This window comes from Thermotoga sp. Cell2, from assembly GCF_000789375.1.
Classification (GTDB): domain Bacteria; phylum Thermotogota; class Thermotogae; order Thermotogales; family Thermotogaceae; genus Thermotoga; species Thermotoga petrophila.
The window spans coordinates 56,385-171,727 of record NZ_CP003409.1 but is presented as its reverse complement, the minus strand read 5'-3'; the positions used below and the strand labels follow the sequence as shown (position 1 = coordinate 171,727).

General features: G+C 46.2%; 112 protein-coding genes, 3 tRNA genes, 6 pseudogenes and 1 riboswitch (2 of these 122 cut by a window edge). Of the genes and pseudogenes, 84 read left to right on the top strand and 37 right to left on the bottom strand.

The features are described 5' to 3' along the window. The 8 genes from aglA to CELL2_RS00860 form a co-directional block, all read right to left on the bottom strand. On the bottom strand, positions 1-750 hold the 5' portion of the coding sequence (gene aglA / locus CELL2_RS00890) for an alpha-glucosidase AglA (protein WP_038033858.1). It extends 660 nt beyond the left edge of the window; only the first 750 of its 1,410 coding nucleotides appear in the window; its start codon is at positions 748-750; the stop codon falls past the left edge of the window. A gap of 92 nt (positions 751-842) precedes the next feature. Then, positions 843-1,502 carry a bifunctional demethylmenaquinone methyltransferase/2-methoxy-6-polyprenyl-1,4-benzoquinol methylase UbiE gene (gene ubiE / locus CELL2_RS00885; protein ID WP_038033860.1) on the bottom strand — a complete coding sequence of 220 codons (660 nt, stop codon included), beginning with the start codon at positions 1,500-1,502 and terminating at the stop codon, positions 843-845. Next, positions 1,499-2,575, bottom strand: coding sequence for an NAD(P)/FAD-dependent oxidoreductase (locus CELL2_RS00880; RefSeq protein ID WP_038033861.1), 1,077 nt, complete (start codon positions 2,573-2,575; stop codon positions 1,499-1,501). Before CELL2_RS00880 ends, ubiE begins: the two co-directional genes overlap by 4 nt. A gap of 6 nt (positions 2,576-2,581) precedes the next feature. Then, positions 2,582-3,778, bottom strand: coding sequence for an FprA family A-type flavoprotein (locus CELL2_RS00875; RefSeq protein WP_038033863.1), 1,197 nt, complete (start codon positions 3,776-3,778; stop codon positions 2,582-2,584). A gap of 401 nt (positions 3,779-4,179) precedes the next feature. After that, positions 4,180-5,538, bottom strand: a complete 1,359-nt coding sequence (locus tag CELL2_RS00870) for a glycosyltransferase (RefSeq protein WP_038033865.1) — start codon at positions 5,536-5,538, stop codon at positions 4,180-4,182. Between the two features lie 2 nt (positions 5,539-5,540). Next, on the bottom strand, positions 5,541-7,166 hold the full coding sequence (locus tag CELL2_RS09420) for a tetratricopeptide repeat protein (protein WP_241208669.1): 1,626 nt from the start codon (positions 7,164-7,166) through the stop codon (positions 5,541-5,543). Positions 7,167-7,207: 41 nt separating this feature from the next. Next, positions 7,208-8,122 (bottom strand): glycosyltransferase family 2 protein, encoded by a 915-nt coding sequence (locus tag CELL2_RS09415; RefSeq protein WP_241208668.1) that lies wholly within the window; start codon positions 8,120-8,122, stop codon positions 7,208-7,210. A gap of 105 nt (positions 8,123-8,227) precedes the next feature. Continuing rightward, the gene (locus tag CELL2_RS00860; protein WP_038033868.1) at positions 8,228-9,754 is read right to left on the bottom strand and encodes a flagellin; all 1,527 of its coding nucleotides are present in this window, start codon (positions 9,752-9,754) and stop codon (positions 8,228-8,230) included. 160 nt (positions 9,755-9,914) lie between these two features. On the opposite strand from CELL2_RS00860, the gene CELL2_RS00855 reads away from it, so the two are divergent. The 4 genes from CELL2_RS00855 (at position 9,915) to rpsB (ending at position 14,101) form a co-directional block, all read left to right on the top strand. Beyond that, positions 9,915-10,679, top strand: a complete 765-nt coding sequence (locus CELL2_RS00855; protein ID WP_012310359.1) for an N-acetyltransferase — start codon at positions 9,915-9,917, stop codon at positions 10,677-10,679. Next, positions 10,676-11,872, top strand: a complete 1,197-nt coding sequence (locus CELL2_RS00850; protein ID WP_038033870.1) for a glycosyltransferase family 4 protein — start codon at positions 10,676-10,678, stop codon at positions 11,870-11,872. Before CELL2_RS00855 ends, CELL2_RS00850 begins: the two co-directional genes overlap by 4 nt. A gap of 59 nt (positions 11,873-11,931) precedes the next feature. After that, positions 11,932-13,179 carry an MFS transporter gene (locus CELL2_RS00845; RefSeq protein ID WP_012896037.1) on the top strand — a complete coding sequence of 416 codons (1,248 nt, stop codon included), beginning with the start codon at positions 11,932-11,934 and terminating at the stop codon, positions 13,177-13,179. 139 nt (positions 13,180-13,318) lie between these two features. Continuing rightward, entirely contained in the window at positions 13,319-14,101 is a 783-nt protein-coding gene (gene rpsB / locus CELL2_RS00840) for a 30S ribosomal protein S2 (RefSeq protein WP_038033872.1), read from the top strand. A gap of 21 nt (positions 14,102-14,122) precedes the next feature. Here the strand turns inward: rpsB and CELL2_RS00835 are convergent, their stop codons facing one another. Genes CELL2_RS00835 through CELL2_RS00820 form a run of 4 tightly spaced genes read right to left on the bottom strand, consistent with a single transcriptional unit; the run spans position 14,123 to position 16,353 of the window. Then, positions 14,123-14,443, bottom strand: a complete 321-nt coding sequence (locus CELL2_RS00835; RefSeq protein ID WP_038033873.1) for a YbjQ family protein — start codon at positions 14,441-14,443, stop codon at positions 14,123-14,125. Positions 14,444-14,457: 14 nt separating this feature from the next. Next, complete coding sequence (locus tag CELL2_RS00830; RefSeq protein WP_038033875.1) at positions 14,458-15,204, bottom strand: ABC transporter permease; 747 nt, start codon at positions 15,202-15,204, stop codon at positions 14,458-14,460. Next, a complete protein-coding gene (locus CELL2_RS00825; protein WP_038033879.1) occupies positions 15,194-15,991 on the bottom strand; it encodes an ABC transporter ATP-binding protein in 798 nt (265 codons plus the stop codon). Before CELL2_RS00825 ends, CELL2_RS00830 begins: the two co-directional genes overlap by 11 nt. Then, the gene (locus tag CELL2_RS00820) at positions 15,988-16,353 is read right to left on the bottom strand and encodes a GntR family transcriptional regulator (protein WP_038033882.1); all 366 of its coding nucleotides are present in this window, start codon (positions 16,351-16,353) and stop codon (positions 15,988-15,990) included. The genes CELL2_RS00825 and CELL2_RS00820 overlap by 4 nt, the downstream gene beginning before the upstream one ends. A 122-nt stretch (positions 16,354-16,475) precedes the next feature. On the opposite strand from CELL2_RS00820, the gene CELL2_RS00815 reads away from it, so the two are divergent. Next, positions 16,476-18,389, top strand: a complete 1,914-nt coding sequence (locus CELL2_RS00815) for a DUF1923 family maltosyltransferase (RefSeq protein WP_038033883.1) — start codon at positions 16,476-16,478, stop codon at positions 18,387-18,389. Here the strand turns inward: CELL2_RS00815 and ylqF are convergent. The 3 genes and pseudogenes from ylqF to CELL2_RS00800 form a co-directional block, all read right to left on the bottom strand. After that, on the bottom strand, positions 18,352-19,140 hold the full coding sequence (ylqF, locus tag CELL2_RS00810) for a ribosome biogenesis GTPase YlqF (protein WP_038033885.1): 789 nt from the start codon (positions 19,138-19,140) through the stop codon (positions 18,352-18,354). The two genes, CELL2_RS00815 and ylqF, sit on opposite strands and share 38 nt — an antisense overlap. Beyond that, entirely contained in the window at positions 19,137-20,552 is a 1,416-nt protein-coding gene (locus tag CELL2_RS00805) for a phospho-sugar mutase (protein WP_038033886.1), read from the bottom strand. Before CELL2_RS00805 ends, ylqF begins: the two co-directional genes overlap by 4 nt. Next, positions 20,549-22,347, bottom strand: a pseudogene (locus tag CELL2_RS00800) (TIGR03960 family B12-binding radical SAM protein). The gene CELL2_RS00805 and the pseudogene CELL2_RS00800 overlap by 4 nt, the downstream one beginning before the upstream one ends. Before the next feature lie 60 nt (positions 22,348-22,407). On the opposite strand from CELL2_RS00800, the gene CELL2_RS00795 reads away from it, so the two are divergent. Genes CELL2_RS00795 through infB form a run of 5 tightly spaced genes read left to right on the top strand, consistent with a single transcriptional unit; the run spans position 22,408 to position 26,788 of the window. Continuing rightward, positions 22,408-23,346 (top strand): DNA polymerase III subunit delta', encoded by a 939-nt coding sequence (locus CELL2_RS00795; protein WP_011942847.1) that lies wholly within the window; start codon positions 22,408-22,410, stop codon positions 23,344-23,346. Then, positions 23,337-24,152 (top strand): stage 0 sporulation family protein, encoded by an 816-nt coding sequence (locus CELL2_RS00790; protein WP_011942846.1) that lies wholly within the window; start codon positions 23,337-23,339, stop codon positions 24,150-24,152. Before CELL2_RS00795 ends, CELL2_RS00790 begins: the two co-directional genes overlap by 10 nt. Next, positions 24,153-24,377, top strand: a complete 225-nt coding sequence (locus CELL2_RS00785; protein ID WP_200877810.1) for a DUF2905 domain-containing protein — start codon at positions 24,153-24,155, stop codon at positions 24,375-24,377. Between the two features lie 4 nt (positions 24,378-24,381). Continuing rightward, a complete protein-coding gene (locus CELL2_RS00780; RefSeq protein WP_004080915.1) occupies positions 24,382-24,696 on the top strand; it encodes a 50S ribosomal protein L7ae family protein in 315 nt (104 codons plus the stop codon). 19 nt (positions 24,697-24,715) lie between these two features. Continuing rightward, positions 24,716-26,788, top strand: a complete 2,073-nt coding sequence (gene infB, locus CELL2_RS00775; protein WP_012896043.1) for a translation initiation factor IF-2 — start codon at positions 24,716-24,718, stop codon at positions 26,786-26,788. Between the two features lie 93 nt (positions 26,789-26,881). Here infB and CELL2_RS00770 read toward each other — a convergent pair whose 3' ends face one another. From CELL2_RS00770 to CELL2_RS00755, 4 genes are read right to left on the bottom strand one after another with little or no spacing between them, the layout of a single operon-like run. Next, positions 26,882-28,090: an RNA-guided endonuclease TnpB family protein gene (locus tag CELL2_RS00770; RefSeq protein ID WP_039446190.1), complete on the bottom strand. Its 1,209-nt coding sequence runs from the start codon at positions 28,088-28,090 to the stop codon at positions 26,882-26,884. Next, on the bottom strand, positions 28,075-28,464 hold the full coding sequence (gene tnpA, locus CELL2_RS00765) for an IS200/IS605 family transposase (RefSeq protein ID WP_039446189.1): 390 nt from the start codon (positions 28,462-28,464) through the stop codon (positions 28,075-28,077). The genes CELL2_RS00770 and tnpA overlap by 16 nt, the downstream gene beginning before the upstream one ends. 23 nt (positions 28,465-28,487) lie before the next feature. Then, entirely contained in the window at positions 28,488-29,081 is a 594-nt protein-coding gene (locus tag CELL2_RS00760; protein WP_011942842.1) for a hypothetical protein, read from the bottom strand. A 5-nt stretch (positions 29,082-29,086) separates the two neighbouring features. Further along, positions 29,087-29,830 (bottom strand): Mut7-C RNAse domain-containing protein, encoded by a 744-nt coding sequence (locus CELL2_RS00755; protein ID WP_004080909.1) that lies wholly within the window; start codon positions 29,828-29,830, stop codon positions 29,087-29,089. Between the two features lie 63 nt (positions 29,831-29,893). Here CELL2_RS00755 and CELL2_RS00750 point away from each other — a divergent pair, with 63 nt between their 5' ends. From CELL2_RS00750 to CELL2_RS00735, 5 genes and pseudogenes are all read left to right on the top strand, one after another. Then, a complete protein-coding gene (locus tag CELL2_RS00750) occupies positions 29,894-30,367 on the top strand; it encodes a peroxiredoxin (RefSeq protein ID WP_004080908.1) in 474 nt (157 codons plus the stop codon). 42 nt (positions 30,368-30,409) lie between these two features. Next, positions 30,410-30,625 (top strand): hypothetical protein, encoded by a 216-nt coding sequence (locus tag CELL2_RS00745; protein ID WP_004080906.1) that lies wholly within the window; start codon positions 30,410-30,412, stop codon positions 30,623-30,625. Between the two features lie 40 nt (positions 30,626-30,665). Continuing rightward, a pseudogene (locus CELL2_RS09410) lies at positions 30,666-30,887 on the top strand (glycosidase); the annotation flags it as partial. A 68-nt stretch (positions 30,888-30,955) separates the two neighbouring features. Then, positions 30,956-31,669, top strand: coding sequence for a glycosidase (locus CELL2_RS00740; protein ID WP_241208693.1), 714 nt, complete (start codon positions 30,956-30,958; stop codon positions 31,667-31,669). A gap of 212 nt (positions 31,670-31,881) precedes the next feature. Then, positions 31,882-32,397, top strand: coding sequence for a hypothetical protein (locus CELL2_RS00735; RefSeq protein WP_011942840.1), 516 nt, complete (start codon positions 31,882-31,884; stop codon positions 32,395-32,397). Between the two features lie 31 nt (positions 32,398-32,428). Here CELL2_RS00735 and CELL2_RS00730 read toward each other — a convergent pair whose 3' ends face one another. Further along, positions 32,429-33,226, bottom strand: a complete 798-nt coding sequence (locus tag CELL2_RS00730) for a family 1 encapsulin nanocompartment shell protein (RefSeq protein ID WP_038033921.1) — start codon at positions 33,224-33,226, stop codon at positions 32,429-32,431. A gap of 14 nt (positions 33,227-33,240) precedes the next feature. Beyond that, positions 33,241-33,585 (bottom strand): encapsulin-associated ferritin-like protein, encoded by a 345-nt coding sequence (locus CELL2_RS00725; protein WP_004080895.1) that lies wholly within the window; start codon positions 33,583-33,585, stop codon positions 33,241-33,243. A gap of 102 nt (positions 33,586-33,687) precedes the next feature. Beyond that, positions 33,688-33,798, top strand: a riboswitch (TPP riboswitch). 50 nt (positions 33,799-33,848) lie between these two features. Between CELL2_RS00725 and CELL2_RS00720 the strand changes: the two genes are divergently transcribed. The 7 genes and pseudogenes from CELL2_RS00720 (at position 33,849) to CELL2_RS00690 (ending at position 39,610) form a co-directional block, all read left to right on the top strand. Beyond that, positions 33,849-34,595 (top strand): sulfide-dependent adenosine diphosphate thiazole synthase, encoded by a 747-nt coding sequence (locus CELL2_RS00720; RefSeq protein WP_004080893.1) that lies wholly within the window; start codon positions 33,849-33,851, stop codon positions 34,593-34,595. A gap of 4 nt (positions 34,596-34,599) precedes the next feature. Continuing rightward, entirely contained in the window at positions 34,600-35,874 is a 1,275-nt protein-coding gene (thiC, locus tag CELL2_RS00715; protein ID WP_004080892.1) for a phosphomethylpyrimidine synthase ThiC, read from the top strand. Continuing rightward, the gene (locus CELL2_RS00710; RefSeq protein ID WP_004080890.1) at positions 35,871-36,617 is read left to right on the top strand and encodes a sugar phosphate isomerase/epimerase; all 747 of its coding nucleotides are present in this window, start codon (positions 35,871-35,873) and stop codon (positions 36,615-36,617) included. Before thiC ends, CELL2_RS00710 begins: the two co-directional genes overlap by 4 nt. Continuing rightward, positions 36,617-37,812: pseudogene (locus CELL2_RS00705) on the top strand (thiamine-phosphate synthase family protein). Before CELL2_RS00710 ends, CELL2_RS00705 begins: the two are co-directional and overlap by 1 nt. 4 nt (positions 37,813-37,816) lie before the next feature. Next, positions 37,817-38,230, top strand: coding sequence for a preQ(1) synthase (queF, locus tag CELL2_RS00700; protein WP_004080885.1), 414 nt, complete (start codon positions 37,817-37,819; stop codon positions 38,228-38,230). After that, complete coding sequence (locus CELL2_RS00695) at positions 38,214-38,852, top strand: queuosine precursor transporter (RefSeq protein WP_011942836.1); 639 nt, start codon at positions 38,214-38,216, stop codon at positions 38,850-38,852. Before queF ends, CELL2_RS00695 begins: the two co-directional genes overlap by 17 nt. Positions 38,853-38,857: 5 nt before the next feature. Beyond that, positions 38,858-39,610: an ABC transporter ATP-binding protein gene (locus CELL2_RS00690; RefSeq protein WP_011942835.1), complete on the top strand. Its 753-nt coding sequence runs from the start codon at positions 38,858-38,860 to the stop codon at positions 39,608-39,610. A 40-nt stretch (positions 39,611-39,650) separates the two neighbouring features. Here the strand turns inward: CELL2_RS00690 and CELL2_RS00685 are convergent, their stop codons facing one another. Beyond that, on the bottom strand, positions 39,651-40,880 hold the full coding sequence (locus tag CELL2_RS00685) for an RNA-guided endonuclease TnpB family protein (protein WP_011942834.1): 1,230 nt from the start codon (positions 40,878-40,880) through the stop codon (positions 39,651-39,653). A 162-nt stretch (positions 40,881-41,042) separates the two neighbouring features. On the opposite strand from CELL2_RS00685, the gene CELL2_RS00680 reads away from it, so the two are divergent. Further along, on the top strand, positions 41,043-42,401 hold the full coding sequence (locus CELL2_RS00680; protein WP_235231246.1) for a hypothetical protein: 1,359 nt from the start codon (positions 41,043-41,045) through the stop codon (positions 42,399-42,401). Here CELL2_RS00680 and CELL2_RS00675 read toward each other — a convergent pair. After that, the gene (locus tag CELL2_RS00675) at positions 42,318-43,130 is read right to left on the bottom strand and encodes a PfkB family carbohydrate kinase (protein ID WP_038033932.1); all 813 of its coding nucleotides are present in this window, start codon (positions 43,128-43,130) and stop codon (positions 42,318-42,320) included. The genes CELL2_RS00680 and CELL2_RS00675 overlap by 84 nt on opposite strands. A gap of 49 nt (positions 43,131-43,179) precedes the next feature. Between CELL2_RS00675 and CELL2_RS00670 the strand changes: the two genes are divergently transcribed. Then, positions 43,180-44,196 carry a DUF1611 domain-containing protein gene (locus CELL2_RS00670; RefSeq protein ID WP_038033935.1) on the top strand — a complete coding sequence of 339 codons (1,017 nt, stop codon included), beginning with the start codon at positions 43,180-43,182 and terminating at the stop codon, positions 44,194-44,196. Continuing rightward, complete coding sequence (locus tag CELL2_RS00665) at positions 44,190-44,873, top strand: 2-phosphosulfolactate phosphatase family protein (protein WP_038033936.1); 684 nt, start codon at positions 44,190-44,192, stop codon at positions 44,871-44,873. The genes CELL2_RS00670 and CELL2_RS00665 overlap by 7 nt, the downstream gene beginning before the upstream one ends. On the opposite strand, the gene fabD is transcribed toward CELL2_RS00665, so the two are convergent. The 5 genes and pseudogenes from fabD to fabF all read right to left on the bottom strand — a co-directional run bounded on the left by fabD (position 44,851) and on the right by fabF (position 48,825). After that, positions 44,851-45,732, bottom strand: a complete 882-nt coding sequence (gene fabD, locus CELL2_RS00660) for an ACP S-malonyltransferase (protein WP_011942829.1) — start codon at positions 45,730-45,732, stop codon at positions 44,851-44,853. The two genes, CELL2_RS00665 and fabD, sit on opposite strands and share 23 nt — an antisense overlap. Next, complete coding sequence (locus CELL2_RS00655; protein WP_011942828.1) at positions 45,729-46,238, bottom strand: biotin transporter BioY; 510 nt, start codon at positions 46,236-46,238, stop codon at positions 45,729-45,731. The genes fabD and CELL2_RS00655 overlap by 4 nt, the downstream gene beginning before the upstream one ends. Further along, a complete protein-coding gene (fabK, locus tag CELL2_RS00650; RefSeq protein ID WP_038033949.1) occupies positions 46,235-47,179 on the bottom strand; it encodes an enoyl-[acyl-carrier-protein] reductase FabK in 945 nt (314 codons plus the stop codon). Before fabK ends, CELL2_RS00655 begins: the two co-directional genes overlap by 4 nt. Further along, positions 47,176-47,589, bottom strand: a complete 414-nt coding sequence (fabZ, locus tag CELL2_RS00645; RefSeq protein WP_004080862.1) for a 3-hydroxyacyl-ACP dehydratase FabZ — start codon at positions 47,587-47,589, stop codon at positions 47,176-47,178. Before fabZ ends, fabK begins: the two co-directional genes overlap by 4 nt. Further along, positions 47,586-48,825: pseudogene (fabF, locus tag CELL2_RS00640) on the bottom strand (beta-ketoacyl-ACP synthase II). The gene fabZ and the pseudogene fabF overlap by 4 nt, the downstream one beginning before the upstream one ends. 141 nt (positions 48,826-48,966) lie before the next feature. Between fabF and CELL2_RS00635 the strand changes: the two are divergent. From CELL2_RS00635 to nagA (CELL2_RS00580), 12 genes are all read left to right on the top strand, one after another. Beyond that, positions 48,967-50,541 carry a CTP synthase gene (locus CELL2_RS00635; RefSeq protein ID WP_012310340.1) on the top strand — a complete coding sequence of 525 codons (1,575 nt, stop codon included), beginning with the start codon at positions 48,967-48,969 and terminating at the stop codon, positions 50,539-50,541. After that, a complete protein-coding gene (locus CELL2_RS00630; RefSeq protein WP_012895836.1) occupies positions 50,538-51,239 on the top strand; it encodes a PHP domain-containing protein in 702 nt (233 codons plus the stop codon). Before CELL2_RS00635 ends, CELL2_RS00630 begins: the two co-directional genes overlap by 4 nt. A 4-nt stretch (positions 51,240-51,243) precedes the next feature. Next, positions 51,244-52,167: a glycosyltransferase family 4 protein gene (locus CELL2_RS00625; RefSeq protein WP_038033953.1), complete on the top strand. Its 924-nt coding sequence runs from the start codon at positions 51,244-51,246 to the stop codon at positions 52,165-52,167. A 16-nt stretch (positions 52,168-52,183) separates the two neighbouring features. Then, a complete protein-coding gene (locus CELL2_RS00620) occupies positions 52,184-55,381 on the top strand; it encodes an O-antigen ligase (RefSeq protein WP_038033956.1) in 3,198 nt (1,065 codons plus the stop codon). A gap of 160 nt (positions 55,382-55,541) precedes the next feature. Then, positions 55,542-56,189 carry a peroxiredoxin gene (locus tag CELL2_RS00615; RefSeq protein WP_012310336.1) on the top strand — a complete coding sequence of 216 codons (648 nt, stop codon included), beginning with the start codon at positions 55,542-55,544 and terminating at the stop codon, positions 56,187-56,189. Positions 56,190-56,370: 181 nt separating this feature from the next. Further along, positions 56,371-57,423 carry an ROK family transcriptional regulator gene (locus CELL2_RS00610; RefSeq protein WP_012310335.1) on the top strand — a complete coding sequence of 351 codons (1,053 nt, stop codon included), beginning with the start codon at positions 56,371-56,373 and terminating at the stop codon, positions 57,421-57,423. A 7-nt stretch (positions 57,424-57,430) separates the two neighbouring features. Continuing rightward, positions 57,431-58,834, top strand: coding sequence for a beta-N-acetylglucosaminidase (gene nagA / locus CELL2_RS00605; RefSeq protein ID WP_128080874.1), 1,404 nt, complete (start codon positions 57,431-57,433; stop codon positions 58,832-58,834). Further along, positions 58,831-60,093, top strand: a complete 1,263-nt coding sequence (locus tag CELL2_RS00600) for a sugar ABC transporter substrate-binding protein (RefSeq protein ID WP_004080852.1) — start codon at positions 58,831-58,833, stop codon at positions 60,091-60,093. The genes nagA (CELL2_RS00605) and CELL2_RS00600 overlap by 4 nt, the downstream gene beginning before the upstream one ends. A 49-nt stretch (positions 60,094-60,142) precedes the next feature. Continuing rightward, complete coding sequence (locus CELL2_RS00595; protein WP_004080851.1) at positions 60,143-61,045, top strand: carbohydrate ABC transporter permease; 903 nt, start codon at positions 60,143-60,145, stop codon at positions 61,043-61,045. Beyond that, positions 61,038-61,853: a carbohydrate ABC transporter permease gene (locus CELL2_RS00590; protein WP_012895832.1), complete on the top strand. Its 816-nt coding sequence runs from the start codon at positions 61,038-61,040 to the stop codon at positions 61,851-61,853. The genes CELL2_RS00595 and CELL2_RS00590 overlap by 8 nt, the downstream gene beginning before the upstream one ends. Positions 61,854-61,866: 13 nt before the next feature. Then, the gene (locus CELL2_RS00585; RefSeq protein WP_038033962.1) at positions 61,867-62,859 is read left to right on the top strand and encodes an SIS domain-containing protein; all 993 of its coding nucleotides are present in this window, start codon (positions 61,867-61,869) and stop codon (positions 62,857-62,859) included. Positions 62,860-62,869: 10 nt separating this feature from the next. After that, positions 62,870-63,964 carry an N-acetylglucosamine-6-phosphate deacetylase gene (gene nagA / locus CELL2_RS00580; protein ID WP_038033964.1) on the top strand — a complete coding sequence of 365 codons (1,095 nt, stop codon included), beginning with the start codon at positions 62,870-62,872 and terminating at the stop codon, positions 63,962-63,964. Between the two features lie 5 nt (positions 63,965-63,969). On the opposite strand, the gene CELL2_RS00575 is transcribed toward nagA (CELL2_RS00580), so the two are convergent. Both CELL2_RS00575 and CELL2_RS00570 read right to left on the bottom strand, forming a co-directional pair. Further along, positions 63,970-65,364 (bottom strand): MATE family efflux transporter, encoded by a 1,395-nt coding sequence (locus CELL2_RS00575; protein ID WP_038033966.1) that lies wholly within the window; start codon positions 65,362-65,364, stop codon positions 63,970-63,972. A 208-nt stretch (positions 65,365-65,572) separates the two neighbouring features. Continuing rightward, entirely contained in the window at positions 65,573-66,154 is a 582-nt protein-coding gene (locus tag CELL2_RS00570) for a DUF1080 domain-containing protein (protein WP_235231245.1), read from the bottom strand. Between the two features lie 344 nt (positions 66,155-66,498). Between CELL2_RS00570 and CELL2_RS00565 the strand changes: the two genes are divergently transcribed. The 9 genes from CELL2_RS00565 to pheT all read left to right on the top strand — a co-directional run bounded on the left by CELL2_RS00565 (position 66,499) and on the right by pheT (position 75,848). Next, entirely contained in the window at positions 66,499-66,927 is a 429-nt protein-coding gene (locus CELL2_RS00565; RefSeq protein ID WP_004080846.1) for a MarR family winged helix-turn-helix transcriptional regulator, read from the top strand. A gap of 1 nt (position 66,928) precedes the next feature. Beyond that, a complete protein-coding gene (locus CELL2_RS00560; RefSeq protein WP_038033968.1) occupies positions 66,929-68,953 on the top strand; it encodes an RND family transporter in 2,025 nt (674 codons plus the stop codon). A gap of 43 nt (positions 68,954-68,996) precedes the next feature. After that, positions 68,997-69,083 (top strand) — tRNA-Leu (locus CELL2_RS00555). A 47-nt stretch (positions 69,084-69,130) separates the two neighbouring features. Next, positions 69,131-69,862 carry a WecB/TagA/CpsF family glycosyltransferase gene (locus CELL2_RS00550; protein WP_011942811.1) on the top strand — a complete coding sequence of 244 codons (732 nt, stop codon included), beginning with the start codon at positions 69,131-69,133 and terminating at the stop codon, positions 69,860-69,862. 51 nt (positions 69,863-69,913) lie between these two features. Then, positions 69,914-71,113 carry a uracil-xanthine permease family protein gene (locus tag CELL2_RS00545; protein WP_004080841.1) on the top strand — a complete coding sequence of 400 codons (1,200 nt, stop codon included), beginning with the start codon at positions 69,914-69,916 and terminating at the stop codon, positions 71,111-71,113. A 38-nt stretch (positions 71,114-71,151) separates the two neighbouring features. Next, entirely contained in the window at positions 71,152-72,339 is a 1,188-nt protein-coding gene (locus tag CELL2_RS00540) for an iron-containing alcohol dehydrogenase (protein ID WP_012895827.1), read from the top strand. Positions 72,340-72,366: 27 nt separating this feature from the next. Further along, a tRNA-Ser gene (locus CELL2_RS00535) sits at positions 72,367-72,455 on the top strand. Between the two features lie 33 nt (positions 72,456-72,488). After that, the gene (gene pheS, locus CELL2_RS00530; protein WP_012895826.1) at positions 72,489-73,466 is read left to right on the top strand and encodes a phenylalanine--tRNA ligase subunit alpha; all 978 of its coding nucleotides are present in this window, start codon (positions 72,489-72,491) and stop codon (positions 73,464-73,466) included. A gap of 15 nt (positions 73,467-73,481) precedes the next feature. Continuing rightward, on the top strand, positions 73,482-75,848 hold the full coding sequence (gene pheT / locus CELL2_RS00525) for a phenylalanine--tRNA ligase subunit beta (RefSeq protein ID WP_038033971.1): 2,367 nt from the start codon (positions 73,482-73,484) through the stop codon (positions 75,846-75,848). 17 nt (positions 75,849-75,865) lie between these two features. Here pheT and CELL2_RS00520 read toward each other — a convergent pair whose 3' ends face one another. From CELL2_RS00520 to CELL2_RS00510, 3 genes are all read right to left on the bottom strand, one after another. Then, on the bottom strand, positions 75,866-76,438 hold the full coding sequence (locus tag CELL2_RS00520; protein ID WP_012310325.1) for a TetR/AcrR family transcriptional regulator: 573 nt from the start codon (positions 76,436-76,438) through the stop codon (positions 75,866-75,868). A 15-nt stretch (positions 76,439-76,453) separates the two neighbouring features. Continuing rightward, positions 76,454-77,902 (bottom strand): radical SAM protein, encoded by a 1,449-nt coding sequence (locus tag CELL2_RS00515; RefSeq protein ID WP_012310324.1) that lies wholly within the window; start codon positions 77,900-77,902, stop codon positions 76,454-76,456. 80 nt (positions 77,903-77,982) lie between these two features. Continuing rightward, complete coding sequence (locus CELL2_RS00510; RefSeq protein WP_038033974.1) at positions 77,983-78,954, bottom strand: radical SAM/SPASM domain-containing protein; 972 nt, start codon at positions 78,952-78,954, stop codon at positions 77,983-77,985. Positions 78,955-79,081: 127 nt separating this feature from the next. Here CELL2_RS00510 and CELL2_RS09200 point away from each other — a divergent pair, with 127 nt between their 5' ends. Genes CELL2_RS09200 through yqeH form a run of 23 tightly spaced genes read left to right on the top strand, consistent with a single transcriptional unit; the run spans position 79,082 to position 100,470 of the window. Next, entirely contained in the window at positions 79,082-79,252 is a 171-nt protein-coding gene (locus CELL2_RS09200) for a hypothetical protein (RefSeq protein WP_011942804.1), read from the top strand. Continuing rightward, positions 79,194-79,925 (top strand): ATP-binding cassette domain-containing protein, encoded by a 732-nt coding sequence (locus tag CELL2_RS00505; RefSeq protein ID WP_235231244.1) that lies wholly within the window; start codon positions 79,194-79,196, stop codon positions 79,923-79,925. The genes CELL2_RS09200 and CELL2_RS00505 overlap by 59 nt, the downstream gene beginning before the upstream one ends. A gap of 29 nt (positions 79,926-79,954) precedes the next feature. Beyond that, a complete protein-coding gene (locus CELL2_RS00500) occupies positions 79,955-80,914 on the top strand; it encodes a 1-phosphofructokinase family hexose kinase (RefSeq protein WP_011942802.1) in 960 nt (319 codons plus the stop codon). Then, complete coding sequence (locus CELL2_RS00495; RefSeq protein ID WP_011942801.1) at positions 80,915-81,367, top strand: HPP family protein; 453 nt, start codon at positions 80,915-80,917, stop codon at positions 81,365-81,367. Continuing rightward, positions 81,364-82,668, top strand: coding sequence for a tRNA (N(6)-L-threonylcarbamoyladenosine(37)-C(2))-methylthiotransferase MtaB (gene mtaB, locus CELL2_RS00490; RefSeq protein ID WP_038033976.1), 1,305 nt, complete (start codon positions 81,364-81,366; stop codon positions 82,666-82,668). The genes CELL2_RS00495 and mtaB overlap by 4 nt, the downstream gene beginning before the upstream one ends. Next, positions 82,628-83,449, top strand: coding sequence for an aminotransferase class IV (locus CELL2_RS00485; RefSeq protein ID WP_012895820.1), 822 nt, complete (start codon positions 82,628-82,630; stop codon positions 83,447-83,449). Before mtaB ends, CELL2_RS00485 begins: the two co-directional genes overlap by 41 nt. Beyond that, positions 83,446-83,751, top strand: a complete 306-nt coding sequence (locus tag CELL2_RS00480; RefSeq protein WP_012310320.1) for a DUF721 domain-containing protein — start codon at positions 83,446-83,448, stop codon at positions 83,749-83,751. Before CELL2_RS00485 ends, CELL2_RS00480 begins: the two co-directional genes overlap by 4 nt. Continuing rightward, a complete protein-coding gene (gene gyrB, locus CELL2_RS00475) occupies positions 83,732-85,642 on the top strand; it encodes a DNA topoisomerase (ATP-hydrolyzing) subunit B (protein ID WP_038033979.1) in 1,911 nt (636 codons plus the stop codon). The genes CELL2_RS00480 and gyrB overlap by 20 nt, the downstream gene beginning before the upstream one ends. 2 nt (positions 85,643-85,644) lie before the next feature. Further along, on the top strand, positions 85,645-86,199 hold the full coding sequence (locus tag CELL2_RS09760; protein WP_004080804.1) for a DUF4894 domain-containing protein: 555 nt from the start codon (positions 85,645-85,647) through the stop codon (positions 86,197-86,199). Position 86,200: 1 nt separating this feature from the next. After that, a complete protein-coding gene (locus CELL2_RS00465) occupies positions 86,201-87,451 on the top strand; it encodes a cell division protein FtsA (protein WP_038033981.1) in 1,251 nt (416 codons plus the stop codon). Between the two features lie 16 nt (positions 87,452-87,467). After that, positions 87,468-88,523: a cell division protein FtsZ gene (gene ftsZ, locus CELL2_RS00460; protein ID WP_004080800.1), complete on the top strand. Its 1,056-nt coding sequence runs from the start codon at positions 87,468-87,470 to the stop codon at positions 88,521-88,523. Further along, positions 88,523-90,223, top strand: a complete 1,701-nt coding sequence (locus CELL2_RS00455) for a GspE/PulE family protein (protein WP_038033983.1) — start codon at positions 88,523-88,525, stop codon at positions 90,221-90,223. Before ftsZ ends, CELL2_RS00455 begins: the two co-directional genes overlap by 1 nt. Further along, entirely contained in the window at positions 90,220-91,425 is a 1,206-nt protein-coding gene (locus tag CELL2_RS00450; RefSeq protein WP_012895816.1) for a COG1361 S-layer family protein, read from the top strand. Before CELL2_RS00455 ends, CELL2_RS00450 begins: the two co-directional genes overlap by 4 nt. A 42-nt stretch (positions 91,426-91,467) precedes the next feature. Continuing rightward, positions 91,468-92,502: an FtsW/RodA/SpoVE family cell cycle protein gene (locus CELL2_RS00445; RefSeq protein WP_255327266.1), complete on the top strand. Its 1,035-nt coding sequence runs from the start codon at positions 91,468-91,470 to the stop codon at positions 92,500-92,502. Between the two features lie 48 nt (positions 92,503-92,550). Further along, entirely contained in the window at positions 92,551-93,204 is a 654-nt protein-coding gene (locus CELL2_RS00440) for a hypothetical protein (protein WP_038033986.1), read from the top strand. A 16-nt stretch (positions 93,205-93,220) separates the two neighbouring features. Then, positions 93,221-94,591 (top strand): PEGA domain-containing protein, encoded by a 1,371-nt coding sequence (locus tag CELL2_RS00435; RefSeq protein ID WP_038033989.1) that lies wholly within the window; start codon positions 93,221-93,223, stop codon positions 94,589-94,591. Between the two features lie 38 nt (positions 94,592-94,629). Then, on the top strand, positions 94,630-95,391 hold the full coding sequence (locus CELL2_RS00430) for a response regulator (RefSeq protein WP_012895812.1): 762 nt from the start codon (positions 94,630-94,632) through the stop codon (positions 95,389-95,391). Next, the gene (gene ftcD, locus CELL2_RS00425; protein WP_012310313.1) at positions 95,388-96,302 is read left to right on the top strand and encodes a glutamate formimidoyltransferase; all 915 of its coding nucleotides are present in this window, start codon (positions 95,388-95,390) and stop codon (positions 96,300-96,302) included. Before CELL2_RS00430 ends, ftcD begins: the two co-directional genes overlap by 4 nt. Further along, a complete protein-coding gene (locus CELL2_RS00420; RefSeq protein WP_038033993.1) occupies positions 96,299-96,754 on the top strand; it encodes a 23S rRNA (pseudouridine(1915)-N(3))-methyltransferase RlmH in 456 nt (151 codons plus the stop codon). The genes ftcD and CELL2_RS00420 overlap by 4 nt, the downstream gene beginning before the upstream one ends. Positions 96,755-96,770: 16 nt before the next feature. Then, positions 96,771-98,138, top strand: a complete 1,368-nt coding sequence (locus CELL2_RS00415; RefSeq protein ID WP_038033995.1) for a hemolysin family protein — start codon at positions 96,771-96,773, stop codon at positions 98,136-98,138. Further along, a complete protein-coding gene (cdd, locus tag CELL2_RS00410; protein WP_012310311.1) occupies positions 98,077-98,475 on the top strand; it encodes a cytidine deaminase in 399 nt (132 codons plus the stop codon). Before CELL2_RS00415 ends, cdd begins: the two co-directional genes overlap by 62 nt. After that, positions 98,471-99,367, top strand: coding sequence for a GTPase Era (gene era / locus CELL2_RS00405; RefSeq protein WP_193325879.1), 897 nt, complete (start codon positions 98,471-98,473; stop codon positions 99,365-99,367). The genes cdd and era overlap by 5 nt, the downstream gene beginning before the upstream one ends. Before the next feature lie 11 nt (positions 99,368-99,378). After that, positions 99,379-100,470: a ribosome biogenesis GTPase YqeH gene (gene yqeH, locus CELL2_RS00400; RefSeq protein WP_038033998.1), complete on the top strand. Its 1,092-nt coding sequence runs from the start codon at positions 99,379-99,381 to the stop codon at positions 100,468-100,470. Here yqeH and dnaJ read toward each other — a convergent pair. From dnaJ to hrcA, 3 genes are read right to left on the bottom strand one after another with little or no spacing between them, the layout of a single operon-like run. Next, positions 100,467-101,576, bottom strand: coding sequence for a molecular chaperone DnaJ (gene dnaJ, locus CELL2_RS00395; RefSeq protein WP_012895805.1), 1,110 nt, complete (start codon positions 101,574-101,576; stop codon positions 100,467-100,469). The two genes, yqeH and dnaJ, sit on opposite strands and share 4 nt — an antisense overlap. A 6-nt stretch (positions 101,577-101,582) precedes the next feature. Beyond that, the gene (locus CELL2_RS00390) at positions 101,583-102,101 is read right to left on the bottom strand and encodes a nucleotide exchange factor GrpE (RefSeq protein WP_012895804.1); all 519 of its coding nucleotides are present in this window, start codon (positions 102,099-102,101) and stop codon (positions 101,583-101,585) included. A gap of 4 nt (positions 102,102-102,105) precedes the next feature. Continuing rightward, on the bottom strand, positions 102,106-103,122 hold the full coding sequence (hrcA, locus tag CELL2_RS00385; RefSeq protein ID WP_038034000.1) for a heat-inducible transcriptional repressor HrcA: 1,017 nt from the start codon (positions 103,120-103,122) through the stop codon (positions 102,106-102,108). A gap of 128 nt (positions 103,123-103,250) precedes the next feature. Between hrcA and CELL2_RS00380 the strand changes: the two genes are divergently transcribed. From CELL2_RS00380 to secF, 11 genes and pseudogenes are all read left to right on the top strand, one after another. Continuing rightward, positions 103,251-103,337, top strand: a tRNA-Leu gene (locus tag CELL2_RS00380). A gap of 53 nt (positions 103,338-103,390) precedes the next feature. After that, positions 103,391-104,399, top strand: a pseudogene (locus tag CELL2_RS00375) (L-threonylcarbamoyladenylate synthase). 7 nt (positions 104,400-104,406) lie between these two features. Continuing rightward, entirely contained in the window at positions 104,407-105,885 is a 1,479-nt protein-coding gene (locus CELL2_RS00370; RefSeq protein ID WP_038034003.1) for a cell wall metabolism sensor histidine kinase WalK, read from the top strand. Beyond that, the gene (locus CELL2_RS00365) at positions 105,854-106,711 is read left to right on the top strand and encodes an HDOD domain-containing protein (protein ID WP_038034005.1); all 858 of its coding nucleotides are present in this window, start codon (positions 105,854-105,856) and stop codon (positions 106,709-106,711) included. Before CELL2_RS00370 ends, CELL2_RS00365 begins: the two co-directional genes overlap by 32 nt. Before the next feature lie 12 nt (positions 106,712-106,723). Continuing rightward, on the top strand, positions 106,724-107,119 hold the full coding sequence (gene rbfA, locus CELL2_RS00360) for a 30S ribosome-binding factor RbfA (RefSeq protein ID WP_011942775.1): 396 nt from the start codon (positions 106,724-106,726) through the stop codon (positions 107,117-107,119). Beyond that, positions 107,116-108,045 carry a tRNA pseudouridine(55) synthase TruB gene (gene truB / locus CELL2_RS00355; protein ID WP_038034007.1) on the top strand — a complete coding sequence of 310 codons (930 nt, stop codon included), beginning with the start codon at positions 107,116-107,118 and terminating at the stop codon, positions 108,043-108,045. Before rbfA ends, truB begins: the two co-directional genes overlap by 4 nt. A gap of 5 nt (positions 108,046-108,050) precedes the next feature. Beyond that, on the top strand, positions 108,051-108,932 hold the full coding sequence (ribF, locus tag CELL2_RS00350) for a riboflavin biosynthesis protein RibF (RefSeq protein WP_038034015.1): 882 nt from the start codon (positions 108,051-108,053) through the stop codon (positions 108,930-108,932). Positions 108,933-108,939: 7 nt separating this feature from the next. After that, complete coding sequence (locus CELL2_RS00345; RefSeq protein ID WP_011942772.1) at positions 108,940-109,440, top strand: ECF transporter S component; 501 nt, start codon at positions 108,940-108,942, stop codon at positions 109,438-109,440. Continuing rightward, the gene (yajC, locus tag CELL2_RS00340; protein WP_038034020.1) at positions 109,433-109,783 is read left to right on the top strand and encodes a preprotein translocase subunit YajC; all 351 of its coding nucleotides are present in this window, start codon (positions 109,433-109,435) and stop codon (positions 109,781-109,783) included. The genes CELL2_RS00345 and yajC overlap by 8 nt, the downstream gene beginning before the upstream one ends. Before the next feature lie 3 nt (positions 109,784-109,786). Further along, complete coding sequence (gene secD, locus CELL2_RS00335; protein WP_038034022.1) at positions 109,787-111,184, top strand: protein translocase subunit SecD; 1,398 nt, start codon at positions 109,787-109,789, stop codon at positions 111,182-111,184. After that, positions 111,181-112,062, top strand: coding sequence for a protein translocase subunit SecF (secF, locus tag CELL2_RS00330; RefSeq protein ID WP_038034024.1), 882 nt, complete (start codon positions 111,181-111,183; stop codon positions 112,060-112,062). Before secD ends, secF begins: the two co-directional genes overlap by 4 nt. A 23-nt stretch (positions 112,063-112,085) precedes the next feature. Here the strand turns inward: secF and CELL2_RS00325 are convergent, their stop codons facing one another. Then, complete coding sequence (locus tag CELL2_RS00325; RefSeq protein WP_038034025.1) at positions 112,086-113,153, bottom strand: glucose-1-phosphate thymidylyltransferase; 1,068 nt, start codon at positions 113,151-113,153, stop codon at positions 112,086-112,088. An 82-nt stretch (positions 113,154-113,235) separates the two neighbouring features. Here CELL2_RS00325 and rplI point away from each other — a divergent pair. The 4 genes and pseudogenes from rplI to CELL2_RS00305 all read left to right on the top strand — a co-directional run. Further along, positions 113,236-113,684 (top strand): annotated as a pseudogene (rplI, locus tag CELL2_RS00320) (50S ribosomal protein L9). Continuing rightward, a complete protein-coding gene (gene rnz, locus CELL2_RS00315; protein ID WP_038034027.1) occupies positions 113,681-114,523 on the top strand; it encodes a ribonuclease Z in 843 nt (280 codons plus the stop codon). Before rplI ends, rnz begins: the two are co-directional and overlap by 4 nt. Before the next feature lie 12 nt (positions 114,524-114,535). Next, entirely contained in the window at positions 114,536-114,958 is a 423-nt protein-coding gene (locus CELL2_RS00310) for an NfeD family protein (RefSeq protein ID WP_004080739.1), read from the top strand. A 13-nt stretch (positions 114,959-114,971) separates the two neighbouring features. Further along, positions 114,972-115,343, top strand: the 5' portion of a protein-coding gene (locus CELL2_RS00305; RefSeq protein ID WP_038034030.1) for an SPFH domain-containing protein. 546 nt of this gene lie beyond the right edge of the window; 372 of the gene's 918 nt are visible here — the first part of the coding sequence; the start codon lies at positions 114,972-114,974; its stop codon lies beyond the right edge, outside the window.

Here is a 115,343-nt window from a genome sequence, read left to right as displayed (position 1 = left end):
AGACATCTGTGTGTCCCACGGATTCTTCGGCTCCCACTTTGGTAGCTCTTTCTCTATCCACTCATCAAGGAGAGGATAGGCATCTTCTCCTCTGTATCTGAACCTGTTCAACCAGATACCGTGGTTCACACCTGCCACCTGCCAGTCCACTTCCTTCGGATCGAGACCGAGTCTTTCGAAGACTTCGTAGACCCCGGCAACTCCGTGGCAGAACCCCACTATGTTCGCACCGGTCCACCTTCTCACCGCCTGTGTGATCTCGAAGACGGGATTTGCCGTCTGCATCAAGTACGCTCTGGGTGCCATCTTCTTCATCTTCTCTGCGATTTCGAGGGCGAGCTTCATGTCGGGATAAGAAGAAAGAACGTAGGTGTAGGTGGAAACCATGTTCAGTTCCTGACTGTCGATGCCTCTGTAGTAGCCGTGTCTTTCACCGACATCTGTGACCTCGTCCCATCTCTGAGAGCCGCTGTCGTGGTACCTCGGATCGTAAGGATAGGCGGTGTTTATGATGAAGTCCGCCCCATCTATGGCTTCATCCAGACTGGATGTTTTCACGATCTGCACAGGAGAGTTCAGCTCTTCCACGTACTTTTTCGCGAGAGTGTAAGATGCATTCAGTCTTTTTTCGTGAACGTCCATGAGGTAGACATGGGTGTCTCCTTTTGAGAGCTCTTCGGTCTGAGCGATATCTCCCACAAGCTGAAGTGCGAACCTCACACTCCCTGCTCCGATGATGGAGATCTTCATAGTCTTGCCTCCTCGTGTTAAATTCGTTTCTGAGATGAATTAATTGCCTGAGGAAATTCTATCAATTTTTGGTGGTGATTCCAAATGTCTCATCAGATCAAATCGCCAATGAAAATTCCCGCTACAGAGAAGAAAAGAGGTTCAAAACTCGCCTTGAAGCCTTCCTCTTTCATCATCTCCACTATTTGATCGGGTCTCAGAAAATTGAGAACGGAGGTGGAGAGATACCTGTAGGCGTGAAAATCCCCGCTGAGAAGACCCCCAACGAATGGAACCCAGGTTTTCAGATAAAAAGAGTAGATCTTTCCCGTGAATCTTTTGGTGTTAGGTGGAAGGAGTTCAAGGATCACCAGTCTTCCTTCTTTTTTTAGGACTCTTCTGCACTCTCTCAAGACTTTTCTTCTGTCTGAAAAATTTCTGAAACCAAACGCCACGGTGATGGCGTCGAAACTTTCATCGTCGAAAGGAAGATCGTGAGCGTCTCCTGTGATGAACTTTCCATCTTTCACTCTCTTTTTTGCTATTTCCAGCATCTTCGATGAAGAATCCAGGCCTGTGATTTCGAGATGCGGTGCTTTTCTTTTCAGGAGCCTGGCTACATCTCCGGTTCCCGCGGCAAGATCGAGAACCTTTTCTGGATTCACCTCAAGGGTGAGTTCCGCTACTCGTTTTCTCCACTTCGTATCCATTCCGAAAGAGATGATCCTGTTCAAAAGATCGTACCTTTCCGCTATTTTGTCGAAGAGCTTCATCGCGCGTTTCTGAGTCTTTCCTCCCACTCCCTGGCTTTTCTCACATCAGAGAGTACGACCACACCGACGATCTTTTCATCTCTGTAGAAAGCCTTTGTCTCGCTGTCGATCCACTCTCCTCTGTCTGTGAGTTCTCCAACTATGGCTATGGGAAAGTCTCCGAACTTGAAATAAGAGGATCTGAAACGAAAGTCGTACTCGTCGGGTATGCCCTTCAACGTGTTTGCCAGGACTCTTGCGTGTGCCATGGCGGCTTTCGCCGTTCCGCAGATGATGCCTTCGTATTCCGCACAGTCTCCGATGGCGTATATATCAGGTTTTGATGTCCTGAACTTTTTGTCCACCAAGATGCCTCTGTTCACATCAAGCCCGCTCTCTTTTGCGAGTGACACCTCCGAGACTATTCCTATGGAGCAGAGAATCACCTTCGCCGGTATCTCTTCTTTGTCTGTGACGAGAACATCGTTTTCTATTCTCTCCACGTCCCTGCCAAGGTAAAACTCCACTTTGTGTTTTTCGAGCTCTTTTTTTATTCTCTCTGTCAGTTCTTCGTCCAGTCCCATGAGACGGGTCATCTTCTCAACCACTTTCACCTTGATTCCCTGTTTCGACAGATTCCCTGCGATTTCAAGGCCGATGAACCCTCCGCCGATGATGAGAAGATCCTTTTCTCTTTCCACCGCCTCTTTCAATCTCTTCGCATCCTCTATCGTCCTCAGAGTGTACATTCTCTCCCAGCCGGGTATTTTGAGTGTTCTCGGCTTTGCACCCGTTGCGAGAACGAGAACGTCGTATTCAAGGGTTCCTCTGTCTGTTTCGAGAATTTTCTTTTCCGAGTCTATCCTTTTTGCATTTGTACCAAGAAGGAGTCTTATACCCTTTTTTTCGTACCAGTCGGGCGGATAGGGAAAGAGACTTTTTTCCTCCGCCAGTCCTGCAACATAATGGCTGAGCATGGGTTTTGTGTAGTAGGGCACCGTTTCTCTTTCCACGATGGTGACCTCGTGTTCTTCTGAGAGCTGTTTTGCGAGTTCAACCCCGCCGGGACCGTTTCCAACGATCACTATTTTCACAATTCATCACTCCAATTCTTTTTTGAGAAGAGATATCACCTCTTCGATCTTTTTCTCATCCATACTGGCGCCTTTTATCTCCGTGAAGGAGAGAATTCTGAACTTCGTTCCTTTCAAAAGTTCTCCTGCTGTTCTTTCAACGGATGGAGCCCAGCCGTGCACTCCAAAGACGAGGACGGGTTTTTCGTAGTTCGCTTTGTCTATTATCTCAAAAAGGGTGAATCTCATGAGTGGATGCATCTCCGCCTCGTAGGTGGAAACACCGAAGATCAGTGCTTCGCTGTCTGGAATGTCTTTCAGGATCTCGCTGATCGCGGGTCTTTCCTCGTCGGAGAATCTGTACACAACCGGTATGAATCCTTTCTCTTTGAGAGAATCGATCACCTTTTTCATCACGTTCTCGACGAAGCCGTACATGGAATCGTAGATCACCGTGACTTTTCCTTTTTTCGGATCTCCCTTTGCAACACTCACGTAGTGGTTCAGTAGCCTTTGAGGATCTTTCTTCCAGATCAGTCCGTGTCCTGGAAGGAGTGCCTTTATCTCCAGACTGGAAAGCTTTTCTGCACCTTCGAGGATGTAATTCTTGTAGTGCCCTATCACCGTGACGATGTACTTTGTGACGTAGGAAAGGTACTCTTCCACAACGCTCTCGTCTGAGTCGTCCAGAGTCTCTGGGAGTTGGTATCCACCGCCCACATCACAGCCGAAGAGAACTCCGTCGAGATACGTCACCATTGTGTCTGGCCAGTGAAGCCAGGGAGTCATGATGAATTTGAATTTTTTCCCTCCGATTTCCTTTTCTTCTCCATCTTTCACAACTGTCACGTCTTTTATACCGTAGAATCCTTCAAGGAGTCTTTTTCCAAAATTCGAAGCAATTATTTCCACGTCGTGTCCGATCGCTTCGAGTGTTGCAGGGAGTGTTCCGCTGTGATCAGGCTCGGTGTGGTTCACAACGATGTGTGTGATCTCCTTGGGATCGACGATCTTGGACAGAGTATCGATGAACTCTTTCGCGTAGTTCTTCTTCCAGCCGTCTATCAGAACGTTGGCATCATTCAGCTTCACAAGGTACGCGTTGTAGCTGATCCCTTCAGGTATTTCCCAAACAGCCTCGAAGTACTTTATCTGATCGTCGTCTACTCTCAAAATGAAGATTTCCGGATCGTCGAAGATCTTTTCAGCCAAGATTTTAGGCATACAAAACACCTCCATTAAATTAGGGACTCCAAAGTGATTATAGCAGAAAATGTAAGGAAAGCGGTTTCAAAAACTGGAACAAATATGTGAATTTTTTCTTATGCAGAGATTCACAACATTATTCCGATTCCGAAAAATTCTGGTTTGTGAAAACCACAATCGTTCTGAAACTACCTTGAGATGTGTGCCATCTACCAAGAATTTCATATGGAATATTAAAGTGATCCAGAAGCTGTTTTTCTGTTTGAAAGTATTTTTTCATCGCATTGATCCAAGCTTGCCTATAAATACCTTTTTCTTCTGGATGGCCGGAGTCAAATACTAAATAGTGCGTTTTATTAAAAAGTTTCCAGCAGTAATTATGAAAACCTTGTCTGCTGTATCTATAATGCTTTCTTGATCTAAATTTTTATTATCTGATCAATCATTTTTATTTGCTTCTCAAGAGAACAATTCTTTTCGACAAATGATCTATATTTCTCTGAGTTGTAATTACTGCTGGTTACAATTCGTATCGCTTCGTCGATAAAGTTAAATACAAGATTGTCTGGCCACTGCGTTTTCGCTCCAGCGTAGTTATGTATAATAGGTTTTATTCCCCTCGCCATAGCTTCTGCAATGTTGTAGCCAAAACTTTCATGAACACTGGTTGAAAGCAAATAATTCTTGTCCTCAAGAAAAGTGTTCACGTCATCAACCCAGCCGTAGAGTTTTATGTTCTTTTCAATGCCAGCGTCTTTTATAAAGTGTTTGAAGTAATTAGCGTACCTTATTTCCTGAAAGTCTCCAGCTATGTGTAGAGTGTATCTTTCATCAATTTTTCTCAACATACCTATAATTTGAAGCCACATGGCAGGATCCTTCTTGTGGTTGATATGTGCCACAACTGCTATATTGAATCCGGGTTGTCTAACCTTGAACTTGAATCTGTTCAGATCGATCCCGTTTGGAATAATTACTATCTTATCTTTTATTTGCTTATAAGCTTCAGAATGATAATCTCGAAGGATATGTTCGATATGTTCTGCAACAAGGATCAATCTGTCAACGTTTTTCCAGTTTATTTTTTCAGGATAATTGGCCAACGATTCATAGCTGTGAAGTCGACAAAGAATTTTTTTCTCATCCTTCGGCAGTTTATTCGTTATCTCCACTGCCATTTCGTTCGCCCATTCGAGCCAGACGATATCTGCCCAATCGTACGCTTCCTTAATCTGCCTGCCATCTGTTGTAACTACGAGTTTCACATCGTAGATGTTCGACAAAATCTGAGCTATGTCTTTTATGAAGTTGTCCAGACCAGGAAGGCAAAATATGGCAAGCTTTATGTCTTTTTTGAACTGGTCTCTCAATATCTGATATTTCTCTTTCATTTCCGGTATATTGGAAAGTTCCATTGCCTTCTTATAGTAATGAAGAGCCATCGCTGGATTGTTTTGCTTCAACTGTGTGTCTCCGAGTATGTCGTAGACTTCCCACGTTTTGCTGTTGATCCTTGTCAGATACCTCCAGGATTCGAAGTACTCTTCCTTTTCAAAGAGCACCTTTGAATAGTTGAAAAGAACATCGTCGTGAATTGGATTGATATCGAGGGCTTTTTTGAAAAACATGAGCGCTTCGTCGATTTTACCTTCGTAGTAGTGTATGATTCCGAGCAAATTGTATCTTTCTACTTTATCTTCTATCTTTTCAATCGGTTCTTTTGCTTTCGAGAATTCTTTTTGTTCTATCCTTTTTCTTATCTCTTCAAAGATGTCCATAATCAGACCCTCCTGAAGGCTTCAATGAACCTGAGGTTTTTATCAACTGCTCTCACTTTAACAACGGAGAATCTCAGATTTTCCAGAGTTTTCCTCATTTGATGAGTGGTTCTCAATACTCTGAAGCCAGGATAATACCACACGGGGTTGTTTCTATCATTCATATCAGGCACAAAGAAGAAAAGAAGCACTCTTTCAGCATTTTCAACAAGTTTATTCAGGTCGAGTGTCTCTTCCACACCAGAAACAACAAGAAGGTTCTTCGAGTTTTCTTTCAACTCTATTTCCAGATCTTTCAGGACGAATTCAATCCCAGGAGCTTCTCCTTTGATTCTCAGGTCCCTTGTATCGCTCTCCAGAAGAACTTCTATTATGTGTTCTTCTTTCACTTTGAATGGAGGTTCTTTCATGATTTCCTTTTCTCTTTCTTTGTAAAGCTTCAAGGCTTCATCTGATGGATATGGAAGCGCGTAGTAGAAGTTTTCTTTTCTCTTCCACGCTCTGACAGGGTGAATCGCACCAAAACCAGAGAATCTCTCTGTTATGTTTCCCACCCAGATGATTTCATCCTCTTTTTTCATGAACGGAAATGTCTGATTCGGATAAAGCCCGTTGTATTTGTATCTTCCAAGTGCTATGTCTCCCAGATTTTCGTTTTCTTCCACTGCTTTTATGTTAAGTTCGAAGGCTTTCAATGGATTCTCTTCTTCCCAGGTTTTTGCGAGACGGTAATAGTAGAATGGAAGTTTTGAGATGTCTTTTATTCTTTCAAGAAGCGTTCTTGCTTTTTCTTTGCTTTTTTGGAACACAGCCACTGCTGAGGTGTAGATGGCGAGTGGGTGATCGGAGATGAGATACAGTTTTTCTGCGTCTTCTTTTGCGAATTCGAGGATGTTGAACGGAAACTCTCTGTAGCCGGAGAAGTATCTGTACAATTCCTCGTAGACTCCTTCTATATCCGGGTCGAGTCTTGTTTTCAGATCTTCTATCACAGGTTTTATGAAGCTTGCTATCTCCGGAGCCAGTTCCAGTGTTTTTCTGTACCTTGAGATGGCTTCCGAGAAATTCCCAAGTTTCAGATACAGATCGCCGATGAGAGCCTGGATAATGCCGTTAAGTTTTTCATCACCTTCGATCTTTGAGAGAACTCTGATGAGTCTTCCTTCTGTTTCTTTCTCTCTCAAAAGATCGAAGATGAAAAGAAGTCCGGGGATACCTGTTTTTCCCACGAAGAAGTTAATGTCACCGTCTGTCAGGTATTCGAACAGGAAATCCTTCTTTTCTACTAATCTCTTCAAAATGAATTTGGAGATTCTCCTTGAAACAGGGAGTTTGTTCAAAAGCTTTTCGGATGCTTCAATCTCGAATTCCACTATTTTCTCAACTATTTCATCGAAAAACAAGCTTTCAGAGTGTTCTGCTATTTTCTCAATTAACGTGAGTGCTTTCTGGAAATCTTCTCTGTTGTCTATTTCTGATATAATCCGAAGCGTGAGAGCAATTTTGGATTTATCTACGCCGTTTTCAATCGCTTTCAAAAGATTCGCGTAGGCTTCATCCCATTTTTTAAGTTTTATACAAGCATGACACATGAGAAGATGAGCCATTCCTGTTTCTTTGATAGTCATGATTGTAAAATCATATTTTTCTGCTTGAGATAGGGCCCTCTCTAAAACTTCGAAAAACTTTTTCCCCCACTGATAAAGATTCTCCCAGTCTTTTTTCGTTCGTAAATTACAAGCTTTGCGAAATATGGATCTGGATTTTCTGGGAAAGCCTTAATAGCGGAGTCTATGAATTCTTCTCCTTTTTCAAGGAACCCGTTCAAAATCAGTTCCATTCCGAATATATAAAAAAACTCCAGACCTATTGGAGGTATTTTTCCAACCTTCATTATTTCCTGCAGAGTTTCCCAAGCGATTTTGTTCTCCTCGTGTTTCTGACCACCTATTTTCTCTGTTTTGTAAAGCTGGACGAGGTAGTATATTTTTTCTACAGGATCTTTCACGTTCTTTAGATGTTCTCTTATTAATGTCCCTGTTCGTTCATACTTTTTCTTTTTGAGCTTTCTTGTCCAAATGTAGCCGTAATGATAAATCTTGAACGGGGCGTGCACCACCTTCGGTTTATAAATCGCTTGATTGTGAACGATGTTCTTGTAATAAACAGTCCCGTTTCTGAAGATCCTCGGGGTTGATGCTATTTCAGTTTTTTTGAAGTCCCAATCCAGATAATTTATTGTGGGAAGATACACGGTGTTCACATCTTCCGATAGGCTTTCCAGAAAACTTCTGATGTTTTGTCTGAACTCTTCTGAAGCTTCTTCGTCAGCGTCCAGAATGAGAATCCACTCGCAGGTGGGAAATTTCAAAGAAAAGTTCCTCGCTTCAGAGAAATCGTTTTTCCATTCGTGGAAGTAAAGCTTGTCTGTGTATTCTCTCACGATCTCTGGTGTTCTGTCTGTGGATCCCGTGTCGACCACCACGATTTCATCTACGACGTCTTTTATGCTTTCAAGCGCTCTTCTTATGTTGTGTTCTTCGTCTTTCACTATCATGGCTACAGAAAGCAGACATTTTCTCATCTTCTCACCTCGGTTGTATATTTCTATGTCCTGCTCTTTCTTTCCTCATATATTTTTGCACAAAAACAAAGGGGGCTTGCGCCCCCGAATTGACGGTGTTTATTTTTATCTCATCAGCTGGAGGACGTTCTGTGGAAGTGTATTGGACTGAGCGAGCATAGCCATACTGGACTGAAGCAGGATCTGTTGTTTGGTGAATTCCATCATCTCTTTTGCCATGTCTGCGTCTCTGATTCTGGATTCGGCCGCTGTGAGGTTTTCCGCTGCAACTCCGAGGTTGGAGATGGTGTGTTCGAGCCTGTTCTGGACGGCACCGAGCTGTGCTCGTGCACTACTGACTTTGTGTATCGCAGCGTCTATGACCATGATCGCTCTTTCTGCACTGTTTTGATCCGTTACCTTGAGAGAATCGGGTGTGAGACCAAGAGCAGACGATCTCATGTCGTCGAGTCCTGCTATCATGTTGTGTCCTTCGTTAGCTCCGATCTGGAAGATGAGTGAAGTGTCCTGATACCAACGTTCCTCTGCTCTCACCACACCGCTGTCGATCACTTCTTCCATTGGCAAGGCTCCACCGAAGGAGTTGATATCGTACACTCCTGTGGTCCAGGTAAAGACAATTCCTTTGAGACCGGTAAGATCAAATGCAAATTTGGAACCGTCATAGCTTATAGATCCACTGACCGTTCCGTAGAAGGCGTTACCCTGCGAGAAGTCGACAACCAGTGCTGATGCGAGTCCTGTTTCGTTGAAGTAGTTTACTCTGACATCAAGAGAACTTGTTCCAGCACCCACAAATTGGCCGACTTCTACAACGTAGGATCCTTCGTGGACATCATCGAAGGTTACCGACACCGATGTGGCAATTGAGATTTTCACAGAATCAACGACGCCTAAGGAAGCATCAGATACGACGAATTCAAATTTCAATCCACCAGCAGTAATTACACGCGTTGAACCGATAGCTTCATTAGTTACTTGAAAACTTGTTATTGTCGCTCCTCCATCAATGATTTTCACTGTACTGCCCGAAGCTGATATTGTTATATCCCCTAGTGTTACTCCATTTATAACAAGATTTACTGCCTTAGCACCGCTTATACCTTGAGCGTTACCTATTGAGAGGCCATTCAAATCTGTAGATTGCGACGCTTGGAGGTTGAAGTTACCACCTGTGACCACTTTCACATCTGCCTGAGGTCTGAAGCTCTCGATCTTTCCATCCAGCAGTTTCATTGTGTTGAACTCTGTTGTTCTTGCAATTCTGTCGATTTCTTCTCTGAGCTGATCCAGTTCTGCCTGGATCTGGTATCTGTCAACGTCCGTGTTCGTATCGGACGCAGCCTGAACTGCGAGTTCCCTCATTCTCTGAAGGATCGAGTGTACCTCTGTGAGAGCTCCTTCTGCTGTCTGGATCAGAGAGATGGCATCCTGTGCGTTCTTGATCGCCATGTTGAGACCTTTGATCTGGCCTCTCATCTTTTCGCTGATGGCAAGTCCCGCTGCGTCATCTCCTGCCCTGTTGATCCTCAGACCAGAGGAAAGTCTCTCAAGTGTCTTGCTCATGCTGTACTGGGTCTGGTTGATATTTCTCCAAGCGTTCAACGCACTGATGTTGTGATTGATCCTCATAACCTACTCACCTCCGTGTGAGTATTCTTACTTCCCTGTACCCGGCGCCGGACTTTCCATTATCTTTAATCGGAAGAGACTTTAGGGATTTTAATGTTAAATGTTTGTAACAACACGGGTGGTAAAATTTTTTCGGATAATCCGAGAGGGAGGTTAAGTTATGAGTTTTATTTCAAGCAGGGCCAAAATTGGAGAAAACGCAAAAATAGGTCGCAACGTGGTGATAGAAGATGATGTGGTTATAGGAAGGAATGTGATGATAGGACACAACGTAGTGATCAGAGAAGGAACGATCGTGGGTGACGACTGCGTTATTTTCGACGGCACAGTTCTCGGAAAACTTCCCTTCAAGTCTGCTATATCTGCCGTAACTGAGGAAAAAGAGTTTCCTCCTCTCAAAATAGGGAACGGTGTGATTATAGGTGCCAACTGTGTGATATACCGGGGAAGCATTCTGGAAGATTTCGTGTTTGTGGGAGATCTTGTAGTGATAAGGGAAGATGTAAAAATAGGGTCTTACACGGTGATAGGAAAGGGTGTCACTGTCGAGAATAGGACTACCATAGGAAGATATGTGAAAATAGAAACAAATGCTTACATAACAGCACTTTCAACTATAGAAGATTATTGCTTTGTTGCACCCGAAGTTACGTTTACAAACGATAATTTTCTTGGAAGAACAGAAAAGAGAAAGAAATTTTTCAAAGGGCCAACTCTAAAAAAGGGTGCACGAATAGGAGCGAACGCAACCATTCTGCCTGGTATTGTTGTAGGTGAAGATGCTTTAGTAGCAGCTGGCTCTGTTGTTACAAAGGATGTTCCTGATAGGAAGATCGTTATGGGTATTCCTGCAAAAGTGGTGAGAGATGTCCCTGAAGAGCAGCTTTTGGAAAATCAAAGTTACTACAAGGAGGAATCCTCTTGAACATAGCCGTACTCAATCACTACGCGAGCGTACCGGAAATGGGAAGCGCTGAAACGAGACATTTCGAACTCGCGAAAAGATTCGTAAAGGAAGGTCACAAGGTGGATATCTACATCGGTGATTTTTCGCATCTCATCGGGAAAAGATGGAGCGAAACATTCGGATGGAGTTTTTCTAAGGACGGCGTGGATTTCATCGTCGTTGAAACAAGAGAATATATCGGAAATTCCCTTTCAAGGCTTCTCTCCTCTATCGATTATTACAGAAATGGAAGAAAGAAGATCGTTCAGAGAAACTACGACGTCATCATCGCGTCTTCTCCGCACCCATTTTCTTGGAGCCTCGGTTGGTACTACGTGAAAAGAAAAGGTGGAAAGTTCTTCATCGAGATCAGAGACGTCTGGCCAGACGATCTTGTGAGGCTTGGTTCTCTGAGTTACCGTCACCCGGTTTCGAAGCTCTTCGACCACATGTGCAAAAAGTATTACCCGAAGGCGGATGGAATCATTTCCCTTGCTCCAGATCTTTCCGAGCACTTCAACAGATTGAAGGTTCGACCAAAGAATTTCATCTACATTCCCAACGGTGTTGATCTGAAAGTTTTCGAAGATCCAGAACCGTGCCCGATAGTGGATGAACTCTTTTCAAAAGTACCCGCTGATAAGATAAAGGTCGTCTACGCGGGATCCATCGTCGAACATAAGGGGATAAAAGAGTTCATAGGAACACTTTCAAAAGTGAGCAAAAGCCTGAGAGATCTTTTTGTGTTCCTCTTTGTCGGGCCGTCTCAGGTGGATTATCTCAATTCTGTGAAAGAAACGGCGAAAGATCTACAGAACGTGTTCTTCTTTGATCCCGTTCCGAAAAAGTGTGTTCCCTATCTTCTTCAGAGAGCGGACGTTCTTCTTTTCACTCTTTCTCCAACCGTGATGGATCACCCTGCCGTGAGTTCCTACAAAGTGGTAGATTACATGGCCTCTGGAAAACCAGTCCTCTGTGTCGATATCGAAAATCTTCCCTTCAAGAAAACGAAAGGAGCTGTCTTTTTCAGAGAGGGTAATCTCGAGGAAGCACTGAGAAAAATCCTCGATGAAAATCCTTCAGAACTCGGCAGAAGAAACAGAGAGTATGTGGTGAAGGAAAGAGACTGGGGTCGACTTTACGAAAAGTTAAGGAGTTTCGTACTCTCCTGAAACGAAAAGTTAGGATAGAATATCTTATGCTGCATACTTCAGAGCCGGGAGAGAAGAAGATGGAACGTTTGACGGAGAAGGACTACCGGTGGAATTTCATTGTGAATTCACTGGATTACGCGTTCTTCAGTCTTGGAATGACCCTTGGATCCATTTTCACGCTGTTTCCCGTTTTTGCCAGAAATCTCGGCGCTTCCAATCTGGAGCTGGGGCTCATCCCGGCCATTGCGAACCTGGGATGGGGTATTCCTGCCATATGGGGCGCAAAGTACGCGGAGAGATCGCCAAAGAAATTGAATCTCGTCCTCAAGGTAACTCTGGGAGAGAGGCTCCCTTACCTGTTCATGGCGCTGATCAGTTTCTACCTCGCTGTTCCTTCTCCGAGGCTGTCTCTTTACCTTTCCATTCTGATGGTTGGGATCGCTACATTCTCAATGGGCTTTCTGGGTCCTCCGTGGATGAGTATGATAGAGAAGGTGATAGATCCACGAAGAAGAGGCACTTTTTTTGCCATGGGAAACGGTCTTGGAGCGATGCTGGGAGTCGGTGGCTCTGCCATCGCCGGAGAGCTTCTCTCGAGCCACCCGTTTCCCGTGAACTTTGGTTACGTCTTTCTCACAGCGTTTGTCTTCTTCATGGTATCTTTTGTGTTTTTGGCCCTCACAAGGGAAGTGCCGGATCACACACTTCCTGACGATGAGTCCATATGGAACTACATAAAGAACATGAAGAATGTCTTTCTGGACAGACATTTCCGGAACTTTTTGATAGATAGGATCATCACGAGTTTTATGTTTGCGTCCAGCGGTTTCATCACGGTGTATTTGCTGGAGAAGTTCTCACTTCCAGATGAATCGGCAGCGGTTTTCACGGCGATCGTTCTCGTTTCTCAAGGACTGTCTTCTTTCCTGTTCGGCCCCCTCGGTGACAGAAAGGGGCACAAACTGAATCTTATTCTCAGCAAGATCTTTTATTCTGCAGCTGTCATACTGGCGTTTCTTTCCACATCACCGGTGCACGCCTATCCCGTCTTTGCTCTGATGGGCCTTGTGAACACCACGAACAACGTTGGAAACATGGCGATCACACTGGATTTCGTGTCTGGGAAGAGAAAAGAACTCTACATGGGGTCTCTGTACTTCTCAATCGCTCCTTTTTCCTTCGTTGCTCCCCTCATCGGAGGTAAAATAGCAGATCTTTCTGGATACGGTGTTCTCATGGTTCTCACGGGGTTGATCGGTGTATTCGGGATTTTCTACGTTGTGAAGTTTATCGTGGACCCGAGAGTTTCAAACAAGAACAATTGAAATTTCCCTTCTTCGATGGTAGAATTCTCAAGGTATATATCACGCACGCTCCTGGATCCCACCCTCGGTGCCTGTGAGAAGGCCGGCGTGGGTACGAAGGGAGCGGAGGATCAAAACCAAAAGAGTGGAGGTGTTGTCTGTGCCTGTTGTTACGATGAAACAGCTTCTGGAAGCGGGAGTTCACTTTGGACACAGAACGAGAAGATGGAACCCAAAGATGGCTCCCTACATCTACACGGAAAGGAAAGGCATCTACATCATCGACCTTCAGAAGACCCAGCAGTTGCTCGAAGAGGCTTACTACTTCGTGAGGGAAAAAGCCAGCGAAGGTGCAACGATTCTCTTTGTTGGGACGAAAAAGCAGGCCCAGGGAGTCATAAAGGCCGAGGCAGAAAGGTGTGGAGCCTTCTACGTGAACAACAGATGGCTTGGAGGACTTTTGACGAACTTCAAAACGATCAGATCGAGGATAGAAAAACTCATCGAACTCGAAGAAATGGAGCAGAGCGGCAAGCTCGACGAACTTCCAAAGAAAGAACAGAGCAGGATCAGAAGAATTCTCGAAAAACTCAGAAAAAACCTCGGCGGTCTCAAAGAGATGAGAAAGATTCCAGACATCATCTACATCGTTGATCCAAGGAAAGAAAGAATCGCTGTGGCAGAGGCGAACAAGCTGGGAATCCCCATTGTGGCTATTGTTGACACGAACTGCGACCCAGATCCCATTGACTACGTTATCCCTGGAAACGACGATGCGATCAGATCCATAAAGCTCATCACTTCCGTCATTGCAAATGCGTATCTCGAGGGAAGAGAGGGAGCTCCTCTCACCACGGAAGAAGTGGAAAGTTCGGAAGAAATGATCGAAGAAATGACAGAGGACTTTAATCTGGAAGAACTCGAAGAGGAAGAAGAAGTGTAATCAAGGGGCGTTCCCGCCCCTTTAAATTTTCTCCAGTTTCACCGCGGTTCCGTACGCGAGGATCTCCGCAGCACCGCTCATGATCGTGGATGAAGAATATCTGAATCCTATCACCGCGTCCGCCCCAAGTTTCTCCGCTTCTTTCATCATCCTTTCCAGTGCAATGTTTCTTGCCTCCGTGAGCATCTCCGTGTAGCCTTTGATCTCACCACCCGCGAGGGTTTTGAGGGCAGCGGCTATGTCTCTTCCCAAATGCTTTGACATCACCACGTTTCCTGAAACCAACCCCAAAATCTCTTTCACCCTGTATCCAGGCACCTGTTCCGTGGTGGTGATAATCATTCTCCACACCTCCTTCAGAAGTCTCTCGTTTTGAAACTCTTCCAAGAAAGATAAGTGAAAACAACACCGGTTAAAGTGTAGATCAGCGACGGCCAGAGAGTGAATTCACCTTTCAGAACGTAGGAGTAGGTGTTCAGAGCAGAGAGTACTCTCACGAACCCACCCAAAACGGTTGTCCCAGCAAGAAGAGCGATCGAAGCGATGAGAGGCTGCACTTGATCTGAAGAGATCACAGAGAAGAACACCGTGATGGAAAACCACAGGTAAGTCGTTATCATCTCCACAAGGAAGTATTTGAACACCAGTCCTGTATCGAGTCTTTCTCCGATGGCCCAGCTCACAGGTATTGGAACGAGCGCGAGCACAACAAGCGCTACAAAAGTGAAAACAAGAGGTGCGAAGAACTTCACGATGAAGAGCTTTTTTCTGGACAGCCTCACGAGTAAAAGTTCGATCGTTTCGTTCTCTATTTCTCTTGCAAATATGGGAAAAGCAATTATGATCGCAAGTATCGGTACAAACTGTCCGAGGTTCTTTCCGTACCACTGCGTGATGATGTAGAAATTCCACTCTGAAAGCTTCTTTATGAACTCCTCTGTGACACCGAATTTTTCAAGAAATCCTTCGGGAACGTTCTTCAACATTTCGGTGAGGGCCGGTGTGTAATCTTTCATCACCACCAGGAGCACGAACGTTCCAAGAAGGAGGAAGAACATCACAAGAAATCTCACCTTCATGTCTTTTAACTCCTTAACGATCATTTCTCTCACTCCTCACAATCGCTTCGAATATGTCTTCAAAGGTTGCTTCTTCGATCTCCACACCTTCAGGGGCTTCTTCCTTTTTCATAAGATAAACTTTTTCTCCACTTTTGAGAGTTTTCAGAAGATAGCCGTTCAGATCCTCTTTGGAAACCACAAGGCCGTAAGAGGACTTTATATCATCGAGGTTTCCTATCAGTATGATCTTTCCTTCCTTCATGATGGCAACTCTGTCTGCGATCTTTTCCACTTCTGCGAGCACATGGCTGGTGTACAGAACGGATTTGCCTTCGAAGGTGAGAGTCCTTACGTTTTCGAGCATCTCGTTTCGCACGAGGGGATCGAGTCCCCAGGTGGGTTCGTCCAGTATGTAGAGATCCACGTTCTCAGAGAAAACGAGTGAAAGGTAGAGGATCGTTCTCATACCGTGCGAGAGATTGGTTACCTTCTCGTTCAGGTCTATTCTGTACCTTTCGAGAAGTTCGAGGCAGTTTTTCTTGTTGAAGTCCTTCCCTATCTTCTCGAAGAGATCGATGATCTCTTTCACTCTGAGATACGAATAGATCTTCTTCTCCTCCGGTAGATAAGTGAACGTGCCGTTCAGTTCGATCTCTCCGGAGTCTTTCTTTCTCAAACCTGTGATGCACTTCAGAGTCGTTGTTTTACCGGCACCGTTTGGACCGAGTATGGCAAAGATCTCTCCTTTTTCCACTTCGAAACTGATGCCGTCCACGGCCGCTTTTTCCCCGTAGAACTTTCTGAGATCTTTCACCTTGAGGATCATCATTCATCACCTCTGTAGATTTCTTCTGTTATTTTCAGAATCCTCTCCAGTGGAATACCCGCTTTCTTGCAGTCTTCGATCTTCTTCTTGAGTTCTGTTTCAAGCTGTGTTCGGATCTTTTCCAAGTTTACTTTTGAGACGACGTAGCCCTCTCCTCTTCTCACTTCTAAAACTCCTTCCCGGACGAGCTCTCTGTAAGCGCGGGCGACGGTGTTCAGGTTCACACCGAGGTCTTCCGCAAGAGATCTTATGGAAGGCACGAACTCACCTTCTTTCAGTTTTCCCGACAGGATCAGAAGTTTTATCTTTTCCTTTATTTGTTCATAGATGGGTTTTGAGGAGTGAAAGTCGATCTTGAACCACAAGACCACCACCTCACTGTAATATTATACTATTACACTACTCTCAGAACCAAGTTCTGTCTTGCGTGTTTTGTTGCGTTTTGTTAAAATAGATGATGAAATCAATTAAATCAGGAGGGATGATCGTGCTTTTGAGAGAGATAAACCGATACTGCAAAGAAAAAGCCACCGGAAAGAGAATCTACGCAGTTCCAAAGCTGTGGATACCGAGTTTCTTCAAAAAGTTCGATGAAAAATCCGGCAGGTGCTTCGTCGATCCTTACGAACTCGGAGCCGAGATCACCGACTGGATTTTGAATCAGTCCAGAGAGTGGGATTATTCCCAGCCTATTTCATTTCTTAAGGGCGAGAAAACACCGGACTGGATTAAGCGTTCCGTCGTTTATGGATCCCTTCCTAGGACCACCGCGGCGTACAATCACAAGGGTTCTGGATACTACGAAGAGAACGACGTTCTTGGTTTCAGAGAAGCGGGAACGTTCTTCAAGATGATGCTGCTTCTTCCGTTCATCAAAAGTCTCGGTGCGGACGCTATCTATTTGCTTCCCGTGAGTAGAATGAGCGATCTCTTCAAGAAGGGAGACGCTCCTTCACCGTACTCCGTGAAGAACCCGATGGAACTCGATGAGAGGTACCATGATCCTCTCCTCGAACCTTTCAAGGTGGATGAAGAGTTCAAGGCTTTTGTGGAAGCGTGTCACATCCTTGGAATCAGGGTGATTCTCGATTTCATTCCGAGAACGGCCGCCAGAGACTCTGACCTCATAAGAGAACATCCGGACTGGTTCTACTGGATAAAGGTGGAGGAACTTGCAGATTACACTCCTCCAAGGGCCGAGGAACTTCCGTTCAAGGTGCCGGACGAGGACGAACTCCAGATCGTATACAGCAAAGAAAATGTGAAAAGACACCTCAAAAAGTTCACACTTCCTCCGAATCTGATCGACCCTCAAAAGTGGGAGAAAATAAAAAGAGAAGAGGGGAACATTCTGGAGTTGATTGTGAAAGAATTTGGAATCATCACTCCTCCAGGATTTTCCGATTTGATCAACGATCCACAACCTACATGGGATGATGTCACGTTTTTGAGGTTGTACTTGGATCACCCGGAGGCTTCGAAAAGATTTCTCGAGCCGAACCAGCCTCCCTACGTTCTCTACGACGTAATAAAGGCGAGCAAATTTCCTGGAAAAGAGCCGAACAGAGAGCTCTGGGAGTACCTCGCGGGCGTGATACCACATTACCAGAAAAAATACGGAATAGACGGTGCAAGACTCGATATGGGGCACGCACTTCCCAAAGAACTTCTTGACCTCATAATAAAGAACGTGAAGGAGTACGATCCCGCATTTGCGATGATCGCAGAGGAGCTGGACATGGGGAAGGACAAAGTATCGAAGGAAGCGGGATATGACGTGATCCTGGGAAGTAGCTGGTACTTTGCGGGAAGAGTGGAGGAAATAGGAAAACTCCCTGAAATCGCCGAAAAGCTCGTTCTTCCTTTCCTCGCCTCCGTTGAGACTCCCGACACACCGCGCATTGCCACAAGAAAGTACGCTTCCAAGATGAAAAAACTGGCACCGTTTGTAACCTACTTTCTACCGAACTCTATTCCCTATGTGAACACGGGACAGGAGATTGGAGAGAAACAGCCCATGAACCTGGGGCTGGACACGGATCCAAACCTGAGAAAAGTCCTCTCCCCAACCGACGAGTTTTTCGGGAAACTCGCATTTTTCGACCACTACGTTCTCCACTGGGACAGCCCGGACAGAGGAATCTTGAGCTTCATCAAAAAACTGATAAAGGTGCGCCAGCAGTTCCTCGATTTTGTCCTCAACGGAAAGTTTGAAAACCTCACAACGGAAGATCTCGTCATGTACTCTTACGAGAGAAACGGACAAAAGATCATCGTCGCCGCAAATGTTGGAAAAGAGCCAAAAGAGATCACCGGCGGAAGGGTTTGGAACGGAAAGTGGAGTGATGAAGAGAAGGTAGTCCTCAAACCCCTTGATTTTGTTCTTGTTGTACAGGAGTGATATCTTCAGGGCGTTCGAAGGAAACGCACCCTGCTTTTCCCTGAGCCACTTCTGTGAAAAAAAGCATCAAAGCTCTTTCTATATCGGGGACTCCTCCTTTTTTGAGGAGTCCTCTTTTTCTCGCAAAGTCCTCGAAGAACTCGCTGAACGATGATGCTATTCTGACATTTTGAGCGAATATCTCAAAGGCCCTTTCGAAGATCCTCTGATCTTCTATTCTCTCCACTGGTAGGCTTCCCACAAGAAGGAGCTTCGCTGCGAGGTCTTCACTGAAGATGTTCTTGTAGAGAATACCGGGTGTGTCCAGAATCTTCACGCCGTTCTCCAGGGAGAACCACTGGATACCCTTTGTAACGCCAGGCTGTGCTCCAACAGAGCTCGCCCTTTTTCCTTTCAGCTTGTTTATGATCGTTGATTTTCCCGTGTTTGGAACACCAACGATCAGAACGCGGGCAAGTCTGTCGAAGGAGAGCTTCTTCAGGAGGACCTTCCTTGGTTCATCTTTGTGAGTGGTGATCACTCTTTTTCCCTGTTTTTTGAAGAACTCCACCCACTTCTTCGTTGTTTCCTCGTCTGCTATGTCCACTTTGTCCAGAAGGATGATCGTTTCTTTCCTGGAGAAGTCCACACCGTACGCCGATGTGGCAAAGGGGGCCCGCGCGTCGCGGACCTCCACCACCGTGTTCACAAGTTTCAGAAGATCCCTTATCTGCCGTTTTGCTTTCTCTATATGACCGGGATACCAGCTCACAGTTTCAGAATCTCCTCTATTTTCTTCTCGTTCTCCCTGATCAATTCTTCTGCTTCTTCTCTCGTATCTCCCCTTACGTGGATGTAAACCTTGAGCTTCGGTTCTGTTCCCGAAGGTCTCACGAAGATTCTTGATTTTTCAAAGACAAAGGCTATGGTCTCGTTTGGAATAACGTTTCCGCAACCCTTTGAGTAGTCGATGATATCGTTGCGAGTTTTGAGGGATTCGTATATTTTGATCGCTTTTTCGACATCTTCAACTTTGAAATTGATGAGCTTTTCCATGTAGTACCCGTGCTTCTGGTAGAGTTCTTCGAGCTTCTCGTAAGGATCGTGGTTGCTGAAGGCAATTGCGGAGAGCACACTGCCCACCACACCGTCTTTGTCCCTCGCGTGGGTTCCTGCAAGGTACCCACAGCTTTCTTCGAAACCGAAGACGAAGTTCCTGTCACCCTTTCTGCTGTGTTCCTCTATCAAGTGGCCTATGAACTTGAATCCAGTCGGCGTTTCTTCCAGGAAGGCACCTTTCTCTTCGCAGATCGGTCTCACCATGTCCGTTGTAACGATCGTCTTTATCACAAGGGGATTTTCCACCTTCACATAATCCAGGAGAAAGTCCGTGAGAAGGACACCTACTTGATTTCCTGTGAGTCTCCGTCCTCTGAAGACTACTCCCACTCTATCGCAGTCCGGGTCTGTGGCGAGTCCCAGAGTGGCTCCTTTTTTGTTCAAAAGAACAAGCGCTTCATCTTCCTCGGGATTAGGTGTGGGTGCGGTTGAGAAGTTCGGATCAGGTTTCATCTGCTCTTCTACGAGTCTGACTTTGAATCCAAGCCTCTTCAGGACCTCAGGCACGTAGTTTGCTCCTGTTCCGTGAAGCGGAGAGTAGGCGATATCCAGATCGGTCTTCATCGGAAGATTTGAAACAAGCTCAAGCACAGTATTTATGTAGCTCTCTTTCACTTCAGGTGGCACGAACTTGATTTCTCCCTCTTTCACACGGGAGGTATCGACTTTTTTGTATATCTCTGTGATTTCGTCTGTGTATTCGGGTATCGCCTGTACACCGTTCCAGGTGTAGACCTTGTAGCCGTTGTATTCCGGAGGATTGTGGCTTGCGGTGACGACCACACCTCCACCCGCTTTCATGTATCTCACGGCGAAGGAAAGAACCGGTGTCGGGGTAGGTTCAGGGAAAACGTAGGCTTCCAAACCTTCACCGGCGAAAACTCTGCCGGCCAGCTCTGCGAATTCTCTGGAATTCTTTCTCGTGTCGTAAGCAATCACCACGCTTTTCTGGCCTTTCTCTTTCAGCCAGAGGGCGGTGCTCAGAGAGGCTCTTTTCACCGTTTCTTCGTCGAATTCCCCTTTCCTCATCACGCCTCGAATTCCACCCGTTCCGAACAGAATCATCCTCTCTCACCTCCGAAAAGAACGTTTTTAACTCCAAATCTAAAACATACACCGCACAGATAACACCTGTTCCATCTACAGTCGTCTGTGGTTTCTCCCTTGATTGCTTTTCTGTACTCCTCTTTCAGAAACTCCTTTGTTACTCCCATGTCTATGTGGTCCCATGGGAGGTCTTCAGAAGGATCGATCTCTCTGAGATAGTCCTTGGGATCTATTCCCGTTTCATCGAAAGCTTTTTCCCACAGATCGAATCTGAACATCTCACTCCATTCGTCGAAGAGTGCTCCCAGTTCGTGTGCCTTCACTATGAGATTCAGAAGTTTTCTGTCACCCCTTGAGAAAACTCCTTCAAGAAGACTCATTCTTGGATCGTGATAGGAAATTTCTGCGAATTTTTTTGCTCTTTTCAGTGTTCTGATCCTTTCGTGCGCTTCTTCAGGAGAGATCTGCCTCGCAAACTGAAAGGGCGTGTGCGGTTTTGGAACGAACACGGAGACGGAAGCGGAAACTTCTTTGAAGCCGAGTCTCTTCACTTTCTCTAAGAGTTCGACCATCTCTTCGAGATCTTCATTCGTCTCTCCAGGAAGTCCCATCATGAAGTAGAGTTTCACACGTCTCCAGCCGGATTTTTTCGCGGCTTCGAGCGTTGCGAAGATATCTTCTTCACTTATGTTCTTGTTGATAATGTTTCTCAACCGCTGTGTAGATGCTTCGGGTGCGAAGGTGAGGCCTGTTTTTCTCACGGAGGCAATTCTCCCGGCGATCTCCACACCGAACCTGTCCATCCTCGTGGATGGTATGGATACGGCGATCTTCTTTTCTGAGTATCTTTTCAAAAGTTCGGATACTATCTCCCCTATCTGAGTGTGATCCATCGTCGAGAGAGAAAGGAGGGATACTTCTTCATAGCCGGTGTTTTTCAGCATTTCTTCGACATTTTCGAGGATGTTCTCGAGGGATCTTTCTCTCACAGGTCTGTAATAAACGCTCGCATGGCAGAATCTGCATCCCCTCGTGCATCCTCTCGCGACCTCTATGATGGCTCTGTCGTGGACTGATTCGACGTTCGGCACGATCTTCTTCACCGGAACGGGTTGGGAGTTCAAATCTTTCACGACTCTTCTTTTTATGGTCTGAGGATATTCCGGTGAAACTGGAACTATCTTTTTCCTTTCTGCTCGTAGAACGCTGGAACGTAAACCCCTTCGATCTTGGAGAGTTCTTTCCAGATCGTTTCTCTTTCTTCTCCCTTCGTTTCTTTCAACACCTGAGCGATTTCAAGGATCGCTTCCTCACCATCACCAATGAGAATCGCATCGAAAAATCCGTAGATCGGTTCGGGATTCGAAGAGCACGGACCTCCACCGAGAACAATGGGATCTTTCCTCTTTCTCTCCCAGAAGAAGAGGGGTATTCTGGAGAGTTTCAAAACCTCTATGACGTTGGTGTACGAGAGTTCGTACTCCAGAGAGATTCCAACGGCATCCATCTGATAGAGTGGTGTGTAGGACTCCATAGTGTAAAGGGGGATATCCTTTTCTTTCATGCGCTCTATCATGTCGATCCAGGGAAGATAGCTCCGCTCCGCCCAAACGTCCGGTTGTTCGTTCAAAATGTGGTACAGTATCTCAAGACCGTGGTTTGAAGTACCTACCTCGTAAGTGTCGGGAAAAACGAGGGCTATCCGGAGGGAAACCTCCTCTGGATCTTTCACAACGCTGTTGATTTCTCTTCCTATGTATCTACTCGGTTTTCTAACCCAGGGAAGTGTTTCATTCAAGAATTTTAGAATCATCCTTTCACCTCAGTTTTGATTTTATCATTGGTTGTTATAATTAGAAGGCGAGGTGAGATCATGAACGATTTGATCAGAAAGTACGCTAAAGATCAACTGGAAATTTTGAAAAGGATCATAGAAAAGTCTGAAGGAATATCCATTCTCATAAACGGAGAAGATCTCTCGTATCCGAGAGAAGTATCCCTTGAACTTCCCGAGTACGTGGAGAAATTTCCCCCGAAGGCCTCGGATGTTCTGGAGGTAGATCCCGAGGAGGAGAACATAGGTATAGACGAAATCAGAACGATAAAGGACTTCCTGAACTACAGCCCTGAACTCTACACGAGAAAGTACGTGATAGTCCACGACTGTGAAAGAATGACCCAGCAGGCGGCGAACGCGTTCTTGAAAACCCTTGAAGAACCGCCAGAATACGCTGTGATCGTTCTGAACACCCGCCACTGGCATTATCTACTGCCGACGATAAAGAGCCGAGTGTTCAGAGTGGTTGTGAACGTTCCAAAGGAGTTCAGAGATCTCGTGAAAGAGAAAATAGGCGATTTCTGGGAGGAACTTCCGCTCCTTGAGAGAGACTTCAAAACGGCTTTCGAAGCCTACAAACTTGGTGCGGAAAAACTTTCTGGATTGATGGAAAGTCTCAAAGTTTTGGAGACGGAAAAACTCTTAAAGAAAGCCCTTTCAGAAGGACTCGAGGGTTATCTCGCGTGTAGGGAGCTTCTGGAGAGATTTTCAAAGGTGGAATCGAAGGAATTCTTTGCGCTTTTTGACCAATTAACCAACACGATAACGGGAAAAGACTCATTTCTTTTGATCCAGAGACTGACAAGAATTGTCCTTCACGAAAACACCTGGGAAAGCGTTGAAGATCAAAAAAGCGTGTCTTTCCTCGATTCAATTCTCAGGGTGAAAATAGCGAATCTGAACAACAAACTCACTCTGATGAATATTCTCGCGATACACAGAGAGAGAAAGAGAGGTGTCAACGCTTGGAGCTGAAGGCAAGGGCAGTGGGAGTGGAGATAATACCAAAGGGTAAGATAATTTACTACTCTGTACCCAACGGTGATGAGTACGAGAGAGGAGACCTCGTTCTGGTTCTGGGAGATTTCGGACTTGAAGTTGGGAAAGTACTGATACCTCCCAGGGAAGTGGTCATAGACGAGGTGGGGTACGAACTCAAGGCTGTCATCAGAAAGCTGACGGATGAAGATCTAGAACAGTACAGAAAGAATGTAGAAGATGCGTGGAATGCTTTCCAGATTTGCAGGCAGAAAATAAAAGAACACGGTCTTCCCATGAAGCTTCTCTACGCCAAGTACACCTTCGATAGAACGAGGCTCATCTTTTTCTTCAGTGCGGAAGGAAGGGTTGATTTCAGAGAGCTTGTAAGGGACCTCGCAAAGATCTTCAAAACGAGGATAGAGTTGAGACAGGTCGGTGTTAGGGATGAGATGAAGTTCTTTGGAGGCCTCGGATTGTGCGGACTTCCGACCTGCTGTTCCACATTTCTCAGGGATTTCTCCAGTGTTACATTGAAGCACGCAAAGAAGCAGCAGATGATGATCAACCCAGCGAAGATATCCGGACCATGCAGAAGGCTTCTGTGCTGTCTTACCTACGAATACGATTTCTACGAAAAGGAGCTGGAGGGAATTCCTGACGAAGGGAGCACGATCACCTACGAAGGAAAGCGCTACAAAGTCGTGAACGTGAACGTGTTTCTCAGGACGGTGACTCTCTTCTCGGAACAGGAAGGGGAAATGATCAAGTTGCCGTTCGATTATTTCAGGAAGGGGGAATGAATGGTGTTCCAGGGGATCGGGAAGTTTCTGATCCTCATGGGATTGATTCTTGTGGCCTTTGGGGTTCTTCTGATTTTGTTCGAAAGGATCCCGTTCCTGGGAAAGCTTCCCGGCGACATAGTGATAAAAAGGAAGAATTTCGTCTTTTACTTCCCGCTGATGACCAGTTTGATCATCAGTCTCTTAGTTTCCTTCATTCTCTATCTGATCTCACGTATGAGGTGATAGAATGGAGGACCAGATCAGAAGAAAGGTTTACAGCTACATAGGTTTCGCTGTTAGAGCCAGAAAGATCGTCTTTGGTAAGGAACGAATAAGGGCTTACATAAGGTCACCGAGGGAAAAAAAGCTCATAATCATAGCGGAAGATACCAGTGAAAGGATGAAGAGGGACACGATCATGAGGTGCGAGAACAAGAAAGTCCCTTATGTTATCATGTTCAGCAAAGAGGAACTGGGAAGGTTGCTCGACAAACCCGCTGTTTCGGTGATAGGTCTTGAAGAGGACAATCTGATAGATGCCATTTTGGGGATGGTAAAATAGACAGGGCGAGGTGATAGAAATGGCCAGACTGAGAGTTTACGAGTTAGCCAGAAAACTGAACATGTCACCAAAAGAACTTCTTCAGGAACTGGAAGAGCTCGGCGTGAACGTGAAGAGCCATATGAGTTATGTGGACGAAGAAATGGCGAATATCATCATAGATCTTTTGGAAGAAGATAACCGGAAAGCCAAGCAGCCTTCCAAGCCAAAGAAAGAAAAGGGAGAAGAGGAAGTAGAAAAAGAGGTCGTCGAAAAGAAAAAGAAGAAAAAGATCACTTTGAAGCCAGACGAACTCAAGCTCGATATCATCGCGGAGAAAATAGGTGTTCCACAAAACAAGATCATCCAAGACATGTTTGTCAAGAGAGGAATCGCGTTGAGACCCGGTCAGATCCTGAAGCTTGAGGAAGTAGAACAGATCCTCAAGGAGTACAAGATCGAGATAGAGATAGAGGAAGAACAGCAAACTTCAGTGGAAGAAGTTGACGAATTTGAACTTCTGGAAAAGAGATACCAGGAGCTCTACGAAAAAGAGAAGGACAAACTCGTTCCAAGGCCTCCTGTTGTAACGGTCATGGGACACGTCGATCATGGAAAGACTACGCTCCTCGACAGGATCAGATCCACAAGAGTTGCCGAAAGGGAAGAGGGAGGAATAACGCAGTCCATAGGTGCGTATCAGGTGGAGGTCAATGGGAAAAAGATCACCTTCATAGACACACCCGGCCACGAGCTCTTCACCGAGATGCGTGCAAGAGGAGCTCAGGCGACGGACATAGTGGTTCTCGTCGTGGCGGCGGACGATGGCGTGATGCCACAGACGATAGAGGCCTACAACCATGCCAAGGCCGCCAACGTGCCGATCATCGTGGCGATAAACAAGATCGACAAGCCAAACGCTAACGTGGAAAAGACGAAGCAGGAGCTCGTAGAAAAGCTGGGACTCATCCCCGAAGAGTGGGGTGGAGACACGATAGTAGTTCCCATATCAGCAAGAACCGGTCAGGGAGTCGATGAACTGCTGGAGATGATCCTTCTCGTCGCGGAGATGAACGAGATAAAGTGTTACCCCGAAGGACCCGCGAGGGCCGTGATCATAGAGTCCAAACTGGACAAGAAGATGGGACCCGTTGCGAGTGCGATCGTGAAAGATGGTGTTCTGAAGGTTGGAGACGCGGTAGTTGCTTCGAATACGTACGGAAGAGTTAGGAATCTCTTCGACGACAACATGAGACCCATCAGAGAAGCCTATCCATCTCAGCCCGTTATGATCCTCGGCTTCGAAGATGTTCCCGACGTGCACTCCAACGTCTACGTGGTTGAAAGCGCAGAAAAAGCCAAAGAGATCGTGGAAAAGAGACTGCAAAGGCTCGAAGCCCAAAAACAATCGAGGAAGCACATAAACCTCGAGGAGCTCATGAAGATGATGCAGGAGAAGGAAAAGAAGGTGCTCAATCTCATTCTGAAGGCGGACACGTACGGCTCTGTGGCTGCTTTGAAGAATGCGATAAACAAGCTCCAGTCCAAAGAAATCGAGTTGAACATAGTTCACGCTGGAGTGGGTGAGATCAGTACAAGCGACGTGATGCTCGCCGCTGCGGTGGATGGAGTCATCCTCGGTTTCAGGGTGAAGGTGAACAACCAGGCGAGAAGACTCGCGGAGCAGGAAGGCGTCGATGTCAGAACTTACTCCATCATATACAAACTCGTCGAAGATCTGAAGCTCGCACTCGAAGGTATGCTGGAGCCAGAGGAAGTTGAAGAAGTCATCGGTCATGGCGAGATAAGAAAGGTCTTCAAGATATCCAAAGTAGGAAAAGTGGCGGGAGTTCAAATGCTCGATGGTAAAGCCGACAGGAACGGTTTTGTGAGAATCTACAGAAACGGACAGCTCGTTTTCGAAGGAAAAATAGAGAGTTTGAAACACTACAAAGAGGACGTCAACGTAGTTGAAGCACCGCAGGAGTGTGGAATAAAGTTCGCGGGATTCGACGATATACAGGAAGGAGACGAATTGGAGTTCTACGTGATAAGAAAGGTGAAGAGAAAGCCGACTTTCGTGGAGGAACAGGCAGATCAAGAACAAAAATGAAGGGGCGAAAGCCCCTTCTTTATTCAATCGTTTCTACTCTCACGTTTTGACCTCCTCCCAATCCCCTGAAGGGGATGGGACTTTTGGTGGCTCTCAGGCCACCTTCCATGGAGCCAAAGATGCTCCATGGCCACAGAGGTGTGGATGAAACCTCACACCTCTGACGGGGGCCAAGCCCGCTACTACCTGGCCTGTGCCAGGATACCTTTTCCAGATGTTGATTGCTCCAACTCCGTCCCTGTGATACTCAAAACCACAGGCTTTGCAGTGGTATCTTCTTCCATTCGGCTTGTTCTTTGCACCACAGACAGGACACGTCTTGCTTGTATTCGCTTCTGAGATGAGTTTCACTTCGATTCCGAACTGCTCTGCTTTGTACCTTATCATCTCGATGAGTTTTCTGAACTGCCACTGGTGGATCTTCTGGTTCGCGTTGTCGCTGTAGTCCGCTCTTTCTCTGATCCCTGTGACGTCTCCTATCACGATGGTTCTGATTTGCTTTCTGAGGCACAGTCCGATGAAGTTACTTGTGATCTTGTGCATGATGTCGTTGATCTGGTTTCTGAGCCGTCTCAGGACTCTTTTCTTTGCACGAACAAGCTTGTTGTACCTTCTTGATCCCTTCTTGCACTCTGCTATGGCAGACTGAAAACTTGCAAGGCGTTTGTTTCGATAGCGAAGAGTGCTGCTGAGGACTCCTCCGTGGTAGCTGATGACTTCTTTTCCATCAAAGCACGTAATGGGACGGAGCACTCCAAGGTCGACCGCCATAACACCAGAGCCAGCATTCTTCTCTTCAATCTCCACCTCTATCGCAAGGTGGAGATAGTATCCATCTTCAAAGACAAGTCTTGCCTGTTTGATGCGAAGGGGAGGTTTGAGAGGTGTTTGTACAACAAATGATTCTCGTTCTTTGCCCAAAGACAGTCTTAGGGTACCGTCTGGCAGAAGTTTTACAGCGCTTTCTTTCCATATGAACGGCAGATAGCGTTTTTTCTTGTAGGGAGGTTTTGCATCTGGATTCTTTTTGGTTGCTTTGAAGTACCCTTTGAGGGCTTGAAAGTAGAGCTGAACAAATGCCTGCTTTGAGTGGACGTGGATTTTGATGTTTTCTGCCCAGCGGAGGATGTATTTGTCTGCGGCAGGCCAGGACAGCCAGAAGCCTTTCTTTCGGTGTATCTTTCGCACAATAGACATCGTTTTGTTGTAGATTCTTGCTGCAGTGCGGTTGAGTTCTTCGCATGTTTGACTCAGGTGTCCTGGTACGGCGAGTTTGTAGGTTCGTATCACACGTCTTGACATTCCTCGATGTACCTCCTGATAGTTTCTTCAGAAACATTACCGGCTGTTCCAACGTAGTAACTTCGAGCCCAAAGGCCCTCTTTGGTTCTAAGCTCTGGAAATTTCTCCAGCAGTTTCCTCGCTGAAACGCCCTTGAACAGGTTTGCTATCTCAGCCGGTGAAAATCTTGGAGGCGCCGATACAAACAAATGAACATGATCAGGCTGAATAGAGAGGGCCAGTATTTCTATTCCGTGTTGTTTTGCTGTGTTGCGGAGTATTCGTTCAAGTTCTTCAGCTATGGAGCCGACCAGGATTTTTCTGCGGTATTTAGGTATCCACACAAAATGATAGTTCAGATTATAATGACTCCACCTTGTCTTCTTGATATGCATACCTATCACCCCATTCAATTATATCATAAGATAATTAACACCACAACAAACCTATCCCCCTGAAGGGGAATAGCTTGCGTGGTTGGGGTTCTGTCACTCAATTTGAAACTACTGTTTTCCGCTATCTTCATGTCTATACTTCCTGCGAACTTGTGAAGAGATATACCGCACTCTGAGAAAATCACGTAGAAACTTTTCTTTCCATCTTCGGACAGTCTGAAGTACACTCTTCCCTCTGCAGATCCTTCTCTCTTCAGGTTACACTCAAGGATAAAGTTCGTCCACTCTCCTGGAGTGAAAACTCCACGGTCTATGATCACTTTGAGGACCTTGCCTATGGTTTTATCTGCTTGTACTCCTTCTTCAACGTGTGGAGCCTTTCCAAGTACCTTCCAGGGCCCAAACGGGGCAACCTGACCCTGGCCGTAAGCTTCAAAATCTTCAAAGAAATCCTCTGTTCCCGTTGGTTCCACTACCTTGAAACCGAGGTCCACCTTCGGCATTTCGACATCCACTTTGGGAAGAGGCACCGGCACCTGAACCCTCGATTCACAGCTGGTTCCCATCATGAGAAGCAGGGAAGCGGTCACCAGAAAAAGTAAGAAAAGTATTTTCATGTTAATCATCCCTTATTTATGTTCGATTTTATGAACTCCACCATGTGATCGTAGTGCGACCCTTTCCAGTAGATTCTTCCACACACCGGACAGCGAGCGAACTCGTTGAAGAATCCATAGACTTTTGGAGGAACTCTGTTTTTCACAGCTTCTTTTGGTACTTCTTCGAGTTCCACACCACATTCGATACATCGGGTGAAGGGTTTCATCCACTTCTTCAGATCGTATCTTTCCACCACCTCCACCAGTTGTTCCTTCGGATCCGTGTTTCTCACGTAGTAACCGAAGACGAGCTCTTTTCTTTTCAAAAGACCCGTGTCTCTGGACAGAAGGATAGCTTTCTTTTTCACCGCCATCCAGCAGAGTTTTTCGTCGCTTTCTTCACCAAAAACCGCTTCAAAACCCAGCATTCTGAGAAGCCGTGCCAATTTTCCAAGGTGTATATCGAGCACAAAACGGGGTTCACCTATGTATCTGGGAGTGACGAGCCAGTCTTCAGGAATTTCTATGTTCTGGAACTCTGGATACACAAAGAAGAGTTCTCCATCTTCCACCATATGATCGAAGCCGACCGGTTTTCCGTTCAGTGTGATGAGGCTCACTTCCACATGTGGAACTCCAAGGGCTTCTATTCTGTCCTTCACCGTCTGAAAACCCGTGAAGCGATGAGTTTTTATTCTTTCACTATTTCTGAAGAAATCGTTCAATCTACCGAAAAACCTGAAAAAGGCTATTTTTTCGTATTTCATAGATGATCCCCTTTCGTGGTAGAATTCTAATGGGTAAGTTCAGCCTAACTGGAGGTGGTTTTCATGTTGAAGTCAGGCGATAAGGCGATCGATTTTGAGCTGGTGAACACCGATTTGAAAATGGTGAAACTCTCCGATTTTTCTGGAAAGAACGTTGTGCTTGCTTTCTATCCAGGAGCGTTCACGAGTGTTTGTGAGAAAGAACTCTGCACGTTCAGGGATTCTCTCTCCAAGTTTAACAGACTCAACGCGGTGGTTCTTGGAATCAGCGTGGACAGTCCGTTCGCAAACAAGGCCTTCGCTGAGAAAAACCACATCACGTTCGATCTGCTCTCCGACTTCGGCGGAAGGGTGGCTTCACAGTACGGTGGTGTCCACGAGAACTTTCTGAATATCCCCGGCTACACCGCTGCGAAGAGGGCTGTTTACGTGGTAGACGGAGGCGGAACGATAGTTTATTCCTGGGTTTCCGAAGATCCAGGTAAGGAACCACCCTACGAAGAAATAGAAGAAGCGCTCGAGCGTCTTTCAAAATAAACATCTCGATGATTTTTCCGATAAGAAAATAGGGGTGATACCATGAGAGTAGAAGGGATCGGCTACAACCCCGTTTATCAAAGTTATGCTCAGCAGCGCACTACCCCCGTTTCAACAGCTGGTAGTTCTCCTGTCATGACAAAAGAGCAGATGGAGCAGATACTCTTCTTCTCCCTTTATCAGCAAACGGGTCTGAACGTGAAGCTCGTGAGAATTGCAGGAGAACTCTACGGAAAGATGATGGACCAGCTGGCCTGAAGGGGACCTCCCCTTCAGGTTTCAAGGGGGGAAATAGGAGATGGTGGAAGAGCTCCTCGGAAAAGCACTGGCACGAAAAAGATCCCTGAGGAAAGATGAGACGATCGATGTGTTCAATCGGGTGACTTACTTTTTCCCAAAAGATTTCGTCATCACGAACTATCCCAGAAATCCGGTGGCTGTGTTCAATCCTGGAGCGGTTCTCGTTGGCAAAGCACTTCATGTTTTTCCCCGTTTGATTTTCGATTACTACAAGTACGTTTCGTCTATTGGTCATTTTATAGTGAACATCGACGATCTGTTGAATGGAGAAGTAAAAAACCATTGGAAATGGAAGTTGTATTCTGGCCGAGAGATATTCAGGAGTTTCTGGGGTGCGAAGATCCGAGGGTGTTCTTCAGAAATTCCCGTTTCGAGCTTCTCTACACAGCGAAAGGATACAAAGACTGGTCACAGGAAGGAAAGCCCCACACCGATTTTCTTGCGTACGCCGTTCTCGATGAGGATCTGAACCTGATTGAGAAGAGATACATATCGATAAAAAGTACGCTGGGTGAGTATGTGCCGGTTTCCATGAAAGACAGTTCTTTTGTGGAGTCGAACGTTATCTTGACGAGATTGACGGTTGGTGATGCCAAGGTCTGCTGGAGAGGAAGGCTCGAAGGAAGTTACATAGATCTGTATTCGCTCGATCCCGTCTTTTTCCCGGAAGAGTGGGAGACGAAAGTTGGATGGTCAACGAACACTGTTGAAGTGAAGGAAGGTTATCTGGTGGGATGGCACGCTGTTCTCAAAGATCTCACCTACAAAAACGGTCTGGCACTCGTGGATGGCAGGGGAAGGCTCCTCGGTACCACGAATTACGTTCTCTCACCAAAAGGTGTGATTGAGGAGTACGGAGACAGAATAAGGGTGATATTCGGGTGTGGGCTCGTCGTCTATGAAGGAAGAGTGATATGGATAGGCGGTGTTTCCGATTGGGCGATAGGTGTTTTTGAGACGAGTGAAAGAGAGATCATGAATTTAATGAAAGAAGCAACATGAATTTAACAGTGCGGTGGTATCGTATCTTTGTGAGGTGAGACAATGGGTAGTTTCGTACTCTTTGAGCAAGGAATTCTCAGCGATATGATAATGTGCACTACGATCAAAAGCCGGCCCCTCGAAGGACCGGGAGTTTTCGTGTGAGCAGTGAGACTGAAATCGAGGGGCCGGCCGGATGGTCGGCCCCTTTTGTTTTATAGGGAGGTGAGGAGATGAGGATTGCTGCAGGAGCTCCTGTCCTTGCGTCGGGAAGGTTCAAGAGAGTGGGCTTGAAGAACGGATACACGCTTTTGGTGGATAGATCTGCTGTTCTCCCGGAAGAACTTTCATTGAACGGATCTCCCCTCGAAAAGAACGGAGCGATCCTCGTGGATGCTCTCAAAGAGTCTGATTTTGCTCTGGAAAGAGATGGGAAGTTCTTCCTGAAGATATCACAGCCGATCGTGGTTCATTTCTTTGAAGGCATAAGTGTTAAGATCTTCCCTGAACTCACACCGTCTGTGTGCGTCACCGGAGTATTCGCTGGTGGGAAAGGAATACTCGTTCTTGGAAAAGAGGAAGCGATATGCGACAGGGTAGTAGATTCGTTTGAAGATTCCGTGAGAAACTCCTATGACATTCCAAAGTTCTTGAAAGATGTCAGAGAAAATTCTGGAATATTGGGAATAGTTGCGATTGCGGGGAAAGTAGTGGGAACGTGGGCGAAGGGAAAACTGGACGTTCTTTGATCGAAAGGTCCGCTCCGAGGAGCGGACCAGATCAGAACTTTAGAAGAATCAAAGCCTCCGGGTTGACAACCTGGAAGGTGAACGTCTCCGTTATGAAAAGCCTCACCGCGTCTTTTTCTCTGTCTTCGTACCCTATCGAGAGATCCTGTCCGAGGATCAATTTGAAATCTCCTCCACGTTCGGAAACGACGAGGGCATCCTCGATCCTCGGTGTGGTTATGATCTTGCCACCCCTGAGGCATTCTTCCACTCTCTTCTCGAGGGGGTAATGCCCTGCCTCTTCCTTCAGGAAGTTGATCCATCTGTCCGTGTTTATGACGAGTGTGTAAGGGCCCTCTATACCATCTTTTGAGAAGATCGAAAGAGCCCTCACTATGGCTTCGAGGAGGTCTTTTGATGTGCTTCCACACTCGATTTTCCTCTCCTCGAAGGAAAGAAGGCCTTTCACACCCGATTTTTCACATCCTCTGAATATCACTTCGTCTTCAAATTCCGCAACCTTTCTCACCGTTTCTTCTAGGCTGGAAAGATCCACGTTCGGTTTTCCTCTCTCGAGGTTGTCGAGTTCCCACAGATCGAGAGTGAACGTTGCCCTCAGTTCGATGAGCGGCAGAGACTTCCTCAATCCCCACTTCACCACTTCGTTCTCGTCTGAAAGCACCTCAACTTCCCCGAGTGGATGGGCAGCGTACTCCCAGCCGTAGGGACCTTCCACATCGACGAATTTCCTTCCGTAGAGCTGTGTTTTGAAGATCTCTCTTGCTCTGTTGTCTATCTCCTGCCACTGTTTTTCTGTCAGAGGAGCAAAGGATCTTTTCAGAAATTCCATGTTCACCACCCCTTTCAGAGCTTCCTTATGCCGAGGTCTCCACCCGTGTTTTCTGATCCACCGGACGTTTCTTCTTCGATTTCTGTGATCGGCTTGTCCGTGAACAGGTAAGTTCTGAGTGCCTCATCCCAGCCGGGCATGTTCCTTCTCAGCCACTCAAGTAGCATTGCTGCGTGCTCCATCTCCTCGTCTCTGTTGTGTTCGAGTATTTTTCTCACGGTTTCGTCTTTCGTGGTGACAACCCTCTGATGGTACCAGGCGACCGCCTCTATCTCTTCTTTCAGGCTGTTCAGAGCTCTCACGAAATCCCTGTCCTTCCCCGTGAGTTCGGAAACTGGTTCGTGGTACTGATCTGCCATTTCCTTTCACCTCCGTTGAACGCTTTCTAAAATGAAACCTCCATTTAAATTGTATCACACAAAAATCCTTTAAAATTGAGATTGAAAAAATGAATATCGAAAACCTTCCCCAGGGGGAGCTCCTATTCCGGGGCTGAGAGGAGGACGGAAGTCCTCGACCCCAAGAACCTGATCCGGGTAATGCCGGCGGAGGGATCGGGGAAGGAGGAAATAAAAAACCTCCGCTCGGCGGAGGTTTTTATTTTTACTAAGGAGGTGTGTCTATGAGAGATGTGTTGATTTCCAGACTCATCGTTGAGAGGTATTTTGAAAAACTCAGAAATAGTCTGGAGCTGGATGTTGCGATCGTGGGAGCGGGACCGAGCGGTCTCACGGCAGCGTACGAGCTGGCAAAGAATGGTTTCAGAGTGGCTGTGTTCGAAGAGAGAAACACCCCGGGAGGCGGTATCTGGGGTGGAGGAATGATGTTCAACGAGATCGTGCTGGAGAAAGAACTCGAGAACTTTCTGAAGGAGGTAGAAATCGAATACGAAGTGAAAGAAGACCACATAGTGGTGGATTCCGTGCATTTCGCTTCGGGACTTCTCTACAGAGCAACGAAGGCAGGAGCCATTGTCTTCAACAACGTTTCGGTTGAAGATGTGGCGGTCCAGAACGGTAGGGTCTGTGGAGTGGTGGTGAACTGGGGTCCAACGGTGAGACTCGGGTTGCACGTCGACCCCATAACAGTGAAGGCTTCGTTCGTTGTGGATGGCACCGGTCACCCCGCGAACGTGGTTTCACTTCTTGCAAAGAGAGGTCTCGTAGAGATGAAAACAGAATTTCCTATGGACGCCGATGAAGCGGAAAAATTCGTGGTAGATAACACCGGTGAGATCTTCCCGGGGCTTCTCGTCTCAGGGATGGCGGTCTGCGCTGTTCACGGCGGACCGAGGATGGGTCCCATCTTCGGTGGAATGATTCTGTCCGGTCAGAAAGTGGCGAGAATCGTGAGTGAAAGGTTGAGGTGATATCATGACCCAGATGGAAATGGCCAGAAAGGGTGTTGTTTCCGACGAGATGAAAAAGGTGGCGGAGTACGAGGGAGTGGATGTCGAGATCGTCAGGCAAAAACTTGCGGAAGGCAGAGCGGTTCTTCCAAAGAACAAACTCCACAGGATAGAAAGGCCAATGATCGTTGGAGAAGGTTTCAGTGTGAAGGTGAACGCGAACATAGGAACCTCCCAGGGATTTTCTTCGCTCGAAGAGGAAAAGGAAAAGGCAAGAGTGGCGATAGAATACGGTGCTGACTCCCTCATGGTCCTCTCCACGTGGGGGGACCTGAGGGAGATCAGAAGGGCCATCGTGGAGATGTCGCCCGTTCCAGTTGGTTCGGTGCCCATATACGATTCCGCCGTGAGGAGTTACCAGATGAAAAAGAACGTGGTGGATTTTTCGGAGAAGGACTTCTTCGATATGGTCATAGCACACGCGGAAGATGGCATAGACTTTATGACGATCCACGTCGGTGTGACGAGAAGGGTGCTTGATAGGATAAAAAGTTCAAGGCGGGTTTTGAAGATCGTGAGTAGAGGCGGAGCGATCATCGCGGGATGGATGATAAAGAACAACAAGGAAAATCCGTTCTACGAACACTTCGATGAACTCTTGGACATCGCAAAAGACTACGATATCACTCTGAGTCTTGGCGACGGCATGAGACCCGGAGCTGTGGTGGACGCGAGCGACGCCCAGCAGTTCGAAGAGCTATTCGTGATGGGAGAACTCGTGGAGAGAGCGAGGGAAAAAGGGGTCCAGGTGATGCTGGAAGGGCCGGGGCACGTTCCTCTGAACGAGGTGGAGATGAACGTGAGGCTCATGAAAAAGATCGGAAAAGGAGCCCCCATCTTCCTTCTGGGACCTCTTCCAACGGACAGAGCCATGGGCTACGATCACATAGCCTGCGCGATAGGTGGTGCGCTGGCTGGCTACTACGGAGCCGATTTCCTCTGTTATGTGACTCCTTCAGAGCACATCTCGCTTCCGGATGTTGAAGACGTGAGAGAAGGTGTGATAGCCTCTAAGATAGCGGCTATTGTCGCGGATGTGGCGCGCGGAAACAAAAAAGCCTGGGAGCTTGAGAAAAAGATGGCCCTCGCAAGAAAGAACTTCGACTGGGAGACGATGTTCAGCCTTTCGCTGGGAAAGGACGTTGCGAAGAAGAAATACGAGGAAAGACCGTACCCCGACAAAGGCTGTTCTATGTGTGGACCATTCTGTGCGATAAAGATAGCGGAGGAGTTCTCTTGAGAAAAGGTGTATCCACGAGCATCATAAGAAGCAATCCCGATCTGCTTGAAGCACTCCCGAAAGCAGAACTTTACGAACTGGGTTTTTTCAAGGCGGAAGACCTCGAGAAGGTCCTCCGCTTTTTTCACGACAAAAATTTTGGAATCCACGCTCCTTTCATCTACAGATACAGATACCACCATCCGAATCCGACCTCTCTGAACGAGGAAGAAAGAGAGGACACCTTTTCTGTGAACAAAAAATGCGCTGAGCTTGCCAGGAAGATCGGCGCAGAATACATGATAATTCACTTCCCAAATGCCCTTCAGAAAGAAAACTGGCTTTCTGTTTACAGAGAGGTGGAGAGAGAATTCTCCGAGCTTGCGGGTGTCATCAGCGTTCGAGTGGAGAACGTTTATGGAAACGATCATTTCCACTCCGCTGAAGATTACAGGACCTTTCTTGAAAACACAGGTTGCAAGATGTGCGTTGACATCGGCCATCTTCTTCTAGACGCTGAGGTTTACGGTTTTTCTCCCATCGAATTCATAGAAAAACTCTCTGATTTTGTAGAAGAATTTCACATTTACTACGCGGATTTCGAAACCTACAAAAAATGCCATCACGCTCCCTGGGGTGAATCGAAAGAGTTTCTTGAAGTGCTGGAGTTCATAAAGGATTTCGACGCGGATTTCGTTCTGGAGCCGACACCGGAATGTGAAGAAGGTCTGGAAAAACTCTTCGAATACTGGAGGGATCTCTAATGGTTCTTGTAGTTGCGGGTTTCGATCCTTCGGGAGGTGCGGGGATAATTCAAGATGTGAAGGTTCTCTCGGCTCTCGGTGTGAAAACTCATGCGGTGATCTCAGCTCTGACCGTGCAGAACGAAAACCGGGTGTTTTCAGTGAACTTCAGAGACTGGGAAGAAATGAGAAAAGAAATAGAAGTCCTGACACCTCCGCGGGTGATAAAGGTAGGACTCTCTGCACCGGAGACGGTGAAAAGACTGAGGGAAATGTTCCCGGATTCAGCGATCGTCTGGAACGTGGTACTCGAATCGTCCTCGGGTTTCGGGTTTCAGGATCCGGAGGAAGTGAAGAAATTCGTGGAATACGCTGACTACGTGATCCTGAACAGTGAAGAAGCGAAAAAACTCGGTGAATACAATAACTTCATCGTCACTGGCGGGCACGAAAAAGGCAACACGGTGAAAGTGAAATATAGAGATTTCGTTTTTGAAATTCCCAGAGTTCCTGGAGAGTTCCATGGAACAGGTTGTGCCTTTTCCAGTGCCGTTTCGGGATTTTTAGCGATGAGCTATCCGGTGGAAGAGGCCATCAGATCCGCCATGGAACTTTTGAAAAAAATTCTTGAAAGATCCTCAGGTGTGGTGGAGACGGAAAAACTCCTTCGGGACTGGTACAGGTACGACACTCTGAACACACTCGATGAGATTCTTCCAGAGTTCCTCGAGATCGGCCATCTCACGGTGCCGGAGGTGGGGCAGAACGTTTCCTACGCTCTCCCGTGGGCGAAGAACGAATTCGAGGTGGGAAAGTTCCCCGGAAGGATAAGACTCAAAGAAGGAAAAGCGGTGGCGGTGTCCTGTGCTTCTTTCAAAGACAGATCTCACACGGCACGTATGGCTGTCACGATGATGAGGTATCATCCTCATATGAGGTGTGTGGTGAACGTTCGCTACGAAAGAGAGTACGTTGAAAGGGCAAAGAAAAGAGGGTTGAAGGTTTTCCACTACGATCGGTCGAAAGAGCCGAAGGAGGTTCAGGAGAAAGAGGGGCAGTCCATGGTGTGGATGATCGAACAGGCGATAGCGGAGTTGAAATCACCTCCAGATGTGATATATGATGAAGGTTGGTGGGGAAAAGAAGCGATGATAAGGGTGTTCGGAAGAAATCCAAAAGAGGTTCTTGAAAAATAAAACTCATGGTAAGGGAGTGATCCTATGCCGAAGGCAGAGGGAAGGATCTTCGACTTCAAAGGGCACGATGCGATAAGGACAGACTTTCTCGAAGCGATCGATTTCGATGGAAAAGACGAGTACATAAAGATAGAGACCGACGAGTTCTCCGCAGTCTGTCCCTTCTCCGGTCTTCCAGACATCGGGAGAGTGATCATAGAGTATTACCCGGACGGTGGAAAGATCGTCGAACTCAAATCTTTGAAGTACTACTTCGTCAGCTTCAGAAACGTTGGTATATACCAGGAAGAAGCAACGAAGAGAATCTACGAAGATTTGAAGAATCTTCTCAAAACCGACCGAATCAGGGTCACGGTGATCTACAACATAAGGGGTGGCATAAAGACAACCACTCAGATGGGTTCACTGGAGGGGAAAAAGAGTGGAGAAGTCGAATGAAAAGCTCATTCTCCTGACGGGAATATTCGTCTCTGCTTTGACCATATCCAACGTGATCGCAGGAAAACTGGTGAACATAGGGCCTTTCCTTGTCCCGGTGGCGGTTTTGTGTTACCCTATCACGTTCGCCGTAACGGATATCGTATCGGAAGTCTATGGGAAAAGAACAGCCCAGAAGATGGTCTGGACGGGATTCTTCACGTCTCTGATCTTGGTGATCTACTCCCAGATTGCGGTTTTCTATCCTCCCGCTTCCATCTTTGCGAACAATGAGGCCTTCGTGAAGGTTTTTGGATCAACTCCGAGGATCGTGCTCGCAAGTATTCTGGCTTACATCATTTCACAAACTCACGACGTCTGGGCCTTCCACTTTTGGAAGAAAGTCACCAGAGGATCACACCTGTGGCTCAGGAACAACCTGTCCACGATGGTCTCCCAGTTCATAGACACGCTCACCTTCATCACCGTGGCGTTCGCTGGAACGATTCCAGGGAACGTGCTTGTTCAGATGATCTTTTCCCAGTACGTGGTGAAGCTGATCATGGCACTGATCGACACACCCTTTGTGTATCTTGGGGTGAAACTGATCAGCGGCCAGTGGACAGTGAAAGAAGGGAGCTGATTTCTTTGATAGTTGCAAGGGGGCTAACCAGGAAGTTCGGGGATTTCACCGCGGTCGATCACATCGATCTTTCGGTGAGGCCGGGGGAGATATACGGCTTTTTGGGACCGAACGGTGCGGGGAAAACCACCACAATAAAGATGCTCACCGGAGTTTTGAAACCAACGGAAGGAGAAGTGGAAATCCTCGGCATGAAAATGAGCACCCACGAGATCGAGATAAAGAAGAGTATCGGTGTGATACCGGACGAGCCAAAGATCTATTCGCATCTGACGGGGAAGGAGTTTCTGGATTTCATCATCGAGATCTACGATCTGAAAGAAGAAGAGATCGATAAGAGGATAGCGGAGCTCTGCGAAGCCTTCAAAGTGGATTACCTCGGAAAAAGAGTAGGTGAGATGTCCCACGGTATGAAACAGAAGCTCATGCTGGTCAGCGTTTTCATGAGGAGGCCGAGAGTGATATTTCTCGATGAACCGACGGTAGGGCTCGATGCGAAGAGTGCAAGGATATTGAAACTCCTTTTGAGAAAGTACGCTGACGAGGGAGCCGCAATATTTCTCACCACCCACATATTGGAGATCGCAGAAAAGATGTGCGATAGGATAGGCATTATAAACAAAGGCAGACTGATAGCGGAAGGTACCATGGAAGAGCTCAGAAAGCTCGCCGGTCAGAAAGAAGCCAGTCTGGAGGATCTGTTCCTCCAGCTCACCGCGGAGGGAGAAGAGATAGAAGAGATCATGAAGGAGCTGTGAAAGTCAGCTGCCCTCCCCCTGAAGGAGGGCTTGCTCTACCTCACGAGGAGGGAGCATTAGGCCGGCTGACATCGGCCCTTAAGAGATTTTCAAGATTGACCTGCTGGTCTTTGGCAAGAACTTTTAGAGCTATGTTGATTGCACCAACTATGTCTGCGTGTTCTTCGTAGCCGCAGTTTTGACATATAAAACGCTCTCCATGGTCTGGTCTGTTTTCTTTAGAGACGTGACCACACACAGGACATGTCTGAGATGTATATGCTGGATCGACCTTCTCGGACTGAACTCCATAGTAGAGCTTTGATTTGTACTCTATCTTCTGCTGAAGACTTGCAAATGGCCATTGCTCTGACTGTCTTCTTGCTTCCTTGTCTTTACCACGGTAGGTGATTCTGTTGGCTTTGATGTAAGTAAGGTCTTCGAGAACGAACTTGGCACCAGGATGGTTTGTGATGAGCTTTTTTGCAATGATGTGCAGTACGTTCTCAGTGAACCGTTTCTCTCGCCTGCTGATCCTGGCAAGTTTTCTCTTAGCAGAGCGAGTGCCTTTTGACATGAGCTCAGAGCGCAGACGCTGATAGTGTTGTTTTCTTTGTTTGAACTCTTCAGGAAGGTCTATCAAATACCTGGTGCCTCTGGTAGAAGCAACAGCAACAATGTGTCTTTCTCCAACGTCAACACCGACGATTTCTTTCGGTGGCTGCTCCTGAACTTCAAGTGTTACGGGAACAAGCAAGAAAAAGGTTTTGGATGATTTGTCGTAAGTCAGTATCGGATCGCCGATCTTGCCAGACTCGAGGTACTCAAAGTGTTTGGACCAGCCTTTCATCGGGATCCATTTGATTCGTCCTTGAAGCGTGGACAAAGAAGCATGCCACTCTCCGTTGACTTTTTTGAAGCTTGCAGTTCGGTTGTATGTGTATTTGACGATCAGGCTCTTTCGCTTCGGTGGTTTATCCCAGAATTTCTTGACTGCTTTCGAATCGGGTTTTCGACGCTTGAGTTCTTTGAACTGAGCCCAGAGAGTTTTGTACATTGCAGAAACGTCTCTGTTCACATTGATGGCTATTTGAGCTGGAAGGCTGAACTTTTCACGAATTGTGCTGTAGTAAAGTCTATGGAGCTTTTTAACGTTCGTCGATTTATCCTTGAAGTTTTGTTCGAGCACATAGTTGACGGCGTTTGTGTAAGCCGTCGCAATATCCAGGAACTGCTGTTTTTGGTCTTTGCTAAGTTCAAGTTTGAATCTACAGGTCAGAGTTACAGTCATTTGTTCAATCACCTCGTCTATATATTAACACTATTGAATCTGGAGGTGGTACACATGTCTGCTTCCTCCCAATCCCCTAAAGGGGATGGGTCTCCGCAGACAATTTCTATGAGAAAACTTTCTGTTTTGCTCAGATACGCTCCGGCTCGTGGGAGGAAAGGGTTGTACTCTGTTCTCATCTCCGTTTTGATGACAGGTTTTCTGTTCTACTCGCTCATGGGGAACAATTTCAAAGCGATACTCGAAGAGTTCGGAGAAGAAGCCTTCTCTGCTTCACTTTCTTTTTCGACCACCATGTTTTCTGTGATGTTTCTTCTCGGGGTGTCTTTTTATCTTTCCAATTCGTTCGTTCTGGAGGGAGAGATCGAGTTTCTGCTCACCCTTCCCATTGAAAGGAGCACGATAGTGATCTATCAGTTGTTGATATCCCTCTTCTATCAGTCCTTCATTCTCATAATGATGGTTCTTAATTTCTTCATGTATTCTCTTTTGATGAACAACTGGATGCCCTTCGTCACCGGAGTGTTTCACACCGTTTTTCTGCTCCTCGGGGGAGCCATTCTTTCAGTTCTGTTTGGAAGGCTCTTGAGAACCTCGCTGTCACGGAAGCTTTACTCGCTGATTCAACTTCTTGCCGTGTTCCTGTTTCTGATACTCGTCAACCTCCCTGATTTCTCCGTATCTTTTGGAAGATGGTTCATCTCAAACTGGAACGTTTTCGCGTACGCTGTTTTTTCAAGGGAAAATCCGATCTTTCTTCTCTATGAAATTCTGATATGTCTTGGAACTTTCCTCGTCTTTCGGGTGATTTCCACAACTGTCGTGTTCGAACCTGTTCTGCGTAAAGAAAGAATGCCCGCTGAAAAACCCACGAGGTTTCCGGGTAAGGGGTTTTTCAAGAAGGATCTCATCACGCTCCTCCGGGAAGAAAGATCGCTCTACCTTCTTTTGTACCCAATCGGTTTTGGTGTTCTCATGACGTTCGTTGGAAGTCCCGATTTTGGGTTGATCTTTGCAATTGGTATCGCGGCGCTCTACAATGCGACGATGAGCGCTATGTTGTGGAGAAAGGAAATGGAAGTGTGGCCGCTTCCGAAGGTTTTACCCGTCAAGACGAGTGAAGTGATGATTTCGAAGATACTCGTTTCATCTCTGCTGAACTCGGCTGTCGTTTCTGCTTTTGTGATCTTTTTAGCGGTTTATCAGAAGCAGGTGTTCTACATTTTCTTCGCACCGGCGGGTTTGAGTCTGTTTCTTTTCGTCTCGGCTCTTGGGCTACTTCTTTCTAAATGGGAAAAAACTGGAAACCTCACGAATCCGGCGAAGGTCTTTTCTGGTCCTGAAATACTCCTTCTACAGCTTGTGGCCATAGGCGTTGTTGGTGTGCTCGGATACGCTCTTTCAACGGGTTCTCACCTGATGTTCTTCTCGATCCTGTTAGCCACCGTGGTGGGAAGCGTCTTTGGATTCATCTGGGCATTTAAGCGGATCGTCTTCCGCACTGAACGACTCGAGGAATGAGATCCTCTCAAAGGGGGTCACATTTTCTTTTTGACCGAGAATCTGAGAGCACTTCACGGCTTCTTCGAGAATTTCTTTCTTAGACTTTCCAAGGAGAAGATGGTGCACGAAGACGATGTCGAACAGATCTCCCAGTCCGATCGAGTGAGGATAGGAAATGCCGTTTCCTGGAACGTACACTTCTCCCCATCTTGCCCCTTTCGAACCCATCTTCACAACGTCGCACCTTCTGAAAGAACACTCGCGTTCGTTTCCTATCACGAGCGCGTTCAAATCGGTGGTGGCGAATCTTGCACCTGGTCCCACGTCCAGAATCACGTTTTTGGTGTTTTCACAGATCTTTCTTATCGTTTTTTCTGAAATCTCTCCAGTCACGAAAACAAGGTCGTATTCACTCAAAGAAGGCAGTTTCATCTCTTTTCTGTTCACACCTGGGTCAACAGCGAGGGGCTTTCCATTATGGGCAATGAAGATTCCAGTTTTTCCACCTTGAATGGTGAACATGTGTGAAGTATCAAAACTTGCCTTTTTCAGGATTTCTGTTGTTTGTTTTCCTCTCCAGTCATCCCCGATGTTCGAGTAGAAGTCAACGGTGTGACCCAAAAGAAACAGGCCATAGGCCACGTTGAGGCCGGATCCTCCCGGTGATTCCTTTATGGTCGAAGAGTGTGGATTCTCACCGAAGATGAAGATATCCCAGAAAGTACCACCCACAACGGCTATCTTCAAAACGGAAACCTCCCATGGTAGAATCTTTTAAAAAACGGAGGGAAAGAGAATGGATCTCTGGAAATTATACCAGCCCGGCACACCAGCGGCGATCGTGGCGTGGGGACAGCTGGGAACACCTCATGCCAAAACCACCTACGGACTTCTAAGGCACAGCAGACTCTTCAAACCCGTTTGTGTAGTTGCGGAACACGAAGGGAAAATAGCGAGTGACTTTGTGAAGCCCATTAGATACGACGTGCCCGTGGTCTCCTCTGTTGAAAAAGCAAGGGAAATAGGAGCTGAGGTTCTGATAATTGGAGTGTCGAACCCTGGTGGATATCTGGAAGAGCGGATAGCGACACTCGTGAAAAAGGCACTCTCGCTCGGTATGGATGTCGTTTCTGGTCTTCATTTCAAAATCTCACAGCAAACAGAATTTCTGAAGATTGCCCATGAAAACGGTGCGAGAATAATAGACGTTCGCATTCCACCCCTCGAGCTCGACGTTCTCAGGGGAGGTATATACCGAAAGAAGATAAAAGTCGTCGGTGTATTCGGAACTGACTGCGTGGTGGGTAAAAGGACCACCGCTGTTCAGCTCTGGGAAAGAGCTCTGGAGAAGGGGATCAAAGCGGGTTTTCTCGCAACAGGACAGACAGGGATCCTCATAGGAGCGGATGCGGGGTACGTGATCGACGCTGTTCCCGCGGATTTCGTTTCCGGTGTGGTGGAAAAAGCTGTTCTGAAACTCGAAAAAACGGGAAAAGAGATCGTCTTCGTGGAGGGACAAGGAGCCCTGAGACATCCCGCTTACGGCCAGGTCACCCTCGGTCTTCTGTACGGTTCCAATCCTGACGTGGTTTTCTTGGTACACGATCCGAGCAGAGACCATTTTGAATCTTTCCCGGAAATTCCAAAAAAACCGGATTTTGAAGAAGAAAGAAGGTTGATAGAGACTCTCTCTAACGCGAAGGTGATAGGTGGGGTGTCTCTCAACGGAAAATTTGAAACGGATCTTCCTGTTTACGATCCGTTCAACAAAGAAGACCTCGACGAGATGCTGGAGAGGGCAATGGTATGGTAGACGTTGTAATGGCACCATGCTCACCTGTGGAGTGTAGAACGGCGGTTGTGATAGATGTTCTGAGGGCAACTAGCACCATTGTGACCGCTCTTTCGAACGGTGCTTCCGGTGTGATACCCGTGAAAACCATCGAAGAGGCTCTGGAGAAGAAAAAAGAAGGTGTTCTGATCTGTGGAGAGAGAAACGCACAAAAACCAAAAGGATTCGACCTTGGAAATTCCCCTCTAGAATACAGGAAGGAAAAGATATCAGGAAAAACCATCGTTCTCACGACCACAAACGGCACTCAGGTGATAGAGAGAATCAGAAGTGAAGAGATAATAGCGGCTTCTTTTTTGAATTTGTCAGCGGTCGTTGAGTATTTGAAAAGCAAAGAAGACATACTGCTCGTGTGTGCTGGAACGAACGGCAGATTCTCCCTGGAAGATTTTCTACTCGCTGGCGCGGTAGTGAAGAGGCTAAAGCGAAACGATCTTGGGGACGGCGCTCGCGCGGCGGAGAGGTATTTTGAGTCTGTGGAAAACACAAGGGAGGAGATCGAAAAACACTCCTCCCACGCGAAAAGGCTGATTTCTCTTGGATTCGAAAACGATATCGAATTCTGCACGACTGAGGATCTTTTCAAGACAGTACCTACCCTCGTGAACGGTGTGTTCATTCTGAAAGAATTTCCGTGAAGTGCTTTGCGTTCGCTCCCATTCTTCTACACAGGTTTTTCAAAACGGTCTTTGGACCAACTTCAATGAACTCGGTTACTCCCATTTCCTTCATGGTGTCAACCGACTGTTTCCACAGAACCGGCCCTGTGATCTGTTCGATTATGTTTCTCTTTATCTCTTCAGGATTTTCCGTTGGTTTTGCTGTCGAGTTCATAACGATGGGCCATCTCGGCTTTTTGAAGTCCACCTTCTCCACTTCTTCCTTCATTTTCTCCCTGGCGTACTCCAGAAACGGTGTGTGAAACGGGCTTGAAACCATGAGTTCCACGACGCGACGGGCCCCCTTATCTTTGAGAATCTCCATTGCCTTTTCCACCGATTCCTTCAACCCACTGATCACAACCTGATCGTGGGAGTTGTAGTTTGCTATGTAAACTCCTTCGATAGAGTTCACCACTTCCTCTATGTTTTCAATGTTGAGTCCTATGACAGCGGCCATCGTTCCTTTTCCCGGTTCCAGTGCCTTCGACATGTACTCTCCCCTTTTTCTCACAAGATAAAGCCCCGTCTCGAAATCGTAGACCCCTGCCACTGCCAGGGCGGTGTACTCTCCGAGGCTGTGTCCTGCCACAACATCGGGCAGGATACCTCTCTTTTCCAATTCGAGAAAAGCGATGTAACTCGTTATGTAGATCGAAGGCTGGGCGTTCTCTGTGAGTTTCAGTGTTTCTTCGTCACCGTTCATGATCTCCGTGATATCAAAGCCCAGTACCTTTTTCGCTCTTTCGAATATTTCTTTCGAAGACTCGTAAACGGAAAAGTCCTTCGCCATTCCAGAGTACTGCGATCCCTGTCCGGGAAAGACAAACGCTTTCACCGTTCCACCTCCAGTTTCTTGAGCCTCAGCGCTATCAAGGCAGCAACGACCAGTTTTATCAGATCGAACCAGACGAAGGGAACGAATCCCACGGAAATTGCCTTCCTGATGTCGTGAACGTAGAAGTTCAATACAAAGACACCGAGCGCATAGATGATGCAGAGCCCCGCTACTCCGGAAGCGAGATACCAGGCGAAACTTTCCTTCTTTTCAGCCAGAAGGCCGATCACGAACGCTCCGAGGATGAATCCGAAGAGGTACCCACCAGTTGGCCCCACAAGGACCTGCGCACCACCTTTGAAATTCGCAAAGACGGGAAGTCCCATGGCTCCAAGCAGAACGTACGTTGCGACTGCAAGAGTTCCGTATTTCTTTCCCAGAACGTATGCTGAAAGAAAGACGAAGAACACCTGAAGGGTAAAGGGAACAGGCCCCAGAGGGATCGAGATCCATGCCCCCACCACGATGAGAGCTGTGAAAATCCCTGCCTTTACGAGCTGTTTCATCCTCCAATGCACCCCCTCAGCTTCTCCACCGTTTCTTTGAACTCCTTCAGGATATCCTCTATGATCTGCTTCACCGGTTTTATCTCATCGATCAAACCGGCGCTCTGTCCTACCATGAAGGATCCTCTCTCCAGATCGCCTTCAACAACCGCTCTTCTGAGACTTCCCACCAGCATTTCTTCAGCCTGCATGGGGTTTTCAAACTCCATCTCCTGGATCTTCCTCGCAAAGGGAGTTCTGAGAACGCGCGCGGGGTGTCCAAGTTTGGCTCCCGTCACAACGGTGTCTCTTATGGAGGCCTTGACGATCTTTTCTTTGTAAACCGGGTGCACGTCGCTTTCTACACTCGCCACAAACCTGGTTCCCATCTGAACGGCTTCCGCTCCGAGTGCGAAGGCTGCTGCCATACCTCTTCCGTCGGCGATGCCTCCCGCTGCGATCACGGGGATGTTCACACTCCTGGAGACTTTGTTGACGAGAACGAAGGTTGTGACTTCACCTATGTGTCCACCGGACTCCATCCCTTCCGCTATCACCGCATCCGCTCCCGCTCTTTCCACCATCTTTGCCAGAGAGTCGGAAGCGACAACGGGTATCACCTTTGTTCCGTTTTCCTTGAGTTCCCTTATGTACTTCGTTGGGTTTCCCGCACCGAACGTGACGACGGGTACTTTCTCTTCTATGCACACCTTGACGAGATCGTCTGCCCACGGAGACACGAGGATTATGTTCACACCGAAAGGTTTGTCCGTCTTCTGTTTGAGCTCGGAGATCGCTTTCCTCAGGTCGTCCGGTTTCATGGCTCCGGATCCGATGATTCCAAGTCCTCCTGCTTCCGATACCGCTGCTGCGAGGGTGGGAGTTCCCGCCCAGGCCATTCCACCCATGAGGATTGGATGCTCTATTTCCAGAAGATCTGTCACTCTTGTTCTCACGGTCATTTCTTTTTCACCCCCAGCAAAAGCCTGGCTTTCGCCACGATTTTGTCATCGACCTTTGCAACTCCTTCCACCTGAACCGTGCCGAGTTTTTCACCGAGCTTTCTCACTTCGTAGATCAGCCTGTCACCCGGACGTACCTCCTTTTTGAAACGCGCTTCGTCTATTCCAAGAAACAGGGGAATTCCTTCTACACTCTTCAAAAGGAGAATTCCTGCGGTCTGAGCAAGGCCCTCTACGATGAGAACACCCGGGTATATCGGATACTCCGGGAAATGCCCCTGAAAGACGGGATCGGAAATGCTGATGTTCTTGAAGGCGACGATTCTGTCTTCTGATTCTTCTATCACGCCGTCAACGAGGAGAAATGGATACCTGTGCGGAAGGATCGACTTCACGTAATCTATGTTCATGATTCATACCTCCCCACCACGATGGACACGTTGTGCCCGCCAAAACCGAAGGAGTTCTTTATAAAGTTTTTTGATCTCCATCTGAACGGGCTCTTTACCAACAAGACCGGTTCCTTTCGCTTCGTCGATCGGATTGTCAAGGTTCGGCATGCCGTGGACGAAAGAGTTCTGCATCTGAAGGATGGCAAGAACGAGTTCGGAAGCACCGGCAGCACCAAGGAGATGTCCTATAAGGGCTTTCGAAGAGTTTATGGCGACGTTCTTTACATGTTCTCCAAGGACTTTCTTTATCGCTTTGAGTTCCGCTTCATCACCTGCTGGTGTGCTTGTGGCGTGACAGCTCACGTAGTCGATGTCTTCGACAGCCAGACCGGATTCTTTCAGGGCGAGTTTCATGGCTTCTGCTGCCCCTCTGCCCTCCGGATCTGGAGCGCTGAAGTGGTACGCGTCGTCCGTCATACCCACTCCCTTGATCTCCGCGAGAATTTTCGCTCCTCTCGATTTTGCCACTTCCTCGGCTTCGAGTATGAGAACCGCACCGCCTTCACCCATCACAAAGCCGTCTCTGTCTTTATCGAACGGACGGGAAGCACGCTTTGGATCGTCGTTCCTCCTTGAGAGTGCTCTCATGTTGGCAAACCCGGTGATGGGAAGTGGAGCAATCGTTGCCTCGGTTCCCCCGACGACTGCCACATCCGCGTACCCGTGTCTTATGAGGAGAGCACCGAGAGCCACCGCGTGGAGAGAAGAAGCACAGGCGCTCACAGAAGAGAAGTTCGGTCCTTTCAGTCCGTATTCCATTGCAACGACACCGGAAGCCATGTCGATGAGGATCATCGGAATCAAGAACGGACTGACTCTGCCTGGACCCTGACTCAGGAATTTGTTGTTCTCGCTGTCGAGCGTCAGAAATCCTCCCATGCCGGATCCTATGATGGTGGCCGTCCTGTCGGCGTACGACTCGAAGTTTATACCGGCGTCTTCCACGGCTTCTTTCGTGCTGACCAGAGCGAAGTGAACGAAGCGATCTGTTCTTTTGACTAATTTCGGATTTATGTACTCCTCCGGTTTGAAATCTCTCACCTCTGCGGCGATCTGGACGGGAAGGTTAGAAGCATCAAAAGAAGATATTCGATCTATCATTACTTTGGTTTCTCTAAGCCCTTCTAAATTTTTCTCTTTTCCAACACCAAAGGGACTCACGATCCCCATACCCGTGATAACTACCCGCTTCAAAATACCACCTCCTGACAAGAAAATCTGGCATGATTATACCATAATCTCACATCGGGTTACAATCCCGATGTGCTCTCATGTTAAGGAAATGAGAAATTTACTCTCCAGGTGATAACATATTGAGGAGAAGGAGGGAATAGGATGAAGAAATACGTGATCGTGACGGGAGGAGTCCTCAGCGGTATTGGGAAGGGAATATTCTCGGCTTCCTTAGCGAGGTTGATGAAAGAACACGGTGTCGATGTGAACGTGTTGAAAATCGATCCTTATCTCAACGTGGACGCTGGTACCATGAATCCCAACCAGCACGGAGAAGTCTTCGTCACCGAAGACGGTTACGAAGCGGATCTGGATCTCGGTCACTACGAGAGATTCCTTGGAAGAGACATGACGAGGCAGAACAACATGACGGCAGGGCAGGTGTACCTTCGCGTCATAGAGAAAGAAAGACAGGGAAAATACCTTGGGAACACCGTTCAGATCGTGCCGCATCTCACCGAGGAGATAAAAGACAGAATAAGGGCGCTCGAGGCGGAACTCCTCGTGGTTGAGATAGGAGGTACCGTTGGAGACATCGAGGGGGAAGTCTTTCTGGAGGCTGTGAGAGAACTCCAGATGGAAGAAGGAAAGGAAAACTTCCTTTTCGCTCACGTCACGTACGTTCCTTACCTTCGAACGACCAACGAGTTCAAGACGAAACCCACTCAACAATCCGTTCAACTTCTGAGAAGAATAGGGATCACACCGGATATGGTCATCGTGAGGAGCGAGTTTCCCCTTGATGTTCCCAGTATGAACAAGGTGGCCCTTTTCTCCGGTGTTCCACGCGATTTTGTGATAAACCTGCCCGATACGAAGAACGTGTATGAAGTTCCAGAAATACTGAGAGATATGGGTTTGCACGAGAAGATTGCTTCCAAATTGAACGTTGAGCTGAAAAAATCCACGTTCAACTGGTCCTATCCCAAAGCTTTCAAACCCTACAGGATAGCGCTCGTTGGAAAATATCTTGGAACAGACGACGCGTACAAGAGCATCATAGAGTCGGTCTTTCTGACAGGAATAGAAAAGCCCACCGTGGTGGACAGTCAGATGCTCGAAGACATGAACGACGAAGAAGTAAAGAAAGTGCTCGACGAATACGATGCCCTCATCATACCCGGTGGATTCGGAAGAAGAGGTGTAGAAGGCAAGATAAAAGCTATAAAGTACGCACGTGAAAACAAGAAGCCCATACTTGGAATATGTCTCGGTATGCAGCTCATGGTCATAGAGTTCGCACGCAACGTATTTGGCTACAAAGAGGCCAATTCCACCGAGTTCGATCCGAACACACCTTATCCTGTTGTGGATCTCATGGAGGAGCAGAAGAGAATATTGAAGCTCGGTGGTACGATGAGGCTTGGAGCCCAAAAGGTGAAAATTTTTCCAAAAACGAAACTCTACGAAGTTTACGGCGGAGTTGAGGAAGTTTCCGAAAGGCACAGGCACAGATACGAAGCCAATGAGGAGGCGTTTCCAGAGCTGTTCAAAAAACCGGGAGAAGAGGGGTACAAGCTCGTCGTGTCTGCGAAATCCGACTTCATAGAGGCTGTTGAGCTTGAAGATCATCCTTTCTTTGTTGGTGTTCAGTTTCATCCCGAGTACAAGAGCAAAGTGGGAGCACCGCACCCGATTTTTGTCTATTTGAGAAAAGTCCTGGAGGGATCACAATGATAGACATGCACCTTCACTCCACGTTTTCCTACGACGGAAAGGCAGAAATAGACGGCATAATCCCTCAAGTGCAGAAGCTCGGCATCGAACATTTCTGTATCACAGATCACTACGAATACGAAAACGGAGAACTCGTTCACGATTTCAACGTTGAAGAGTACTTTCTCACCATGGAGAAATACGATCTTCCGAAGGGAGCGGAGATCAGCTGGGATGGTGTGGGAGAGGCGATTTTTCCCGAGGGTTTCGACTACCTTCTTCTTGGGATACATCGGTACGATGAGAACCTTCCACCGGATGAGCTCGCAAGAGACTATCTTGAGCGAACGCTCTTTGTGATGGAAAGGGTGAAATTCCACACACTTGCACACCTGGACTATCCGGCAAGATACGCGAAGGCGGATTTCAAAGCGAACAGAGATTTGATAGAAAAGATTCTGGTGTTCCTCGTGAAAAACGAAAGGGCCCTTGAAATCAACACCGCTGGTCTTTTCAAGCACGGGAAACCCAACCCGGACTACTGGATAGTGGAGATGTATTACGACCTCGGTGGGAGAGTCGTAACGATCGGCTCGGACGCACACGAATCGCAACATATAGGTCGAGGAATAGAAGAAGTCATGAAAGAACTCAAAAAGTTCGATTTCGAGTACCTCGTCGTCGATGGGAAAAAACTCGTCACCGTGAAACCGAGGTGAAGGAATGGCTTTTCTTTTGAGTTTTCTTTTGAGTCTGTTCGGTGTCTGGTTCTTCGGAAGAATTGCGAAAAGACTGAACATTGTGGACAGGCCGGATGGTGTTCTGAAGCCCCACGGGAGAGAAACACCTTACCTGGGTGGGCTGGGAATATTTGTGGGGGTCCTTCCGTTCTTGTGGAACGACACGGTGGTTCTTCTTTCGGCATCGATCGCTCTTGCTCTGGGATTGATGGATGATCTGTTCTCTATTTCTCCCTTTTCAAGGTTGATCGCAGAATTCGGCATTTCGCTTCTGCTCGTGTGGCGATTCATCGGCCTCGACAATTTACTGGTTTCCGCTTTCTGGTTGTTCTTTGTCGTTGTTCTCATAAATTCCGTGAACATGATGGACGGTATGGATGGGCTCTGTGGAAGTCTTGTGGCTCTGTCGGCGCTCTCCTATTTCTTTCTGGTTAGAGGCGTGTTCTTCGAAAACCTATCTCTCTCCCTTCTCGGTGCATCTCTTGGCTATCTTGTTTTCAATTTTCCACCCGCGAGGATCTTCATGGGCGATGCGGGAAGTTATCTGATGGCTGTTTTGCTATCCGCGATCGTTCTTTCCCAGAATCGATTTGCCTCTTTCGATACATTCCTCACGATGATTTTTCCTCTCTGGATCTTCTTTTTGGATTTTCTGGCGAGTGTTCTGAGGAGGTACAGGAACAAAAAATCGATCTTCAGAGGAGACAGGGATCACATGTACGACAAGCTTTCCCGAAGATTCGGGGTGAAAAGAGCTCTCTTCATCATGATAGCAACGCACGCTGTGTTCTGTGGGTTCAGCTTTGGAGCTCTGGGAAATATCGTGATGAGTGTGGTGACGCTCGTTTTAGCCGTTGTGTTTTCTTTTGTTCTCATCAAAGGCCTCAGGCTTCTTCATTACGATTGAGCGGGAGGGAAAACTTATGGAGATTCTGTTTTACATCATGTACGTTGTCGTTGCCCTTTTCTCGTCCAGGAAACTCACGTACGAGTTCAGCGTTCCAAAGTACGCTTTGATCACGGTGTTTCTGAGCGTCATGTTCTTCATGATCCTGATGAAGATTCTCAGGAAGGAGAAACTGGAAATCAGATTCAACATGGCCCACGTGGCTTTTTTTGCCTTCGCTATCTCCGCTCTTTTATCTACGATAAATGTCTATCGCGATAATCCTGTCTATTTCAGATATTCTTTTGACATAGCGATCTACGTTCTTCTCATGTTTTTCACATCGATCTTCATCTCGAACTTCTTTGTCACAAAAGAAAGAATAAAAAGGTTTCTCACGGTCAGTGTGGCTCTTGCGGGATTCATAGCTTTCGACGCGCTTTTGAACTTCTACGGCGGTGTCGATGTTTTTCTTGGAAGTGTGGGGAGTCCCTTTTCGAGGGCAACCGTGAAGGCGACCATAGGAAACGTGAACTTCGTTTCGAACTTTCTCTCCCTGAACCTTCCGCTCGCTATCTATCTCATAGCGTCAGCCGATTTCAAAAGAAAAGAAGCGTCTGTGATCAAGGTGATAGCCTCAGTTTCTGCGCTTCTCATAGTTTCGGGAATACTGGTGTCTCAGACGAGATCACTGTACGTTGCGAACATCATCTCCCTCTGTATTTTCTCTGTGTTCTACATGATCTTCAGAAAAAAGAAGGTTTCGAAAGAGACAGACAGAGAAGTTCTGAGTATGAGTAAAGCTCTCACGACTTTCGTTCTGATCTCTTCGATCGTCCTCGTTGTTCTCTACAATCTTCCCACTCCTCTGAACGGTTACGGAATGGTATCTCCCGCAGGAAGAATTCAGGCGGTTGCCGAGGTGAGTTCCTGGCACGAGAGGCTTCTGTCCTGGTTCTCATCGATATACCAGTGGAGAACACACAAGATTCTCGGTACCGGAATCGGAACGTATCAGATTCTCACGATAAACTACATGGGAGATGTTATAGAAGACCACCCGATTCTGATGTACGGCTGGAACAACTTCAAGAGAACGCACAACGATTACTTTCAAGTTCTTGGAGAAATGGGAATTTTAGGATTTGCTTCTGTTGTTTTTCTCGCTATGTCGCTTGGGATACTGTTCTTCAAAATAATTCGAAGGATCACGGTGCGGGACGATCTCTTGCTCTTTCTGGCGCTTGCCAGTTCTTTCATCACGTTCATGATGCACAGCGCGTTCAGCTTTCCGGCGCATCTACTTCCAAACGGTTTTCTTGTGATGACAATTGCTTCCATAGCGGTTGGTGGGTACTTCTACGGCGGAAAGAAAGCGGAGATTCAACGAAAGAAGGCCGTTGTGTTTGGAACGATCGTTCTTCTGGTTGGCGTCGTTTCCGCTTACTTGAAATGGAACTACTTCATTTCTGAAGTTTATTTCAAATGGGGAAATTCTGCCTATCTTTCTATAAGGAAAGTGGAAGAAGACATGGCCAAACTGGACAACTACGAACAGCAGGTAAAGACAGCCATGGAAGAGCTGAGCTCTCTGAGTGGACGTTACAGTTACCTGAAACCCGACGAATTCAAGAAGTTCGTTGAAAGTCAGAACCTTTCGATGAAGCCTTCTAACCTGGAGATAGAAAGATTGAGGCTCGAGACCATTCAAAAAGAAAGGCAGAAGTTGCAGAACATGCTTCAGCAGATAGCATCTTATAGGGATCAGCTCACAAATCAAAGAGTAGAGCTTTATAATAAAGCGAAAGAGTACTTCTTGAAATCCGTTCAAGTGAACAAAACGTACGGAAGATCTTATTTCTACCTTGCATCGCTTGCAACAAGCGAGTACCGAATCGACGAATTGAAAGCGAAGCTGAAGACAAAAGAGGATTACAAAGCGTTTTTTGAACAGAACTTTGATGATTACCAGAAGGTGATCTTTCCGGATGTGAAGAAGACCGATCTGACGTTTCTTGAGAACGCGAGTCTTTCCACAATCAACGATCTGGGAGAGGACAATCTCATCACCGCTCAGGTCCTCCTCGATTCCGTTTCTCTGTACCTTTCCTCTCTGAAGTCTTTCAACGAGAGGAACACATACAGAGGCCTTGCAACAAGGTATGTGGGGCTTCACCAGATCATGAAGATTTTGTTCTCGAAAGCCCAGGACGATCTGATACAGAAAGCCTTCGCTGAGTTGACATCAAGGTATTTCGATAGTTTCACGAATTACGCGAAGCTCACGGTGAAGATTCTTCCGGGTGCGTGGAACAGATTTCCTGACTGGAAAAACTACGATCTCAGGAAAGCCGTTGCGGGGCAGGATATCTACAGATATTTCGCTACGAAAGCTGCGGAAGCTCAACCGCTCACCGTTCAGAAGAACAGAGAGTTTCTATTCTACCTTGCCGAAAAGGAAATCTGGGCAGTTGAAAGCATGAGCGAAGCGGGTGTCTGGGGAGTTCCAGATGGTGTTCTCGATTTTCTACATGCGATGCCTTTCGAATACGCCTCTTCGAACAATCGTCAGGAGGCCTTGTTCGTATCCGAAGACGTCCTGAAGATTTACAATGAGAGCTACAGAAACACAAAAGAATCCATATCGATGTACGAAAGTAGAGCAGAAAAGACATTTGAAAGCGTTCTGGAGGAACTGAAGGAATACCTCGAAAGTAATCTGGGAAAAGAGTACGCGAACCAATTCGAAAAACTCTTCAAGGACCTTTTTGAAAGCTTCAAGAATCTGAACTGGCTGTCCATCAACGTTCAGGAAATGAACAAATTCATATCAGAGAAGAACTACACGTACAAGTTGAATCCATGGGCAGAACTTCTCGTAGAAAGGATGAAAAACTTCGAAAGCTATATGAAGCAAAGAAATGTTGAAGCTTCCAGAATCAGCGAAGTGCTTTCCAGGATCTACAACGATCTGTACGAACTCAGAGATGTTCTTGTTTTCGAAAGATACATAAGGTTCCTCGAACACTACAGGCTCATTCTGAACGATGTAAAGAATTATCTGAACACTCTGAAAAGAGCCTACAGCGTGGCTTCGGACGATGAGTGGAAGATGATACTGGAAGACTGGAGTGTGAACCTCTGGAACGATGAAAAGTTCGAAACGAAAGATCAAGTGATGGAACGATTGAAGAAATCAGAAGAATTTCTGAAAACGATAGAAGAAAGCTTGTAGAGACGGGGAGAGATTCTCCCCGTTTTTTGTTTTCTGTGTGTAATTTCTAGTGATTCAAATTTGATACAGAACAGAAAAATTCAAGAAACACAATACGTGTATTATTGAGAATGGATATCAAATTAGAATCATTTTAAAAATTTACGAGGAGGTGTTTCGTATGGAAGGAAGAATTCCTCTCATAGGTGAAGAGTTCCCAAGATTGGAAGTGAAGACCACTCATGGAAAGAAGGTGCTTCCAGACGACTTCAGGGGAAAGTGGTTCGTTCTCTTCAGCCATCCGGCTGATTTCACTCCGGTGTGTACCACCGAGTTCGTTGCGTTTCAGAAGAGGTACGATGAGTTCAAAAAACTCAACACGGAACTCATAGGTCTCAGCATCGACCAGGTTTTTTCACACATCAAGTGGATCGAGTGGATCAAGGAAAAACTGGGAGTCGAAATCGAATTTCCTGTCATAGCAGATGACTTAGGAGAAGTTTCCAGAAGGCTCGGATTGATTCATCCCAACAAGGGAACAAACACAGTGAGGGCCGTTTTCATAGTCGATCCGAACGGAATCATAAGGGCCATCGTCTACTACCCGCAGGAAGTTGGAAGAAACATCGATGAAATTCTCAGAGCGGTGAGAGCCCTTCAGACGTCAGATGAAAAAGGAGTTGCCATTCCTGCCAACTGGCCAAGCAACGAGCTCATAAACGATTCTGTGATCGTTCCTCCGGCAAGCAGTGTGGAAGAAGCAAGAAAAAGACTGGAATCGAAAGATTTCGAGTGTTACGACTGGTGGTTCTGCTACAAAAAGGTATAACAGAAAGTAAAAACAAGAAAGCAGATGGCTCCTTCTGGAGCCACCTTTTCGTTTTTCCCTCCTTAAATTCTTCCATCAGTTAACGAAATGAAACTGTAACTTGACAAAGCGTGACCTATTGGTTGACAATAATTTATGAAGTTGTTTGCGGCATGCAACTAACCGATGGGAGGGACCCCTTTTGAACATTTCACCAACTCAACACAAGATTCTCAAACTTCTCATAGAAAACGAAAAGATATCGATGAGAGAGATCAGTGAAAAGCTTTCTGTGAACATGTCCACCGTGTCCAGGAATTTTCGTTCTCTGCTGGAATCGGGTTTTGCTCTGAAGGTCGAAGAAGCATCTCCTGGTTCCTCGGGAGGTAGAAAAACCGCTCTCTATACGGCAAACCCGAATAAGTTCTTCGTTCTGGGGATTGGAGTTGAGCAGAACAGGTTGATCGGTGTTGTGATCGATGCGAAGGGAAACGAGGTTGAAAAAAGTGAGATACACAGAAGCTTTCGTGGAGACGAGATCGTAAACGCTCTTGTTGATTGTGTTGAACCTTTTAAAGAAAAGTATCCAAACACAGTGGGAATTTCCATCGGTATGCCTGGAATCATAAAAGAAAACAAGGTGATCTTTTCTTCGGCCCTCGGTATTGAAGATCTCGATCTTGGAGGAATTCTCTCCAGGGAATTTGGAACAGAGATTTTCGTTCTTAACGACGCAAACGCGGCAGTTGTGGGATACGGTTTTCAAAAGAAAAATGTAGTTTATTTTCTGATCTCTGTTCCTTACTATCTGAACCAGCCGGTGGGTGTTGGAGCGGGACTCTGGCTGGAAGGAAGCCTGTACCAGGGTTCCAACGGTGCTGCAGGTGAATTTGAAATTGACATCCTGCCGCCCATTCTGTCTGAACCAGCCACACTCGATGAAGTAGATTTGAAAAACCTTTCTTCCGATTCACTCTTGAAACTTCTTTCGAAGCTTTCGGAGGTTGCTTCTTTCGTTAGCTATCTTCTAGATCCCGAAACCGTGATTTTTGGTGGGGACATAACGTTGTTTTCCCCGGAATTTCACAGCGGTCTGGCAAAGAACGTTCGGGATCACCTCGAAAAAAGACACATCTCTGACGTTGAGGTTCTCTTCGATGAAAGAGGGCTCTGGACGGTCGCCTTCGGTGCAGCAAAAGCCTTCTGGAAAAGGATTCTGGAAGACTACGAGTTCGCCGGCAAGATTCTGAAATGAAGGAGTGGTGGACGTGGATCTTGGAAAGCTGTTCTTCTGCGGTTTCAACGACTTCAACGAAGAAGTCAAGGAAATAATCAGAAAATACAGACCGGCCGGTATTTTGATCTATCCAGGAGTTCTTTCGAAAGAGTACCTTCTAATGGATTTCATGAGTTTTCTATCGAAGGAAGGAGATTTTCTCATCAGTTCCGATCACGAGGGTGGCCAGCTTGAGGTGTTGAAATACGTTCCCTCGTCTCCGGGAAATCTTGCCTTTGGGAAAAACTCACCAGATGTGACTTACAGATATTCCAAGATCGCAGGAAAGATCATGGAGATTGTGGGGTTCAACATGGTTTTTGCTCCTGTTCTGGATCTTCTTTCTGAAGAAAGCTCTTCGGTGATCGACATGAGAAGCTACGGCTCAGATCCCAAAATCGTAGCCGAGCACGGGGCAAAAGCCTGTGAAGGTTATCTGGAAGGTGGAGTTATGCCCTGCATCAAGCACTTTCCAGGTCACGGAAGAGCGAGAGAAGACTCTCACCTCACCCTTCCTGTGGTCGATGCACCCTTTGAAAAACTCTGGGAAGAGGATCTTCTGCCGTTCAGAAAGGTGCTGGAAAGGGAGAAAAAGGTCACGGTCATGACGGCCCACGTCAGATACTCTTCGATAGACAGTCTCCCGGCTACTCTTTCGGAGAAGATCATAACGGACGTTCTCAGAAAAAAGATCGGTTTCGACGGTCTTGTGATCAGTGACGCTATGGAAATGAGCGCTGTGTCGAACAATTTCTCTGTTGAAGAGATTGTGAGTCTCTTTCTGAACGCGGGAGGAAACATGATCCTTCTCGGTGATTACAGAAATCTTCCGGTTTACTATGAAACGCTGGTGAAACTCCTCGAGGATGGAAAGGTCCAGAAGGACAAAGCGGAGCGCTCCATAAGGATGGTGGAAAAATATCTTGCTTTTGCGAAGAAAAACAGCGGTGTTGGTTTCCTCGCCGATTCTTCGGCAAAGGCTGTGGAATTCCTCGGTTTTGAAAAGATAGATCATACCAGTGAAGTGACTCTTCTCGTTCCTTCCAGTGAGAATCTGAGTCAGGCAGACACCACGGGGGGCGATTACGATCAGATTCCAGAGATCGTTTCCAGATTTTTCGAAGTCGAGAATGTTGTTCGATACACCGTAGAAGACGGTCCCGAGTTCGTTGAAGGTGATTTGATCTTCGATTTTGTAGCCGACATACCGAACGAAAAGGCTTTGAAAGCCCATCTGAGCCTTCCGGCAGAAAAGACCGTTTACTTCGTTCTGAGAAATCCGTTCGATGTCAGGTATTTCGAGGGAAGAAAGATAGTCGTCACAAGATCGACGAAACCCATTTCTATCTATAAATCCTTAGAACATTTTTTAGGGAGGTGTGATTCATGAGGAAGTTTTTGGTCATTCTCATGGTAGTTCTTCTCGCAGTTCTGGCACTGTCCAAAACCAAGATAGTCTTCTGGACCATGTCGTTGAAACCGACCTTCACAGATTTCATTCAGGGAATCATCGACAGGTATGAAGAGTTGAACCCGGATGTTGAAATCGTCTGGGAAGATGTTCCATGGGACGTTCTCCAGCAGAAGCTTCTTGCGGCCTTCTCTTCTGGAAATCCACCCGATGTTGTGAACCTGAACGCTCAGTGGACCATCGAATTCGCTCAGAAGAAAGTCCTGTTCCCCTTGAACGATTTGCTACCCGAAGAAGTTATCAACCAGTACTTCGACAACATGATCAAAGGACTCACTTGGAAAGACGGAATTTATGGAATTCCCTGGTACACAGCTGTGGACGTGATATTCTACAACAAAGAGATCTTCGAAAAAGCTGGACTGGATCCGAAGTATCCACCTCGAACCTGGGATGAAATACTCCTCTACTCAGTTTTGATCAAGGAAAAAACGGGAAAATACGGTGCTCTTCCTACGATCTTCCAAGATCCCTCTGCGATCTTCAACTGGGACGGATTGAATCTCTACACGGTGGATGAAAACAACAGAATAAAAGAAGTGCTCTTCGACAGACCGGAATACGCTCACACTCTCAACAAATGGGCCACTCTCTACAAACAGAAGTACATCCCGAGTGAAATCGTCCAGGGTGGAGAATGGACGAGAGCAACAGAACTCTATCAGGCTGGAGAACTCGCCATGTTGATCACTGGTGTTCAGTTCGCGGACAGAGTGAAATGGAACGCTCCGGAAATATACGAAAAATCCGATGTTGCTCCTATTCCAGCTCCAAAACCGGGTGTGAGAATGAGTGGATGGTACTCAACTCTGAACGTAGTCAGAGGATCCAAGAATCCTAAGGAAGCCGCTAAATTCGCAGCGTTCGTTGCAAACCTCGAGAACCAGATCGCATTCTGTAAGCTCGTGACCATATTCCCGACTCTCAAAGCAGCGGTGAACGATCCGTGGTTCTCAAAAGACGATGGAACGCTCGCTGCCAAAGCCAGAATCATGGGAGCCAAGTATCTTGAGAACATCACGTTCTACAACGATGACATACCATTCAGAAAAGAAGCGTTCGACAGACTGAAGGATGCCATTATTCAGGTGTTCCTTGGACAGAAAGATCCCGAAACGGCGCTCAAAGAGACCGCGAAGTACTGGAGATATCTCATTCAGACTCAGCAATCGAAATAAAAAAGATGGGGAGGGGTGTGTCCCCCTCCCTTTCGAAAGGAGAGAGAGAATGCCAGGAAGGTACTACAAGAGTCTGAGAAAAAAACAGCTTCTTCTTGCATTCTTCTTCATAACGATCCCAACTCTCCTCATGGTGCTTTTCATATATTATCCTCTCGTGTTCGGTATCAAGATATCTTTTTACCAGTACGACATAGTGGGAGAATCTCTTTATATTGGACTGAAAAACTACGTCGATCTGCTTCGCGATCCTTTATTCTGGAACGCCTTCAAAAACAGTCTTTTGTACCTGCTTGTTGTACCTCCGCTCCAGCTCATTTCTATACTGCTTGCGGTCCTGCTCGACAGGGCCATAAGGGGTAGGAATCTTTTCAGAACTCTCATCTTTCTTCCAGTGGTTACTCCCATCACCATCGCTGCGATCACATGGCAGTGGATGTACAGAGAAAAAGGATTCATCAACTTTCTTCTCCAATCACTTCATATTATAGACGAGCCGATTGCTTTCCTCTCGGATCCCAAGATAGCTCTCTTCGCTATCATGTTTGTCACCATGTGGAAGGGCTTCGGTTACTACATGGTCATATATCTGGCGGGGCTCCAGAGCATCCCCAGGGAATTGATAGAAGCTGCCAGGGTTGACGGTGCGAAGCCTTCTCAGGTCTTCTTCAAAGTGACGATCCCCCTTCTGAAACCGTACATCCTGTTTTGCTCAACCATGTCATCTATAGCGGCTTTGAACGTCTTCGGAGAGATTTACGCCATGACAAAAGGTGGCCCGGTTCACGCAACGGAAACAATGGGAATTTTCATATACAATCGAGCTTTTGAATATCTCCAATTCGGATACTCGAACGCCGCCGCTGTTCTGTTCAGTTTCGTTGTGATTGCGTTTTCGCTTCTGAACTTCTACCTGTTCAGGGAAGGAGGTTTGAAGAGCTATTATGCCTAAAATCAGAAAGGTTTTGACTTATGTGGTTCTTGTTCTTTTTGCGATTCTCTCAGTGTGGCCGTTTTACTGGATCGCAAAGACCTCTTTCGAGGCAGGGGGCAACGTGTACAAGTATCCACCGAGTCTCATCCCGTACCCGGCAACCTTTTCAAACTACGTTGGGGCATGGAAAACTGTGAAACTTGGAAATTACTATCTGAACACGATTATAATAGCGGGTTTTGGCACACTTTTGAACGTACTCTTCTCACTGATGGTGGCCTATCCTCTCGCTAGGATAGATTTCAAAGGAAAACAGCTGGTGCTTTTTCTGATTCTTCTTCCGATGATGATACCAGTTCAGAACACCTTGATAGTCAACTACCTCACCCTCAGAAAACTCGGTCTTCTGAACACCTACACCGGGGTGATTCTCCCCCAGGCCGTTACGATCTTCGGTATCTTCATGATGAGACAGGCTTACTTGAGTATTCCAAAGAGCTTTGAAGACGCTGCGAGGATAGATGGTGCCGGAGAACTTTACATATGGTGGAGGATAATCACACCTCTGATAAAACCAGATATTGCCACTCTCGTTGTGTTTCAGGTGATCACCTGGTGGGACAATTTCCTGTGGCCTCTCATAGTTCTGTCCGATTCCAACAAGTATCCTCTCTCTGTGGCACTCGTTTATCTGAACAGCACTTTTCAGGTGAATTTCAGATACACCGCAGCCGGAATCGTTCTGGCAATACTTCCTGTTGTGGTACTGTTCATCTTCGCTCAGAGGTACATAATAAACGCTATTGCCGGTGGCGTGAAATACTGAAGGAGGGAAGATTATGAGCAAAACGCTGAAAGAGATCACAGACCAGAAAAACGAGTTGAAGGAGTTCTTTGGGAATTTTGTTCTGAATCTGGAAAAAACGGAAATATTCAGTGAAATACAGAAGAATCTGACCGATGAAGTGCTCTTTGTGGGATGTGGGAGTTCGTACAACCTCGCTCTCACCATCTCCAATTATTTTGAGAGAGTGTTAAAGATAAGAACGAAGGCGATTCCAGCAGGTGAAGTGGCTTTCCAGAAGGTTCCAGATCTCAAAGAGAAAGGACTGGCCTTTCTCTTCTCGCGGACCGGGAACACAACGGAGGTACTTCTCGCAAACGATGTTCTGAAGAGACAAAACCACAGAACGATAGGAATCACCATAGAAGAAGAATCGAGACTCGCAAAAGAGAGTGATCTTCCACTCGTGTTTCCCGTACGAGAAGAAGCGATCGTGATGACGAAGTCTTTCAGTATGATCCTGCTCTCTTTGATGTTTCTTGCGGACAAGATAGCCGGAAATTCAACGGAGAGGTTCTCAGAACTCGTTGGGTATTCGCCCGAGTTCTTCGATATCTCCTGGAAAGTGATTGAAAAGATCGATCTGAAAGAACACGATCACTTCGTGTTTCTTGGCATGTCAGAGTTTTTTGGAGTTAGCCTTGAATCGGCTTTAAAATGTGTCGAGATGTCGCTCACTTTCTCGGAGGCGTATTCAACGTTCGAATACAGACACGGTCCAAAGGCTCTGGTGAAAAAAGGCACCCTCGTTTTCATGCAAAAAGTGTCGGGAATGGATGAACAGGAGAAGCGCTTGAGAAAAGAACTCGAGTCACTCGGTGCCACCGTTCTGGAAGTGGGGGAAGGTGGAGATATCCCGGTGAGCAACGACTGGAGATCTGCCTTTTTGAGAACTGTTCCCGCTCAGATTCTCGGGTACCAGAAGGCGGTTTCCCGGGGTATCTCACCAGACAAGCCGCCCCATCTGGAAAAGACCGTTGTTCTGTGAGGTGCATTCTATGGTTGTTGAGAAAGTTCTGATCGTTGATCCCATCGATGGAGAGTTCACCGGGGACGTGGAGATGGAAGAGGGAAAAATCGTGAAGATTGAGAAGAGAGAATGCATTCCACGGGGTGTTCTCATGCCCGGGTTTGTTGATCCGCACATCCATGGTGTGATGGGTGCGGACACCATGAACTGCGACTTCTCTGAAATGGAAGAATTTCTCTACTCTCAGGGAGTCACCACGTTCCTTGCCACAACTGTTTCCACTTCGCTCGAAAAAATGAAAGAAATTCTGGCGAAGGCAGGAGAATATATCCTTGAAAACCCGTCAACGTCGCTGCTGGGTGTTCATCTGGAGGGACCGTACATCTCGAAAGAGAAGAAAGGGGCACACTCAGAGGAACACATAAGACCACCTTCGGAGAGAGAACTGAGGGAGATCGATTTTCCGACAAAGATGCTCACCTTCGCACCTGAGATAGAAAGCTCCGAACTTCTTTTGAAACTTGTGGAAAGAGACATCGTTCTCTCTGCGGGACACTCCATTGCAACTTTTGAGGAGTTCATGAAATTCTACAAAGAGGGTGTCAAGAGAATCACACATTTTCCGAACGGATTGAAACCTCTTCATCACAGGGAGATAGGAATCACGGGAGCGGGGCTTTTGCTGGACGATGTGAAGCTGGAGCTCATCTGCGACGGGGTGCATCTCTCCAGAGAGATGGTGAAGCTCGTCTACAAAGTGAAAAAAGCGAACGGAATCGTTCTGGTCACAGATTCTATATCTGCGGCGGGTCTCAAAGACGGAGCGACCACCCTGGGAGATCTTGTGGTTAAGGTGAAAAACGGTGTTCCAAGGCTGGAAGATGGTACGCTCGCGGGAAGCACGCTCCTTTTCTCGCAGGCCGTGAAGAACTTCAGAAAGTTCACGGGGTGTTCTCTTACAGAACTTGCGAAGGTTTCCTCGTACAACAGCTGTGTTGAACTGGGACTGGATGACAGAGGAAGAATAGCCGAAGGAACGAGGGCGGATCTTGTTCTCCTCGATGAAGATTTGAACGTTGTGATGACGATCAAAGAGGGTGAGGTAGTTTTTCGATCCAGATGAATGAATTATCCCAACTCTTTCACTCTCTCCCGTGTGAGGACGGCTCTCTTTTCCCACTTGCCGGAGAGGAAGAAGAGGAGCTTCAGTGTACTTCGAAAGATGATGTCTGCGATCATTCCGATCCAGGCACCGAGAAGCCCAAGCTGGAAGTACTTCACCATCACGAAGGCGACGGGAAGCCTCACGGTCCAGATGGAGATGAAGGTGATGATCATCGGTGGAAGGGTGTTTCCCGTCCCCCTGAGGGCACCGTTCATGGTTGAATCTATTGCGAGGAAAAATTGGAAGAGTCCAATTATCTTGACGGGGAGTTTTGAGATCTCTATTATCTGTGGGTCGCTGGTGAAGATGCGTATCAGTGGCTCTGGAAAAAGAAAGATTATAATACCAACCGTCACCTGAAACAGAAGACTCAGGATCCATCCCTGTCGAATGACTCCAAGAACGTGTTCCTTGTTTCCCATTCCGTTGTACCTTCCAACCAGTGTGGTGATAGCGACCGAGATTCCGAACGCGGGCATGAAAGATAGAGACTCGACGTTTATACCTATTCTGTGTCCAGCGTACGCTTCAGCTCCTGCGATGAGCAGGATGTTCGCAAACATCAAAACACCTGTGGAAAAAACGAAGTTCTCTATGGCAGTTGGAAATCCAACACGGAGAATTTCTTTTTGACTGGACCACTTGGGAGGAACAAACCCTTTTCTGAGCTGGAACTCCTCTCTTTTGAATATCACGTACGTGAGGATCGCTGCTCCCACGAATCTTGATAGGATCGTCGCAACTGCTGCTCCTCTGACCCCCATCTCCGGGAATCCGAACTTTCCAAAGATCATGGCGTAATCGAGGAAGATGTTCAAAAAGTTTGTGAGGCCGGTGACGATCATCGGCGTTTTTGTGTCACCAGCACCCCTGAGTATCGCAGAGAACACGGCCATGATGGAAAAGCCCATGGAACCGGAAAGGATGACTTTCAGATACTCCTTCGCGGATGATTCTATTTCTCCTTCCAGATTCGGAAAGATGTTTATCAACACATCGGAGAGCGGTGTGAGGGCGGTGAGAATAACACCCGTGAATATGGCGAGAAAGACACTGTTCCAGGCAAGGGACCTCACAGCTTTCCTGTTGCCCGCTCCGATGGCGTTCGCTATCGTGACGGTGGCTCCCATACTGGCGGCGATCAGAACGACCTGAACCACCCAGAATACCTGGTTGGAGAGTCCCACACCGCTCATCGCTTTCCATGAGTAATGTCCCAAAAAGGCGGTGTCTGCCATTCCAAAGAGCATCTGGAGCACGTTTTCTCCCATGGCAGGAAGTGCCAATTTTATGAGTTCCTTTCTGATCTCCGGTACTTCTTCCTTTGGAAGGTAACTCTTCAAGAGTGAATATTTCATCTTCATCACCGGTATCTATTTTACACCTGATGGTTCGGAAAGTGAACTATTTGGTGAGATGATCAGATAGTTGAAGGACTCTCTGAAGATACACAGAGAGTCTCACGTTTTCTGGAACAAGTGGTGGGTGAAATGACAGCTGGATTTCACTTCAGGAAGATGATGAAATGGATGAAAAGAAACAAATATGAAGAAACTCTACATTCATTTATTCAATGAGAGTTTCAACCCTTACATTGTCGTAGAAAGCTGTATCCTCAGCTCTTGCAAACCCAATTCCTCCAGGGAATACATCCGGATCTTGAACATCTATAATTTTCTTTCCATCCAGATACACCTTTATGTTCTGTCCGTTGACCACCAACTTTAGGTAGTGCCACACGTCCTCACTGGCTTTAACACTTGTGTTCTCAGCAATCTTCATATCGATACTCCCCGCAAATTTGTGCAGTGAAGCACCAAAGAGATTGATGTTAACATAGAACCCCTTTTTTGCATCATCGGATAACCTGAATAGAACTATCCCGTCTGCAAGAATTCCGTTGAGCCTCAGGTTACACTCGAGGATAAAATTTGTCCACTCCCCAGGTGTGAAGATTCCCTGATTTCCCTCCACTCTCAATATCTTTCCGATAGTTTTATCAGGTTGGACTCCTTCTTCAACGTGAGGACTTTCTTCCAAGACTTTCCAGGGACCGAACGGAGCAACCTGGCCCTGACCATAGGATTCGAAATCTTCAAAGAAATCCTCTGTTCCGGTTGGTTTCACCACTTTGAATCCAAGATCCACCTTAGGTGTTTCCACCTTCACCTCCGGGAAAGGCACAGGTACTTGAACCCTCGATTCACAGCTGGTTCCCATAGTGAAAAGCAGGATTGCGGCTATCGAAAGAGACAAGAAAATTTTCTTCATCTTAATCCCCCCTTTTGAAAGATGTTCTCTTGGAATTATACCAAAAGTTCAATTAGTGCGCAAGTTTATGAAAGAATTTACAAATCTTGCAAAAATCTTTGTCTTAACTAATTAACATCCAAAAACGAGTCCTTTCCCTTTGTTGATTTTGGAAACGAACCATTTGGTAAAATAATTGAACTGTTCTATAATTGAACTGTCAAAAAATGGGAGGTGAAGACATGGATGCTCTGGAGATATTCAAAACACTCTTTTCGCTGGTGATGAGGTTTTCCAGTTATCTTCCATCGAACGAAGAGATCTCTGACATGAAAACAACGGAGCTCTACGCGTTCCTCTACGTGGCTCTCTTCGGCCCAAAAAAGATGAAAGAGATAGCGGAGTTTCTCTCCACAACGAAGAGCAACGTAACGAACGTGGTGGATTCTTTGGAGAAAAGAGGCCTGGTCGTCAGAGAGATGGACCCCGTTGATAGAAGGACGTACCGGGTGGTCTTGACCGAAAAGGGAAAGGAAATCTTCGGAGAGATTCTTTCGAACTTCGAAAGTCTTTTGAAAAGTGTTCTTGAGAAATTTTCCGAGGAAGACTTCAAAGTGGTGAGCGAAGGATTCAATCGAATGGTGGAAGCTCTGTCGAGGGAGGGAAGGTAGCATGAGAAGGTACCTTTTCACCACAACATACGTGGTGCTGGTTTTTCTTTCGTTTCTTGTTGTTTTCTCCCTTGGAAAGATAGAGACCGGCCCTGAGGTGTTCCTTCCAGGTTACAATGGAGATCCCGAAAAGACTACGAACGAAAACGTGAAAAACCTCTTTCGTGTAAACAAGGAGTTCGGCGGTAGTTCTTCGATTGTGATCGTTGTCGAAAGCGATAAGAACTTCTTCGAAGACGCAAGGACTCTGTACGAACTCCACAGAGCTCTGGAGGAAAGAGAAGACATCTCGAGTGTTATGAGTCCCGTGAACCTTCCAAAGCTTTCTGGTTTCAGAATGGACTATTACTTCAAAGATGAGAAGATTTCAAAAGACGTATTGAACGACCCGAATGCGAAGAGTTTCATCACAGAAGATGGGAAGTACGCGCTTCTGAACGTGATATTCAAAGAAGGTGTCAATGCAAGGGACAAAATACCCGAGATAAAAAGGCTCGTGTCCAGCTACTTCGAGAAAAATTACCTCTTTGGTGAACCGGTGATAGACAGCGCTCTTTTCAAAGAACTGGTGAAGCAGACTTTTGTTTATCCTGTCTTCATGTTTCTTGTGATTTTTCTTCTCTTCTATTATCAGTTGAGATCCTTCAGAGCAGCGCTCTTTTCTTTGATAGTTCCTGTGCTGTCCACGTTTTTCGTATTCGCTGTGTTTTTCGCTATGGGAAAGAGCCTCAACACCATGACCGTGATGACCATCACCTTCCTCCTCATCATCGGCTCTGCGTACGGGCTTCACTTCTACAACGCGCTGTTCAGGTTCAGTGATAAAAGAGAGGCGGTAAAGCACATCTTCAAACCCATACTCTTTTCGATGCTCACCACTGCAGCGGGATTCATGTCTTTCGTCTTCATCGATATAAGGGCGTTCAGAGAACTCGGAATTCTGGTTTCTTCCGGACTCGCTGTTGTGGTGCTTGTGATATTCACATCAGGTGTGGAGATCTTCAGAAACTACACTCCAAAGAGAACTCCAAGGAGCTTTGGAATGAAGTACGTGGGAAGAAAGATCGCTTTGATCGTCCTCGTTGTTTTCCTGGTGATGGCGGCTCTTTCACCGTTTCTGCTCAAAAGAGTACAGGTGGGTTCAGATATGGTGTCCTATTTTGAGAGGGATTCCGAACTCAGAAAGGCTTACGACCTCATCGTGAAAAAGTTCAACACGAGAGAGCCGATCTATCTGGTGCTGGAAAAAAATGTTCCGTTCGTTGGAACAGATTCCAAAATTTTGAAAGAGCTGATCGAAAAGATAGAAAAGAGCGAGTACGTCTCCAGTGTGGTGTTTCCTGTGGACATTCCCGTTCCGATAATGTACACGCTCTCCAGAACGAACCCGTTTCTCAAAACTTTCGTTGGAGACAGAAACAGGATAAGGTTGATCGTCAACCTCACTCCGGAAGGATACGAGCATGTGAAGAAAGTGGTAGATCTGATCAACGAAGTAGTCAGCGAAACGGGATGGTCACACTACGTGGCGGGATCCGTTCTGATCTGGAACGATATCAACGAAAGCATCATGAAATCACAGATACAGAGCATCGTTCTTGCGTCCATCCTGATCTTTGTTATGGTCTTCATCATATTCCGAAGACCGCTCACTACACTGAGTGTGATGATACCAATCGCTTTCACAACGGTGTTCAACTTCCTGTTCATGGCCCTCTTTGGCATCAGTCTGGATGTTTCCACGTCGATCACTTCCGGTATCCTCATGGGTCTTGTGATAGACTATTCCATTCACATTGCTTCAGAAGAGAGGAGACTGAGAGATCCGTACCTTGTGGTCAAGAACGTGGGACCATCTGTTCTCACAAACGCGCTGGGTTTGATCTCGGGATTCGCTGTTCTTCTCTTCTCTGAACTCGCACTCTTTAAAAACATATCTCTGCTTATGATGCTCGGAATAGGTGTTGGGGCCGTTTTCACGCTGATCGTTCAGCCGATGATACTGGAAAAGAAGAAAAACTCTTGACGCTCATGGAAGAAGATGTTAAACTATCTGAACGGAGAGGAGTGCCGAGGTGGCGGAACTGGCAGACGCGCATGACTCAGGATCATGTGGGGGTTTCCCCGTGCGGGTTCAAGTCCCGCCCTCGGCACCAGCAGAAAGCGGAGGTCTTCCCTCCGCTTTTTTTTGGAGGAAAACGGGGTGAAAGAGATCGAACTTTTCGGAACGAAAGTTCTATCGGGGACAAGGCGGGAATTCCTGAACGCGATCGAGGAGAGGATAGAGAAAGACATTAAAACCTTCGTTGTCACCATGAACGCTTCGATTCTTTTGAAAGCCATAGAAGATGCAGGATATAGAGCTATCGTGAACTCTGCGGACCTCGTTGTACCCGATGGTTTCGGTGTTGTCTGGGCTATGAAAACTCTCACAGGGGAGACGACTGAAAGGTTGCCTGGAATAGAGATCATGAAACACCTCTGTGAAAGATCGAAAGAAAAAGGCTGGAAGGTGTATCTTCTCGGAACGAAAAGGGAAATCGTTGAGAAGGCAAAACAAGTACTGGAGAGATCGGGTGTGAGAGTTGTGGGCTGTCACGACGGTTTCTTCTCCGAAAAAGAATCACCGAAAATCGTTGAAGATATAAACAGAAGTTCAACCGATCTTCTCTTTGTCGGGATGGGTGTTCCCCGTCAGGAGGAGTGGATATATAGGAACTTTCCACAGCTGAACGTGAAGCTCGCCATGGGTGTTGGAGGATCCATAGACGTCGTATCGGGCAAAAAGAAACGCGCACCGGAATGGGTTCAGAGGATGAACCTGGAGTGGCTTTACAGGTTTTTCCAGTCTCCTTTGAGTAAAAGAAAGGTACCGGTGCAGGTTTCAAAGTTCGTCTTTTTCGTTTTGAGAGAAAAATTGAAAAACAGAAACTGAAGGCTCTTTGATTCAAAGAGCCTTTATTTTTAAATGTCAGGAGGTGTTCCCATGGAGTTCGAAGGAGCGGTTACCAAGGTCAGTGGATGGAGATGGTTCCTGCTGGCACTTCAGCACTTCGTTGCCATGTTCGGTGCCACCGTTCTGGTCCCTCTCATCACGGGGCTCGATCCTCTTGTAGCGCTTCTCACCGCGGGAATCGGCACGCTCATCTTCCATTTTGTAACAGGCGGGATTGTACCAGTCTTTCTTGGGTCGAGCTTTGCCTTCATCGCTCCGATTCTGGCAGTGAAAGAGATCTATGGAGATCTCGCCTACGCGACGGGCGGAATATTCGTGGCGGGTCTGTTCTATGTTTTGTACGCTTTGATAGTGAAGGCAGTTGGTCCGGAAAAGGTGAAAAAGATTCTCCCTCCCGTTGTCACCGGAAGTATGATCATGGTGATAGGGCTCACGCTCAGCCCCGTTGCCATCCAGATGGCATCGAGTGATTGGCCGCTTGCCCTCATCGTCATAGCCACTGTCGTTTTCGTTTCAACCATGACGAGAGGCTTCTTCAGCATGGTCCCAGTGATCACAGGAGTCGTTGTTGGATACGTAGCAGGACTCTTCATGGGAAAGATCGATACCAGTGTGATAGTGAGCACACCTCTCTTCAGCGTACCAAAAGTAATGCTTCCGAAGTTCGACTACGGAGCGATATTCATGATCGTCCCGGTGACCCTCGCTACCTTCATGGAGCATCTTGGAGACATCACCACCAACGGGGCGGTTGTCGGTAAGAATTTCTTCGACAAGCCCGGTCTTCACAGAACACTCCTCGGTGATGGACTCGCAACGGCTGTGGCCGGTCTTCTTGGAGGTCCTGCGAACACCACTTACAGTGAAAACACGGGAGTGCTGGCCCTCACGAGGGTGTACGATCCTTCCGTTCTCAGAGGAGCAGCCCTTGTGGCCATATTCGCCGCCTTTGTGTCGAAGTTCGGGGCTATCCTCCAGACAATCCCTCAGGCGGTGATGGGAGGAGTGAGTCTCATCCTCTTCGGTATGATCACCTCCGTCGGTGTGAGAACCATGGTGAACGCAGAGGTGGATTTCTCTAAGCCAAGAAACCTCATGATCACCGCTTTGATGCTCACTGTTGGTATCGGTGGAGCTGTTTTGAAAGTAGGAAGGGTGGAGCTGAAAGGAATAGGGCTTGCCGCCCTCGTCGGTATCTTCCTGAATCTGATCCTTCCAGATAGAGATTGAGCCATCATGATACAATCGAAATGAGGAGGTGGTAATCGATGAAGAACTTCGTCTTCCACAATCCCACGAAGATCGTCTTTGGAAGAGGAACGATTCCAAAAATAGGAGAAGAGATAAAGAACGCGGGAATCAGAAAGATGCTGTTCCTATACGGTGGTGGATCGATAAAGAAAAATGGCGTTTATGATCAGGTTGTCGATTCACTGAAAAAGCACGGAATAGAGTGGGTAGAAGTATCTGGTGTCAAGCCGAATCCAGTCCTTTCCAAGGTCCACGAAGCCGTCGAGGTGGCGAAAAAAGAAAAGGTGGAGGCTGTTCTTGGTGTTGGTGGAGGAAGCGTTGTGGATTCTGCAAAAGCAGTAGCGGCTGGTGCCCTATACGAGGGCGACATATGGGATGCTTTTATCGGTAAATACCAGATCGAGAAAGCCCTTCCTATTTTCGATGTGCTAACAATTTCGGCTACGGGAACGGAGATGAACGGTAACGCTGTTATAACGAACGAGAAAACGAAGGAAAAATATGGAGTGAGTTCGAAGGCTCTCTATCCAAAAGTATCCATAATCGATCCTTCTGTTCAATTCACTCTTCCAAAAGAACAAACAGTTTATGGAGCGGTGGATGCGATCTCACACATCCTCGAGTACTATTTCGATGGGAGCAGTCCTGAGATCTCCAACGAAATAGCGGAAGGTACTATCAGAACGATCATGAAAATGACAGAAAGGTTGATAGAAAAACCGGATGACTACGAAGCAAGGGCAAATCTCGCGTGGTCTGCAACGATCGCTCTCAATGGAACGATGGCGGTTGGAAGAAGGGGCGGAGAGTGGGCTTGTCACAGGATCGAGCACTCCCTCAGCGCTCTCTACGACATCGCACACGGAGCAGGCCTCGCCATTGTGTTTCCAGCTTGGATGAAGTACGTGTACAGAAATAATCCTAAGCAGTTCGAAAGGTTCGCAAAAAGGATCTTTGGACTTGAAGGTGAAGGCGAGGAACTGATCCTGAAAGGGATAGAGGCTTTCAAAAACTGGCTGAAGAAGGTAGGAGCTCCTGTGTCCCTCAAAGATGCGGGAATCCCAGAAGAAGACATAGACAAGATCGTGGACAACGTCATGCTTCTTGTGGAAAAGAATCTGAAACCTAAAGGAGCGAGTTTGGGAAGAATAAAAGTGCTCGAGAGAGAAGACGTTTGTGAAATATTGAAATTAGCGGCGAAATGAAATAAAATATGAAAATGGTAAGGACGCGGAGGCGTGTCCGAACTGGCTAAGGAGCCGGTCTCGAAAACCGGTGGGCCGTGAGGCCCTTGTGGGTTCGAGTCCCACCGCCTCCGCCATTTTTTTGTATAACAGAACAGGGGGTACGAGAGATGGAGATAAAAGCCGTCGAAATGGAAGCCATCGAGAAATTATCGAAGATATCGAACGTTCAGGAGCTGGAAAGTTTCAGGATAGAGTTTCTCGGAAAGAAAGGCAAGATCACTGGCTTGATGAAAAACCTCAAAAATCTCCCACCTGAAGAAAGGCCTGCCTATGGTAAAAGAGTGAACGAACTCAGAGAGAAGATAGAAAAACTCTTCGAAGAAAAGAGACAGCAAATCCAAAGGATACTCGAACAGGAAAAGATGGAAAAAATGAGAATAGACGTCACAGTACCGGGGGCAAGGAGGAAACTTGGACATTCTCACCCTGTTCTGAAGGTTATGGAAGAGATAGAGAGAATCTTTGTATCGATGGGATTCGATGTGGTGGAAGGGCCGGAGATCGAAACAACCTGGCACAACTTCGACGCACTTAACACACCGGAATGGCATCCAGCCAGGGACGAACACGATTCTTTCTACATAACGGATGATCTCCTTCTCAGAACCCACACTTCTCCCGTCCAGATCAGAACGATGCTCGAGAGAAAACCTCCCATTGCGATCATATCACCCGGAAAAGTTTACAGAAGAGACTACGATGCAACGCACCTTCCCATGTTTCACCAGGTGGAAGGGTTGCACGTAGATAGAGATCTCAGCGTGGCTCATTTGAAATTCACCCTCGAAGAGTTCGCTCGAAGAATGTTCGGCGAGGGTGCGAAGGTGCGTTTGAGGCCGAGCTTTTTCCCGTTCACGGAACCGAGTTTTGAGGTGGATGTCTATCTTTCCGGGTACGGATGGTTGGAGATTCTGGGAGCGGGCATGGTCGATCCGAACGTCTTTTTGAACGTAGGATACGATCCGGAAGAATGGACGGGTTACGCTTTTGGAATGGGAGTGGAAAGAATCGCCATGCTGAAGTACGGCATAACAGACATAAGAGAGTTCGTCAGAAACGACGTGAGATTTCTCAGTAGCTACTGATGGGGGTGTGATGAGGTGAGAGTTCCCGAGTCTTGGCTCAGAGAATTCGTAGATCTCGACTGGGACATCGAGCAAATAGCGGAAAGACTCACTTTTTCTGGCACGAGTGTGGAGGATATTCTGAGACCTTTCAACGTTTCCGGAGAGATAATCACAGCGAGGGTGATAGAAAGGTTTGATCATCCCGCCTCAGAAAAGCTCATCGTGTGTAGAGTAGACACCGGGAAAAGGATCTACACGGTCGTCACAGCCGATAAAACCGTGAACGAAGGAGACTACGTCATACTGGCTCTCGAAGGAGCAACCCTGAACAATGGTTTCAAGATAGAGCCTCGTGAGTTCAAAGGGGTTATCTCGGAGGGTATGCTTTGCTCACTTGAAGAATTGGGACTTGAGGAAAAATCCGACAGAGTTTATCGTTTCCCTGAACCTGTGGAACTCGGTGTGAACGTGGTAGAGAAATATGGACTCAACGAAAGAGTCCTGGACATAGAGATAACTCCAAACAGGCCTGATTGTCTTTCGATTATTGGTGTTGCGAGGGAGCTTTCTGCCCTCAGCGGAAGGCCTTTGAAGAAGCCTCAACCCATTGTCTCTTTTGTGGATGAAGATGTTCAGTTCGATGTGAAGATAGAAGACGTGGAAGGTTGTCCCAGATACTCTGCTCGAATAATGAAAGGTGTCACCGTGAAAGATTCACCGCTCTGGATGAAGGCGAGACTCGTAGCGGCTGGAGTTCGTTCTCTGAACAACGTGGTCGATGCCACGAACTACGTGATGATCGAGCTGGGACATCCCGTTCACGCGTTCGACCTGAACAGGCTCAAAAACAAAAGAATCGTTGTGAAATCCGCAAAGGGTGGGGAAAGAGTCCTGTTGCTCGATGAAAAGGAGTACGAGCTGAAGGGCGGAGAGGTCTTGATAACGGACGGTGAGAACGTCCTCGCACTTGGCGGAATCATGGGAGGAATGGAATCTGGTGTGTACGATGACACCAGAGATCTGGTGCTGGAAGTGGCTTACTTCGATCCTGTGAGGATAAGAAAGGCAGCCAAAGCACTTGGAATCGACTCTGAGTCTTCTTACAGGTTCGAACGTGGTGTGGATCCAAACGATGTGGAGCTCGTATCTTTGAGACTCGCTGAATTGATTCAAAAGCTGGCCGGCGGTTATGTTCTCAGGAAATTCTGGGATGTTTATCCTCGAAAGATAGAGCCCAAAAAGGTGATGCTCAGAAAAGCCAGGATCGAAAAGATACTGGGAACGAAAGTAGAAAAGCCGGGCGATATTCTCAGACGACTTGAATTCCAGGTAGAGGACAGAGGAGACAGTTACGAAGTCCTTGTTCCCACCTTCAGGCCGGACGTTGAAAGGGAGATAGACCTAATAGAAGAGATAGGAAGGATTTACGGGTACGAGAAAGTCGAGTCGAAAGTGATAAGCGTTCCCGCGATAAACCGCGGTTGGAGCGAGAAACAGCTCTTCAGAAGGGAAATTTCTCAGTTCATGAAAGGAATGGGATTCGATGAAGTGGTGACCTTCTCCTTTGTGGACTCCCTGAAGGTTAAAAAGTGGCCTCTGGTGGACAGAGAACCCATAGCTCTCTCCAACCCAATCGCTTCAGATATGGACGTAATGAGGACGTCACAATTTTACAGCCTGATACAGGTGCTCGCTGAAAATTTCAAGAGGCAGAACAGAGATCTGAAGCTCTTCGAGATTGGAAAGGTTTACTTCAAGGAGAATGGAAACTTCAGGGAGATAGAGACACTCTCTGCCATGAGCTGTGGACTGGAAAATCCGGGAGACTACACCGATAAAAGAAGCGTGTCCTTCTACACGATCAAGGGAGTTCTCGATGAGCTCTTTTTCAGGCTCGGTGTGAACATCGAATACAGAGCCGCGGAGATACCTGGATTGTTTCCGACCAGATCCGCTCGTATCTACGTGGAAAACAGGGAGATCGGTTTCATTGGAATGGTCGATCCAAAGCTCCTCGATGAGTACGATGTGAAAGAGGATACCTACTTCTTCGAGATAGATATGGAACTTCTGAGAAAATACGCATCGAAGAGACCCGCTTACAGGCCCACACCGAGATTTCCCGCTGTGAGAAGAGATATCTCCTTCCTGCTCCCGAAAGGATTCGAGTCTGTGAAGATCATCGAACTTTTCAAAAAGAGCGGAGGAGATCTGGTGGAGGAAGTGGGAGTGTTCGACATCTATGAGGGTAAAGGGATCCCGGAAAATATGGTGAGTGTTACCTTCTATGTGGTGTTCAGACATTCAGAAAGAACCTTGACCGACGAAGAGGTGAACAAAATCTTCGAAGAGATGGTGCAGAAAGCAGAACGAGAGTTTGGAATAAAGAGAAGATTTTGAAATTAAAAGAAGAGGGGCTAACGCCCCTCTTCTGTTTTCACCTTGAGCAGTCCTCTGAGTATCATTTCCTGGATGTTTTGAAGCAGTCTCTTATCCTTTGGAACGTCTCCGAACGAGTTGACTATCAGTTCCGCAGCGGCTCGGGAGTCGAGATCTTTGTAAACGTAGTTTTGTTTCTTCCCTTCTTCTATGAGTTCTTCGACTCGCTTTATGAAGCTTTCATAACGTTCTCTGAGTTTCGACCATTTTTCTTCTTCGAATCTGACGGTCGATTTTTCTTTCTCGATGATTTCATTCAAAACGGTTTTATTCAGGACAAAATCAACGTAGGACTTCAGAAACTTCTTTATCTTCGCAAAGTAAGAATTCGTCTCTTCGGTGACGGCGAAAAGATGGCTCTCCAGCTCCTCGAGTGCTTCTCTCCAGACCTCTTCGAAGAGTTTGTCTTTGCTCGGAAAATAGTAGTAGATGAGGGCCTTCTTCACACCGGCCTCACGTGCGATTTCTTCCATACTTACTCCATCGTAGCCGTATTTTGAGAATGCCTTCCTCGCCGCTTCGAGGATTTTCCTTCTTGTTTCGGAGCTCAATTCGATCCCTCCACATCAGTCCCTGTAGCGTTTATCCACTGCGAGGAGTTTTTCTTTGTCTGCGTACCTCCTCATTCTCACTTCGTAGCTGTAAACTCCCCTGTTGGCTGGATAGATCTCGGAGTAACCTTCTTCGTACCAGAGTTTGTCAGCGTATTTCTTCCACTCGGCTGCGAGTTTGTCCAGCTCGGGCGCGAGATCTGTGATGACCCTTTCGGATCCCTCATGCTGTGGTTTTGCGTTGAAGGCTCTCACCATGGCTCTGAAGACTTTCGGGTTGTCAATTATCGGACACGGTCTGAAGAGATTGTCGCTGTAGGGGATCATCCTCTTGTAGGCTTCGAAGAACGGTGATCTCAAGATGTCGATGAGTTTTTTCTCGCGAATGCTGTCCACCGCGAACTGCTGGAAGACACAGGGTTCCACGTAACCCTTCGCGTTTATGTGGAGGTACTTGGCACCTGCTGCGAGACAGCCATTGGTGAGGAACCCGTGGTTCCAGAAGTCGGCAACGAAAGCGAATCTTCCGCTGAGTCTGAGCTGTTCGAGTTTGTGGAATCTTTCGTATCTCTGCTGTGGTGTGGGAACGAGGTCCATCGTTGGATTCATTCCCACGGGCATGAACTGGTAAACCCACACGTAAGAAACTCCCTGTTCTTCGAGGAAGTCCCAGAATTCATCTTTCATTATGGTATCGTGGTTCATTCGTGTTGCCGTCACAGAAGCTCCGAAGATCACACCATGTCTTCTGAGTCTTTCCCAGGCTTCGAGGACTCTCTTGAATATTCCCCTTCCTCTTCTCCAGTCTGTGTCGGTTTCAAATCCCTCAACAGATATGGAGACCGTCACATTTCCAAGTTCTGCGAGTTTCTTAGCGGTTTCTTCTTTTATCAGAGTTCCGTTGCTGTAAACGAGGAAGTAGCTGTCTTTGAACTCTTCGAATATGTCCATCAGGTGAGGCCAGAAGAAGGGTTCACCGCCGGTGATGATGAAGAAGTATATTCCCAGGTCGTTGGCTTGTTTCAATATGTCTCTGACTTCATCGTGAGAGAGTTCGTATTTTCTACCGTAAAGTCCCGCGTAGCACCCAACACAGTTCAGATTACAGGCGTATGTGGGGCTCAAAACGAGGAGTTTTGGGAGCACCGTTTTGTACTCGTGCATCTTTTCCTGCCTGATGGGTTCTCCGAGGGCGAACTCGTTGATGATCAGGTTGTTTATAACCCCTTCAACACATTTTGGACTTGCTTTTTTGAAAACGTTCACCCATGACATCACCATAGGATGTCTTTCTTTGGCGAGGTCAGCCAGTTTTCGAAGGCCACTCTTCGCGGGCTCCTTCGTGAACATGCTCAAAGTACCGAAGATCTTTCCAAGAGTTTCCACTTCAGCGTTTTTAACGAATGAACCGACGAGTTTTCCCGCCTGACGATAGATCATTCCTTTGATTCCACCTACTGCCATCCAACCACCTCCATATTTTTTACTTACCAGTCGGTAAAAATATTCTATGCACACGCGGTGACAATCGGGTTTCATTTAAGTTACTTTATGTTGTACCGCTCTTTGTTCAGGGAACAGATAGCCTCGTCTTTTTCGTGCCCTCTCAGTAAGTAGTAAGCCTTGCAGCCACCACCGCATTCGTTCAGGATAGGACACTGCTGGCAGGAAGCCGGAGAAGGAATGGGAGTGTATTCGTGCCAGATTTCCGAGAATTTCTTTTCTCTCACGTTCCCCATGTAGAATTCCTTTCTGTACCTGAAGTGCCCGCAGGGAACAACCGTGCCATCAACCAGAACCGACGCGTGTGTGATGCCGGCAGTGCATGGCCTTCCCAATATAGACTCTTCCACGTAGAATGTCAGACGGTCTTTGTAGTTTTCTATCACTCCAAGAACGTGTTTTATAGCTACTTTCCACTCCTCGGGATTCATATCCAGTTCTCTTGCGTGGATCAAACCCCTTCCGACCGGTATGAACCTATCCACATACAGAGCGTCAACTCCCAGTTCCAGTGAGAGTTTTACCATATCTTCGAACTTTCTCCAGTTTCTCCTGTTTATCACGTTCAAAATGGTGACCTGAAAACCTTCATCCACGAAGTTTTTGATGCCCTGAACAGCTCTTTCGAAGTTTCCGATTCCTCTCACAAAATCGTTGGTCTCGGGCTCTGGGCCTTCAAGAGAAACACCAACAAGCACGTCGGGATTGGCCTTTTTTATTTTCTGTACCATTTCCTTGGTGGCAAGCGATCCGTTGGTGTTGATCATGAGACGCTGTCCAACTTCTTTTCCAAAAGCGAGAATATCCAGTATTTGAGGATGAAGAATAGGTTCACCACCTATGATATCGAGAGCCCAGGTGCCCAGTTCTTTCATGTCAAGTATCAGTTCCTTTATTTCTTCGAAGCTCAACTCTTCAGGATGGGGCTTTCCAGCCTTGCAGTAGCAGTGTTTGCACCTGAAGTTACATCGCAGTGTCAGTTCGTATTCCACGATGAAAGGTGGATTTCGCATTCAATCACCTCCAGGATAGATTTTAACCCTGGAGACGTTTTATTACATTTTCTGGGTTCTAATTGTAATGATCCATACAAGTCCAATTAAAGGTTTGGGGTTAGAATCAAAAACGAGGTGATGCCTCTTGGAGAAAAAAGTATCCAGAAATCCCCGTGTTTTGTCGCAGATAGATCTGCTCAAATTGATGACCGATGGAGATGAAAGTGCTCTCAGGGAAATAAAGAGACGTTTGGGTCTTGACGAGAAGAGAGAAAGAGATAACGATGAAAAGCGAAAAGTTTCCGATAAGGTTTGAAAATTTTTCCATATCTGTGGATGGTAAAAGTGTACTTGAGAATATAACCGTTTCCTTTGTTGAAGGAATGAACGTCCTTTATGGCCCAAGAGGATCCGGAAAATCTTTTCTCCTCAGATCTATCGTCAAATTGAACGTTGAAATATTCAACGAGATTTCCAGAAGTGGTTCCGTCTATTTGTTCGATCAAAATGTGCAGGATCTTGACGACATCTATCTCAGGAAAAACGCTCTGTACCTTGATACCAGTTTCATCGATGCGATGAATCGCTACACATTCGATGAGTTTCTTAAGCTTGCCCTGAAAAGGAAAATTTCTCTGGAGGATTTTTCCGAGAAACTCGATGATCTTGGAATACTGAGGATGCTTATTCGCGGTCGAAAAACACCCCTTTCTGTGTTCTCTCCAGCCGAAAAGATTTCCCTCCTTCTTTTCATTCTCGAACAGAAAAAACCTCGTATCATTTTGATGGACTGTCTGCTGGATCACCTCGACGATGAAAACCTAGAGAAGATAATGGACATGTTCCTCAAGATGAAGGAAGAACGAACTTTTGTCATATCCACTCGTATCCTTCAAAGGTTTCTCTACATCGCCGATTTGTTGGTTATACTGAATAATGGTAAAATCAATTATGTTGGGAGTCCCAAGGATTTCGTTTTAAAAATGTGATTCCCCACTTCTGATTTCGAGGTGATTGTATGGTCCTGACGGTGACCCTCAATCCTGCTTTAGACAGGGAAATTTTCATAGAAGATTTTCAGGTGAACCGGCTGTACAGAATAAGAGATCTTTCTAAAACTCAAATGTCTCCGGGTGGGAAGGGTATAAACGTTTCTATAGCCCTTTCCAGACTGGGGGTGCCGTCAGTCGCCACCGGATTCGTGGGTGGGTACATGGGGAAGATTCTTGTGGAGGAATTGAGAAAAATTTCAAAGCTGATCACGACGAATTTTGTTTACGTGGAGGGAGAAACGAGAGAAAACATAGAGATAATCGACGAAAAGAATAAAACAATAACTGCTATAAATTTTCCCGGTCCAAATGTTACAGAGATGGATGTGGAACACTTTCTGAGAAGATACAAGATGACGCTTTCGAAAGTCGATTGCGTTGTCATATCGGGGAGTATTCCACCAGGAGTGAACGAAGAAATATGCAACGAATTGGTGAGGCTTGCACGTGAAAGGGGAATCTTTGTTTTTGTCGAACAGACTCCCAGATTGCTTGAGAGAATCTATGAAGGACCAGAGTATCCTAACGTTGTGAAACCGGATTTGAGAGGTAATCACGCTTCTTTTCTTGGTGTTGAATTGAAAACCTTTGATGATTATGTGAAGCTTGCCGAAAAACTCGCCGAAAAATCGCAGATCTCCGTGGTGTCTTACGAGGTGAAGAACGATATTGTTGCAACAAGAGAAGGAGTCTGGCTTATAAAATCCAAAGAAGAAATAGACACATCACATCTTCTGGGTGCGGGGGACGCGTACGTGGCTGGTATGGTCTATTACTTCATCAAGCACGGAGCCAACTTCCTCGAAATGGCAAAGTTTGGTTTTGCCTCCGCACTGGCTGCCACTCGAAGAAAAGAGAAGTACATGCCCGACCTCGAGGTTATAAAGAAGGAGTACGATCACTTCACCGTAGAGAGGGTGAAGTAAATGAAAGTAAAGGATGCCGTCATCTATGATATTTCCGCTGTTTTTGAAGATGAGACGGTTGAAACAGTGATAAAGCTTCTTTCCAGACAGAACCTCTCAGGAGTTCCTGTTGTCGACCATGATATGAGAGTAGTGGGTTTTGTCAGCGAGAGCGATCTCATAAAGGCCCTTGTGCCCAGTTATTTCTCGCTTTTGAGATCCGCTTCTTTCATTCCAGATACCAACCAGCTGATAAGAAACGTAGTCAAAATAAAAGACAGACCCGTGTCTGATTTTATGAACAAGCCTCCTGTCGTTGTGAAAGAAGACGATCCACTCATCGTAGCAGCGGATTATCTCATAAGACACGGCTTTAAATCGCTTCCTGTTGTCGATGAAGCCATGCAGCTCGTTGGCATAGTGAGAAGAATAGACATTCTGAGGGTAGTTTCGGAGGGAAAGCTGGAAATATGAAAACTGTCAGGATAGAGACTTTCGGCTGTAAGGTGAATCAGTACGAAAGTGAATACATGGCTGAACAGTTAGAAAAAGCCGGGTACGTGGTTTTACCCGACGGGGATGTTTCTTACTATATAGTGAACTCGTGTGCCGTTACCAAGGAAGTTGAGAAGAAAGTGAAGAGATTGATAAAGAGCATCAGAAACAGGAACAGGAACGCAAAAATCATCCTCACCGGTTGTTTTGCCCAGCTTTCTCCGGATGAGGCAAGGAATCTTTCGGTGGACATGGTTCTGGGAATCGATGAGAAAAAACACATAGTGGATCATATTAACTCTCTGAACGGAAAACAACAGGTTATTGTATCTGAACCCGGCCGGCCCGTTTACGAGAAAGTAAAGGGGAGTTTTGAAGACAGAACCCGTTCTTACATAAAGGTTGAAGACGGGTGTGACAACACCTGTACCTACTGTGCTATCAGGTTGGCCCGTGGCAGTAAGATCAGAAGTAAACCGCTCGAAATATTCAAAGATGAATTTGTCGAAATGGTGGCAAAGGGTTACAAAGAGATCGTAATAACCGGTGTCAACCTTGGAAAATATGGAAAGGACATGGGTTCTTCTCTTGCTGAACTTCTGAAGGTCATCGAGAAAGTTCCTGGGGATTATCGAGTGCGTCTCAGCTCCATAAATGTGGAAGATGTGAACGACGAAATTGTGGAGGCTTTCAAGAGAAATCCCAGATTGTGTCCGCATCTTCACATTTCAGTTCAGAGCGGATCCGATGATGTGTTGAAAAGAATGGGAAGAAAATACAAAATCTCTGATTTCATGCGTGTTGTTGACAAATTGAGAAGTATCGATCCAGATTTTTCAATAACAACGGACATAATCGTTGGTTTTCCAGGAGAAACGGACGACGATTTCCAGAAAACTCTTGATCTGGTTGAAAAAGTGGGGTTCAGTAGAGTGCATATCTTCAGATTTTCACCGCGCCCCGGAACTCCAGCGAGCAGAATGGAAGGCGGTGTTCCCGAATCGAAGAAGAAAGAGCGTCTGGATGTTTTAAAAGAGAAAGCGAAAGATGTTTCTATCAGGTACAGGAAGAGAATCATTGGGAAAGAAAGGAAAGTACTTGCTGAGTGGTACGTTATGAAGGGTATCCTTTCTGGTTATGACGAATATTACGTGAAGCATGAGTTTGTGGGAGATCGAGTGGGGGAATTCCATAATGTAAGGGTGAAATCCCTTTCGGAAGAGGGAGTGGTTTCCTGTCGTGCTGATATGGTGGAGGGGAAAATTCCAGTGCGCGGATGAAATTTCACTGGATTTCTCTCTGTTTGAAAAGTCGCTTCAGGGGGCAGTGTATGAAACTCTGAGAACTTACAATGGAATCCCGTTTGCAGCTTACAAACATTACTCCAGATTGAAGAGATCCGTTGATTTCTTTAAAATCCCCTTTTCTTTGAGTTTTGATGAGTTTTCAAAAGTGCTGAAGACTGGTGCTCAAGAATTCAAACAGGAAGTCAGAATCAAGGTCTATCTTTTTCCTGATTCCGGGGAGATCTTTTTTGTGTTCTCACCCTTCAATGTGCCGGATGTGGAGTCAGGAGTTGATGTGAAAATATCGAGCGTTCGAAGAATACCTGATCTCTCCACTCCACCAACTCTCAAAATAACTGGACGCACCGACATAGTGCTTGCAAGAAGGGAAATAGTGGACTGCTACGATGTGATTCTGCTCGGTTTGAACGGGCAGGTCTGTGAGGGAAGTTTCAGCAATGTGTTTTTGGTGAAAGAAGGCAAATTGATTACACCATCGCTTGACAGCGGTATTCTGGACGGCATCACGCGGGAGAATGTGATAAAACTTGCAAAAAGTCTTGAAATACCTGTTGAAGAAAGAGTGGTTTGGGTTTGGGAGCTGTTCGAATCGGATGAAATGTTTCTCACACACACAAGCGTTGGAGTGGTTCCTGTTAGAAGGTTGAACGAGCACTTATTCTTTGAGGAAGAACCAGGACCTGTGACAGCGACTTTGATGGAAAACTTTGAGCCTTTTGTCTTAAATCTGGAGGAAAACTGGGTGGGAATATGATCCTTTTCAGACAGCTGTTCGAAGAGCTTTCCACCAAACAACCTCTTTTTTTTGAACTGAAGATAAAGATGCTCCTTTCTGAATGGGACAAGATAGTTGGACCTGTGATAGCGAGGCACACGAAGGTGGAAAAAGTGGAGAACGGGACAGTTTACATTGTTTGCGATGATTCGCTGTGGATGACGGAACTCACCATGCAGAAAGATCGCTTGCTCAAAATTCTGAATGAAAGATCGGGCAAAGAACTGTTCAGAGATATAAAGTTCAGGAGGGGAAAAGTAGATGGAAAAGTACTCCGCTGAAAGTATAAAGGTTTTAAAAGGACTGGAACCTGTCCGAATGCGACCCGGAATGTACATAGGATCCACGGGCAAACGTGGATTGCATCACCTCGTGTACGAAGTGGTTGACAACAGTGTTGATGAGGCACTCGCTGGATACTGCGACTGGATACGTGTGACTCTCCATGAAGATGGAAGTGTGGAAGTCGAGGACAACGGAAGGGGAATCCCCGTTGATACGCACCCCGAGGAAGGAAGAAGCGCTCTGGAAGTGGTTTTCACGGTTCTTCATGCGGGAGGAAAGTTTTCCAAGGACTCTTACAAGATAAGCGGTGGCCTGCACGGTGTTGGTGTATCGGTGGTGAACGCTCTTTCGGAGTGGCTGGAAGTGCGGGTACATCGTGACGGGAAGATCTACAGACAAAGATACGAAAGGGGTAAACCGGTCACACCTGTGGAAGTGATAGGAGAAACCGATAAGCACGGCACGATCGTTCGATTCAAGCCCGATCCTCTCATATTCTCAGAAACGGAATTCGATCCTGACGTACTGGAACACAGGTTGAGAGAGATAGCTTTCCTGGTACCGGGGCTCAAAATAGAGTTCGAAGACAGAATAAATGGAGAGAAGAAAACCTTCAAATTCGACGGAGGCATAGTGGAGTATGTGAAGTATCTGAACCGGGGAAAGAAGGTTTTTCATGATGTGATATATATGAAAAGAACCGAAAAAGTGCAAACGAAAAACGGAGAAGATGAAGTGATAGTGGAAATTGCCTTTCAGTACACTGATTCGTATTCTGAAGATATCGTGTCTTTTGCAAACACCATAAAAACTGTCGATGGTGGAACTCATGTTACAGCCTTTAAGAGCACCCTCACAAGACTCATGAACGAGTATGGGAAAAAACATAATTTTCTCAAGAAAGACGATTCCTTCCAGGGTGAGGATGTTAGAGAAGGCCTCACGGCGGTTATCAGTGTTTACGTGAAGAACCCCGAATTCGAAGGGCAAACAAAGTCAAAACTCGGCAACGAAGAAGTCAAGGAAGCGGTAACCAAGGCTATGAGAGAAGAGCTGAAAAAAATATTCGACGCGAATCCCGAGCTCGTGAAAACAATTCTTTCAAAGATCATGAGCACCAAACAGGCAAGAGAAGCGGCAAAGAGAGCTCGAGAGATGGTGAGAAGGAAAAACGTTCTTCAAAACACAACACTTCCCGGAAAACTGGCGGATTGCAGTTCCACACATAGAGAGAAAACGGAGCTTTTCATCGTGGAAGGTGACTCTGCCGGGGGATCGGCAAAACAGGCCAGAGACAGAGAATTTCAGGCTGTTCTTCCCATAAGAGGAAAGATTTTGAACGTGGAAAAGTCATCTCTCGACAAATTGCTGAAAAACGAGCAGATCAGTGACATAATAGTAGCGGTGGGAACAGGCATAGGAGATGATTTCGATGAGGGTAAACTCAGATACGGCAGGATCATCATCATGACCGATGCCGATATAGATGGTGCACACATAAGAACTCTCCTTCTGACACTCTTCTACAGATACATGAGACCCCTCATCGAACAGGGAAGGGTATACATAGCGCTTCCACCTCTGTACAGAATAAAAGCTGGAAAAGAAGAATTCTACGTTTACAGTGATCTTGAACTGATGGAATACAAAGAAAAACTCCAGGGAAAGAGAATCGAAATTCAGAGATACAAGGGACTCGGAGAGATGAATCCTGAGCAGCTCTGGGAAACAACGATGAATCCAGAAACGAGAAAAATCATAAGGGTAACTATAGAAGATGCCGAAGAAGCGGATAGACTCTTTGAAATTCTCATGGGTAACGATCCATCCAGTAGAAGGGAGTTCATAGAAAGGCACGCTCTGAAAGTGAAAGAACTGGATATCTAGTCATGAGATCCCTGAGAGTTCTTCTCATCACAATGATTGTTCTTTACATTCTGTTCTTTGTGAATTCTTTTTTTCAAAGTCGTAGAGAACACGTGAGGGTTCCAGAAAAAGTGTATTCATATTTGATAGAAAATTTTAACATTTCTCCAAAAAGTATTATAATAGATTCGAAAAAGGCTATAGGGATAGTTTTCTATGAAGGGAATTATTATTTGTGCGCTGAAGATGGGAGTTTGGTAGCTTCGTTATCGAAAAAGGACCTATTCAAATTCTACCCAGTGTTTCTGGAAGTTAATCTTGAAGGGCTACGACTTTCAAAGAGCGACAGGGAAATTCTGGAGATGTTGATTCCGATTCTGAAAAGTTCTGTAGTGTCCGCTGTTTTTTTTGAGTCAAAGGAAGTTGTTCTGCTGAAGGGATCCAGAATCATGTTTGAAGAATGGAAAGATCTCGTTGAAAATTTTCAAGTGATAATGGAGCAATCTGAGAAAATGAAAGCGAAGGAAAGGTATTTCCTGACGGATGATGGAAGATTGATGTGGATAAGGGGTGATTGACTTGTCAAAAACTGTCTTTTATACCTCGATTGATATAGGTTCACGATATATAAAAGGACTCGTTCTCGGAAAACGTGATCAAGAATGGGAAGCACTGGCCTTTTCAAGTGTGAAATCGAGAGGATTGGATGAAGGTGAAATAAAAGACGCCATCGCTTTCAAAGAATCTGTGAACACACTGCTTAAAGAACTCGAAGAACAGCTGCAAAAGTCTCTGAGAAGTGATTTTGTCATTTCTTTCAGCAGCGTGAGTTTTGAAAGAGAAGACACCGTGATCGAAAGGGACTTCGGTGAAGAGAAACGATCTATCACCCTGGACATCTTGAGTGAGATGCAATCGGAAGCTCTTGAGAAATTGAAAGAGAACGGGAAAACTCCTCTTCACATATTTTCGAAAAGATATCTCCTGGACGACGAAAGGATCGTTTTCAATCCTCTCGATATGAAGGCTTCGAAGATAGCCATCGAGTACACATCCATTGTTGTGCCTTTGAAAGTTTATGAGATGTTCTACAATTTCTTGCAGGATACTGTTAAAATCCCGTTTCAGTTGAAGTCTTCTCTCGTTTCGACTGCCGAGGGAGTTCTTACCACGCCTGAGAAAGACCGAGGTGTGGTGGTTGTGAATCTGGGATACAATTTCACCGGGTTGATAGCGTACAAGAACGGTGTTCCCATAAAGATATCCTACGTCCCTGTGGGGATGAAGCACGTTATAAAAGATGTTTCTGCAGTTCTCGACACCTCCTTCGAAGAAGCGGAAAGACTCATTATAACTCATGGAAGTGCCGTTTATAACGATCTGAAAGAGGACGAAGTACAGTACAGAGGACTCGACGGAAACACCATAAAGACGACCACTGCGAAGAAACTTTCCGTCATTATACACGCACGCCTCAGAGAGATAATGAGCAAATCCAAGAAATTCTTCAGGGAAGTTGAAGCGAAGATAGTAGAAGAAGGGGAAATAGGGATACCTGGTGGTGTGGTTCTCACCGGGGGAGGGGCCAAGATTCCAAGAATAAACGAACTGGCCACGGAGGTGTTTAAATCTCCGGTGAGAACGGGTTGTTACGCGAATTCCGACAGACCATCCATCATCAATGCGGATGAAGTTGCCAATGACCCTTCCTTCGCTGCTGCGTTTGGAAATGTTTTCGCCGTTTCGGAAAATCCCTACGAGGAAACCCCGGTGAGAAACGAAAACCCATTGAGGAAAATCTTCAGACTCTTCAAAGAATTGATGGAGTGAGCGGGAGGTTAAAAATATGGGATTTGACCTTGATGTTGAGAAGAAAAAGGAAAATAGAAACATCCCTCAGGCGAACAATTTGAAGATAAAAGTCATAGGTGTAGGCGGTGCCGGAAACAATGCCATAAACAGAATGATAGAAATAGGAATACACGGTGTTGAATTTGTCGCGGTGAACACCGATCTTCAGGTACTGGAGGCTTCTAACGCTGACGTGAAGATTCAGATCGGTGAGAACATCACACGAGGCCTTGGTGCAGGGGGACGTCCCGAGATAGGAGAACAAGCTGCTCTTGAGAGCGAGGAAAAAATCAGAGAAGTGCTCCAGGATACCCACATGGTCTTCATAACTGCAGGGTTCGGAGGAGGGACGGGAACAGGTGCTTCCCCTGTCATAGCAAAGATAGCCAAAGAAATGGGAATCCTGACTGTAGCCATAGTGACGACTCCCTTCTATTTCGAAGGCCCGGAGAGACTCAAAAAAGCGATAGAGGGGCTCAAAAAACTTCGAAAACATGTGGATACCCTCATAAAGATATCCAACAACAAACTCATGGAAGAACTCCCGAGGGATGTCAAGATAAAGGATGCTTTTCTGAAGGCTGACGAGACTCTTCACCAGGGAGTGAAAGGAATTTCGGAACTGATAACGAAGAGGGGTTACATAAATCTCGACTTTGCAGACATAGAGTCGGTAATGAAGGACGCCGGTGCTGCGATCCTTGGCATAGGTGTTGGAAAGGGAGAACACAGAGCGAGAGAAGCTGCTAAGAAGGCTATGGAAAGCAAGTTGATAGAGCATCCTGTAGAAAATGCGAGTTCGATTGTGTTCAATATAACTGCTCCCAGCAATATAAGAATGGAGGAAGTGCACGAAGCAGCTATGATCATAAGGCAGAACAGCAGTGAGGACGCGGACGTCAAATTCGGTCTCATCTTCGATGATGAAGTACCCGATGACGAAATACGTGTGATCTTCATAGCTACAAGATTCCCAGATGAAGACAAGATTCTATTCCCGGAAGGTGACATACCGGCCATTTACAGATACGGTCTGGAGGGGCTTCTTTAATGCTGAGAAGATACAGAAAATTGGGTGAAATTCTTCTGGAAAAAGGATTCATAACCAGAGAAGAGTTGGATAAGGCTCTTGAAATTCAAAAAGAGGAAAGGAAACCGCTCGGAGAAGTTCTAATTGAGACAGGGTATATCACGGAGGATCAGCTGCTGGAGGCTTTGAGTGAACAATACGGAGTCCCAATCCTGAAGGAACTACCAAAAAACATACCACTCAACGTGGTGGGTTCTATTCCAAAGAACATCATCGAATCTCTGCACGTCATTCCTGTAGAAAAGAAGGAAGACGGAACTCTCGTGGTGGTGACGGATAACGGAACGAACATTCCAAGGATCAAACAGGAGATACGTTTTCTCACGGGGAAGAATCCGGAGATTTATCTGGTGACGAGCAGAGATTTTTCTGTTTTGTATCAAACGTATGTTCTTGGTGTTCCTCTCGAACTTTTCGAGGAGCCTTACGTTGCTATAGAAGAAACACCAGAACAGGTTGAGGAAGAAGAGGAAGAAGAAAGGGAAGTAGAAGAAGCTCCCATTGTACGGCTTGTCAACAATATCATAAACCGCGCCATAGAGATGGGGGCGAGTGATATTCATATAGAACCGATGAAGAGAACCGTGAGGGTGAGGTTCAGAATAGATGGTATTTTGAGAAAAGTTCTTGAGTATCAAAAGCCACAGCACAACTCAGTTGTGGCACGAATTAAAATTATGAGTGGTCTCGATGTGTCGGAAAGGAGGCTTCCGCAGGACGGGAAGTTTTACACAATAAAAAGCGGTGAGCAGTACGATTTTCGCGTGTCAACCATGCCTTCCACTTTCGGAGAAAAAGTCGTGATGAGAATACTGAAGGTGTCCGATGCAAACAAACGCCTCGAGGAACTTGGATACAGTGAATACAATCTGAAACGAATTCTATCACTGTTAGAAAAACCCTACGGTATCATCCTGGTCACCGGACCAACGGGAAGCGGAAAATCCACCACACTTGTCGCTATGATAAATTATTTGAAGAGTGAAAGTGTAAACATAGTAACAGCGGAAGACCCTGTGGAATACACCATCGAAGGGGTTACCCAATGTCGGGTTTTCCCAGAAATAGGTCTCACGTTTGCACGGTACTTGAGAGCTTTCCTCAGGCAGGACCCTGACATCATCATGGTGGGTGAGATCAGAGACAGAGAAACCGCACAGCTTGCGGTGGAAGCTTCCCTCACGGGACACTTAGTTCTGAGTACACTTCACACCAACACCGCTGCTGGTGCTGTTTCAAGGCTCATAGAAATGGGAATAGATCCTCACCTTCTCGGAGCCTCCCTTATCGGAATCATAGGTCAGAGGCTGGTGAGAAAGCTCTGTGATGAGTGTAAAATGCCTGGAGAGGTTCGAGATGAACAGGTAAAATCTTATTTCGAACAATTCTTTGGAAAGGTACCAGATCAGATTTACTATCCTTCAGAAGAAGGATGTCCTGCCTGCAAGGGGATGAGATACAGAGGGAGAATGGCTATAGGGGAAGTTTTGATTGTGGATGAAGAGTTGAGAGAATTGATCTCTTCCAAAGCAAGTGAAACAGAGATTGCAAAGCTCGCAGTGAAAAAAGGTATGCGCACCATGTTCCAGGATGCCCTCGAAAAGGTTCTTCTTGGGCAGACGAGCATCGAAGAGGTTTTCAGGGTGACCACACCGCTATGAAGTACTTTTCTAAAAGCCCTGAAGAATGGCAGAAGAGAGACGAAGAAAAGGAAAAAGAGTTCAGAAACAGAAAAAATAGAATTCGCCGCAGGGCGAATTTTATTCTTGTCGTGAATCTTGTAATAGTGGTTTTCCTGGTGTTTTTCACGAAAGCGTTTTTTTCCAACAAACCGGAAGGTGTGATTGGACCCTTCCAGCTGGTGATAGAAACAAAAGAGTCCTACCTTCCAAACGATCCCCTCGATGTGCGTGTAAAAGTGTTCAACAGAGAGAAGAAAAAAGAAAATCTTGTGCTGGAAGATTTCGTATTTTCCATCAAAAGGGAGAATGACACGGTGTACGAGTTTCACTTTCCACAGCGTGTGGAAAAAGAGATGGAAGCTTTCGAAAGCGTCCTGGTTTTTGATCTTTTGAGGGAGGAAGAGCTGTCAAATTTGCCTGGAGGGAATTACACGATCACAGTCTCTGTCAAGTTGAACGGCCAGAGGGTGGTTATCAGTAAGGTCGTTTCGGTGATTGAAAAGTGGCAAGTCGAAGTTGAAGACCTGAAAGATTTTTATTTCCCTTACGAAGATGTGCATTTTTCTGTCTATCTGGAAAATATAAGCTCAAAGAGTCGGAAAATTCGTGTGGAGTCGATCGGCCTTATTATCCTTAAAGGGAATGAGGCTGTCTTTGAAAGAGATATTCCTATAGAAAAAGACTTCGTGATAAATCCGATGATGGTCGAACAGATCCACGAAGTGAGTTTTTCCGCCCCGAAAGAATCGGGAGATTACATCATCAAATTGAAATTGAAGACAGAAAGCAGTCTGATAGAAAAATCAATTCCCCTTTTCGTCACGCGAGAGTATCAAAAAGATTTGAAGGGACTCTCCCTTATCATCGAAGGGAAGAAGTTTGTAGCATCCGGTGAAAGATACGATTTCTCTGTGAAGCTTTTGAACGAAGAAAAGAAACGAAAGTACATAGTTTTGAAAAACATCATGATCGTTTTGACGCACAAGGAACCGGTGTTCTCGTATGCTTATTCTGAAGAATACAGGATGACGATCGAAGGATATTCCTCAAGAGAAATTTTTAAGACGACCAGTTACGATATCATAAAACTCGAGGATCCCGGGACTTACAAACTCATCGTTGTGATAGAAAGTGAAGAAGACAGGTTGATGAAGGAGATGGAGATAGTCGTTTCAGAGTGAGGTGGGACCATACCACACGAGAACAAAAGAATAGACTGGATCATTGTTGTTCTTGTGTCCATCTTGATGTTGTTTGGACTTGCAACTTTGAGAAGCGCAACTTACGGAGAAAACGAACAGCTTTTCACGAGGCAGATTGTGTGGGATATAGCCGGTTTTTCGTTGATGTTTCTGGTTTTGTTCATCAAGGACAGAACGATAAGGAATTTTTCGATCATTCTCTACGTTTTCTCTGTTGTTTTACTGGCAGTCCTTCTTGTGAAAGGAACACCCATCGGTGGTTCAAAGAGATGGTTCAGAGTGATGGGATTCAGTTTCCAGCCCTCAGACTTTGCAAAGCTTTCGCTCATCGTTCTGCTCCCTTATCTTCTGGAGAAGAAGTGGTTTTGGAGAAGTTTTTTCTTCACAGTCGTCCCCGCTGTTCTCATATTTCTGGAACCCGATCTTGGCACCACGCTTTCTGTGGGATTGATCTGGTTGTTTGCGGTTCTGGCTTCGAATGTGAATAAGAAGCCCCTTGTGATTCTGTTGATATTTGCCCTTGTGTTTCTTCCTGTCTTCTTTTTCTTTGGGCTTAAAGAGTATCAAAGAGCGAGGATACTTTCTTTTCTCAATCCGGAAAAGTACGGCGAGAGTTACTCCTACAACGTTCTGCAGTCGATTCACGCAATCGGAGCCGGTGGACTCTTTGGAGCAGGATACATGAAAGGAAAAGCGAACCTTATGGGATACGTTCCTGTTTCATACACTGATTTCATCGTATCGGTGATCGGTGAGGAATTCGGATTCATCGGAATAGTCTTTTTGCTTTCGCTTTTCGGTCTTCTGTTCTTCGAGGTTTCCAGGTGGATCCTGAACGTGAAAGACGAATACTGGGAAATACTGATGGTTTCTGCGTGTGGGCTGATATGGTTCCACGTCTTCGAAAACGTCTCGATGAACCTGGGACTCCTTCCAGTCACTGGTGTTCCTCTTCCATTCATCAGCTATGGAGGAACCTCCACACTTGTGTTTTCCACTCTCATCGGACTCATTCTCAAAGGGATTGCACTGGCAAGAGTGGAAAAGAAATTTTGAGAACTCTCTTCTTTACTTGAAAGTCTTAGATTTGAGGGGGTGAAGAAAATGAAGAGATTTTTTCCCTTTCTGGGGTTGATTCTTCTGATTTTGACAGCTTGTCTGCCACCACTTGAGGAAAGACACGAGTTCATCGTCGAAGTGGTTGGGAATGAGTACCTTGATGATGTGATGGATTGGTATCAACCATCCTATGGTGATTATCTTGTTCAGGAACACCCTGTGATTGTACTCTACTATCCGGATGGAAGTTATGCTTACAGTGAAAGGGCGGCATTCTATGAGCAAAACAACGACTTCGTCGCGGCTGCGGGGGAGATCGTTGATACGGCAGATCTTAAAGATGACTTGAACCAGATCTGGAGCAGTTACTATCCAATTTACGACGTGGATGTGTGGTGGCAGGCAGATCAGGGAGAATGGCAGGCAAGGGTGAAAGATTTGACGAAAGATGTTAAAATCACGAAGTTTTTTGTGGTAACTTTCAAAAAAGTCGGTAATTACTGTGAAGTAGTAGATGTAAAAGATGAAGATGAAGATGAAAGCGAAATATACTGTGATGATAAAGGAGTTTATCACCTTGGTCCTTTAAGCGGTGTTGATGGTTTTGTCGCTTTCGTTCAGGAAGCTCCTTCTAATCGAACTCTTGTGCCTGTATCAAACACAAAGATCCTCGGTGCGGAAGTCAGATGGATAAAATAACAAGGAGGTGTGACCCATGAGGAGATATGTGTTTCTTCTTCTGATTCTTGTCTCGATGGTGGCTTTCTCTTTCGACGCAAAGAGCATCATCATAGTACCCGAGAGACCCTACTTCACGGTGGATGTGTGGCTCAACAAACCGGAAGGATCCGTCTATGAAGTGGGAGAGAGGATGGAGATCTTCGTCAAATCTTCCAGAGACGCGTACATACTCGTCTACGACATCAACGCACAGGGTAAGGTGACTCTCATTTTCCCGAACAAATACGAAAGCGACAATTTCGTCAGGGCAAATGAGATAAAAAAGATTCCTTCGAAATCCACCTACTCTCTCAGAGTTTCACCACCGTATGGAAAAGAGTACATTCAGGTGATCGCAAGCACCAGACCGATACCGATTTTCAACCAGCTGAAAGAACTCGGAACCGCTCAAGCCTTTCCAACGCTGTCTGACAACGTCGAAGAATACGTTCAAAATAAATTGAAACCCTATCTCACGGGTGAATGGGTCTCCGATCTCACTTATTTCTACGTGGGAAGAGCCCCCGCGTTCGGAACGCTGATCGTTGACTCGACACCTCCAGGAATGACTGTCTATATTGATGGTTCTTACAAAGGAAAGACACCGGTCACGGTATCAGTGGACGAAGGAACACACTACGTGACGGTGTATTTTGAAAACTACACGTTCTACAAGGAAGTCTATGTGGGAAGAGATCAGACGGTGAAGGTGATAGCCACTTTGCCTCTCGCTCAACTCTCTCTCAGTTCAAGCCCGAGCGGTGCGAGCGTCTATCTGAACGGAGTCTATCAAGGAAAGACTCCTCTGACGTTGAACCTTTCTCCTGGAAATTACACTGTCACGTTCAGAAAAGAAGGGTACCGCGAGGAGACCCGAAACATAACACTCAGCGCGGGAGAAACCAGATCCGTGTATGTCACGCTGAAACCAGCACAGTCTTCTTTGAAACTGAGAACAGATCCTTCTGGTGTCGACGTCTATATCGACGGAAGATACGTGGGAACGACCGATCAGAACGGTTTGAATCTCATTCTTGATCCTGGAACGTACGAGATAAAACTGGAAAAAGAAGGGTACGAAACAGATCGCTTCACGGTGAATTTCGGACCAGGAGAAGAAAAGGAGATTTTCAGAAAACTGGAGAAGAGAGTGGTCTTTTCAGAGGTTAGAATAGAGACCGATCCATCGAGAGCTACGATATACCTAAACGGGTACTACCACGGTGAAACACCCATCACTCTATACATCCAGGCAGGAACCTACGAGATCACGATCGTGAAACCCGGTTACAGAACGATCGTGAAAACCATCACTTTTGACGATGAAGAAGAATACTTCAAGTTCATCATGAACAGGATAGAGTGATCGATGTTAAAATTAATGGTAATAAGGAGGAGTTCACGGTGACTCCAACGGTTATGGTAGTGGATGAATCCAGAATCACCTTCCTTGCCGTCAAAAATGCCCTTGGAAAAGACGGTTTCAATGTGATTTGGGCAAAAAACGAGCAGGAAGCGTTCACGCTCCTTCGCCGCGAAAAGATCGATCTCGTGTTCGTAGATGTGTTCGAAGGTGAAGAGAGCCTGAATTTGATAAGAAGAATACGTGAAGAGTTTCCCGACACGAAGGTCGCGGTTCTGAGCGCCTACGTTGACAAAGATCTAATTATTAATTCGGTGAGAGCGGGTGCGATTGACTACATTCTCAAACCCTTCAAGCTCGATTATCTCTTGGAAAGAGTCAAAAAAATCATTTCTTCCGCACCCAGGCTCACCGTTTCTCTCAAGAAAAATATCGAGGATCTTGAGATCACCCTCAAGTTCGAAGATATCGTGAGAAAAGAAATAAAGCGTTCCAACAGGACAGGTTCTCGTTTCTGCGTCATGTACGTTAAGTTCGAAGATATCATGAGAGACTACGAGACTATCAAGAAATTCTTCAGGGAAACAGATTACATCCTACCCATCTCTGCCAGCGAATACCTGTTTGTACTGACACTGACGGGAAAACACGGAATAGAGGCCGTTACAAAGAGGATGAAAGAGAAACTTTCCGAACGTTTCAGCTACACGTACGTGTGTTACCCGGACGATGGTAAAACCTATGAGGAAATCATTTTAACTCTGAAAGATAGAATGTCCAAACCAAGGGGGAATGAGAGTTGAAACTGATAGAATCGGTACCAAACTTCAGTGAAGGGAGAAGAAAGGAAGTAGTTGAAAAGATCGTCGCGGAAGCGAAAAAATACGACAGGGTATGGGTACTCGACTGGTCAATGGATGCGGACCACAACAGATCGGTGGTAACGCTCGTGGGAGAACCGGAGAACCTCATAAACGCTCTCTTCGATATGACGAAAAAGGCGGCCGAACTCATCGATTTGAGAAATCACACAGGCCAGCATCCCAGAATGGGTGCAGCGGACGTCATACCACTTGTGCCCCTCTACAACACGACCATGGAAGAGTGTGTGGAGTATTCGAAAATACTCGGACGCAGGATAGGAGAGGAACTGGGTATTCCCGTGTATCTTTATGAAAAATCTGCCACACGACCTGAAAGACAAAATCTTGCAGATATCAGAAGGGGAGAGTTCGAAGGCTTTTTCGAGAAAATAAAAGATCCCCTGTGGAAGCCCGACTTCGGCCCCGACCGCGTACATCCCACAGCGGGTGTGACGGCGGTTGGTGCGCGTGAATTTCTCATAGCTTTCAACGTGAACCTTGGAACGCGGGATGTGAAGATAGCCGAAAAAATAGCCAGGGCAATCAGATTCTCCAGCGGAGGGCTCAGATACGTCAAAGCGATAGGTGTTGATTTGAAAGGAAAGGGAGTTGTCCAGGTTTCTATCAACATAACAGATCACAAAAGAACACCTCTCTATCGAGTTTTTGAACTCATAAAGATGGAAGCCGAACGATACGGGGTACCGGTTCTGGGATCGGAGATAGTGGGACTTTTCCCGCTTGAATCTCTGCTGAAGACGGTTTCTTACTACCTGAGAACGGACCTCAACGCTAAAAAGGTCATAGAATCCAGTCTTCTGGAAATACTCGTTAGAGAGAGTGAGAAATGAGAGTAAGAATAGCGGTGGTTGGGAAACTGGACGGTTTTATCAAAGAAGGTATAAAGCACTACGAAAAGTTCTTGAGACGATTTTGTAAGCTTGAAGTTCTCGAAATAAAGCGAGTTCACAGAGGAAGCATCGAAGAAATCGTCAGGAAGGAAACAGAGGATCTGGCAAACAGGATTCTCCTCGGAAGTTTTGTTATGGTCATGGATAGGAGAGGGGAGGAAGTTTCTTCAGAGGAGTTTGCCGACTTTCTCAAAGATCTGGAAATGAAGGGAAAGGATATAACGATCCTGATAGGTGGGCCCCATGGGTTGAATGAGGAGATCTTCGCGAAGGCCCACCGTGTTTTTTCATTATCGAAGATGACCTTTACACATGGAATGACCGTTTTGATAGTGCTGGAGCAGATATTCAGAGCGTTTAAAATAATCCATGGGGAAAACTATCACTATTGATGGAGGTGGAACAGAAGTGGAAGATCCTGTCAGTAGTGCTTTGACTCTTGGACTGGAGTCACTGCTGCTGGTCATCTTGATTTACCTGTCGAACTTTTTCTCTTCTTCGGAGACTGCGCTCACCCTCATGAGCAAGGTCAAGATCAAAGAGTTTCTGGAGGAAAAAGAGGAAAACTCTGAAAAAGCAAGTTACATACACCTGTTCAACAAGTATCTCACTACGATTCTCATAAGTAACAACCTCGTCAATCTCCTTGCATCCTCTATCTCCACTCTTATCTTCTTGAATCTGCTCAGAAACATGAGCGAAGAGTTCGTGGCGGTTGTGTCTACTCTCTTCATCACCACCATCCTTCTCATCTTCGGTGAGATCACCCCAAAGGTCCTGGCACGATCAGATCCAGAACGCGTGTTCCGCAGATCGATAGGAACCATCAGATTCCTCACCCGTGTTCTGGATCCCATAGGAAGGTTACTCGTGAAAATAGCAGACGGCATCATTTCCCTGAGACATGGAAAAAAGGTCTCCGAAGATCTGTTCATAACCGAGGAGGATATCGTTTCCATTGTTCAGGTCGGAGGGGAAATGGGTGTCATAGAGGAAGAAGAAGAAAGGATCATCAAGCGCGCTTTCGAGATGAAACAGATAGCCGTGAAAGAAATCATGACACCGCGGGTTGACATAGTGGCGATAGAGGAGAATCAAACGGTGAAAGACCTTATCGAACTGGTTGAAGACGAAGGGTACTCCAGAATACCCGTTTATAAAGAAACCATAGACAACATCGTGGGTATCTGCTACGCTAAGGACGTGCTTTCGATTCTGGCTGCAAAAGATTGCGAAGAAGTGAAAAGTATGAAGGTGAAGGATATTATGAGAGAAGCCCTGTACGTTCCCGAGACGATGAACATAGATGAACTCCTTAAGATCCTCAAAGCCAGGAAGATTCATATAGCGATCGTTGTGGATGAGTACGGAGGAACGGCCGGTATCGTAACACTTGAAGACATCATCGAAGAACTCTTTGGAAACATAATGGACGAGTACGACTACGATGAGATCTCTGGTATAAGAAAGATCGATGAGAGGACTTACATAGTGGATGGTGCCACACCGATAAACGACATCGAAATGGAGTTGCGCGTTCAATTTCCAGAGACAGAGTACGAAACGATAGCGGGATATCTGCTCGAGCACTTCAAAAGGATACCGAATGTTGGAGAAGAAGCGGTGATCGGAAATCTGTACTTCAAAATACTCGCTGTCGGAAAAAACAGAATAGAGAAAGTCATGATAAAGATACTTGGGAGGGAAGAGATCAATGGTGGATCCGGAGAAACTGGTGAAAATGGCTCTGGAAGCCAGGAAAAAGGCGTACGCTAAGTACTCAGGTTTCAGAGTCGGTGCCGCTTTGCTCACAAAGAGCGGAAAGATATACACGGGGGTGAATGTGGAGAATTCTTCTTATGGTCTTACGATCTGCGCTGAAAGGGTAGCCGTTTTCAAGGCCGTTTCTGAAGGAGAAAGAGAATTCGCTGCAATAGCGATAGCGTCGGATTCTCCAGACAAGACTGTTCCCTGCGGTGCTTGCAGGCAGGTTCTCTACGAATTTTCCGACGATCTGGATGTGATAATTGCGGATAGAGACGGAAATTTTGAAGTTGTGAAATTGAAAGATCTTCTACCAAGAGGGTTCAGGTTGGGAGGTGGTGAGCATTAAATCGGGTTTTGTCGCTCTGGCAGGAAAGCCGAATGTGGGGAAATCGACCTTCATAAATGTTGTTATGGGAAGAAAAGTAGTGATCGTTTCAGACAAACCTCAAACTACTAGGAACAGGATAAACTGCATCTACACGGACAAAGATAGTCAGATCATATTTGTGGACACTCCCGGTATCCACAAGCCTCTTCACAGGCTTGGAGAGTACATGGTGAAGGCTGCTGTTCAGGCTCTCAAAGGGGTGGATCTCATACTATTCATGCTGGATGCGGCGGATGGATTTACGAAGACAGACGAACACGTTGCGGAGATCGTGAACGAGTCTGGAACCAAAACTATCATTGCTGTGAACAAGATCGACGTGGCGGGTGAAGAGAAGGCGAAAGCGGTGGGACAACTCGCAAAAAGTATGGTGGAGAACGTTGTGTCTGTCCATTACATATCCGCTCTGAAAGGTGAGGGTGTCTTCGAAGTTCTGGAGAAAATAAAAGAAGAACTACCGGAAGGGCCACAGTATTACCCCGAGGACATGGTAACAGATCGCCCTCTCTCTTTCATGGCCGCTGAAATCATAAGGGAGAAGATCTTTCATCTCACGAGACAGGAGGTACCTCATTCTACGGCCGTGGTGATCGAGGAAATAAAGGATAGACCAAATGGTGTCCTCTACATACGGGCGAACATATACGTGGAACGCGACTCTCAGAAGGGAATTCTCATAGGAAAGAACGGCAGCATGATAAAGAAAATTGGAACGCTCGCCCGTGAAGAACTGGAGTTTCTCGTGGGAAGAAAGGTTTATCTCGACTTGAACGTCAAAGTAAAAGAAAAGTGGAGAGAAAAGGACTTCATCATACTTCAAGAAATAGGCTTGAAAGACGACATAAAATGAGGTGAGGATCGATGAAATGTCCTGGATGTGGAGCAGCCATTCAGTTCGATGACCCGAAAAAACCGGGGTACATCCCGCGTGAGGTCTACGAAAGAAGGCTCGAAGAAGGAAAGGAGATACTCTGTCAGAGATGCTTCCGAATGAAACATTACGGCAAACTGGAACCAGTTGAATTCGATTGGGATTTCAAAAACCAGTTGAAGTCGTACCTTGGAGGATTCGATGTGGTGGTCTGGGTGATCGATATTTTCGATTTCGAAGGAACCTACAGGGAGGATATAGTAGAAATTCTGGAAGGAAAAAGGGTTGTCTACGCCATAAACAAGATCGATCTTCTGCCAAAGGCTATTACGGTGAAGGAAATCAAAGAGTGGGTGAAGAAGAGGATAAAAGTGAAAAACACAGATGATATAAGGATCGTCAGCGCTGAAAAGAATTTCGGTCTGAATTCGCTTGTGAAGTATCTTTCACGGTTGACCGACAAAGCACTGGTGGTGGGAGTAACGAACGTAGGAAAATCTTCTCTACTAAACAAGATCTGCACCCATGAGAACACCATAAGTCCCTTTCCAGGGACAACTCTAGGTATTCTCAGAAGAAAGGTAAAAGAAGCGAATCTGTATCTCTACGATACCCCAGGTATCATGACAAGCGATAGGATTCTCGATCTTTTGGATCCTGAGTGTCAAAAAAGAGTTCTACCAAAGGAAGAACTCTCCAGGAAAACCTTCAAACCGGATAATGGAAGAACCATCTTCATGGGGGGACTGTGCCGATTCGATATCCATTTTGAAACAGAAAAGAAACCGATCTTTCTGCTTTTCTCCTCTAAAGAAGTAACCTTCCATGAAACGAGGAGGGAAAGAGCAGATGAGCTCATGAGAAACAGACTGGGAGATCTGCTAATTCCTCCATGCTCTAAAACAAAATTTGAAAATTTTAAGTGGAAGAGAGAAACCTTTACGTTGAAAGAAGGAGAAGAACTGGCGGTGGCGGGACTGGGATGGATGAGTGTCCGAAGAGGACCTTTCACCGTCGAAGTCACGGTCCCGGATAGCGTGAAGCTCGTTGTAAGAGAAGCACTCGTCAATCCCAAACGCTAACCGATCGTGACTCCGCGTTTTTTCGCCAGTTCTTCGAGGACTTTTCTTTCCTCTCTGGAGAGACTCTTTGGTATCTCAACGTGCACGTTCACGATGAGATCTCCGCGCCTTCCATACCTGTTTGGAAGGCCTTTTCCCTTCAACCTGAAGACGGTTTCCGGCTGAGTTCCCGGAGGAATCTTCAACATCGTCGTACCGCCTTCTGGAAGAGGAACTTCAACGGTTGTTCCCAAGATAGCCTGAAGGTAGTCTATTGTGACATCGTACACGAGATCTGAACCGGATTTTTTGAATCTAGGATCTGGTTTCACGCGGACGATGACTATCAGATCACCGTAAGGTCCGCCGTAATATCCAGCATTTCCACCGCCAGTGATTCTAAGCTGGGTTCCATCTTCCACATTTGGCGGTATTTTCACCGTTTTCCTGACCTTTCTGAGAACTCTGCCGCTTCCACCACACTCGTGGCAGTATTCCCGTGGAATCTTCCCTGTGCCGCCACATCTCTCACAAGTTCTCTCACTGACGAAGTAACCAAAGAACGATCTTCGTTCTTCTCTGATCCTTCCCGTTCCACCACAACTTGGACAGTTTATGTATCCGGCATTGGGTTCCACGCCTGTTCCGCCACACCTTGGACAGGTTTCGTACCTTTCGTATTCCACGGGTATCTCCGCTCCGTTGATCAAATCGGAGAGAGTTACTTCTATTTCGTACCTTATATCTTCGCCTCTTCGGGCGTATTCTCTTCTTTCTTCCTGGTGCGGTCTTTCCCCAAAGAAAACGTCGAATATGTCTCTGTTGAAGATGTTTTCAAACTCTCTGAATATATCATCGAAGAAGCCACCAGATTCTGTTTCCTGATACGTGGGCTGTTCTCCTACGTACCCGAAACGATCGTACATGGCCCTCTTCTGTGGATCGCTGAGGACCTCGTAGGCCTCCTGAATTTCCTTAAAACGTTGTTCGGCTTCCTTTCTGTTTTCCGGATGCCGGTCTGGATGCCACTCTTTTACGAGTCTCTTGTAAGCCCTTTTTATTTCTTCCTGTGTGGCGTCTCTGGGAACACCGAGAATTTCGTAGTAGTCCTTTTTTTCACGTTTCATGAACCATCACTCCTTCTCGTCAGAAGGTTTTTCAACCTTCTCTGCTTCCTTCTTTCGTGGTTTCACTGCAACCTTCACTTTTGCGGGTTTCAAGACTTTCCCGTGGAATTTGTAACCACTCTCTACTACCTCAAGGACAGTGTATTCTTCCACGTCTTCTGTTTCTACTCTTTCAACTGCTTCGTGTTCAAAAGGATCGAATTTCTCTCCCACGTGGATCTTTGTAAGCCCCTCTTTTTCCAAGACGTTCAGGAGTTTTTTGTATATCATTTTCACGCCTTCATAGAAGGCGTCTCCCTTTTCTCCCTGATTCAATGCCCTTTCGAAATCATCGAGAACGGGAATGAGTTTCGATATGAGGTATTCATTCGCATTCTTTATCAATTCTCTTTTTTCACGGGCGACTTCCTCACGATAGTTTTCGTATTCAGCTTTCAGCCTTTTTGCATACTCTTCCAGTTCTTTGTATTTTTCTTTCAGTTCTTCACATTCTTGTGTGAGCTCCTTTTTCTCTTTTTCGCTCATCTTTTCACCTCCTGGAAGTTGAAGTGAAATACTCTGAAAGACGGTTCAGAATGTATTCAAACACCCTGTGATTTCTATCGTACTTCGTAACCTTCGACGTGAAGAAGTACACACTACCGATAGGAGATTCTCCTTTGAAGTATCTTCCTGAAAAAACAGCGAATTTCTCCAGATTTTTTCTGCCAATTTCCCTTCCTATCATGACGCTTATGCCTTCTCCAACTAAGCTCTCAAGAAATTTCTGATCTTTCACTTCTTCGAGAAGGTTTCTGATGTCCTCCAGAGTGAGAGTTTCATCCTTTAGAAGATTTTCAAGCCCCGCATCCAGATATCTTTCGACAGTCTCACCTATCAGAGATTCTATCAATCTGAGAAAGCCACTTCCTTTCAGGCTTTCTATTTTACCCATCAACACTTCTCCTATTGTCCTGCCTCTGAGGAGGAAGTTGAGCTGTCTTTCAATTTCTTCCCAGTTCAGTCGTTCCTGAGTTTTGATGGGGGTAACTCTGGAAACGCCGAACTCTGTCAGTATGGAAAAGATGAGGTAGTCCTCCGAAACAGGAATGAGCATCACTCTGAGTATTTTCAAATCTCTTGTGTTTGGTCTTTCTATGAGGACGTAACCCTGCGTCAATCGGGCTAGAAGATTTCCTGCGAGGAAGAGAATTTTTTCCGGATCGGCAAGAGGCACCGATTTGAAAGTCTCCACAGCGAGATCCGCTTCTGATGTCTCCTTTGAAATCTTCAGCATCTCTTCGTAGTAAAATCTCAGCCCCTTGTCAGTTGGAATCCTTCCAGCCGATTTGTGGGGCTGGTATATGTATCCAAGATACTCCAATTTTTTCATATCGTTTCTTATAGTGGCACTGCTGAACTCTATATTGCTCACTTCCAGAACTCTCTGTGAGCTCACAGGTTTTCTATTTTCTATGTACTCTCTCACGATGCAGTAGAGCACTTTTCTTTGACGATCGTTCAATTTTTTCGAAGCATCACTGTTCTTCCTGTTGAGTCTCCTCACGATTTAGCACTCCCTTCTTTTGAGTGCTAATTATAGTTTAGCACACATTTTAAAAGAATTCAAGAAGAAAGCGAAATTCTCTGATCTTGACTTTAAAAAGAAGAAACTGGTACTATATATATTGGAGGGCCGAGGTGGCGGAATGGCAGACGCGGCTGACTCAAAATCAGCTGGGGGATGACCCCGTGCGGGTTCAAGTCCCGCCCTCGGCACCACAAGGGGCTCCGAAGGGCCCCTTTATTTTGTATCATATCAGGAGGGAAAACCTGTGACCAAAGTGTTAAAGGTGGATCCCCTCTTCCCCAACGAGAAAGTTCTGAAAGAAGCAGTCGAACTTCTTCAAAACGGAGAAGTGATCATTTTCCCTACCGAAACCGTTTACGGAATAGGAGCGGACGCGTACAACGAAGAAGCCTGCAAGAAGATCTTCGAGCTGAAAGGAAGACCCGCTGACAATCCTCTCATTGTTCATATACATTCCTTAGAACAGCTGGAGGAAATCGCGGAAGGTTATGAACCTCATCTGGATTTTTTGAAAAAGTTCTGGCCGGGGCCGTTGACGGTTATTCTTCGAAAAAAATCCGAAAAGATACCTCCCGTGGTGACCGCTGGTCTTCCGACGGTGGCTGTGAGGATGCCAGCACATCCGGTGGCCCTGAAGTTGATAGAACTCTTTGGAAATCCTATAGCCGCTCCAAGCGCAAATATTTCGGGAAGACCCAGCGCTACGAACGTGAAACACGTCGTAGAAGACTTCATGGGCAAAGTTAAGCTGATAATCGACGCAGGGGATACCCCCTTCGGCTTGGAGTCCACCATTGTTGATCTCACAAAGGAAAAGCCTGTTCTTCTGAGGCCAGGGCCAGTGGAAGTTGAACGACTGAAAGAGCTCTTTCCGGGACTCGTTGTGCCCGATTTTGTACGAAAAGGAAATTTTGAAGGCAGACCGCTTGCACCGGGAATGAAATACCGACACTACGCTCCTTTAAAGCCTCTGATACTCGTAGAAGATTTGACGAAGATGGAGGAAGTATTGAAAAAGTATCCGGATCATGTGGTCATCTGTGTTCAAGAGAGAAAGGAACTGTACGACGACAGAATCGTTGTAGGATCTTTGAAAAAACCCTACAGTATCGCACAAAACATTTTTTTCTGCTCTGCGTGAGGCTGAAAAAATGGGGAAAGAGTATATAATTGTTGAGGGATTTGAAGAAAGGGGAATTCTATTTGCGGTGATGAATCGATTGAGAAAAGCGGCAACAGAAATTGTGAGGTGACTTTTCTTTGGAGGAAACAAAAGAAATAAAAGAACAAAACAACCGTCTGTTTTTACTCCTTTCAATAATGATAATGGAGTTTTCCAATGCGAAAACGGAAAACGATATTCTTCAGGGTCTTTTGAACCTGGTGAAAAAAGTTGTTGATATCAAAGAGGTGGTTCTCGTCGATGAAAACAAGAGAAAAATCTGGGGAAGAGACATCGATATAAAAAGATTCGAAGAGTTCATTGACTGGTCCATCAGACAATCCAACCCTGTCTTTGTGGAGGATGAATTCGGTTATGTTGGAATAGTCCCTGTTGTGAAACAGGACAGGATGTTTGGAAGCTTAATTGTGCTACTGAATCACCAGCCATCAATGGAAGAAACAGAGATTTTCAAAGTTCTTTCGTTTCTTTCGGCGATCGTTCTGGAAAACATAAAGTTGTACAGGGAGTTAGAAGAAACGTACAACTACGTGAACGTCATTCTTAACGGTCTTCCAGAGGGGATCTTCGTTTATTCGAATGGGGAAATAAAATTTCAGAATGAGAAGTTCAAAGAGGAGAATTTTCCAGATGAAGTTTTGAAGAAGGCCATTTCTCTGTCAGAAGAGGCAATATCTTTGCGAACACAAAGAGTGGGTGAAGTGATATCAGGGGAAGAATTCTTTTCCATCACCTCGATACCTCTTGCCCTCGGCAGTGAAATTCAGGCGCTGACGATCGTTGAAAACGTGACAGAATCAAAAGAACTCGAAAGACTGAAGCGAATAGACAGGATGAAAACGGAGTTCATAGCGAACATCTCGCACGAGCTCAGAACACCTTTAACGGCCATAAAAGCCTATGCGGAAACAGTTTACAACAGTCTGGAGGAACTGGATCTCAGCACCCTCAAGGAGTTCCTCGAGGTGATAATAGATCAAAGCAACCACCTCGAAAATCTCCTGAATGAGTTACTGGACTTTTCCAGGCTTGAAAGGAAATCCCTTCAAATAAACAGAGAAAAAGTTGATCTCTGTGATCTCGTAGAAAGTGCGGTGAACGCGATCAAAGAATTTGCTTCATCTCACAACGTGAATGTTCTCTTTGAGAGTAATGTTTCCTGCCCTGTGGAAGCTCATGTTGATCCAACAAGGATCAAGCAGGTGCTTTTGAATCTTCTCAACAACGGGGTGAAGTACTCAAAGAAAGATGCTCCTGATAAGTACGTGAAGGTGATCTTGGATGAGAAAGATGGCGGTGTTCTCATAATTGTAGAGGACAACGGTATAGGAATACCGGATCACGCAAAGGATAGGATATTCGAACAGTTTTACAGGGTGGATTCTTCGTTGACCTACGAAGTGCCTGGAACGGGACTCGGCCTTGCCATAACAAAAGAGATCGTGGAGCTTCACGGCGGCAGGATATGGGTGGAAAGTGAGGTGGGTAAGGGATCCAGATTCTTTGTGTGGATCCCAAAAGACCGTGCCGGCGAAGATAATAGACAAGATAATTGAAGAAATAGACAAGTTACCTTCACCAAACGTTGTTGTTCAAAGGATAATCGCCGTTTGTTCAAAGCCAGATGCGTCTTCTACTGAAGTGGCGAACACTCTCATGATGGACGCAAGCTTGAGTGCTAGGGTGTTGAAACTGGCCAACTCAGCCTATTATGGCGTTCCAAGAAAGATAACCACGTTGAGCGAAGCGGTCATGATCCTTGGCTTCAAAACGGTGAGAAATCTCGCCCTCAGTGTTTTCACTTACGATATGGTTTTCAAAAACAGTTCCTCTGGAATCGATCGTGAAAAGCTCTGGGAGCATTTCATAGCGAGTGCTATCGCTTCAGAAACCGTTGCAGAAACAATGGGCTATCCTCTCAAGGAAGAGATCTTCATAGCAGGACTCCTTCATGATCTGGGCAAGGTAGTTTATGATCTACTGTTCTCCGATATACTTGAAACGGAAGCCAAAATTGCTCAAAAGACGAAGAAAAACCTCATAGACATAGAAGAGGAGCTTGGAATTCCACCGCACTCCGAAGTGGGCGCAAAGTTGCTCAGGAAGTGGAATTTTCCAGATCTTCTCGTTTTGTCTGCGGAATTTCACCACAACGTCGCGGGCAACCCGAACGAACTCTTCGTCAACCAGGTTTCCATGGTCCACATTGGAGATGTGATAGCGAATCTCATGATGAAAGGGGCATCTCTTTCGTGGGGAGATCCAGAACTTTCTCCGTTTGCTCTGAATGTGCTGAAAGTGAAACCAAAAACTTTCTTGAGAATACTGGATAAATCCAAGGAGAAGTACAGCAAGGCTCAGGAATTCTTGCAGATAGATTAGGAGGTGGAAAGAATGAATCCAGCCTATAGAAAGGCCATGCTCGAATCGGAGATTCAAAAACTTTTGATGGAAGCACTTCAACAGCTGAGAGATCCCCGCTTGAAGAAAGATTTTGTCACTTTTTCCAGAGTGGAGTTATCAAAGGACAAAAGGTACGCAGACGTCTATGTCAGTTTTCTCGGAACACCGGAAGAACGAAAGGAAACGGTTGAAATATTGAACAGGGCGAAGGGTTTTTTCAGAACCTTTATCTCCAAAAATCTGAGGCTCTACGTTGCTCCGGAAATCCGCTTTTACGAGGACAAAGGCATAGAAGCGAGTGTAAAAGTTCACCAGCTGCTGGTTCAACTTGGATACGATCCTCTGAAGGACAAAGAAAAGAAAGAGGAGGATAAGGAAGAAGAGTGAAGCACGGAATCCTTGTAGCCTACAAACCTAAAGGACCCACATCGCACGATGTTGTGGACGAAGTGAGAAAAAAATTGAAGACGAGGAAAGTCGGACACGGTGGAACTCTCGATCCGTTCGCCTGTGGTGTTCTCATAATCGGTGTCAACCAAGGTACGAGAATTCTTGGGTTCTACAAAGATTTGAAAAAGGTGTACTGGGTAAGGATGAGGCTCGGTTTGATAACTGAGACCTTCGATATAACAGGCGAAGTTGTTGAGGAACGAGAATGCAATGCCACCGAAGAAGAAATAAGAGAAGCAATCTTTTCCTTTGTGGGAGAATACGACCAGGTTCCGCCCGCTTATTCTGCCAAGAAACACAAAGGCGAACGTCTCTACAAACTGGCGAGAGAGGGAAAGATCATAAATCTTCCTCCAAAGCGAGTGAAGATCTTCAAGATATGGGATGTGAATGTTGAGGGGAGAGACGTCTCTTTCAGAGCGGAAGTGTCTCCCGGCACCTACATAAGATCTCTCTGTATGGATATAGGTTACAAGCTCGGCTGTGGTGCCACCGCCGTTGAGCTCGTACGAGAGAGCGTGGGATCTTATACAATTGAGGAAAGTTTGAACGTATTCGAAGCCGCTCCTGAAGAGATTGAAAACAGGATCATACCACTCGAAAAATGCCTTGAGTGGCTGCCGCGTGTTGTCGTTCATCAGGAATCAACGAAAACGATTCTCAACGGTTCTCAAATACACCTTGAGATGCTCAAAGAATGGGACGGTTTCAAAAAGGGGGAAGTTGTCAGAGTATTCAACGAAGAGGGACAGTTACTTGCTCTGGCTGAAGCGGAAAGAAATTCTTCTTTTCTGGAAACCTTGAGAAAGCACGAAAGAAACGAGCGAGTTTTGACTCTCAGAAAGGTCTTTAACACGAGGTGAAAGGAATGGTTGTCAGCATCGGAGTTTTCGATGGAGTTCACATCGGGCATCAGGAGGTCTTGAGGACCATGAAGGAAATATCATTCTTCAAGAAGGACGATAGCCTGATCTACACCATATCCTATCCTCCCGAATATTTCTCGCCGAATTTTCCCGGTCTTCTCATGACGGTAGAAAGCAGGGTGGAGATGCTCTCTCGCTACGCCAGAACCGTTGTTCTGGATTTTTTCAGAATAAAGGATCTCACTCCAGAAAAGTTTGTCGAAAGGTATCTATCTGGAGTATCGGCTGTTGTTGTTGGAAGGGATTTCAGATTTGGCAAGAACGCGAGTGGAGACACGTCTTTTCTCAGAAAGAAAGGTGTGGAAGTCTATGAAATTGAAGATATCGTTGTTCAGGGAATAAGAGTGAGCAGTTCTCTGATCAGAGATCTCGTTCAGAAGGGAAGAGCAGAGGAAATACCTGTGTATCTTGGCAGATATTTCGAGATCGAAGGAATCGTCCACAGAGACAGGGAGTTTGGAAGAAAGTTGGGATTTCCAACCGCTAACATCGATAGAGGAAATGAAAAACTTGTAGATTTGAAAAGAGGAGTTTATCTGGTGAGAGTTCATTTTCCAGATGGAAAGAAAAAATTTGGTGTCATGAACGTGGGTTTCAGGCCCACCGTGGGTGATGCAAGAAACGTGAAGTACGAGGTGTACATCCTGGATTTCGAAGGCGATCTTTACGGAAAGAAGCTGAAACTGGAAGTGTTGAAATTCATGAGGGAAGAGAAGAAATTTGATTCAATCGAAGAGCTGAAGGCTGCTATTGACCAGGATGTGAAAAACGCCAGGAACATAATAGATGATATAATCAATTCGAAGTTCGAAAAAGAGGGGTGATATGCAGATGCGGAAGCTGACCTACACTGCCATGTGGCTCGCTGTTGGTGTAGCTCTTGCCTATCTTTTTCACCTGGTGAACCTCGGGAGAATGTTCTTGCCTCTTCACCTGGTAGCTATGCTCGCTGGAGCGACCTCTGGAGCCTTTGTGGGAGGAGTAACAGGTGCGGTACTTCCTATTCTTTCGTTTTTAACGATGGGAATGCCTCCATTTCCAATGTTTCTCTTTATGATACCTGAGGTGTTCACGTACGGTTTCGTTATGGGGGTTATGAAGAAAAACATATTCGTTAGAATCCTCATCGCTGTGGTTCTTGGAAGACTCGTTTACTCGGTTTCTTACTACGTTCTTGGGGCTCTCATTGGTATCAAGCTTCAGCCGTTAACCTCCATTTTGTTGAGTTTCACCACGGGTATTCCCGGTATCGTTCTTCAATTCATTTTGGTTCCACTGGTTTACAGACGGCTTCAATTGATATTTGAGAAGGGAGGAAAGGAGAATGCCTGAGATCATCTACGCAGCAGCTCCAGGTGCTTCGAACGGTACCACCACAACCACAACAGGTGGTGGCTGGGGAAGTCTCCTCTTCATGCTGATATTCTTCATAGCCATTTTTTACTTCATGATCATCCTTCCCCAGAGGAGAAGAGAAAAACAGTTCCAGCAGATGATAAGTCAGATGAAACGAGGAGACACGGTCGTCACAATCGGAGGAATTGTCGGGAAAGTCATCGATATCAAAAAAGACACCGTCAAGATCAAAACAGCAAATTCCACGGAACTCGAGATAACAAAAAGAGCTATTTCCACGGTTATAAAGGAGAGGTCACAGGAAAATCAGGAGGGATGATGAATGAGGGGAGACAGAGTAAGACTCGTAGTGGTTCTACTGGTACTGGCTGGCGCTCTGCTCGCCATCTTTTGGCCCAGTAAAGGAGGATGGACGTCCAATATTCGTCTTGGTTTGGATATAAAAGGTGGTGCAAGGATCGAATACATGGTTGAAGTTCTTCAGGAAACGGAAAATCCTTCCGATGTTGTGGATGACGTATGGACCGTGCTGAGAAACAGGCTCGATGCGGCTGGTTACACAGAAGCAGCTGTGAATAAAGTACTCCGGGATAACAAATACTACATAGTAGTGGAGATACCCGGGGCGACCGACACGGTCCAGGCGGAAAAGTTGATCGGATCGACGGGTGTCCTTTACTTTGCTCAGGTTCTCGATGAGTACCTCGGTGAAGATCCCAGCAAAGTACCTGAACTTTCCCTTGAAGCCAGAAGAGAGAACGCAGTATGGCTCAAAGGAAGAGATGGAAAGTGGTACCTCGTGAAAAAAGAGATAATGGGAAGGAAAGACCTGGTTCTTGAAGCTCCAAGAATCGTGTATGCAAGACCGGAAGTGGAGACAAGAACTGGAAGATACGGCTACAAGGTCTCTTTTGAGCTTTCAAAAGAGTATGTTGATGTGTTCAAGAGGATCACACAGGCGCTGTACGTTCCCGAGGGAACTTATGATCCAAAGAAGAGACTCGCTATAGTGCTCGACGATGTTGTTCAATTCGTTGGTCAAGTGGTTGCAATCATAACTGATGGGAAGGCAGAGATAACAGGTAATTTCTCACTGGAAGAAGCGAAACAGCTCGCTGCCATTCTAAGGAGTGGCGCGCTTCCCGCAAGGCTCGTAAAAACCTCTTCGGGATGGGTTGCACCGCTCCTCGGGCGTGATGTGATCGATGCTTCCTTGAAAGCAGGAATAATCGGACTAATACTCGTTCTCGTTTACATGATCATCTACTACAGAGCGATGGGAATAGTCGCCGATCTTGCACTCATTTACAACACCGTACTACTTCTTGGTGTGATGGCAGCCGGCAAATTCATTCTCACCCTCCCTGGAATAGCGGGTATCATCCTCACTATAGGAACGACCGTCGATGGAAACGTGATCATATATGAGAGGATAAAAGAAGAGATGAGGCTGGGTAAACCTGTTAAAACTTCCATAGCGGCTGGTTTCGACAGATCGCTTTCGACGATACTCGACGCGAACATCACGACGATACTCACAGGTCTCATTCTCTACTATTTTGGCACAGGAACCATCAAAGGCTTTGCCATCACTCTGATCATCGGTGTACTTGGAAGTATCTTTGTGAATCTGGTATTCAGCCGTCTGCTTCTCGATGCACTTGCGCGCTTCATCAAGCCGCTCAGAGTCAATGAGGTGCAGGGAGGGACCGGGCAATGAGAAAAGAAATTGATTTCATGGGAAAGTCGAAGATCTTCATTACGATCTCGCTGATACTGATAGCGGTATCCATCGTTTCCATATTTACAAGAGGATTCAACTTCGGAGTGGAATTCACCGGTGGTTCCGAAATCATAGTGAGATTTGAAGACAAACAGGTCACGGAAAGCGACATAAGGGCCGCTATTTCTCAAATCTCTGAGGAATTTGCAAACGCGAGAATAGTAGAAGTTCGTTCCGCGGGAGATCCTTCAAACGTTCAGAAGTACTCCATTATCGTTCCGAAAACTTACGAACCGGATGAAAAGCAGAAAATTCAGGAAGAGATGGAAAAGCTCCTTTCTGGCAAGGTGGTGTCCTTCAATGAGATCAGTGGAACGGCAGCCGAAGAGATCAGAAGGGGAACGTGGACAGCGATTCTGGTGGCTCTTGTTGCGCTTCTCATCTACATAACTATCAGGTTCAGATTCATCTTTGGAGTCGCCGCTGTTGTGGCTCTGATACACGATGTGCTCATCACCATGGGATTCTTCTCGCTGTTCGGCTACGAGATAAACGTCGCGGCGGTGGCAGCGTTTCTCACACTACTCGGTTACTCTCTCAACGACACGATCGTTCTTTCAGACAGGATCAGGGAGAACATGAGAAGATATCGCGGAAGGAACATGGTGAACATCGTGAACATGAGTATAAATCAGGTGCTCGCCAGAACGATAAACACCTCTCTCACCACGTTCTTCGTCGTTTTTGTTCTTCTTCTGTTTGCTGGAAACGCCGTCAAACCCTTCGCTTTCGGAATGACGGTGGGTACGATTGTGGGAACGTATTCCTCGCTTTACATTGCCTCGCCTATCATCGTGAAATGGACAAAACAATAAGAGGGGCTCAAAGCCCCTCTTTTTTAAAGCTCCACCCGACTCATGTCCCCTAAGATGAGATTCAAACTCGCGGGTCTCTTCTGCGATCCTTTCACAGAAACTCCCTTTCCCAATATGGAAGAGTCTATTCTTTTTTCCACACCTGTTATAGAGCATTCATCCATCACGATGCTGTTTTCCACTTCACAATCTTCGAGTATCACTCTGTTTCCTATTGAGGAATAGGGCCCTACGTAGGAGTTCTTTATGAAACAATTCTCTCCTATAACCGCGGGACCTCTGATCACAGAATTGACGATTTTCGACGCTTTTCCTATTCTCACGGGCCCCTGTATGGAGGACTTGTCATCCATTTCCCCGAGAAGTTCTTCGGTTGTCTCCATCAGGATCTTCCTGTTCGCCTCTAACAGATCTTCTGGCTTTCCAGTGTCTTTCCACCAACCGTAGACGATGTAACCCCGAACCTTTTCGCCCTTTTCAATGAGATATTCGATAGCATCCGTTATCTCGAGCTCTCCCCTCCAGGAAGGTTTTATGTTCTTTATCCCTTCGAAGATCTTACTTTTGAAGAGATAGAGCCCCACGATGGCGAGATTGCTGGGTGGGATTTTGGGTTTTTCCACAACCTTTATCACTCTGTCACCTTCCATCACAGCTACACCGAAACGAGTTGGATCCTTGACCGGTGATAACAGGATCGAAGCAGCACAGTCCGAATTTTCAAAATCTTTCACGAATTTTCCCAGATCTTCGAGAATGAGGTTGTCTCCCAGGTACATCATGAAATCCTCGTCTCCGAGAAACTCACGTGAAACCCAGACGGCGTGTGCAAGGCCTTTAGGTTCTTCCTGAATGATGTAAGAGATCCTGAGGCCGAAGTTTTCGCCTGTACCAACTATGTTTTTGAACTCTTCGGCGTTGTGAGGGCTCACAACGATTCCCACTTCTTCGATACCGGCCCGTGCAATGTTTTCCAGGCTGTAGAAGAGAATGGGCTTGTTAGCAATAGGGATAAGGTGTTTGGCAGTTGTGAATGTGAGCGGTCTGAGTCTTGTCCCTTTTCCAGCACACAGAACGATTGCTTTCTTCACACTTTACACCTCCTCTTTTCAAGATTATATCAATCAAGCATGATAGAATAGATAAGGAAAAATTTTCAGGAGGTGATTTGTTTTGAAGGTGATACTTCTCAGGGACGTTCCAAAGATCGGGAAAAAGGGTGAGATCAAAGAAGTTTCGGATGGGTACGCGAGGAACTACCTCATACCCCGTGGTTTTGCAAGAGAATACACGGAAGGGCTTGAAAGGGCGATAAAACACGAAAAGGAAATAGAGAAAAGAAAAAAGAGCGAGAAAGAGAAGAGAGTGAAAAGATCCTCAAGGAATTGAAGAAAAGAACTCACGTTGTGAAGGTCAAAGCGGGTGAAGGCGGAAAGATATTCGGAGCTGTCACAGCCGCAACACTCGCAGAAGAGATCTCAAAAACCACCGGTTTGAAGCTCGATAAAAGGTGGTTTAAACTGGACAAACCCATAAAAGAACTGGGTGAGTACTCTCTGGAGGTTAGTCTGCCAGGGGGTGTGAAGGACACTATAAAGATCAAGGTGGAGAGAGAAGAATGAACATCATAGGGTTTTCGAAGGCGCTGTTTTCCACCTGGATCTATTATTCGCCGGAGCGCATACTTTTCGATGCGGGAGAAGGAGTCTCCATGATTCTCGGAAGTAAGGTGTACGCCTTCAAATACGTCTTTCTCACTCATGGGCACGTGGATCACATAGCGGGATTGTGGGGAGTTGTGAACATAAGGAACAACGGTATGGGAGACAGAGAAAAGCCACTCGACGTTTTTTATCCAAGGGGAAACAGAGCCGTGGAGGAGTACACCGAATTCATAAAGAGAGCAAACCCCGATCTCAGATTCTCTTTCAACGTTCACCCTTTGAAGGAAGGTGAGAAGGTTTTTCTGAGGGACGCAGGGGGATTCAAAAGGTATGTTCAGCCGTTCAGAACGAAACACGTTTCCTCCGAAGTGAGCTTTGGTTATCACATATTCGAAGTTAGAAGAAAATTGAAGAAAGAATTCCAAGGATTGGACAGCAAAGAAATCTCACGTCTTGTAAAAGAAAAAGGCAGAGACTTCGTCACTGAAGAATACCACAAAAAGGTTCTCACTATCAGCGGGGACTCGCTGGCGCTCGATCCTGAGGAGATTCGTGGAACGGAATTGCTCATCCACGAGTGTACTTTCCTGGACGCACGCGACCGAAGGTACAAGAACCACGCTGCCATAGACGAAGTGATGGAGTCTGTGAAAGCAGCGGGTGTCAAAAAAGTCATTCTCTACCACATTTCCACCCGTTACATAAGACAGCTCAAGTCGGTCATAAAAAAATACAAGGAGGAAATGCCTGATGTAGAGATCCTTTACATGGATCCAAGAAAGGTGTTTGAAATGTGAGGGGGCGAAAATATGGAAGCCTGGGTGTTCTGGCTCGTTCTCGGTGTGATCCTTATGGTTGCGGAAATTCTCACACCTACATTCTTCATATTCTGGTTTGGAGTGGGCGCCCTTGCCGCTTCTCTGGTATCACTCTATCTTGGGGTGTACGTTCAAATCATAGTTTTTGCAGCTGTATCTATAGTACTCGTCTTCCTCACGAGAAGGTTGGTTCAGAACTGGGAATCTCCGAGAAAGATCCATGTTGAAGAGATCGCTGGAAAGGTGGCTCTCGTCATTGAGACAATAGACAACAGAAAGGGAACTGGCCTTGTGAAGATCGATGGAGATGTGTGGAGGGCGTACGCGGAAGACGACGATGAGGTCATAGAGAAAGGAGAACACGTGAAGATAATGAAGGTGGAAGGTGCCCATGTGGTTGTAAAAAGAGTATGAGGGAGGTGTTTCTATGTTGATAGCTCTTGTTGTTCTGGTTTTCTTCCTGATCGTACTGGCTGCGAGTTCTATAAGGATCGTGCGTCCGTACGAACGAGGTCTCGTAGAAAGGCTTGGGAAATTCAAAAGAGAAGTCGGGTCAGGAGTACATTTCATAATTCCTTTCTTCGAACGAATGATAAAGGTGGATATGAGAGAAAAAGTCATCGATGTTCCTCCACAGGAGGTTATAACAAGAGATAACGTGGTTGTGACGGTAGATGCCGTGATCTACTACGAGATCACCGACGCGTACAGGGTGGTTTACAACGTGAGCAACTTCGAGATGGCCACCATAAAGCTCGCTCAGACGAATCTGAGAAACGTCATAGGTGAACTGGAGCTC

Coding starts and splice junctions, on each gene's coding strand:
- CELL2_RS00780 (WP_004080915.1), top strand. CDS start 24,382: ATGGAGGACCAGATCAGAAGAAAGGTTTACAGCTACATAGGTTTCGCT.
- CELL2_RS00875 (WP_038033863.1), bottom strand. CDS start 3,778: ATGCCTAAAATCTTGGCTGAAAAGATCTTCGACGATCCGGAAATCTTC.
- CELL2_RS00495 (WP_011942801.1), top strand. CDS start 80,915: ATGAAAGTAAAGGATGCCGTCATCTATGATATTTCCGCTGTTTTTGAA.
- queF (WP_004080885.1), top strand. CDS start 37,817: ATGCCGAAGGCAGAGGGAAGGATCTTCGACTTCAAAGGGCACGATGCG.
- CELL2_RS00585 (WP_038033962.1), top strand. CDS start 61,867: ATGAGCAAAACGCTGAAAGAGATCACAGACCAGAAAAACGAGTTGAAG.
- dnaJ (WP_012895805.1), bottom strand. CDS start 101,576: ATGAAACGTGAAAAAAAGGACTACTACGAAATTCTCGGTGTTCCCAGA.
- CELL2_RS00825 (WP_038033879.1), bottom strand. CDS start 15,991: ATGATGATCCTCAAGGTGAAAGATCTCAGAAAGTTCTACGGGGAAAAA.
- mtaB (WP_038033976.1), top strand. CDS start 81,364: ATGAAAACTGTCAGGATAGAGACTTTCGGCTGTAAGGTGAATCAGTAC.
- CELL2_RS00630 (WP_012895836.1), top strand. CDS start 50,538: ATGATAGACATGCACCTTCACTCCACGTTTTCCTACGACGGAAAGGCA.
- CELL2_RS00455 (WP_038033983.1), top strand. CDS start 88,523: ATGCTGAGAAGATACAGAAAATTGGGTGAAATTCTTCTGGAAAAAGGA.
- pheS (WP_012895826.1), top strand. CDS start 72,489: ATGGAGATAAAAGCCGTCGAAATGGAAGCCATCGAGAAATTATCGAAG.
- CELL2_RS00805 (WP_038033886.1), bottom strand. CDS start 20,552: ATGATTCTGTTCGGAACGGGTGGAATTCGAGGCGTGATGAGGAAAGGG.
- CELL2_RS00345 (WP_011942772.1), top strand. CDS start 108,940: ATGCGGAAGCTGACCTACACTGCCATGTGGCTCGCTGTTGGTGTAGCT.
- ftsZ (WP_004080800.1), top strand. CDS start 87,468: ATGGGATTTGACCTTGATGTTGAGAAGAAAAAGGAAAATAGAAACATC.
- CELL2_RS00770 (WP_039446190.1), bottom strand. CDS start 28,090: ATGTCAAGACGTGTGATACGAACCTACAAACTCGCCGTACCAGGACAC.
- fabK (WP_038033949.1), bottom strand. CDS start 47,179: ATGACCGTGAGAACAAGAGTGACAGATCTTCTGGAAATAGAGCATCCA.
- CELL2_RS00480 (WP_012310320.1), top strand. CDS start 83,446: ATGATCCTTTTCAGACAGCTGTTCGAAGAGCTTTCCACCAAACAACCT.
- CELL2_RS00565 (WP_004080846.1), top strand. CDS start 66,499: ATGGATGCTCTGGAGATATTCAAAACACTCTTTTCGCTGGTGATGAGG.
- CELL2_RS00830 (WP_038033875.1), bottom strand. CDS start 15,204: ATGATCGTTAAGGAGTTAAAAGACATGAAGGTGAGATTTCTTGTGATG.
- CELL2_RS00635 (WP_012310340.1), top strand. CDS start 48,967: ATGAAGAAATACGTGATCGTGACGGGAGGAGTCCTCAGCGGTATTGGG.
- CELL2_RS00795 (WP_011942847.1), top strand. CDS start 22,408: ATGAACGATTTGATCAGAAAGTACGCTAAAGATCAACTGGAAATTTTG.
- CELL2_RS00615 (WP_012310336.1), top strand. CDS start 55,542: ATGGAAGGAAGAATTCCTCTCATAGGTGAAGAGTTCCCAAGATTGGAA.
- CELL2_RS09415 (WP_241208668.1), bottom strand. CDS start 8,122: ATGAGAAAATGTCTGCTTTCTGTAGCCATGATAGTGAAAGACGAAGAA.
- ubiE (WP_038033860.1), bottom strand. CDS start 1,502: ATGAAGCTCTTCGACAAAATAGCGGAAAGGTACGATCTTTTGAACAGG.
- cdd (WP_012310311.1), top strand. CDS start 98,077: ATGGTGGATCCGGAGAAACTGGTGAAAATGGCTCTGGAAGCCAGGAAA.
- tnpA (WP_039446189.1), bottom strand. CDS start 28,464: ATGCATATCAAGAAGACAAGGTGGAGTCATTATAATCTGAACTATCAT.
- CELL2_RS00510 (WP_038033974.1), bottom strand. CDS start 78,954: ATGCGAAATCCACCTTTCATCGTGGAATACGAACTGACACTGCGATGT.
- CELL2_RS00545 (WP_004080841.1), top strand. CDS start 69,914: ATGGAGTTCGAAGGAGCGGTTACCAAGGTCAGTGGATGGAGATGGTTC.
- CELL2_RS00590 (WP_012895832.1), top strand. CDS start 61,038: ATGCCTAAAATCAGAAAGGTTTTGACTTATGTGGTTCTTGTTCTTTTT.
- CELL2_RS00730 (WP_038033921.1), bottom strand. CDS start 33,226: ATGGAATTTCTGAAAAGATCCTTTGCTCCTCTGACAGAAAAACAGTGG.
- CELL2_RS00450 (WP_012895816.1), top strand. CDS start 90,220: ATGAAGTACTTTTCTAAAAGCCCTGAAGAATGGCAGAAGAGAGACGAA.
- secD (WP_038034022.1), top strand. CDS start 109,787: ATGAGGGGAGACAGAGTAAGACTCGTAGTGGTTCTACTGGTACTGGCT.
- secF (WP_038034024.1), top strand. CDS start 111,181: ATGAGAAAAGAAATTGATTTCATGGGAAAGTCGAAGATCTTCATTACG.
- CELL2_RS00760 (WP_011942842.1), bottom strand. CDS start 29,081: ATGAAAATACTTTTCTTACTTTTTCTGGTGACCGCTTCCCTGCTTCTC.
- CELL2_RS00745 (WP_004080906.1), top strand. CDS start 30,410: ATGAGAGTAGAAGGGATCGGCTACAACCCCGTTTATCAAAGTTATGCT.
- CELL2_RS00540 (WP_012895827.1), top strand. CDS start 71,152: ATGAAGAACTTCGTCTTCCACAATCCCACGAAGATCGTCTTTGGAAGA.
- CELL2_RS00685 (WP_011942834.1), bottom strand. CDS start 40,880: ATGACTGTAACTCTGACCTGTAGATTCAAACTTGAACTTAGCAAAGAC.
- CELL2_RS00560 (WP_038033968.1), top strand. CDS start 66,929: ATGAGAAGGTACCTTTTCACCACAACATACGTGGTGCTGGTTTTTCTT.
- gyrB (WP_038033979.1), top strand. CDS start 83,732: ATGGAAAAGTACTCCGCTGAAAGTATAAAGGTTTTAAAAGGACTGGAA.
- fabZ (WP_004080862.1), bottom strand. CDS start 47,589: ATGAACATAGATTACGTGAAGTCGATCCTTCCGCACAGGTATCCATTT.
- infB (WP_012896043.1), top strand. CDS start 24,716: ATGGCCAGACTGAGAGTTTACGAGTTAGCCAGAAAACTGAACATGTCA.
- CELL2_RS00310 (WP_004080739.1), top strand. CDS start 114,536: ATGGAAGCCTGGGTGTTCTGGCTCGTTCTCGGTGTGATCCTTATGGTT.
- CELL2_RS00835 (WP_038033873.1), bottom strand. CDS start 14,443: ATGATTATCACCACCACGGAACAGGTGCCTGGATACAGGGTGAAAGAG.
- thiC (WP_004080892.1), top strand. CDS start 34,600: ATGACCCAGATGGAAATGGCCAGAAAGGGTGTTGTTTCCGACGAGATG.
- rbfA (WP_011942775.1), top strand. CDS start 106,724: ATGAATCCAGCCTATAGAAAGGCCATGCTCGAATCGGAGATTCAAAAA.
- CELL2_RS00665 (WP_038033936.1), top strand. CDS start 44,190: ATGGTAGACGTTGTAATGGCACCATGCTCACCTGTGGAGTGTAGAACG.
- CELL2_RS00870 (WP_038033865.1), bottom strand. CDS start 5,538: ATGGACATCTTTGAAGAGATAAGAAAAAGGATAGAACAAAAAGAATTC.
- CELL2_RS00750 (WP_004080908.1), top strand. CDS start 29,894: ATGTTGAAGTCAGGCGATAAGGCGATCGATTTTGAGCTGGTGAACACC.
- CELL2_RS00500 (WP_011942802.1), top strand. CDS start 79,955: ATGGTCCTGACGGTGACCCTCAATCCTGCTTTAGACAGGGAAATTTTC.
- CELL2_RS00600 (WP_004080852.1), top strand. CDS start 58,831: ATGAGGAAGTTTTTGGTCATTCTCATGGTAGTTCTTCTCGCAGTTCTG.
- yqeH (WP_038033998.1), top strand. CDS start 99,379: ATGAAATGTCCTGGATGTGGAGCAGCCATTCAGTTCGATGACCCGAAA.
- CELL2_RS00440 (WP_038033986.1), top strand. CDS start 92,551: ATGAAGAGATTTTTTCCCTTTCTGGGGTTGATTCTTCTGATTTTGACA.
- CELL2_RS00575 (WP_038033966.1), bottom strand. CDS start 65,364: ATGAAATATTCACTCTTGAAGAGTTACCTTCCAAAGGAAGAAGTACCG.
- CELL2_RS09420 (WP_241208669.1), bottom strand. CDS start 7,166: ATGACTATCAAAGAAACAGGAATGGCTCATCTTCTCATGTGTCATGCT.
- CELL2_RS00595 (WP_004080851.1), top strand. CDS start 60,143: ATGCCAGGAAGGTACTACAAGAGTCTGAGAAAAAAACAGCTTCTTCTT.
- CELL2_RS00725 (WP_004080895.1), bottom strand. CDS start 33,585: ATGGCAGATCAGTACCACGAACCAGTTTCCGAACTCACGGGGAAGGAC.
- CELL2_RS00735 (WP_011942840.1), top strand. CDS start 31,882: ATGAGGATTGCTGCAGGAGCTCCTGTCCTTGCGTCGGGAAGGTTCAAG.
- CELL2_RS00625 (WP_038033953.1), top strand. CDS start 51,244: ATGGCTTTTCTTTTGAGTTTTCTTTTGAGTCTGTTCGGTGTCTGGTTC.
- CELL2_RS00720 (WP_004080893.1), top strand. CDS start 33,849: ATGAGAGATGTGTTGATTTCCAGACTCATCGTTGAGAGGTATTTTGAA.
- yajC (WP_038034020.1), top strand. CDS start 109,433: ATGCCTGAGATCATCTACGCAGCAGCTCCAGGTGCTTCGAACGGTACC.
- CELL2_RS00855 (WP_012310359.1), top strand. CDS start 9,915: ATGAGTTTTATTTCAAGCAGGGCCAAAATTGGAGAAAACGCAAAAATA.
- ribF (WP_038034015.1), top strand. CDS start 108,051: ATGGTTGTCAGCATCGGAGTTTTCGATGGAGTTCACATCGGGCATCAG.
- CELL2_RS00655 (WP_011942828.1), bottom strand. CDS start 46,238: ATGAAACAGCTCGTAAAGGCAGGGATTTTCACAGCTCTCATCGTGGTG.
- rnz (WP_038034027.1), top strand. CDS start 113,681: ATGAACATCATAGGGTTTTCGAAGGCGCTGTTTTCCACCTGGATCTAT.
- CELL2_RS00420 (WP_038033993.1), top strand. CDS start 96,299: ATGAGAGTAAGAATAGCGGTGGTTGGGAAACTGGACGGTTTTATCAAA.
- CELL2_RS00740 (WP_241208693.1), top strand. CDS start 30,956: ATGGAAGTTGTATTCTGGCCGAGAGATATTCAGGAGTTTCTGGGGTGC.
- CELL2_RS00515 (WP_012310324.1), bottom strand. CDS start 77,902: ATGGCAGTAGGTGGAATCAAAGGAATGATCTATCGTCAGGCGGGAAAA.
- CELL2_RS09760 (WP_004080804.1), top strand. CDS start 85,645: ATGAGATCCCTGAGAGTTCTTCTCATCACAATGATTGTTCTTTACATT.
- CELL2_RS00620 (WP_038033956.1), top strand. CDS start 52,184: ATGGAGATTCTGTTTTACATCATGTACGTTGTCGTTGCCCTTTTCTCG.
- CELL2_RS00860 (WP_038033868.1), bottom strand. CDS start 9,754: ATGAGGATCAATCACAACATCAGTGCGTTGAACGCTTGGAGAAATATC.
- CELL2_RS00435 (WP_038033989.1), top strand. CDS start 93,221: ATGAGGAGATATGTGTTTCTTCTTCTGATTCTTGTCTCGATGGTGGCT.
- CELL2_RS00785 (WP_200877810.1), top strand. CDS start 24,153: ATGGTGTTCCAGGGGATCGGGAAGTTTCTGATCCTCATGGGATTGATT.
- CELL2_RS00845 (WP_012896037.1), top strand. CDS start 11,932: ATGGAACGTTTGACGGAGAAGGACTACCGGTGGAATTTCATTGTGAAT.
- CELL2_RS00755 (WP_004080909.1), bottom strand. CDS start 29,830: ATGAAATACGAAAAAATAGCCTTTTTCAGGTTTTTCGGTAGATTGAAC.
- nagA (WP_038033964.1), top strand. CDS start 62,870: ATGGTTGTTGAGAAAGTTCTGATCGTTGATCCCATCGATGGAGAGTTC.
- CELL2_RS00670 (WP_038033935.1), top strand. CDS start 43,180: ATGGATCTCTGGAAATTATACCAGCCCGGCACACCAGCGGCGATCGTG.
- CELL2_RS00390 (WP_012895804.1), bottom strand. CDS start 102,101: ATGAGCGAAAAAGAGAAAAAGGAGCTCACACAAGAATGTGAAGAACTG.